The organism is Povalibacter uvarum (assembly GCF_014202975.1).
Taxonomy (GTDB): Bacteria; Pseudomonadota; Gammaproteobacteria; order Steroidobacterales; family Steroidobacteraceae; genus Steroidobacter; species Steroidobacter uvarum.
Genome location: NZ_JACHHZ010000001.1, coordinates 692,056 through 805,592, shown reverse-complemented (window position 1 = coordinate 805,592; position 113,537 = coordinate 692,056). Strand labels below are relative to the sequence as shown.

General features: G+C 63.5%; 111 protein-coding genes (2 of these 111 only partly in view). 28 read left to right on the top strand and 83 right to left on the bottom strand.

All coding sequences use genetic code 11. The features are described 5' to 3' along the window. On the top strand, positions 1-2,334 hold the 3' portion of the coding sequence (locus HNQ60_RS03440) for an Rne/Rng family ribonuclease (protein ID WP_184329604.1). Its footprint begins 216 nt before the window's first position; 2,334 of the gene's 2,550 nt are visible here — the last part of the coding sequence; its start codon lies beyond the left edge, outside the window; its stop codon occupies positions 2,332-2,334. 173 nt (positions 2,335-2,507) lie between these two features. Here HNQ60_RS03440 and HNQ60_RS03435 read toward each other — a convergent pair whose 3' ends face one another. Then, positions 2,508-2,987, bottom strand: a complete 480-nt coding sequence (locus tag HNQ60_RS03435; RefSeq protein ID WP_184329603.1) for a low molecular weight protein-tyrosine-phosphatase — start codon at positions 2,985-2,987, stop codon at positions 2,508-2,510. A 172-nt stretch (positions 2,988-3,159) separates the two neighbouring features. On the opposite strand from HNQ60_RS03435, the gene HNQ60_RS03430 reads away from it, so the two are divergent. Further along, positions 3,160-3,348 (top strand): hypothetical protein, encoded by a 189-nt coding sequence (locus HNQ60_RS03430; protein WP_184329602.1) that lies wholly within the window; start codon positions 3,160-3,162, stop codon positions 3,346-3,348. 3 nt (positions 3,349-3,351) lie between these two features. Here HNQ60_RS03430 and kdsB read toward each other — a convergent pair whose 3' ends face one another. The 7 genes from kdsB to HNQ60_RS03395 all read right to left on the bottom strand — a co-directional run bounded on the left by kdsB (position 3,352) and on the right by HNQ60_RS03395 (position 10,639). Continuing rightward, on the bottom strand, positions 3,352-4,113 hold the full coding sequence (kdsB, locus tag HNQ60_RS03425) for a 3-deoxy-manno-octulosonate cytidylyltransferase (protein ID WP_184329601.1): 762 nt from the start codon (positions 4,111-4,113) through the stop codon (positions 3,352-3,354). A gap of 13 nt (positions 4,114-4,126) precedes the next feature. Next, on the bottom strand, positions 4,127-4,315 hold the full coding sequence (locus tag HNQ60_RS03420) for a Trm112 family protein (protein WP_184329600.1): 189 nt from the start codon (positions 4,313-4,315) through the stop codon (positions 4,127-4,129). Positions 4,316-4,324: 9 nt separating this feature from the next. Beyond that, complete coding sequence (gene lpxK, locus HNQ60_RS03415) at positions 4,325-5,365, bottom strand: tetraacyldisaccharide 4'-kinase (RefSeq protein ID WP_184329599.1); 1,041 nt, start codon at positions 5,363-5,365, stop codon at positions 4,325-4,327. Positions 5,366-5,369: 4 nt separating this feature from the next. Then, a complete protein-coding gene (gene msbA / locus HNQ60_RS03410) occupies positions 5,370-7,130 on the bottom strand; it encodes a lipid A export permease/ATP-binding protein MsbA (RefSeq protein WP_184329598.1) in 1,761 nt (586 codons plus the stop codon). Between the two features lie 22 nt (positions 7,131-7,152). Continuing rightward, positions 7,153-7,584 (bottom strand): ExbD/TolR family protein, encoded by a 432-nt coding sequence (locus HNQ60_RS03405; RefSeq protein ID WP_184329597.1) that lies wholly within the window; start codon positions 7,582-7,584, stop codon positions 7,153-7,155. Next, entirely contained in the window at positions 7,581-8,192 is a 612-nt protein-coding gene (locus HNQ60_RS03400; RefSeq protein ID WP_184329596.1) for a MotA/TolQ/ExbB proton channel family protein, read from the bottom strand. The genes HNQ60_RS03405 and HNQ60_RS03400 overlap by 4 nt, the downstream gene beginning before the upstream one ends. Positions 8,193-8,353: 161 nt before the next feature. Next, positions 8,354-10,639 (bottom strand): DNA internalization-related competence protein ComEC/Rec2, encoded by a 2,286-nt coding sequence (locus HNQ60_RS03395; protein ID WP_184329595.1) that lies wholly within the window; start codon positions 10,637-10,639, stop codon positions 8,354-8,356. 191 nt (positions 10,640-10,830) lie between these two features. Between HNQ60_RS03395 and HNQ60_RS03390 the strand changes: the two genes are divergently transcribed. Beyond that, positions 10,831-11,301, top strand: a complete 471-nt coding sequence (locus HNQ60_RS03390; RefSeq protein WP_184329594.1) for a DUF2062 domain-containing protein — start codon at positions 10,831-10,833, stop codon at positions 11,299-11,301. Positions 11,302-11,321: 20 nt separating this feature from the next. On the opposite strand, the gene lolD is transcribed toward HNQ60_RS03390, so the two are convergent. The 4 genes from lolD to HNQ60_RS03370 form a co-directional block, all read right to left on the bottom strand. Next, the gene (gene lolD, locus HNQ60_RS03385; protein ID WP_184329593.1) at positions 11,322-12,062 is read right to left on the bottom strand and encodes a lipoprotein-releasing ABC transporter ATP-binding protein LolD; all 741 of its coding nucleotides are present in this window, start codon (positions 12,060-12,062) and stop codon (positions 11,322-11,324) included. Between the two features lie 57 nt (positions 12,063-12,119). Continuing rightward, on the bottom strand, positions 12,120-13,364 hold the full coding sequence (locus HNQ60_RS03380) for a lipoprotein-releasing ABC transporter permease subunit (RefSeq protein WP_184329592.1): 1,245 nt from the start codon (positions 13,362-13,364) through the stop codon (positions 12,120-12,122). Continuing rightward, a complete protein-coding gene (locus tag HNQ60_RS03375) occupies positions 13,357-14,622 on the bottom strand; it encodes a lipoprotein-releasing ABC transporter permease subunit (protein ID WP_184329591.1) in 1,266 nt (421 codons plus the stop codon). The genes HNQ60_RS03380 and HNQ60_RS03375 overlap by 8 nt, the downstream gene beginning before the upstream one ends. A gap of 152 nt (positions 14,623-14,774) precedes the next feature. After that, positions 14,775-15,650: a sulfite exporter TauE/SafE family protein gene (locus HNQ60_RS03370; protein WP_184329590.1), complete on the bottom strand. Its 876-nt coding sequence runs from the start codon at positions 15,648-15,650 to the stop codon at positions 14,775-14,777. 169 nt (positions 15,651-15,819) lie between these two features. Here HNQ60_RS03370 and HNQ60_RS03365 point away from each other — a divergent pair, with 169 nt between their 5' ends. The 4 genes from HNQ60_RS03365 to HNQ60_RS03350 all read left to right on the top strand — a co-directional run bounded on the left by HNQ60_RS03365 (position 15,820) and on the right by HNQ60_RS03350 (position 22,475). Continuing rightward, entirely contained in the window at positions 15,820-17,721 is a 1,902-nt protein-coding gene (locus HNQ60_RS03365; protein WP_184329589.1) for a glycoside hydrolase family 127 protein, read from the top strand. Positions 17,722-17,807: 86 nt separating this feature from the next. After that, positions 17,808-18,092 carry a hypothetical protein gene (locus tag HNQ60_RS03360; RefSeq protein ID WP_184329588.1) on the top strand — a complete coding sequence of 95 codons (285 nt, stop codon included), beginning with the start codon at positions 17,808-17,810 and terminating at the stop codon, positions 18,090-18,092. A gap of 217 nt (positions 18,093-18,309) precedes the next feature. After that, on the top strand, positions 18,310-21,825 hold the full coding sequence (gene mfd / locus HNQ60_RS03355; RefSeq protein ID WP_221303992.1) for a transcription-repair coupling factor: 3,516 nt from the start codon (positions 18,310-18,312) through the stop codon (positions 21,823-21,825). A gap of 38 nt (positions 21,826-21,863) precedes the next feature. Next, entirely contained in the window at positions 21,864-22,475 is a 612-nt protein-coding gene (locus tag HNQ60_RS03350) for a CsiV family protein (protein WP_184329587.1), read from the top strand. Between the two features lie 94 nt (positions 22,476-22,569). On the opposite strand, the gene HNQ60_RS03345 is transcribed toward HNQ60_RS03350, so the two are convergent. The 24 genes from HNQ60_RS03345 to HNQ60_RS03230 form a co-directional block, all read right to left on the bottom strand. After that, positions 22,570-23,514: a GGDEF domain-containing protein gene (locus tag HNQ60_RS03345; RefSeq protein ID WP_184329586.1), complete on the bottom strand. Its 945-nt coding sequence runs from the start codon at positions 23,512-23,514 to the stop codon at positions 22,570-22,572. Between the two features lie 45 nt (positions 23,515-23,559). Beyond that, positions 23,560-24,603, bottom strand: coding sequence for a beta-N-acetylhexosaminidase (gene nagZ, locus HNQ60_RS03340; protein WP_184329585.1), 1,044 nt, complete (start codon positions 24,601-24,603; stop codon positions 23,560-23,562). A 112-nt stretch (positions 24,604-24,715) separates the two neighbouring features. Continuing rightward, complete coding sequence (locus tag HNQ60_RS03335; protein ID WP_184329584.1) at positions 24,716-25,186, bottom strand: CYTH domain-containing protein; 471 nt, start codon at positions 25,184-25,186, stop codon at positions 24,716-24,718. 46 nt (positions 25,187-25,232) lie between these two features. Further along, complete coding sequence (rlmD, locus tag HNQ60_RS03330; protein ID WP_246433362.1) at positions 25,233-26,564, bottom strand: 23S rRNA (uracil(1939)-C(5))-methyltransferase RlmD; 1,332 nt, start codon at positions 26,562-26,564, stop codon at positions 25,233-25,235. Continuing rightward, entirely contained in the window at positions 26,561-27,340 is a 780-nt protein-coding gene (locus HNQ60_RS03325) for a 3'-5' exonuclease (RefSeq protein WP_184329582.1), read from the bottom strand. The genes rlmD and HNQ60_RS03325 overlap by 4 nt, the downstream gene beginning before the upstream one ends. 52 nt (positions 27,341-27,392) lie before the next feature. Next, the gene (gene acpS / locus HNQ60_RS03320) at positions 27,393-27,806 is read right to left on the bottom strand and encodes a holo-ACP synthase (protein WP_184329581.1); all 414 of its coding nucleotides are present in this window, start codon (positions 27,804-27,806) and stop codon (positions 27,393-27,395) included. After that, the gene (gene pdxJ, locus HNQ60_RS03315) at positions 27,803-28,564 is read right to left on the bottom strand and encodes a pyridoxine 5'-phosphate synthase (RefSeq protein ID WP_221303990.1); all 762 of its coding nucleotides are present in this window, start codon (positions 28,562-28,564) and stop codon (positions 27,803-27,805) included. The genes acpS and pdxJ overlap by 4 nt, the downstream gene beginning before the upstream one ends. 29 nt (positions 28,565-28,593) lie before the next feature. Next, positions 28,594-29,331, bottom strand: a complete 738-nt coding sequence (gene recO, locus HNQ60_RS03310) for a DNA repair protein RecO (RefSeq protein ID WP_184329580.1) — start codon at positions 29,329-29,331, stop codon at positions 28,594-28,596. Positions 29,332-29,401: 70 nt separating this feature from the next. After that, positions 29,402-30,340 (bottom strand): GTPase Era, encoded by a 939-nt coding sequence (gene era / locus HNQ60_RS03305; RefSeq protein ID WP_184329579.1) that lies wholly within the window; start codon positions 30,338-30,340, stop codon positions 29,402-29,404. A 7-nt stretch (positions 30,341-30,347) separates the two neighbouring features. Next, the gene (rnc, locus tag HNQ60_RS03300; protein ID WP_184329578.1) at positions 30,348-31,106 is read right to left on the bottom strand and encodes a ribonuclease III; all 759 of its coding nucleotides are present in this window, start codon (positions 31,104-31,106) and stop codon (positions 30,348-30,350) included. 21 nt (positions 31,107-31,127) lie between these two features. After that, complete coding sequence (locus HNQ60_RS03295) at positions 31,128-31,493, bottom strand: DUF4845 domain-containing protein (RefSeq protein WP_184329577.1); 366 nt, start codon at positions 31,491-31,493, stop codon at positions 31,128-31,130. A gap of 73 nt (positions 31,494-31,566) precedes the next feature. Then, the gene (gene lepB / locus HNQ60_RS03290; RefSeq protein ID WP_184329576.1) at positions 31,567-32,376 is read right to left on the bottom strand and encodes a signal peptidase I; all 810 of its coding nucleotides are present in this window, start codon (positions 32,374-32,376) and stop codon (positions 31,567-31,569) included. A 2-nt stretch (positions 32,377-32,378) separates the two neighbouring features. Further along, positions 32,379-34,175 carry a translation elongation factor 4 gene (gene lepA / locus HNQ60_RS03285; RefSeq protein ID WP_184329575.1) on the bottom strand — a complete coding sequence of 599 codons (1,797 nt, stop codon included), beginning with the start codon at positions 34,173-34,175 and terminating at the stop codon, positions 32,379-32,381. A 112-nt stretch (positions 34,176-34,287) separates the two neighbouring features. Beyond that, positions 34,288-34,530: a glutaredoxin family protein gene (locus HNQ60_RS03280; protein ID WP_184329574.1), complete on the bottom strand. Its 243-nt coding sequence runs from the start codon at positions 34,528-34,530 to the stop codon at positions 34,288-34,290. Positions 34,531-34,577: 47 nt separating this feature from the next. Continuing rightward, entirely contained in the window at positions 34,578-35,615 is a 1,038-nt protein-coding gene (locus HNQ60_RS03275; protein ID WP_184329573.1) for a MucB/RseB C-terminal domain-containing protein, read from the bottom strand. Further along, a complete protein-coding gene (locus HNQ60_RS03270) occupies positions 35,615-36,265 on the bottom strand; it encodes a sigma-E factor negative regulatory protein (RefSeq protein WP_184329572.1) in 651 nt (216 codons plus the stop codon). The genes HNQ60_RS03275 and HNQ60_RS03270 overlap by 1 nt, the downstream gene beginning before the upstream one ends. Positions 36,266-36,319: 54 nt before the next feature. After that, positions 36,320-36,895 carry an RNA polymerase sigma factor RpoE gene (gene rpoE, locus HNQ60_RS03265; RefSeq protein WP_184329571.1) on the bottom strand — a complete coding sequence of 192 codons (576 nt, stop codon included), beginning with the start codon at positions 36,893-36,895 and terminating at the stop codon, positions 36,320-36,322. A gap of 172 nt (positions 36,896-37,067) precedes the next feature. Beyond that, positions 37,068-37,559 (bottom strand): protein YgfX, encoded by a 492-nt coding sequence (locus tag HNQ60_RS03260; RefSeq protein WP_184329570.1) that lies wholly within the window; start codon positions 37,557-37,559, stop codon positions 37,068-37,070. Beyond that, positions 37,525-37,812, bottom strand: coding sequence for an FAD assembly factor SdhE (locus HNQ60_RS03255; RefSeq protein WP_221303989.1), 288 nt, complete (start codon positions 37,810-37,812; stop codon positions 37,525-37,527). The genes HNQ60_RS03260 and HNQ60_RS03255 overlap by 35 nt, the downstream gene beginning before the upstream one ends. A gap of 17 nt (positions 37,813-37,829) precedes the next feature. Beyond that, entirely contained in the window at positions 37,830-38,612 is a 783-nt protein-coding gene (locus HNQ60_RS03250) for a succinate dehydrogenase iron-sulfur subunit (RefSeq protein ID WP_184329569.1), read from the bottom strand. Between the two features lie 70 nt (positions 38,613-38,682). Continuing rightward, positions 38,683-40,467, bottom strand: a complete 1,785-nt coding sequence (gene sdhA / locus HNQ60_RS03245) for a succinate dehydrogenase flavoprotein subunit (protein ID WP_184329568.1) — start codon at positions 40,465-40,467, stop codon at positions 38,683-38,685. Beyond that, entirely contained in the window at positions 40,464-40,850 is a 387-nt protein-coding gene (gene sdhD / locus HNQ60_RS03240) for a succinate dehydrogenase, hydrophobic membrane anchor protein (protein WP_184329567.1), read from the bottom strand. The genes sdhA and sdhD overlap by 4 nt, the downstream gene beginning before the upstream one ends. Further along, positions 40,847-41,251, bottom strand: coding sequence for a succinate dehydrogenase, cytochrome b556 subunit (gene sdhC, locus HNQ60_RS03235; RefSeq protein WP_184329566.1), 405 nt, complete (start codon positions 41,249-41,251; stop codon positions 40,847-40,849). The genes sdhD and sdhC overlap by 4 nt, the downstream gene beginning before the upstream one ends. Before the next feature lie 17 nt (positions 41,252-41,268). Continuing rightward, a complete protein-coding gene (locus HNQ60_RS03230) occupies positions 41,269-41,469 on the bottom strand; it encodes a DUF1674 domain-containing protein (protein ID WP_184329565.1) in 201 nt (66 codons plus the stop codon). 83 nt (positions 41,470-41,552) lie between these two features. On the opposite strand from HNQ60_RS03230, the gene ygfZ reads away from it, so the two are divergent. Further along, a complete protein-coding gene (ygfZ, locus tag HNQ60_RS03225; RefSeq protein WP_184329564.1) occupies positions 41,553-42,422 on the top strand; it encodes a CAF17-like 4Fe-4S cluster assembly/insertion protein YgfZ in 870 nt (289 codons plus the stop codon). A 4-nt stretch (positions 42,423-42,426) separates the two neighbouring features. Here the strand turns inward: ygfZ and lysS are convergent, their stop codons facing one another. The 4 genes from lysS to HNQ60_RS03205 form a co-directional block, all read right to left on the bottom strand. Beyond that, a complete protein-coding gene (lysS, locus tag HNQ60_RS03220; RefSeq protein WP_184329563.1) occupies positions 42,427-43,950 on the bottom strand; it encodes a lysine--tRNA ligase in 1,524 nt (507 codons plus the stop codon). Between the two features lie 8 nt (positions 43,951-43,958). Then, positions 43,959-45,054, bottom strand: a protein-coding gene (gene prfB, locus HNQ60_RS03215) for a peptide chain release factor 2 (protein WP_184329562.1) whose coding sequence is annotated in 2 segments (ribosomal slippage) — positions 43,959-44,990 and positions 44,992-45,054 — 1,095 coding nt in all. Because the reading frame shifts where the segments join, the coding sequence is not laid out codon by codon here. A 204-nt stretch (positions 45,055-45,258) separates the two neighbouring features. After that, positions 45,259-46,986 (bottom strand): single-stranded-DNA-specific exonuclease RecJ, encoded by a 1,728-nt coding sequence (gene recJ / locus HNQ60_RS03210; protein WP_184330169.1) that lies wholly within the window; start codon positions 46,984-46,986, stop codon positions 45,259-45,261. Next, positions 46,971-47,981 (bottom strand): hypothetical protein, encoded by a 1,011-nt coding sequence (locus tag HNQ60_RS03205; RefSeq protein ID WP_184329561.1) that lies wholly within the window; start codon positions 47,979-47,981, stop codon positions 46,971-46,973. Before HNQ60_RS03205 ends, recJ begins: the two co-directional genes overlap by 16 nt. Positions 47,982-48,021: 40 nt before the next feature. Between HNQ60_RS03205 and HNQ60_RS03200 the strand changes: the two genes are divergently transcribed. Further along, positions 48,022-48,396 carry an Mth938-like domain-containing protein gene (locus HNQ60_RS03200; RefSeq protein ID WP_184329560.1) on the top strand — a complete coding sequence of 125 codons (375 nt, stop codon included), beginning with the start codon at positions 48,022-48,024 and terminating at the stop codon, positions 48,394-48,396. Positions 48,397-48,949: 553 nt separating this feature from the next. On the opposite strand, the gene HNQ60_RS03195 is transcribed toward HNQ60_RS03200, so the two are convergent. Genes HNQ60_RS03195 through surE form a run of 3 tightly spaced genes read right to left on the bottom strand, consistent with a single transcriptional unit; the run spans position 48,950 to position 51,228 of the window. After that, on the bottom strand, positions 48,950-49,699 hold the full coding sequence (locus HNQ60_RS03195; protein WP_221303988.1) for a peptidoglycan DD-metalloendopeptidase family protein: 750 nt from the start codon (positions 49,697-49,699) through the stop codon (positions 48,950-48,952). Positions 49,700-49,738: 39 nt separating this feature from the next. Continuing rightward, the gene (locus HNQ60_RS03190; RefSeq protein WP_184329559.1) at positions 49,739-50,434 is read right to left on the bottom strand and encodes a protein-L-isoaspartate(D-aspartate) O-methyltransferase; all 696 of its coding nucleotides are present in this window, start codon (positions 50,432-50,434) and stop codon (positions 49,739-49,741) included. 32 nt (positions 50,435-50,466) lie between these two features. Then, positions 50,467-51,228, bottom strand: coding sequence for a 5'/3'-nucleotidase SurE (gene surE / locus HNQ60_RS03185; protein ID WP_184329558.1), 762 nt, complete (start codon positions 51,226-51,228; stop codon positions 50,467-50,469). A gap of 173 nt (positions 51,229-51,401) precedes the next feature. Here surE and HNQ60_RS03180 point away from each other — a divergent pair, with 173 nt between their 5' ends. After that, positions 51,402-51,938 (top strand): Smr/MutS family protein, encoded by a 537-nt coding sequence (locus HNQ60_RS03180; protein WP_184329557.1) that lies wholly within the window; start codon positions 51,402-51,404, stop codon positions 51,936-51,938. Between the two features lie 158 nt (positions 51,939-52,096). Here HNQ60_RS03180 and truD read toward each other — a convergent pair whose 3' ends face one another. The 9 genes from truD to accA all read right to left on the bottom strand — a co-directional run bounded on the left by truD (position 52,097) and on the right by accA (position 61,141). Beyond that, entirely contained in the window at positions 52,097-53,146 is a 1,050-nt protein-coding gene (gene truD / locus HNQ60_RS03175; protein ID WP_184329556.1) for a tRNA pseudouridine(13) synthase TruD, read from the bottom strand. After that, positions 53,143-53,640, bottom strand: a complete 498-nt coding sequence (gene ispF, locus HNQ60_RS03170) for a 2-C-methyl-D-erythritol 2,4-cyclodiphosphate synthase (protein ID WP_246433360.1) — start codon at positions 53,638-53,640, stop codon at positions 53,143-53,145. The genes truD and ispF overlap by 4 nt, the downstream gene beginning before the upstream one ends. Beyond that, positions 53,637-54,353 (bottom strand): 2-C-methyl-D-erythritol 4-phosphate cytidylyltransferase, encoded by a 717-nt coding sequence (gene ispD / locus HNQ60_RS03165; RefSeq protein WP_184329555.1) that lies wholly within the window; start codon positions 54,351-54,353, stop codon positions 53,637-53,639. Before ispD ends, ispF begins: the two co-directional genes overlap by 4 nt. Positions 54,354-54,379: 26 nt before the next feature. Further along, entirely contained in the window at positions 54,380-54,724 is a 345-nt protein-coding gene (gene ftsB, locus HNQ60_RS03160; protein ID WP_184329554.1) for a cell division protein FtsB, read from the bottom strand. Between the two features lie 12 nt (positions 54,725-54,736). Beyond that, complete coding sequence (gene eno, locus HNQ60_RS03155; RefSeq protein ID WP_184329553.1) at positions 54,737-56,035, bottom strand: phosphopyruvate hydratase; 1,299 nt, start codon at positions 56,033-56,035, stop codon at positions 54,737-54,739. Beyond that, positions 56,032-56,865 (bottom strand): 3-deoxy-8-phosphooctulonate synthase, encoded by an 834-nt coding sequence (gene kdsA / locus HNQ60_RS03150; RefSeq protein ID WP_184329552.1) that lies wholly within the window; start codon positions 56,863-56,865, stop codon positions 56,032-56,034. The genes eno and kdsA overlap by 4 nt, the downstream gene beginning before the upstream one ends. Before the next feature lie 116 nt (positions 56,866-56,981). Further along, positions 56,982-58,628, bottom strand: a complete 1,647-nt coding sequence (locus tag HNQ60_RS03145; RefSeq protein ID WP_184329551.1) for a CTP synthase — start codon at positions 58,626-58,628, stop codon at positions 56,982-56,984. A gap of 162 nt (positions 58,629-58,790) precedes the next feature. Next, a complete protein-coding gene (tilS, locus tag HNQ60_RS03140; protein ID WP_184329550.1) occupies positions 58,791-60,140 on the bottom strand; it encodes a tRNA lysidine(34) synthetase TilS in 1,350 nt (449 codons plus the stop codon). A 41-nt stretch (positions 60,141-60,181) separates the two neighbouring features. Beyond that, positions 60,182-61,141, bottom strand: coding sequence for an acetyl-CoA carboxylase carboxyl transferase subunit alpha (gene accA / locus HNQ60_RS03135; protein ID WP_184329549.1), 960 nt, complete (start codon positions 61,139-61,141; stop codon positions 60,182-60,184). Positions 61,142-61,288: 147 nt separating this feature from the next. Between accA and HNQ60_RS03130 the strand changes: the two genes are divergently transcribed. Together HNQ60_RS03130 and HNQ60_RS03125 are read left to right on the top strand one after the other, a co-directional pair. Next, positions 61,289-63,031, top strand: a complete 1,743-nt coding sequence (locus tag HNQ60_RS03130; protein ID WP_221303986.1) for an NAD-dependent malic enzyme — start codon at positions 61,289-61,291, stop codon at positions 63,029-63,031. A gap of 68 nt (positions 63,032-63,099) precedes the next feature. Next, on the top strand, positions 63,100-63,846 hold the full coding sequence (locus tag HNQ60_RS03125) for a hypothetical protein (protein WP_184329547.1): 747 nt from the start codon (positions 63,100-63,102) through the stop codon (positions 63,844-63,846). A gap of 3 nt (positions 63,847-63,849) precedes the next feature. Here HNQ60_RS03125 and HNQ60_RS03120 read toward each other — a convergent pair whose 3' ends face one another. Continuing rightward, a complete protein-coding gene (locus HNQ60_RS03120) occupies positions 63,850-64,845 on the bottom strand; it encodes a ParB N-terminal domain-containing protein (protein WP_184329546.1) in 996 nt (331 codons plus the stop codon). A gap of 129 nt (positions 64,846-64,974) precedes the next feature. Here HNQ60_RS03120 and HNQ60_RS03115 point away from each other — a divergent pair, with 129 nt between their 5' ends. Together HNQ60_RS03115 and HNQ60_RS03110 are read left to right on the top strand one after the other, a co-directional pair. Beyond that, the gene (locus HNQ60_RS03115; protein WP_184329545.1) at positions 64,975-65,286 is read left to right on the top strand and encodes a DUF883 family protein; all 312 of its coding nucleotides are present in this window, start codon (positions 64,975-64,977) and stop codon (positions 65,284-65,286) included. A gap of 11 nt (positions 65,287-65,297) precedes the next feature. Next, positions 65,298-65,558 carry a hypothetical protein gene (locus HNQ60_RS03110; protein WP_184329544.1) on the top strand — a complete coding sequence of 87 codons (261 nt, stop codon included), beginning with the start codon at positions 65,298-65,300 and terminating at the stop codon, positions 65,556-65,558. Positions 65,559-65,726: 168 nt separating this feature from the next. Here the strand turns inward: HNQ60_RS03110 and HNQ60_RS03105 are convergent, their stop codons facing one another. Beyond that, entirely contained in the window at positions 65,727-66,431 is a 705-nt protein-coding gene (locus HNQ60_RS03105) for a spermidine synthase (RefSeq protein ID WP_184329543.1), read from the bottom strand. A 176-nt stretch (positions 66,432-66,607) separates the two neighbouring features. Beyond that, positions 66,608-67,207, bottom strand: a complete 600-nt coding sequence (locus HNQ60_RS03100) for a fused MFS/spermidine synthase (RefSeq protein ID WP_184329542.1) — start codon at positions 67,205-67,207, stop codon at positions 66,608-66,610. 125 nt (positions 67,208-67,332) lie between these two features. Here HNQ60_RS03100 and HNQ60_RS03095 point away from each other — a divergent pair, with 125 nt between their 5' ends. Beyond that, complete coding sequence (locus HNQ60_RS03095; RefSeq protein WP_184329541.1) at positions 67,333-67,620, top strand: hypothetical protein; 288 nt, start codon at positions 67,333-67,335, stop codon at positions 67,618-67,620. A gap of 104 nt (positions 67,621-67,724) precedes the next feature. On the opposite strand, the gene HNQ60_RS03090 is transcribed toward HNQ60_RS03095, so the two are convergent. Beyond that, positions 67,725-68,282: a hypothetical protein gene (locus HNQ60_RS03090; protein ID WP_184329540.1), complete on the bottom strand. Its 558-nt coding sequence runs from the start codon at positions 68,280-68,282 to the stop codon at positions 67,725-67,727. 179 nt (positions 68,283-68,461) lie between these two features. On the opposite strand from HNQ60_RS03090, the gene HNQ60_RS03085 reads away from it, so the two are divergent. The 3 genes from HNQ60_RS03085 to HNQ60_RS03075 all read left to right on the top strand — a co-directional run bounded on the left by HNQ60_RS03085 (position 68,462) and on the right by HNQ60_RS03075 (position 71,400). Beyond that, on the top strand, positions 68,462-68,725 hold the full coding sequence (locus HNQ60_RS03085) for a hypothetical protein (protein ID WP_184329539.1): 264 nt from the start codon (positions 68,462-68,464) through the stop codon (positions 68,723-68,725). A gap of 150 nt (positions 68,726-68,875) precedes the next feature. Continuing rightward, the gene (locus HNQ60_RS03080) at positions 68,876-70,168 is read left to right on the top strand and encodes an MFS transporter (RefSeq protein ID WP_184329538.1); all 1,293 of its coding nucleotides are present in this window, start codon (positions 68,876-68,878) and stop codon (positions 70,166-70,168) included. 11 nt (positions 70,169-70,179) lie between these two features. Then, positions 70,180-71,400, top strand: coding sequence for a serine hydrolase domain-containing protein (locus tag HNQ60_RS03075; RefSeq protein WP_184329537.1), 1,221 nt, complete (start codon positions 70,180-70,182; stop codon positions 71,398-71,400). Here HNQ60_RS03075 and HNQ60_RS03070 read toward each other — a convergent pair whose 3' ends face one another. Next, positions 71,401-72,657, bottom strand: coding sequence for a tetratricopeptide repeat protein (locus tag HNQ60_RS03070; RefSeq protein ID WP_184329536.1), 1,257 nt, complete (start codon positions 72,655-72,657; stop codon positions 71,401-71,403). It abuts the gene before it with no gap. Between the two features lie 115 nt (positions 72,658-72,772). On the opposite strand from HNQ60_RS03070, the gene HNQ60_RS03065 reads away from it, so the two are divergent. The 5 genes from HNQ60_RS03065 (at position 72,773) to HNQ60_RS03045 (ending at position 76,741) form a co-directional block, all read left to right on the top strand. Next, entirely contained in the window at positions 72,773-74,284 is a 1,512-nt protein-coding gene (locus HNQ60_RS03065; RefSeq protein WP_184329535.1) for an amidohydrolase family protein, read from the top strand. A 16-nt stretch (positions 74,285-74,300) separates the two neighbouring features. Further along, positions 74,301-75,224, top strand: coding sequence for a VOC family protein (locus HNQ60_RS28025; protein WP_184329534.1), 924 nt, complete (start codon positions 74,301-74,303; stop codon positions 75,222-75,224). Positions 75,225-75,226: 2 nt separating this feature from the next. Further along, positions 75,227-75,508, top strand: a complete 282-nt coding sequence (locus HNQ60_RS03055; protein ID WP_184329533.1) for a hypothetical protein — start codon at positions 75,227-75,229, stop codon at positions 75,506-75,508. A 166-nt stretch (positions 75,509-75,674) separates the two neighbouring features. After that, positions 75,675-76,058, top strand: a complete 384-nt coding sequence (locus HNQ60_RS03050; RefSeq protein WP_184329532.1) for a translation initiation factor Sui1 — start codon at positions 75,675-75,677, stop codon at positions 76,056-76,058. Positions 76,059-76,156: 98 nt separating this feature from the next. After that, complete coding sequence (locus HNQ60_RS03045) at positions 76,157-76,741, top strand: YceI family protein (protein ID WP_184329531.1); 585 nt, start codon at positions 76,157-76,159, stop codon at positions 76,739-76,741. A gap of 39 nt (positions 76,742-76,780) precedes the next feature. Here HNQ60_RS03045 and HNQ60_RS03040 read toward each other — a convergent pair whose 3' ends face one another. From HNQ60_RS03040 to rpsB, 18 genes are all read right to left on the bottom strand, one after another. Then, a complete protein-coding gene (locus HNQ60_RS03040; RefSeq protein ID WP_184329530.1) occupies positions 76,781-78,730 on the bottom strand; it encodes an AsmA family protein in 1,950 nt (649 codons plus the stop codon). Positions 78,731-78,769: 39 nt separating this feature from the next. After that, positions 78,770-79,930 (bottom strand): MFS transporter, encoded by a 1,161-nt coding sequence (locus HNQ60_RS03035; protein WP_184329529.1) that lies wholly within the window; start codon positions 79,928-79,930, stop codon positions 78,770-78,772. A gap of 128 nt (positions 79,931-80,058) precedes the next feature. Beyond that, positions 80,059-83,580: a DNA polymerase III subunit alpha gene (gene dnaE, locus HNQ60_RS03030; protein ID WP_184329528.1), complete on the bottom strand. Its 3,522-nt coding sequence runs from the start codon at positions 83,578-83,580 to the stop codon at positions 80,059-80,061. Positions 83,581-83,689: 109 nt separating this feature from the next. Next, complete coding sequence (locus HNQ60_RS03025; protein ID WP_184329527.1) at positions 83,690-84,343, bottom strand: ribonuclease HII; 654 nt, start codon at positions 84,341-84,343, stop codon at positions 83,690-83,692. A gap of 7 nt (positions 84,344-84,350) precedes the next feature. Then, positions 84,351-85,544 (bottom strand): lipid-A-disaccharide synthase, encoded by a 1,194-nt coding sequence (lpxB, locus tag HNQ60_RS03020; protein ID WP_221303985.1) that lies wholly within the window; start codon positions 85,542-85,544, stop codon positions 84,351-84,353. Between the two features lie 97 nt (positions 85,545-85,641). Next, complete coding sequence (gene lpxA, locus HNQ60_RS03015) at positions 85,642-86,430, bottom strand: acyl-ACP--UDP-N-acetylglucosamine O-acyltransferase (protein ID WP_184329526.1); 789 nt, start codon at positions 86,428-86,430, stop codon at positions 85,642-85,644. 17 nt (positions 86,431-86,447) lie between these two features. Beyond that, positions 86,448-86,933: a 3-hydroxyacyl-ACP dehydratase FabZ gene (fabZ, locus tag HNQ60_RS03010; RefSeq protein ID WP_407676423.1), complete on the bottom strand. Its 486-nt coding sequence runs from the start codon at positions 86,931-86,933 to the stop codon at positions 86,448-86,450. A gap of 23 nt (positions 86,934-86,956) precedes the next feature. Further along, on the bottom strand, positions 86,957-88,045 hold the full coding sequence (gene lpxD / locus HNQ60_RS03005) for a UDP-3-O-(3-hydroxymyristoyl)glucosamine N-acyltransferase (RefSeq protein WP_184329525.1): 1,089 nt from the start codon (positions 88,043-88,045) through the stop codon (positions 86,957-86,959). Between the two features lie 30 nt (positions 88,046-88,075). Continuing rightward, a complete protein-coding gene (locus HNQ60_RS03000; RefSeq protein ID WP_184329524.1) occupies positions 88,076-88,660 on the bottom strand; it encodes an OmpH family outer membrane protein in 585 nt (194 codons plus the stop codon). 50 nt (positions 88,661-88,710) lie between these two features. Continuing rightward, the gene (gene bamA / locus HNQ60_RS02995) at positions 88,711-91,170 is read right to left on the bottom strand and encodes an outer membrane protein assembly factor BamA (protein ID WP_184329523.1); all 2,460 of its coding nucleotides are present in this window, start codon (positions 91,168-91,170) and stop codon (positions 88,711-88,713) included. Positions 91,171-91,194: 24 nt separating this feature from the next. Continuing rightward, positions 91,195-92,598 (bottom strand): RIP metalloprotease RseP, encoded by a 1,404-nt coding sequence (gene rseP / locus HNQ60_RS02990; protein WP_184329522.1) that lies wholly within the window; start codon positions 92,596-92,598, stop codon positions 91,195-91,197. Next, entirely contained in the window at positions 92,595-93,812 is a 1,218-nt protein-coding gene (ispC, locus tag HNQ60_RS02985) for a 1-deoxy-D-xylulose-5-phosphate reductoisomerase (RefSeq protein WP_184329521.1), read from the bottom strand. The genes rseP and ispC overlap by 4 nt, the downstream gene beginning before the upstream one ends. Beyond that, on the bottom strand, positions 93,809-94,603 hold the full coding sequence (locus HNQ60_RS02980; RefSeq protein ID WP_184329520.1) for a phosphatidate cytidylyltransferase: 795 nt from the start codon (positions 94,601-94,603) through the stop codon (positions 93,809-93,811). The genes ispC and HNQ60_RS02980 overlap by 4 nt, the downstream gene beginning before the upstream one ends. Continuing rightward, on the bottom strand, positions 94,603-95,361 hold the full coding sequence (uppS, locus tag HNQ60_RS02975) for a polyprenyl diphosphate synthase (RefSeq protein ID WP_184329519.1): 759 nt from the start codon (positions 95,359-95,361) through the stop codon (positions 94,603-94,605). The genes HNQ60_RS02980 and uppS overlap by 1 nt, the downstream gene beginning before the upstream one ends. Before the next feature lie 26 nt (positions 95,362-95,387). Beyond that, the gene (gene frr / locus HNQ60_RS02970) at positions 95,388-95,945 is read right to left on the bottom strand and encodes a ribosome recycling factor (protein WP_184329518.1); all 558 of its coding nucleotides are present in this window, start codon (positions 95,943-95,945) and stop codon (positions 95,388-95,390) included. Between the two features lie 96 nt (positions 95,946-96,041). After that, on the bottom strand, positions 96,042-96,800 hold the full coding sequence (gene pyrH / locus HNQ60_RS02965; RefSeq protein WP_184329517.1) for a UMP kinase: 759 nt from the start codon (positions 96,798-96,800) through the stop codon (positions 96,042-96,044). 140 nt (positions 96,801-96,940) lie between these two features. Next, positions 96,941-97,849, bottom strand: coding sequence for a translation elongation factor Ts (gene tsf, locus HNQ60_RS02960; RefSeq protein ID WP_184329516.1), 909 nt, complete (start codon positions 97,847-97,849; stop codon positions 96,941-96,943). 3 nt (positions 97,850-97,852) lie between these two features. After that, the gene (gene rpsB, locus HNQ60_RS02955; RefSeq protein ID WP_184329515.1) at positions 97,853-98,818 is read right to left on the bottom strand and encodes a 30S ribosomal protein S2; all 966 of its coding nucleotides are present in this window, start codon (positions 98,816-98,818) and stop codon (positions 97,853-97,855) included. Between the two features lie 376 nt (positions 98,819-99,194). Between rpsB and map the strand changes: the two genes are divergently transcribed. The 4 genes from map to dapD all read left to right on the top strand — a co-directional run bounded on the left by map (position 99,195) and on the right by dapD (position 104,801). Next, on the top strand, positions 99,195-99,968 hold the full coding sequence (gene map / locus HNQ60_RS02950) for a type I methionyl aminopeptidase (RefSeq protein WP_184329514.1): 774 nt from the start codon (positions 99,195-99,197) through the stop codon (positions 99,966-99,968). A gap of 15 nt (positions 99,969-99,983) precedes the next feature. Beyond that, positions 99,984-102,680 carry a [protein-PII] uridylyltransferase gene (gene glnD, locus HNQ60_RS02945; protein ID WP_184329513.1) on the top strand — a complete coding sequence of 899 codons (2,697 nt, stop codon included), beginning with the start codon at positions 99,984-99,986 and terminating at the stop codon, positions 102,678-102,680. Between the two features lie 64 nt (positions 102,681-102,744). Then, the gene (gene dapC / locus HNQ60_RS02940; RefSeq protein WP_184329512.1) at positions 102,745-103,938 is read left to right on the top strand and encodes a succinyldiaminopimelate transaminase; all 1,194 of its coding nucleotides are present in this window, start codon (positions 102,745-102,747) and stop codon (positions 103,936-103,938) included. Between the two features lie 47 nt (positions 103,939-103,985). Continuing rightward, positions 103,986-104,801 (top strand): 2,3,4,5-tetrahydropyridine-2,6-dicarboxylate N-succinyltransferase, encoded by an 816-nt coding sequence (dapD, locus tag HNQ60_RS02935; RefSeq protein ID WP_184329511.1) that lies wholly within the window; start codon positions 103,986-103,988, stop codon positions 104,799-104,801. Positions 104,802-104,819: 18 nt separating this feature from the next. Here the strand turns inward: dapD and phoU (HNQ60_RS02930) are convergent, their stop codons facing one another. The 5 genes from phoU (HNQ60_RS02930) to HNQ60_RS02910 all read right to left on the bottom strand — a co-directional run bounded on the left by phoU (HNQ60_RS02930) (position 104,820) and on the right by HNQ60_RS02910 (position 109,545). Beyond that, on the bottom strand, positions 104,820-105,548 hold the full coding sequence (phoU, locus tag HNQ60_RS02930; RefSeq protein WP_184329510.1) for a phosphate signaling complex protein PhoU: 729 nt from the start codon (positions 105,546-105,548) through the stop codon (positions 104,820-104,822). A gap of 8 nt (positions 105,549-105,556) precedes the next feature. Then, complete coding sequence (pstB, locus tag HNQ60_RS02925) at positions 105,557-106,351, bottom strand: phosphate ABC transporter ATP-binding protein PstB (protein WP_407676431.1); 795 nt, start codon at positions 106,349-106,351, stop codon at positions 105,557-105,559. A gap of 131 nt (positions 106,352-106,482) precedes the next feature. Then, positions 106,483-107,421, bottom strand: a complete 939-nt coding sequence (gene pstA, locus HNQ60_RS02920) for a phosphate ABC transporter permease PstA (RefSeq protein ID WP_184329508.1) — start codon at positions 107,419-107,421, stop codon at positions 106,483-106,485. After that, entirely contained in the window at positions 107,421-108,317 is an 897-nt protein-coding gene (gene pstC / locus HNQ60_RS02915; RefSeq protein ID WP_407676430.1) for a phosphate ABC transporter permease subunit PstC, read from the bottom strand. Before pstC ends, pstA begins: the two co-directional genes overlap by 1 nt. A gap of 223 nt (positions 108,318-108,540) precedes the next feature. Beyond that, complete coding sequence (locus HNQ60_RS02910) at positions 108,541-109,545, bottom strand: PstS family phosphate ABC transporter substrate-binding protein (RefSeq protein WP_221303984.1); 1,005 nt, start codon at positions 109,543-109,545, stop codon at positions 108,541-108,543. 245 nt (positions 109,546-109,790) lie between these two features. Between HNQ60_RS02910 and dapE the strand changes: the two genes are divergently transcribed. Next, positions 109,791-110,951 carry a succinyl-diaminopimelate desuccinylase gene (gene dapE, locus HNQ60_RS02905; RefSeq protein ID WP_184329506.1) on the top strand — a complete coding sequence of 387 codons (1,161 nt, stop codon included), beginning with the start codon at positions 109,791-109,793 and terminating at the stop codon, positions 110,949-110,951. A gap of 97 nt (positions 110,952-111,048) precedes the next feature. On the opposite strand, the gene HNQ60_RS02900 is transcribed toward dapE, so the two are convergent. From HNQ60_RS02900 to HNQ60_RS02890, 3 genes are all read right to left on the bottom strand, one after another. After that, positions 111,049-111,531, bottom strand: coding sequence for a disulfide bond formation protein B (locus HNQ60_RS02900; protein WP_221303983.1), 483 nt, complete (start codon positions 111,529-111,531; stop codon positions 111,049-111,051). Between the two features lie 120 nt (positions 111,532-111,651). Next, positions 111,652-112,395 carry a phosphate signaling complex protein PhoU gene (gene phoU / locus HNQ60_RS02895; RefSeq protein ID WP_184329504.1) on the bottom strand — a complete coding sequence of 248 codons (744 nt, stop codon included), beginning with the start codon at positions 112,393-112,395 and terminating at the stop codon, positions 111,652-111,654. A gap of 134 nt (positions 112,396-112,529) precedes the next feature. Next, on the bottom strand, positions 112,530-113,537 hold the 3' portion of the coding sequence (locus HNQ60_RS02890) for a putative porin (protein WP_246433428.1). 390 nt of this gene lie beyond the right edge of the window; only the last 1,008 of its 1,398 coding nucleotides appear in the window; its start codon lies beyond the right edge, outside the window — the gene reads right to left on this strand; the stop codon is at positions 112,530-112,532.

Genomic DNA, 113,537 nt, shown 5'->3' with positions numbered 1-113,537 from the left:
GTTTCGAAGGAGTTCTTCAAGAACGGCGGCGCGCCAGGCGGCCGCAACATCCGCGAGCTGCTCGATGAAGGCCAGGAGCTCCTGGTCCAGGTCGAAAAGGAAGAACGCGGCAACAAGGGTGCGGCGCTGACCACGTTCATCAGCCTCGCCGGCCGGTTCCTGGTTCTCATGCCGAACAACGCCCGCGCAGGCGGCGTTTCCCGACGCATCGAAGGCGAAGACCGCGAGCAGCTGCGCGAAGCGCTCGACCAGGTCCAGATTCCCGACGGCATGGGCGCAATCGTCCGCACTGCCGGCGTCGGCCGCTCCGCCGAAGAACTGCAGTGGGATCTCGATAACCTCAAGGAAGTCTGGAACGCCGTCTCCCAGGCCGCCGAAGGCCGTCCGGGCCCCTTCCTGATCTATCAGGAGTCGAAGGCGATCATCCGGGCGCTGCGCGACTACCTCGCGGATGACATCGGCGAAATCCTCGTCGACAACCAGGAAGTCTTCAACGAAGCGCAGCAGTACATGCAGCGCTTCATGCCGGCGAGCCTGCGCAAGCTGAAGCTCTACGAAGACTCGGTTCCACTCTTCACGCGCTTCCAGATCGAGAACCAGATCGAGTCGGCGCACTCGCACAAGGTCAACCTGCCGTCCGGCGGCTCGATCGTCATCGACCCGACGGAAGCGCTGGTCTCCATCGACATCAACTCCGCTCGTGCAACCCGCGGCGGCGATATCGAAACCACGGCGCTCAACACCAACCTCGAAGCTGCCGACGAAATCGCACGCCAGCTGCGCCTGCGCGACCTGGGCGGGCTGATCGTCATCGACTTCATCGACATGGAGTCGCAGAAGAATCAGCGCGCCGTCGAGGATCGCCTGCGTGATGCGGTGAAGCAGGACCGCGCCCGCATCCAGATCGGCCGGATTTCGCGGTTCGGCCTGCTCGAGTTGTCACGCCAGCGCCTGCGACCGTCCATCGGCGAAGCTGCGCACATCAACTGCCCGCGCTGTAACGGCATGGGAACGATCCGCGGCGTCGAGTCGCTGGCGCTCGCACTGCTTCGCCTGATCGGCGAAGAAGCACGCAAGGACCGCACGGTCAAAGTCATCGCACAGCTGCCGGTCGAAGTCGCCACGTATCTCATGAACGAGAAGCGTGACTGGCTCAACAACATCGAGACCAAGAGCAGCGCCGAGGTCGTGCTGGTCCCGAACAAGTACATGGAAACGCCTGCGTACGAGATCCGGCGCGTTCGCGACGACGAAGCCCAGTTCCCGGAGAACAGCGGCGTCAGCCACCAGATCCCGGTCGCACCGACTGTGACGGTGCAGGAATCGGCTGCAGTGGTTCGCGAAGCCGCTCCGGTCCCAGCCGTCGTAGCCGCGTCGCTGCCGAGCATTCCCGCACCGGCCAGCATTGCGCTCGAGGCCGCTGCTCCCGTCGCGGCTCCAGTACAGCCCGTCGAACAGATCGGCATTTTCGTGAAGTTCTGGCGATTCTTCTTTGGCGGCGCGGGCCGACCAGTCGAAGCGCCGAAGGAAGTGCCGCAGCAGCGCAGTTCGCGTGATGGCCGACGGGACCGTCACGAAGGACGCCATGGCCGCGACCGTGATCGTGATCGTGGCCACGGACGAGACGGTCGCGACCGCGATCGCCCGCGTCATGAAGGCAAGGGCGAGCACAAGGATCGCCATGGCCAGGACGCGCGACGCGACGGTCAGCAGCGACACGATCGCAAGCCGCGCGAACAGGGCGGCGAATCGCGACACGAGAGTCAAAAGCAGGCGCAGGCACGCACGCAGCAGCCTCAGGGCCAGCAACGGCCCGAACAGCGTCCTGAGCAGCGTCCAGATCAGGCACAGCAGACACCACGTCCTGAGCGTGCTGAGCGGCCTGCGGGTCCGGATCAAGCGGCTGCGGGTGGCGATGGTCAGCGCGGCGAACGTTCGGGTCGCAGCCGTCGTGGACGCCGCCGTCGTGGCGGCCGTGGTCGCGGAGACGATGCAGGTGCAGCCGGTGCAGTAGTCGGCGGCGCGGGCGGCGAATCGGAGGAAGCACCGCGCGAATCGTCGGGCGAATCGCACGAGCCTCGGGCCTCGCAGCCGCGTGCAGAAGCGCCCCAGCAGAGTTTCGATCTGCCGGCGCCAAGCAGTCATGAGTCCGCACCCGCTCGCTCGGATACGCCTCCTCCCCCGCCTCCGGCACCTCGCTCCGAGCCTTCGGACTCGGGAAACGCAGACAATGCGCCGCGCGGTGACGCTTCTCACTACACGGTCTGGTCATCAGGCCCGGGCAGCAGCTCGAGCTCGTGGGGCGGATCCGGTGGAGCTCGTCGCGAGGAGTGAGACCTGACAGTCTTGTATCGAAATCAGAAGGGCCAGCAATGCTGGCCCTTCTTCTTTTCGGAAACCGGATTTCACACGGAGTTCACGGAGAGCACGGAGAAGAAAACCTTGCCCGTCCTGCCCTTCGATCTCCGTGCACTCCGTGAACTCCGTGTGAAACTCTTGATCTCGCTTTAATCCGACCGACCGGAGCGCCGCAGCACTTCGCCCAACAATCCATCGGCGGCCTGCTCCAGCAGGTCGAGCACTTCTTCGAATCCTTTTGGTCCGCCGTAGTAGGGATCCGGAACCGCATTCCGTCCCGTATGCGGCGCATAGCTCATCATCAGCGCGAGGCGATGATGCTGCGATCGATCGAACAGGCTCCGCAGCTCGCCCAGGTTCTGCTCGTCCATCGCCACGATGAGATCGAATCGGTCGACGTCATGTCGCTCCACGACCCGCGCGCGCAGGCTGGAAAGATCGACACCGCGGCGCCGGGCCGCCTCGACGGATCGCGGATCGGGCGGCTCGCCGACGTGATAGTCGTGCGTACCCGCGGAGTCCACCTCGATCAGCGACTCGAGCTGCCGCTCCGCCAGCAACCGACGGAACACGCCTTCCGCCGTCGGAGAGCGGCAGATATTGCCCATGCAGACGAAGAGGATGCGCATATGACCTGACTCTCGCGGGGACACCGTACGAATCGATCGTACGAGCATAAGCCAATGGAAACCGAGGCCCGACCCGTCAGCCGAAACCTTAGGTAGAAGGCCGCACTACAGTCCGCGCCGGTGCCGGCCGACAATTGACAGCACAACAAGGCATCGGGGGATTCCTTTTCGCATGAGCGACGCATCCGTTCCGCGTGCAATCGCCGAAGGACATCGCGTTGCATCGACGACGCGCCCCGAGTTTCCCAAAGGTACCGTGCTCAGGATCCTCGACCAGGGATACGTGCTCGTGCGGTGGGATGGCGATGTCCTGGAGACCGCGCATCATCGCGACCTGATGCGTATCGACGCCGATCAGTAGCAATCAGACGAGCTGCGCCCGCACTCGCTCGAGATCCTCCGGCGTATCGACGCCGACGCCAGGAACCTGGCCCGCAATCCCGACGACGATCTGCATGCCCGCCTGCAGCGCGCGTAACTGCTCGAGCCTCTCGAGAACTTCGAGATCACTCGGCGGCAGCGCCGTCATCGCACGCAACGCGCCCACCCGGTACGCATAGATTCCAAGATGTCGCTGTGCGCCAAGGATGCTCGTCTGGCTCTGCAATCCCTCACGCGCGCCGTCGCGATGCCACGGAATCGGCGCCCGACTGAAATAGAGCGCAGCCCCGCCCCGCGCGGTCGTCACCTTCACGACGTTCGGGTCCATGAACTCATGCAGGCTGGTGATCGGAGTCGAGAGCGTCGCGATATGCGCGCGCGCGTTCTGCTCGAGCAGCGCCGCAACCTGATCGACGAGCGCGGGAGGCAACTGCGGTTCGTCGCCCTGCACATTCACGACGATGAGATCGTCGGGCCAGTTCCGCTGGTTCGCGACCTCGGCGATACGATCCGTGCCGGATTGATGATCCGCTCGCGTCATCACGCCGATCTTTCGGCCCGACGGATCGACGGCCAGCTCCGCGACACGCGCGTCGTCCGTGGCGACCAGCACTTCTGAAGCGCGGCTCCGGCTCGCTGCGGCGATCACCCACTGGATCATCGGCTTGCCTGCAATATCAGCGAGCGCCTTCGCAGGCAGCCGTGTCGAAGCGTAGCGCGCGGGAATGACAACCTTGAACGACATGACGACGCCCGCTTCAGTTCTTGAGCAATTCGTCCTGGGGCTCGAGGCGTTGCGCCTCTTCCTCGAGCATCACGGGAATATCGTCGCGCACTGGATACGCGAGACGATCCGCACGGCAAACCAGCACCTGCTTCGCCCGCGAGTACTGCAGCGGACCTTTGCACACCGGGCAAGCAAGAATATCGAGCAGCTTCGTGTCCATGACGCGAGCTTACCGCGTCCCGGCGTGTGATCGCATTACAGTCTCGATCAGGCGACTCACGCGTGCACTGTCTTCGGGACTGACCACCGTTTCCAGCCGGACCGCCCAATGGCGCTCGTCGGCCCAGGTCCGGCATTTGACGGCGTCCTTTTCCGTCATCACCACCGGCGCGACGTCATCGAACACGATGTCCTCGCGCTTCAATGCGACATGATCCGGATGGGGATGCTCGATGATGTCGAGCCCCGCATCGCGAAGACTCGTGAAGAACGCCTGCGGGTTGCCAATACCCGCGATAGCGTGCACGCGCGTGCCGCGAAACGATTCGAGCGAACGTGTCCTGCGGGTCGCGAGGCCGATCGCATCGCCGACGTGCGCCTGAGCGACGATCTCTGCAAGGCCGACAACGAGCGGCTGAGACGGCGAAGCGGATCGCAGCGTCTTCACGAGCAGGTCGACGGATCGCAGTCTCGACACCGGCTCCCGCAATGGTCCTGCTGGCAACAGCAGTTGATTGCCGAAGCCGCGCTGGGCATCCGCAACTGCGATCTCTGCATCGCGGCCAAGGCGATAGTGCTGCAGCCCATCGTCGCAAACCACGATCTCGGCACCGAGTTCGATGGCCCGGGCAGCCGCCGCAACCCGATCGGGTCCGGCAACGACGATCGCTCCCGTCCTCAGCGCATGCAGAACGGCTTCGTCGCCGACTTCACTGGTCGGCGTCTCCGCATGAACATCGCGCGGCCAGTGAGCAGAATCTCCGCCATAGCCCCGCAGGACGACACCGACTCGCCGCCCCTGAGCCTGCAGGAACTGCGTCAGCCACATCACAAAAGGTGTTTTGCCGGTGCCGCCCACCGTGATGTTGCCGACCACGATGAGCGGGCGGCTCACATGGCGGACTTGCAAGATGCCGCTGCGATAGCCGATGCGCCTCACAGCGGCAACCAGACGGAACAGCAGGGATAGCGGAAACAGGACGATCAGCAGCCAGCGGGACCGTCCCTCGTACCACAGTCGCTGGAGCGTCAGGTCGCCTTGCGAAGCCATGGGGTCAGACGTTGAACTGCATGCGGTACAGCGTGGCGTATTGACCGTCGAGCGCCATCAGCTCGGCATGGGTGCCGGACTCGACGATGCGTCCCGCATCCATCACGACGATGCGATCCGCCTTCTCGACCGTCGACAGGCGGTGGGCGATCACGAGCGTCGTCCGGTTGTGCATCAGCTCCTCCAGCGCGCCCTGGATGAGACGCTCGGATTCCGTGTCGAGCGCCGACGTCGCCTCGTCGAGAATCAGGATCGGCGCGTTCTTCAGCAACGCTCGCGCAATCGAAATCCGCTGGCGCTGGCCGCCCGAGAGCAGCACGCCGCGATCGCCGACGACCGTGTCGAGACCAACCGGCATCTCGCGAATGAACTCCAGTGCATGCGCAGCCTGGGCGGCGCTTTCGATAGCGGCCGCCGGCACATCGCGCCCGAAGGCGATGTTCGCGCGAATGGTGTCGTTGAAGAGCACGACATCCTGGCTCACGAGTGCGATCTGGTCACGCAGCCCGTTGAGCTGATACTCGCGCACATCGTGCCCATCGATCCGCACGGTCCCGGCATCGACGTCATAGAACCGCGGAATCAGATTGACCAGCGTCGACTTCCCGCTGCCCGACTTGCCCACGATCGCGACCATCTCTCCTCGCGCGACGCGCAGGCTCACGCCGTGCAACGCCGCTCCCTTCCCTGCGGGATAGGAGAACGTGACGTCCTTGAAATCGATCTCCCCCCGCACTCGCTCGGGCCGCAGCGATCCGCCATCGACCTCGGCCGGCTCATCGATGAGATCGAATATGCTTTCACCGGCGGCAATGCCCTGCTGGATCGGGCCCGCGACATTGACCAGGCTGCGCAGCGGCTGCGCGATCTGCACGAGCGCCACGAGGAACGCCAGCAGATCGCCCATCGTCATGCGATTGCTGATTGCATCCGAGATCGCGATCGAGAGCACGAACGCCGAGCCGAACGACATGACCATCTGCACGACGGGATTCGAGAGTCCCTTCGTCAGCACCAGCCGCATGTGGGAACGGCGATTGTGTTCGTTGACCCGTTCGAACTGCTCGTTCTTGTAGGTCTGCGCGTTGTAGACCTTGATCACGCGCGGGGCTTCGAGCGTTTCCTTCGCGACGCTCGTAACGTCGCCCATCGAGTCCTGGATGCGGCGGCTGTAGCGGCGGAACCTGCGATTGATGATCGTCACGAGCCAGGCGATCACGGGCCCCATCGTCAGCGTGATCAGCGCAAGCCTTGGATTCAGGTAGAACAGCAGGAAGATCGAGCCGAACAGCGTCAGCGCCTCACGCACCGCGATCGTGATCGAATCCGTCGAGGCCTGCCCCACCTGCTCGGTGTTGTACGTCAGCCGGGACAACAGCGTCCCCGACGAATTGCGATCGTAGTAGCCGATCGGCAGCTGCGTGATGCGCTCGAAGATCTGGGATCGCAGGCGTTTGACGATTCGCCGGCCGACGTATCCCATGCAGTACGTCTGCGTGAAATCCCCCAGGCCGCGGAAGAAGAACAGTGTAATCAGCGCGATTGGCAGCAGCACGATCGTCCGCGGATCGCGGTTCTCGAACGTGCCGTCACCGAAGTACTTCGCGAACAGCGTGAACCCGAGCATGCTCGCGGAGTAGATCGCGGCTCCCAGGATGCCGAGCGCGAACATCGACCGGTGCGGCCGCAGATAGGTCAGGAGCCGCCTGTAAACCTGCCACGGGCCGTGCGCCGTCAGCTTCGATCCGTGTTCGGTCGGTGCCATGGTGACAGGATGGCGGCAGCGTTCAGGGCGTCGTGGCGCCGGGATCGTTGATCGTCGCCATGTTGATGCCGCGGAAACCCAGCCGGCCGACGACATCCATTGCCGTCACGACCGATTGATGCGTCGTCCGGGCATCGGCCCGGATGGTCACCGGGTTGTCGCGCTCCTGTCCGGCGAGCTTGGAAATTGCCGCGGACAACGTGGCAGGACTGTTGTTGAGCAGCGTCTTGCCGTTGACGCGATACTCGCCCGAGGCCGTGATGGTGACCTCGATCGGAGCGCTCTTCATCTGCGGCGGCGCTTCCGTGCTCGCCTGCGGCAACTGCAGTTCGATCCGCGATTCGTCGACGAAGGTCGTCGACACCATGAAGAAGATCAGCAGCAGCAGCACGACATCGATCAGCGATGTCAGGTTCAGATCCGGTTCCTCGTGCGAGGACGGCCGCAGGTTCATACGACCGCCCCCGCTTCGATTGCGTGCACGAGCTTGATGGCCTCTTTTTCCATCTTCACCACCAGCGTGGTGACGCGCCCGCGCAGATACTTGTAGGCCAGCAGCGCCGGGATCGCGACGGTCAGACCGGCCGCGGTCGTGATCAGCGCTTCGGCGATACCGCCTGCCAGCGCCATCGGATTGCCGGCTCCGGCCGTCGAGAGCGTGTTGAACGTCTTGATCATGCCGGTCACGGTGCCCAGCAGCCCGAGCAGCGGCGACACGGATGCGATGGTACCGAGCGTACTGATGAAGCGATCCAGTTCGTGGACCACGTGCCGCCCCGCGTCTTCGATCGCTTCCTTGATGATTGCCCGGTCGCGGTGCCGATTGGCGAGTCCCGCGGCGAGAATCTTGCCCAGCGCGGAATTCTGCTGCAGCGCCTGGATATGTTTGTCGGTGATCTGGTTCTGCTCGACCCACTTCCAGACCTTGTCGGTGAGTTCCGCGGGGACCACGCGTCTCCCCTGCAGGGTCCAGAGCCGTTCGAGGAAGATGGCGGCTGCGACGATCGATGCCAGGATGATCGGCACCATGACGATGCCGCCGGCTTTGACGATTTCAAACATGCAGGTGCTTGGGTCTTGTCGGCCTTGTTGTCGAGCCTCGAATACTAGCATTGACCGATAGCATCGGGCTGGCGGCGATCCTGACAGTCGATTAAGGCAATCCGGTGGCGGCTCGTGGCCTTCGCGCGGGTCCCTGCCTGCCGATCAGGGCGGACTGCAGATCAGGGCAAACCCGGGGCGCGCGTGCGCCAGTATCGAGGGTGATCCCTGCGAAATTCTCCCGGCGCCGCGATGCCGGCCGCGCCCACGACCAGCGAGATCGCTCCGCTCTGCGGCGTCGCCAGCGTCTGCGCCCCGTTCTCGCGCCAGCGTTCGACGACATCCTCCTTCGGAAATCCCCAGCGGTTGCGATAGCCGGCAGCAAACAGCACCCACGAGGGATCAGTGGCCTCGACCAGCGCCGGCGTCGAAGACGTCCGGCTCCCATGGTGGGGAGCCACGACCACGTCTGTCTGTGCGAGTCCCGCCGACACGATCGCCTCCTCGCCCTCGCGCTGAATGTCACCGGTGAGCAGCGCACTGCCGCCGGGACCGGCGATTCGCAGCACGCAGGACGACTCGTTGTCGCTTCCGGAAACGCCGGCGGCAGGATGCAGCACCTCGAATCTCACGCCATCCCAGATCCACTGCTGCCCGCGGACACAAATCTCGATAATGCGGCCCCTGGCGGCAACGGAAGGTCCCGCGAGCCACCGTCGCACTGGCAATCCCTTCGCGGTCGACTCCATGCCGCCCTGGTGATCGAGGTCGCCGTGACTGACGACGAGCGTATCGATGGTCCGGACGCCCTGGCTGCGAAGATACGGCAGTACAACCAGCTCGCCGGTGTCGCGTCCGCTGCGGAACGCGGGACCGGTATCGAAGACCAGCACTCGCGACCGGGTGCGCACGACAGCAGCGAGTCCTTGTCCCACATCGAGCAGTGTCAGATCGAACTCACCGGGTCGCAGAGACTCTGGGCGCCACAGCAGAGCCGGCAGACAAAGCACCGTAGCCGCGAGCCGCATCGGGAAGATGCCGGGAAGAACGAGCAGCAGCGCCCCAAAAAGCATCGCGACATGCGCTGGCAATGGAATCTGCGGCAGATGCCAGAGCGCGAGCGGCCACGTCGCAAACCACTCGAGCCCTGGCCACATGAATCGCAGCAGGTATGCGACGCACTTGAGCACAACCGCGCCCGAAGGCAGCCACAACGCAGCGAGGAAAGCGCCTACCAGCACCATTGGCACGATGATCAATGTAAAGAGCGGTACGGCAAGCGCATTCGCAATCGGTGAGACCAGGGAAATACTGCCAAAGGCGGCGGCAACGACCGGCAGCAAACCAAGCGTTACAGCGATCTGCACGCGCGCGAAATTTCCTATCGTCCCTTCCCTGCCGCGTCGGCCCGCGGTGGCCAGCAGAATGACGCCGACCGCTCCGAACGAAAGCCACGTGCCGACTGCCAGCGGTGCGAATGGATCCACCAGCAGCACAGCAACGAGCGCCGCGCCCATGATCCACCCGATCCCGATCTCTCGCCTCACTGCGCGCGCAGCAAAAGCAATGCACAGCATCGCAAGCGTTCGCTGTGTCGGAACCGACAAGCCCGCGAGGATCGAGTAGATCATCGCTGCCAATCCACCGCAGGCGACCTGCCCGTGAATCGCGGTCAGCCGAAGTTGCTGAGCGCCGGGCCAGTGCACGATCCGACCGCCCAGCCACGCGGCAAGCGTCGCGATCATCGTGATATGCAGCCCGGAGATGGCCATGAGGTGCGTCGTGCCCGTTGCAGCGAACACCCTCCATTGCTCGACGGACATCGCCTGTGTCTCTCCCACGGCAAGGCCCTGCAGGATGCCGAGCATCGGCTCGTTTCCGACGGCAGCGCCTATTCGTTCCGCCAGCCACCCCCGAACACGAAGCACCGCGTACGCCGTTTGCGCGGGCAGCAATCGCCTGTTTCGATCGTCGCTGCGAACGTAGCCCGTCGCACCGATTCCCTGGTGCAGGAGTTGCGCCTCGTAGTCGAAACCACCCGGGTTGGCGAAGCCGTTGCGCCGCTTGAGGCGCACGACGAAGCGCCAGCGTTCTCCCGGCAAAGGCCGTTGTGCGCCGTCGTACCAGGCGAGACGCAGTTTCGGCGGAACACCCGCGGGGCCCTCGAGGACAGCGAGCTCGAACTGAACGTCGGTCGCCGTCGCATCGGGCAGCGATGCGATGTCTCCCACGACGACCAGGTCGATACCTTCGAGAGCCTGGGGCAGGTCCTCCGCCAATCGCTGGGTGGCATGGAACCACGCGAGGGAAACGCCGATGAGCACGGCGACGGCGACGACCGAGCGCAGCCACAGCGCCGCCGCCAACAGGATCGCGACGATGGCCAGCCAGGGCCACACCGCGGGCAAAGCCGGCAGCAGATGAACCAGTACGTGGCCGGCAAGGAATGCAACGCCGATTCGCAGCATGTCCGCCTCCGTGCGGAACGAAGCAAGCCCGATTCGGCGCGTGCGATACTGGCGGTCTTACGCCGTCGCGCCGGGACGCCTCACTGTGCCGTACCGGGCGCGACGGTCTCATCGTATTTCTGTGACAAATGCCTCGAAGATTCTTCAAACCCCTAAGCCGCCAGCGACACAAGTGGAAGGAGCGCTGGTTCATGCGACCGTTCCGGCTGCTGCTGGAGCATCCGGTCTACTGGTCGTTGAACAGAAAGCATGTGACCCGCGCTTTCGCGCTCGGTCTGTTCCTCGCATTCCTGCCGCTGCCGATTCACATGCTGCTGGCAGCGATTCTTGCACTGACGCTGCGATTGAACGTCCCCGCCGCGATCATGGGCACGCTGCTGACGAATCCGCTGACGATCGTGCCGCTGTATGTTTTCGCGTACCTGGTTGGATGCACGCTGCTGGGCCTGGATCCCCAGCCCATGCACTTCGAGCTGAGCTGGGACTGGCTGTCAACCGAGCTGCTGCCGATCTGGAAACCCTTCCTGCTGGGTTGTCTCGTCATGGGCACGCTCACGGCGCTCGCGGGTTACATCCTGCTGGGCGGCATCTGGCACCTGGGACTGGTGCTCAAGTATCACGAGAGAAAAGGCACGCGGCGGGAACCCGACCAGCGGCTCTGAGGCAGGTCACACGCGACGACTCAGACCAGCCTGCCGTCCTCCAGTGTTTTCGTTCTCTGCAGCTTCGCCGCGAGCTCGGGCGCGTGAGTCACGATCACGAGCGCAGTACCGAACTCACGATTGAGCTCGAGCATCAGCTCGAACACCTGCCGCGCATTGTTGCCATCGAGATTTCCCGTGGGTTCGTCGGCCAGCACGACGCTCGGTCGCGTCACGAGCGCACGAGCGACAGCGGTACGTTGTCTCTCGCCACCTGACAACTGCGCAGGTCGATGATCCACACGCGCGCTCAGGCCGACACGGTTGAGCAGCTCTCGCGCCCGCTCCTTTGCCTCATTTACCGGCGTGCGGCGGATCAGCAGCGGCATCGCCACGTTCTCCAGCGCCGTGAACTCCGGAAGAAGATGATGGAACTGATAGACGAAGCCGAGCGCCTGGTTGCGCAGCTCGCCGCGGGCCGCATCGCTCAGATCGCCCACCGCCTGTCCCATCAGCGTGACCTTGCCGGAGCTTGGCAGATCGAGCCCGCCCAGCAACTGCAGCAGCGTCGTCTTGCCCGAACCTGAAGCACCGACGATCGCCAGGCGCTCACCCGCCGCCACGTCGAGATCGACTCCCTTGAGCACATCGACCCGCGTGTCGCCCTGCTGGAAATGCTTCGTGAGCCCGGTGACGGACAGCACCGCGGTGGGGCTCGAGGCTAGGGGCTCGAGGCGTGAGCCAGAGGCTGCCGATGCTGGTTGCCGATCGCTTCCGGTCATGAACTCTTGCTCCAACTGATTCTCGGTCGCAGCTCATTGCTCGCGACCTGCGCCTGGCTACTCATGTCGCAACGCCTGCGCGGGCTGTGTCTTGGCGGCACGCCACGACGGGTACAGCGTCGACAGACAGCACAACCCGAACGCGGTGGCGCTGATCTTCAACACATCCGGCCACTGCACCGCCGCGGGCAGATCGCTCATGAAGTAAACCTTCGCGTCCATGAACTGGATGCCGAGCAGACTCTCGAGGCCGTGAACCAGGCTTTCCAGATTCACCGAAATCAGCACACCGAGCGCCACACCGCACAGCGTGCCGATCAGCCCGATCGTCGTGCCCTGGACGACGAAGATTCCCAGAATGCTTCGGGGCGTCGCGCCCACCGTGCGCAGGATCGCGATGTCCGACTGCTTGTCCTTCACGACCATCACCAGCGTGGAGATGATGTTGAAAGCCGCGACTCCGACGACCAGCAGCAGGATGACGAACATCACGGACTTGGTGAGCTGGATCGCGCGGAAGAAGTTCGCATGCTTGCGCGTCCAGTCGTCGACGTAGTACCCGCCACCGAAGGACATCGCAAGATCGCGCACCACGCGCGGTGCGGTGAACATGTCGTTCAGCTTCAGCCTCAAGCCAGTGACCTGATCACCCATGCGATACAGCCGGGCTGCGTCGCTCATGTGCACGTAGGCGAGATTGCGATCGAACTCGTACATGCCCGACGAGAAGATCCCGACCACCTTGAAGCCTCGCATGCGGGGCATGATGCCGGCTGGCGTAACGACGGGCTGCGACGTTGCTATGACCACGCGACCACCGACGTCGACTCCGAGCGCCTTCGCGAGCTCCGCGCCGAGCACGATTCCGTACTCGCCCGCTGCCAGCGCATCGAAGGAGCCCTTGGACATCTTGTCCGCGATCGCGGCAACCTTCCGCTCCTCCTCCGGAAGAACACCAGTGACTGAAGCACCGCTGCTCTTGCTGCCGGTCACGAGCAGGACCTGGTCCTCCACGTACGGAACGGCTTCAGCGATCTCGGGGTTCTCGCGTGCTTTCGCGGCTAGCGTCTGCCAGTCGGCGATGCCGGATCCGAAACCGCTGATCGTCGCGTGGGACGTCAGGCTCAATATCCGGCCCCGCAGTTCCTGCTCGAAGCCGTTCATCACGGAAAGCACGACGATCAGCACGGCGACGCCGATCGCCACGCCGAGCATCGAAATGATCGAGATGAACGAAATGAATCGATTTCCGCTGCTCGCGCGGAGATAGCGTCGTCCGATGAGAAGCTCGTAGCTACTCATAACGCAGCGCCTCCGCGGGCTCGGTCGCTGCGCCACGGATGGCGGGATAGATCGTTGCCAGCACGGTCAGGACCAGCGCGGTCAGGGTGATCGCGATGACCTGCGGCCAGTGAACCTCCGAAGGCACCTGCGTGATGTAGTAAACCGTGGGATCGAAGATGTGGATGCCCAGCGTCCGCTCGAGCACCGGCACGATCGTCTCCACGTTGAATGCCAGCAACAGGCCGAGTCCGCATCCGAGCAACGCCCCGAACCATCCGATCACGACGCCTTGCGTGATGAAGATGGCGACGACGGATCGCGGCGTGAGGCCGACTGTGCGCAGGATCGCGATGTCGGTGCGCTTTTCGTTCACGACCATCACGAGCGCCGACACCGTGTTGAATGCCGCAACGGCGACGACGAGCATGAGGATGATCGACATCATCTTCTTTTCGATGCCGATCGCCCGGAAGTAGCTGGCGTTCTCGATCGACCAGTCGCTGGTCTCCAGATCACCGCCGAGCGTCCGCGCGATCTCGCCCACCCGTGACGGTGCGGCAAACACATCCGCGAACTTGAGCCGCAGACCGGCCGGCGAACCCTCAGTGCCAGCGAACGCCGCGGCGTCGGACAGGTTGATGAGCGCGAGCAATGTGTCGTGCTCCTGCAAGCCCACCTCGAAGATGCCGACCACGGTGAAAGTCTGGATCCGTGGCGTCAGATCGATGCCGGCCAGCATGCCCTCGCCTGCCGCTGCCTTCGTCGGCACGAGCGCGGTGATCTCATCCCCGATCTGGACTTCGAGCGTCCAGGCCAGGCCCGCGCCCAGCACGATGCGCTGCTCGCCCGGCACCAACAGATCGAGCGAGCCCGCCGTCATGTGCTTGCTGATGTCCGATACCTGGGATTCCAGTTGCGGATCGATGCCGCGAATCAGCGCGGGCCGCAACTCCTGGCCGCGGCCGACCATGCCCTGAAGATCGAGGAACGGCGCGGCACCCGTGACGCCCGGTTCAGTGCGGGCCTTCTCGGCCAGGCTTTGCCAGTCGCGCATGCGCTCGGGCGTGCCGGAAAGCGTTGCATGCGACGCCGGGCTCAGCAGCCGCGTGCGCAACTCGCTCTCCAGGCCATTCATGACCGAGATGATCGTGATGAGCGCGGTCACCCCGACGCAGATGCCGAGCATCGAGATCCAGCTGATGAACGACACGAAGAAACCGCGGCTGCGGCTTCGCACGTAGCGCATGCCGATGAACAGGGGCAGCGGATGAAACATGCGTCGGCGGGTAGAGACAACCTGGGGGAGATTCTTGTGGGACGTCGCCGCTGATCGGAATCCGACTCGCCGCGACCGAATGCGCGAAGGATTATAGGGGTTCCACGATCACCGCTGATACTGCGGACCGCGGACAGGGGCGACGGTTCCGTTCAATCCGCACGCCTGGCGAAGGCAGCCCGCAGCATGAGTGCAGCAGCGTAGAGGGTGACGAATACGACCAGCCAGCGCAGCCAGACCAGGGGAAGCTGTTTCACCACGAAAGCCGCAAGCAACACGGCCGGCACTCCGCCGATGAGCAAGCCCAGGGCTGCGCGCAGATCGTACCGGTTGCATCCGACGAAGCGCACGCCCGCGACCGGCATCAGGAATCCGCAGGAACCCATCATGATCGGGAACGCGGTGATCGGATTCATGCCAAGCAGGCTGACGAGGATCAGGCACGGTGCGTACAGACCGATGCCGAGCGTCATCAACGCGCCCAGCACGAAGTTGATCGCGATGGCGATGGCGAGATTCACCCCGGTGAGGCCGATCGCTTCGCCGCCCCGTGGCAGCAGCTCGAGATTGCTCATGAGGAAAAGCGTCGCGGCAACGAGCAGCGCGAAGCCCATCGAGATCTGGATCGCGCGCCTCGGCAACTTCGACACGATTCCCGCGCCCAACCACGCCCCGAGGACCGCCGACGCGATCATGCCGGTCAACGTCGTCGGATCGACGTCGACCACCGCGATAAAAATCAACGCCTGCGCGACGGTCGGGATCACGTGCCCGACGTTCAGCGTTCCCGGAATCAGCTCGTCGGGAACGACGCGCAGGAACTTGAACACCGAGGTCGTGGGAGCAAATGACCCGATGCCGAGCGTGTCGAAGAAGTTCGTGACGAAGCCGATCGCGACTCGCAGGAGGCCGGGCTTCGCCGGCTCTCCCTGGCGCATGCTGGCATTCGCGGCGCGCCACCAGCGCCAGGCGAAGTACGCGGCCAGAACGACGAGAACGCTCAGCAGTATCTGGGCAGTGGCAGTCACGACGAGCTCGCATGGCAAGGGAGCGGTTCGGCATCACCCGGCGTAGCTTTTCGTATCTTCATCGCCGGGCCGCCGCCATCGTTATCTCCCGGCGCGGAAAAAAAATCCAGTCACGAAATACGACCGCTTTCGCGTAAGCTGCCGCGACAGTCCTTGCATGGGCACCCGCATGACGCTTCGGATCCCTCGACGTACCTTTGTCGCCGCGGCATTCGGCACAGCCTCGCTGCCGCTCTGGCCCGCAACGTCGCTCGGACAAGCCTCGGGCCAAGTCACCACCATTCACAATCCGCTGCAGCCTTTCGATCTCAAGGATGTTCGTCTCGGGGCGGGCCCGGCACTGGAAGCCGCGCAGGTCAACCGACGCTATCTCTTGGAGCTCGATCCCGATCGCTTGCTCCACATGTTTCGCCTGACAGCTGGCCTTCCGAGCACGGCGGAGCCGCTCGGCGGATGGGAAGCACCCGACAATGAACTGCGCGGCCACTTTACCGGCCATTACCTGTCTGCCTGCGCACTGCTGGCGGCGCAGACTGGTGATGCTGAAGTCCGAGCACGCGGCGATCTCATGGTCACCGAACTTGCGAAATGCCAGGCAGCGCTGGGCAACGGCTTTCTCAGCGCTTTCCCCGAAGAACTGTTCGACCGGCTGCGTGCCGGCAAGCCCGCGTGGGCGCCCTTCTACACGCTCCACAAGATCATGGCGGGTCTGCTGGACTCGTACACGCTCAGCGGCAACGAAGCAGCCCTGCAGACGCTGCTCGGCATGGCGAAATGGACTGCCGCGTGGACTCAGCCTCTGAGCGAAGATCACATGGCTCGCGTGCTCGAGCGCGAATACGGCGGTATGAACGAGCTGCTGTACAACCTCGGCGCTGTCACGAAAGACGCGAAGTGGACGGAGCTCGCGCGCCGCTTCGACCACGAACGCGTCTTCGCACCGCTCGCCGCGGGTCGTGACGAACTGCAGGGACTGCACGTGAACACGACGATCCCCAAAGTCATCGGCGCTGCACGCGGCTACGAAGTCACCGGCGATCGTCGTCTCCAGAACGTTGCGGGCTACTTCTGGCACACCGTCACCGAACGACGCTGCTTCTGCACAGGCGGCACGAGCAGCGGCGAATCGTGGAATACGCCGCCGGGCCAACTCGCGAAGGAGCTTTCCGGCTACACGCAGGAGTGCTGCGTCACGTACAACATGCAGAAGCTGACGCGGCACCTCTTCCAGTGGACGGGCGACGCACGAGCCGCCGACTACTACGAGCGCGCCTACTACAACGGCATTCTCGGCGTGCAGCACCCGAGCGATGGCGACAAGCTCTATTACGTCCCGCTGCAAAGTGGTTTCTGGAAGCTCTTCGGTACGCCGCTGCACGATTTCTGGTGCTGCACGGGCAGCATGGCCGAATCGTTCGCCAAGCTCGGCGACAGCATCTATTTCCATGACGAGCGCGGCGTGTTCGTGAATCTCTTCGTGCCTTCGACGGTGACGTGGGCAGAGAAGGATGTGCGCCTCACGCAGGAAACTCGCTTCCCCGACTCCGATACCGTTCGCCTGACAGTTCATCTGAAGCGTCCGACGGCGATGCCCTTGCGGGTGCGCGTTCCCTCGTGGGTTCAGGGCGGCTCCGCATCGCTCAACGGACGGGCACTCGATGGCTTCGCTTCACCGGGCAGCTACTTCGTCGTCGATCGACGCTGGCGCGACGGCGATGTGCTGGAGGTTCGCCTGCCGATGCGCTTGCACTACGCGGTGATTCCGGACGATCCCACCTTGCGCGCCGTCATGTACGGGCCGATCGTTCTCGCAGGTCGACTCGGCGCGGCGGGACTCACCAAGGACAATCTTCGGGCGGGACCAACGAAACCACGCACGATCCCGGAGTACACCTCCGATCCGGTAGCCGCGCCCGCAATCGTTGGAGGATCCGACGACCCGTCGAACTGGTTGCGCCCGGTCGCGGGACGGCCGCTCGAATTCCAGGCGACGGGCCAGGCGACCCCTCTCACCCTGGTGCCCCTGCACCGGGTGTTCGACGAGCGGTATGCGGTCTACTGGAAAGTGTGAACTGCGACACCAAATGACGGGCCTGCGCTTGGCCGTTATGTAAGGGCTGCTATACAGTGGCTGCGTCGTTTCCTGGAGGACTGACCATGCGCGCTGCGCCCCGGATTAGCATTCTCGCTGCCGCCTTTGCTGCCCTCGTCGGCAGCGCAGCAGCTGTACATGCGGACGAATTGCAGATGCCCGCCTCGACGTCATCGACCGGATCGACGCCGTCCCGCGGCATGTCGATGGAAAAGGTCGAAGCGACGTTCGGCGCCCCTTCCAATCGGGAACCCGCCGTCGGGCAACCGCCGATCACACGCTGGGAATATCCCGCCTACGTGGTGTACTTCGAGAACAACATCGTGCTGCACACGGTGGTGAAGAGCTGAAGCAAGATTGGCCAGCCAGCCGTTAGCCGGCTAGCCAGAGCGGAATGAGGCCAGGCCCGACAATGTCGGGCCTTTTCTTTTTGGTGCCCCGACAATGTCGGGCCTTTTCTTTTTGGTGCCCCGACAACGTCGGGCCTTTTTCTTTTCCGGTTCTCCCCCAACTGATACCCTCGCCCGCCTTCGGGGACGCAGTGCGCGTCTGCCCGAGTGCTGTCATTTGTCATTGCGAATCGACGACGTCCTCAAGATGCCACTGAACGACGAACTCCTTCTTCCCAGCAAAGCCCAGATCCATGTTCGCTGGGGCCAGCTCTACGGATCAGCGACTTCACTGTCGCTGGCGGAAGCGGCCCGGCGATCCTCCGCGCCCGTGCTGGTCATCGCAGCCGACGCCCGGCAGGCGAGTCGCTACGAAGACGAGCTTCGCTTCTTCTCCGAGCCCGGGATGTACATCGAGAGTTTCCCGGACTGGGAGACGCTGCCTTACGACCTGTTCTCGCCGCATCCTGACATCGTCTCGCAGCGCCTGCGCATGCTGGCCGCGCTGCCGCGGCTGACCAAGGGCATCGTCATCATCGATCTCGAAACCCTTCTGCAGCGGCTCCCGCCGCACACGTATATCGATGCGCATGCATTCGATCTCTCGACGCAGGAACGGCTCGATGTCGAGAAGTTTCGTGAGCGCCTCGTTGGCGCCGGCTACGTCGCGAGCTCGCAGGTCATCGCACCGGGCGAGTTCGCGGTGCGCGGGTCGCTGATCGACCTGTTCCCGATGGGCAGCGCGACGCCCTATCGCATCGATCTGTTCGACGATGAGGTCGAGAGCATCCGCATCTTCGATCCCGAGACGCAACGCTCGGGCGACAAGGTGAAGGCCTTGCGCCTGCTGCCCGCCCGGGAGTTTCCGCTGACGGCGGACGGCATCCAGGCGTTCAAGCGCCGCTTCCGCATTCGCTTTCCCGGCGATCTCACCAAGATGTCGCTCTACCAGGACATCGCGGAAGGCGCGCCGCCAGCGGGCATCGAGTACTACCTGCCGCTGTTCTTCGACACGAGCGCGACGCTGTTCGAGTACCTGCCACCGAACACGCTGATCGCTGCCGACATCGACATGGAAGCGCTCGCGGGACAGGCGTTCTCGGAGATCCAGATCCGGTACGACCAGCGCGGCCACGACGCATCGCGTCCGATCCTCGCCCCGAATGAAGTGTTCATGCCGCCAGCCGAGGTCATGCAACGCCGCACGGCCTTCCGGCGCATCGACCTGTCGCGAGTGGAGCTCGATCCACTGACACAGACGTTGCCCTTCCAGAATTTCGGAACGAAGGCGCCGCCGCATCTGCGTGTCGATCAACGCAGCGATGATCCCGCTCGGGGACTGACTGCCTTCCTCTCGGAGTTCCAGGGACGCGTATTGATCGCCGCGGAATCCGCGGGTCGCCGCGAGATGCTGCTCGACGTGCTGCGCAAGCGGATGGTCGCGCCCGCGCTCGTCGATCACTGGCCCGCCTTCCGCGACAGCGATGCGCCTCTCGCCATCACGGTCTCGCCGATCTCGACCGGTCTCGTCCTCGAACGGCCGCATCTCGCACTGATTGCCGAGGAACAGCTCTTCGGCGAACGCGCCCGACAGGAGCGCCGGCGACGCCGACCCGAGCGCGATCCTGAAAAAATCATTCGCGACCTGACCGACCTGCGCGCAGGCTCGCCCGTCGTTCACGAACACTACGGCGTCGGTCGGTTCCTTGGATTGCAGACGCTGGACGTCGGCGGCCTCACCAGCGAATTCCTGGTGCTCGAGTACGCCGATAACGACAAGCTGTACGTGCCGGTTCACGCGCTCGACCTCATCAGCCGCTACACCGGCTCGCCGGCGGAATCCGCTCCGCTGCACAAGCTGGGCACGGATGCGTGGCAAAAGGCGAAGAAGAAGGCGGCGCAGCGCATTCGCGACACGGCGGCTGAATTGCTCGACTTGTATTCGCGCCGCGCCGCGCGCCAGGGCGAACAACTCGCCGCGAACGAGGACGACCTTCGCGCCTTCGAAGCGCAGTTCAAGTTCGAAGAGACACCGGACCAGGCCCAGGCCATCGAGGCCGTCGTCGCCGATCTCGCCAGCGGCCGCCCGATGGATCGCGTCGTCTGCGGCGACGTCGGCTTCGGCAAGACGGAAGTCGCACTGCGCGCCGCGTTCGTCGCGGTACAGGCCGGCAAGCAAGTCGTAGTGCTCGTGCCTACGACCCTGCTGGCGCAGCAGCACTACCAGACATTCGCCGACCGGTTCGCCGACTGGCCCGTGAAAGTCGAATCGCTATCGCGCTTTCGCAGCACGAAAGAAGTCGACCAGGTGCTGCAGGGCCTCGAGCAGGGCAAGGTCGACATCGTCGTCGGCACGCATCGCCTGCTTCAAACGGGCATCAAGTTCGCGCGCCTCGGCCTCGTGATCATCGACGAAGAACATCGCTTCGGCGTCAAGGACAAGGAACGCCTGAAGCAACTGCGCGCCGAAGTGGATGTGCTGACACTCACCGCGACGCCGATCCCGCGCACGTTGAACATGGCGATGGGCGGCCTGCGCGAGTTGTCACTGATCACGACGCCGCCAGTGTCGCGTCTGTCGATCAAGACGTTCGTCTCGCAGTGGGACCCTGCAACGATCCGCGAGGCCTGCCTGCGCGAAATCCGCCGTGGCGGTCAGATCTATTTCGTTCACAACGCCGTCGAGACGATCGAGCGCACGGCAAAGGCACTGGCGGAGATCGTGCCCGAAGCGCGAATCGCGATCGGCCACGGACAGATGCGGGAGCGGGAGCTCGAGCAGGTCATGCTCGATTTCTATCATCAGCGCACGAACCTGCTCGTCTGCACGACGATCGTCGAAAGCGGCATCGACGTGCCTTCGGCCAACACGATCATCATCGATCGCGCCGACAAGCTCGGCCTCGCCCAGCTCCATCAGCTGCGCGGTCGCGTCGGCCGCTCTCATCACCAGGCGTACGCCTACCTGATGACGCCGCCACGCAATGTGATGACGGGCGATGCAGCGAAGCGGCTCGAAGCCATCGAATCTCTCGAAGACCTGGGCGCGGGCTTCACGCTTGCGACGCACGATCTCGAGATCCGCGGTGCCGGCGAGCTGCTCGGGGAGGAGCAGACGGGCCAGATACAGGAGATCGGCTACGCGCTCTACATGGAGATGCTGGAGCGAGCCGTGAACGCGCTGAAGTCGGGCAAGGTCCCCGATCTCGAAGGCGCCATGCACCAGGGACCCGAAGTCGACCTGCATCTGCCAGCGCTTCTGCCTGACGACTACTTGCCGGACGTTCACCTGCGACTGGTCCTCTACAAGCGCATCGCTGCCGCACCGACGAACGACGAGTTGCGCGAGATGCAGGTGGAGATGATCGATCGCTTCGGCCTGTTGCCGCCGCAGGCGAAGAATCTCTTCCGCATCGCCGAGCTGAAGCTCGCGGCGAAGGAGCTGGGACTGCGCAAGATGGACATCGGTCCGGGCGGCGGATCGGTCACGTTCGAGTCCGACACTCGGGTCGATCCAGGCGTCCTGATCCGTTACGTGCAGCAGAATGCGCGCACGCATCGACTCGAAGGCGGCGTGAAACTGCGCTTCACGCTCAAGCTGGAGACGGACGAACGCCGGTTCGAAACCGCCGTGCAATTGATCGACGCGCTCGGCAAGAAGCCACCGCCGGCCGCGCCTCCGAAGCGGAAATGACGCGGCCGACCTTCCGGGACTCTTGATACACTCGAAGCATGAACAAGCTCGGCATCGTGAAGACAGCGGCGCTGGCCGCCCTGGCATTGATGGTGGGGTCGGCGGGCGCGCAGCAGTCAGGACTACAGTCCTACGATGTCGAACTCGTCATCTTCCGCAACCTGACGGGCGGCGCTTCCGCCGAAGATTGGGGACAGGAATCGGGACTGACGCAGAACTCACCGCTCGGCGATGAAGAAAGCACGCCCGGTGCAGCGGTCGAGGTTCCTCCACCGCCGCCGGTTGCGACGGCGACGGAAACTTTCCCTGCGCTCCCTGCGGCGAGGATCAAGCTCTCCGCAATCGCTGATTCCCTGCGCCGCAGCCGCGGTTATCAGCCGCTCGCCCATTTCGGCTGGACACAGCCTGGCTTTCCGCGCACGGAAGCTCACTACATGTCGATCGATTCGCAGGCAACGCCGGGATCAGGATTGACGGGGCGCGTGGCGCTCTCACGTGGACGCTATCTGCATCTCACGATGGACCTGGTGCTGGAAGGAAACGGCGAACGATACGTGCTGCGCCAGACGCGCCGGATGCGAAGTAATGAGCGGCACTACATCGATCATCCGAAGTTCGGCGTGATCGCGCTGGTGACGCCGGCGACTTAGGAAGTCGCGCCGGCAGTGTCATTCCCGCGAAAGCGGGAATCCATTCGGATCAAGGACGGACTCCCGCCTGCGCGGGAGTGACGAGGAACGTGCCTTACTCGCACTCCCTGCTCACTACCCGGTTCCGGCCCAGATCCTTCGCATCCTTCAGGGCCTTGATGGCGGCCTGATAGATCTTGTTGGGCGGAGCATCGTGCGGCGGCACGAGAGAAACGACACCCGCGCTGGCAGTCACGTAGCGCGAAACGCTGGAACGCGGATGGTGGATCGCGAGATCGCGCACCCGCGCGAGCACAGCTTCCGCGAGCTTCGATGCCTGCGACAGATCGAGCCCCGTGGTGAGCGCTGCAATCTGGTCTTCATCGAAGCGGCCGCAGAGATCGCTGGCGCGGCGGAAACATCCACCTACGACGCGCGCGACGCGACGGAACGATTGATCCGATCCCTGCCGGCCGAACACGTCGCGATAGTGGGAATAGTTGTCGAGATCGAAGACGAGGAAGCTCAGGCGGCGCGACTCGCGCTGCGCCAGGCCCCAATCGCGCTTGATCAGTTCTTCGAAGTAAGGCCGGCGCAGCAGGCCGGTCAGCTTGTCGTCCCGCAGATACGCCAGCATGGTCTGCGTATTCATCGACGGATCGCGCGCTTCCGGGCGAGCCTCCGTGCGGGTCACACCTGCTTCACGGTGGAAGCTGGCGTAGTGAGTGATCTGCCCTTCCGGACTGCGCAACGGCGCCAGGACGACCTCGTTCCAGAACTGGGTGCCGTCACTGCGGTAGTTGCGCAACGTCGCGCGGCAGCTGTTGCCGTCGCGCAGGGCTTCGCGGATTCGGTCCAGGCCTTCCTGGTCGTGGTCCTCGGCCTGCAGGAATCGCAGATTGCGACCGAGCATGGCATCGGCCTTATAGCCGGTCAGATGCTCCATCGCGGGATTCACATAGGTCACGTGCCAGTGGCCGGACGTGGCTTCACAGAGGGCGACTGCCTCGGGAGCCGTCTCCACCATGGTCTTGAACAGATTTGGATCTACCGTGCTCATCGTCACAACCGAAACGGATCGCCTTTGACCCTTATGCGCCTGACCCTACGCGTCCAGCCTCAGATCCGGCCGGTCCATCGTGCCCTTGATCGCCTGCTCGCAGGTTTGCCAGTCGGCCGTCCCGCGCAAAGCGATCCGGTCTGTTCCCTGCCTGCCGTGCAGACGCGCCAATCGAATATGGCTCAGAGGATCTCCGCTTCCCCGCAAAGAATCGATGACTTGGAGCACACCTTGGCGATTGTTGCAGATGGGGACGATGTCGCAGCCGGCTGCAAGCGCGGCTCGAACGCGTTCCGGCATGTCCCCGACGACGCCGGCACCCGCCATTGATAGGTCATCGGAGAAGATCGCCCCGCCGAACCGGAGCCTCCCGCGCAGCTCATCCTGAAGCCAGCGACGGGAAAACCCTGCAGGAAGCGGGTCGACTTCAGCAAAGACCACATGCGCCGCCATGACCGAGGCCAGCCCGTTGTCGATCATCCGCTCGTACGGGTAGATATCGTCGTCCATGTCGGCCAGGGGCCGACGGTCGACGGGCATCGCAACATGGGAGTCCGGGACGACCGCTCCATGACCCGGAAAATGCTTGGCCGTCGCGGACATACCGGCGTCCTTCATGCCGTTCGCGAAGGCGATGGCCAGCTCGGCAACCACCCTGGGATTGCGGTGAAAGGCCCGGTCCCCGATGACCGAGCTCATCCCGTAGTCGAGGTCCACGACCGGGGCGAAGCTCATATCGATCCCTACAGCCAGGCACTCGGCGGCGAGGAGCCATCCGCACTGCCGGGCAAGCTGACGCCCCGCGGCCGGATCGATGTCGTACTGTCGGCCGATCGTCCTCATGGGCGGCAGGACCGTGAAGTCCTTCCGGAAGCGCTGTACCCGCCCCCCTTCGTGGTCGACCGCCACGAGCAACGGCGGCGTCCTGACCGCCCGGATGCTGGCCACTAGTGCTTCCAGCTGCTCGATGCTCGCGAAATTGCGGGTAAAGAGGATGCACCCGCCCACCAGGGGATGCGCCAGCAGGTCCCGGTCCTCGGCTGTGAGCTCGAGCCCGGCGACGTCGATCATGAGGGGGCCGAGAGTCATACGCGGAACCCGAGGCTCGAGGCGCGAGGCGTGAGGCGTGAGCCCCGGTCAGATGGCCAGGTCATTTGCCCCTTCTGGCTCGAGCCACGAGCCTCAAGCCTCAAGCCTCTTTTCATACCCACTCCCGATACGGCTTCAGCGCCAGATTGAAATTGTAGTACCGCACGTCGTCGGTCACTTCCTCACCCAGCCAGGGCGGTCGTGTGAACTGCGCCTGTTCGCTGGGCAACTCGATCTCAGCGACGATCAATCCCGCATTGGCGCCGAGGAATTCATCGATCTCCCAGGCGAGCTCACCCGCGGGAATGCGATGACGATACTTTTCCAGCAAGGGACCATTGCACAGTTCGCTGAGGATTTCATCGGCATCGGCCCGAGGGATGGGGTACTCGAATTCCAGGCGAGTCATGCCCGAGCGTTTTGCCTTGATGTTGAGCCACGCTTGCTCGCCGGCGACTCGGGCGCGAATCGAACACGCGGCGCCCGATGTGAGGTAGCCCTGCTTCAGCAGTTCGCGGCTCTGCACTTGCACACGCCACTCATCGGAGCGGACGAGGAATTTGCGTTCGATTTCGAGAGCCATAAGGAGAAGCGGTTGGCGGTTGGCGGTTAGCCAGATCAGAAGATATTCACCGAGTGAAGACGGCGACGGATTCGACGTGGGCGGTGTGGGGGAACATGTCCATGACGCCGGCGGCAGTGAGTTTGAAGCCGTGTTCACGGACGAGGATGCCGGCGTCGCGTGCGAGGGTGCCGGGGTGGCACGAAACGTAAACCAGACGTTTCGCGCCGGATGCGGCGACGACGGGCAGGACTTCCTCGGCGCCAGCGCGGGGTGGATCGAGCAGTACTTTGTCGTAGCGGCGTTTCGCCCAGCGTTCCTGATTCACATCGGGCGCGGCGAGGTTGCCGGTGAAGAACTCGGCGTTCGTGAGACCGTTTCGTTGTGCGTTCTCGCGGGCGCGCGCGACGAGGCCCGCCTCGCCCTCCACGCCCACGACTTCCTTCGCGAGGCGCGCCAGCGGCAGCGAGAAATTACCCAGCCCGCAGAAGAGGTCGAGAACAGATTCTGTCGGCGCCGGTTCGAGCAGCTTCATGACCCTATCGATCATCGCCTCGTTCAATGCGCCGTTCACCTGCACGAAGTCCGTGGGCTGAAACTGGATGGTGACGTCGAACTGGGGCAATCGATAGCTCAACGCGGGAGCGTTGCCGCTCAATGGCGCGACGGTTTCGTAGCCGCCGGGCTGCAAGTACAGGATCAGTGCGTTGTCGCGCTCGAACTTGCGCAGATGTTCCAGATCCATTTCGGTGAGCGGTTCGAGCACGCGGATCACGAGCGCGACCGCATCGTCAGCGACGGCGACTTCGATCTGCGGCAGTCGATTGCGAATGCTCAGAGACGTCAGCAGCTGGGACAGCGCGGGAATCAGTGCGTCGACCGGTGCGCGAAGGATCTCGCAACGCTGCAGATGGGCGATGTAGCTAGTGGAGCGTTCCTTGAACCCGACTACGACGCGATCCTTCTTCGGCACCCAGCGAGCCGCCAGGCGCGCGCGCCTTCGATAATTCCAGCTGTCGGCCTGCAGAGGCGGCAGGATCTCGCCCGCAGTGACCTTGCCGATTCGCGTGAGGCCATCGATGAGCTGCCGCTGCTTGAACTCGATCTGCTTGCCGGCCGACAGGTGCTGGAGCGCGCAGCCGCCGCAAACCCCGAAGTGCTGGCAGCGCGGTTCGACACGATCCGGGGATGGCTCCAGCACCTTCCCGAGCCGGGCATCGTCGAAGTTCGGGCCACGCTTCGTCATGACCCACTCGACGCGCTCGCCCGGCAATGCGTCTTCGACGAAGACGACCTTGCCGTTCAGGTGCGTGACGCCGCGACCTTCGTGCGACAGATCCTCGATGACGGAAATCTGTGGAGCCGCCGGCAGTCGCGCTCCGCGTGATCGTCTGCTCAAACCTGGACCTCTTGCCACGCCGCGAGGAATTCCTCGAAGTGCGGCTTTGCCTGTGCACGCAACGCGGCGCGCACGCGCTCGCATTCGTGGTGATACTCGTCGCGCGACAACATGCCCCGCATCAGCTCGAATCGCAGGTACACGAGGAACGTGTTGAGCACGTCGGTTTCGCAGTAGTTGCGGATCTCGTCGATCTGGCCCGCGAGATAGGCATCCCACACCTTGTCGCCGCTCATCCCGAGCTTCCCGGGCAGACCGAGCAGCATTGCCGCCGCCTGCAGGCTGACCCTGGCCCGCGACTGGAAGCTCGACAGCACGTCCATCAGATCGAGGTGGCGGGTGTGATAGCGATTCAGATAGTTGTTGAACCGGAAAGCCTGGTCCTCGTTGCCCGTCTCCCAATAGCGCGGCGCCTGGATGCCGTGACGCATGGCGCGATAGTGCAGCACCGGCAGATCGAAGCCGCCGCCATTCCACGAAACCAGATCGGGCGTGTACTTCTCGATGCCGTCGAAGAATCTCTGGATGAGCTCGGCTTCCGGCGCGCCGGGATCGCCGAGCGACCACACCTTGAACGTATCGCCGGTGCGCAATGCCACGGAGATCGTGATCACGCGCTGCTGCTCGTACGAGAGGAACTCGCTGCCGGTCGCCTCGCGGCGTTTGGCCTGCATGACGTAGCCGACTTCCTTGTCGCTCAGCCCGTCGAGGTCATAGACCCGGCGACCCAGCTCGACGTCAGGGATGGTTTCGATATCGAAGGCAAAAACAGGCATAGGAAGAAGTGACTGGCGGATGGCGGATGGTCAGAACGCGGAAGAGCCGGCGCTATTTTGCACTGTCGGCTGCCTGCCGTCCGTTCACGTCTTTCATCAGTACGGCGACGGCGACCACGAGGCCGGCTTCGTCGGTCAGGGTTACATGGCCTTCGCCGATGCCGAGCTGGCCGCAGCGTTCGCGGCCGCGATCGGACCAGATGATCTCGGGCTTGCCGAAATCGTTGGCGGCGACGCCGCAGTCGCGGAGCCACATGCCGTGGGCGAATCCGGTTCCCATCGCCTTTACGACGGCTTCCTTCGCCGCGAAACGCATCGCGAGAAACCTGACCGGACGCTTGTGGTCGCGGAATGCCGCTTCTTCCTGCGGCATGAGGAGATGCTCGACGAAGCGCTCGCCATGCCGCTCGAAGATGCGAGCGATGCGCTCGACCTGAACGACATCGGTGCCGATGCCGTGAATCATTCGCCGCGCGCCTGCAGCATCAGACGCTTCATCTCGGACACCGCGACGCGCATGCCATCGATCACAGCCCGCGCGACGATCGCGTGTCCGATGTTCAGTTCCACGATCTCGGGAATCGCCGCAATGGGCTGCACGTTGTGATAGTTCAAACCGTGGCCGGCGTGGACCGTCAGCCCGACTCTGGCACCGTGTCTGGCCGCATGCTGGACGCGCGTGAGCTCGCGAGCCCGAGCTTCGCCTATGGCGTCCGCGTACGCACCTGTGTGCAATTCGACGACCGGCGCGCCCACTCGCACAGCCGCATCGAGCTGTGCCACTTCCGGATCGATGAACAGCGACACGCGAATACCCGCTGCCTTCAGCCTGGCAACGATGGGCTTGAGCGCGGCTTCCTGACCGATCACATCGAGGCCGCCCTCGGTCGTCACTTCAGTGCGCTTCTCGGGCACGAGACAGCAATCGGCCGGTTTCACTTCGCACGCGATCCGAACCATTTCCTCCGTCGCGGCCATCTCGAAATTGACGCGAGTCTGCAACGCCTGCTGACACAGGTGCACATCCCGATCCTGGATGTGCCGGCGATCTTCGCGCAGATGAATCGTGATGCTGTCCGCCCCGCTCTGCTCGGCGACCAGCGCAGCAAAGAGCGGATCGGGATAGGTGGTGCGGCGTGCCTGACGCAGCGTGGCCACATGATCGACGTTGACACCGAGATGGAGCATGACGGGTGACGGGTGACGGGTGACGGGTGAGAGCATATCGGCTCGGCCCCGAATGTGCATTCGGGTCAGCGGGTGCGGTCCCGGTTGCGCAGCGCCAGCATGACTTGCCGGCTCTTGAGTTCGCAGCCGTCCAGCACGCGATCCAGAGCCGCTCGCAAGAGGCTCCGCACCTCCTGACAGGTGGCCGCGTCGTCGAGCGACTCCGATGCAAGCGCCAGCAGCGCGGTTCCTGAATAGAGGGTGGCGCCTTCCGCAACGCCCTGAACCGCCACTGCACCTTGCTCGATCCTGTAGTGGTATTCGAGCCCGGGATCGATTGGAGCACCCGTTGCGACATCGTGTGTGAGCGCCAGTCCGTAGCCGATGGCCTCGAGCAGCCGTTTCTCGAACAGCCTCAGCACCGGCAAAGGATCAGGTGAGGCCTTCAGGGCATCGATGCTTTGCGCGTAGAGCTCGAACACATCCGGGTGAGGATCGTGGCGTACAAAGAGCTTGAGCAGCAACTCGCTGAGATAGGAAGCGCTCACGAGCCGGTCGGGAGGAAGAATGGAATAGGCGCCATCGAACTCGACCGCTGTCAGGGTGCCGGCCTCGGCGCCCGCACTCCACGACACCAGGAGGCGATTGAACGGCTGCAGCATCGACATTGGCGATGCGCCCTTGCGTCCGCCGCCCCGCGCTCCACGGGCGAATACGCTCACCCTGCCGTGGTCGCGCGTGAACAGCTCGAGAATACGGCTGGTATCGCGATACGGACGGTGGTGGAGGACGTACGAGGGCTGGAGGAGGATCTGCGCGGGCATGGCGACGACAACGGGACCGGGCGAGCTCAGCCTGCCGGCTCGTCGCTCACAGCTCGTCGCTCGCCGATTGTCATGATTCGTATCCCAGCTGCCGCAGCGCCTGCTCGCTGTCCGACCAGTTCTCTTTGACCTTCACCCACAGCTCGAGATGCACCGGGCGGCCGAACAGTTCGGCCATCTCCAGGCGGGCCGAGCGCCCTACTTCCTTCAGCTGTTCGCCGCCCTGGCCGATGACGATGGCTTTCTGACCGGTGCGCTCCACCCAGATGACCGCATTGATCATCAACCGGCCCTCCTCTTCCGCGAAACGTTCGATCTCCACGGTCAGGCCGTAGGGCAGCTCCTGGTGCAGCCGGAGCGTCAGCTTCTCGCGAATGATCTCCGATGCCTGGAATTGCGGGCTGCGGTCGGTCACCTGGTCCAGCGGGAAATGCGGCGGCGACAGCGGCAGATGCTTTGCGATCAGTTCGGGAACGACCGCGATGTTGCTCTTCTTCAACCCTGACAGAGGAACGACTTCCGCAAAGTGCGCCTTGCGGCTCAGCTCTTCCATGTAAGGGAGCAGACGCTCGCGGGGCGTCACTCTGTCGACCTTGTTCACGGCAAGAATGATCGGCCGCCCGCGCTGCACGAGCTGCTCCAGGATCCGCTGATCCTCATCGATCCAGCGCAGCGCCTCGATGACGAACAGGTTCACATCGGCATCGTTCAACGACATCACCGCGGCACGATTCATGTGCCGGTTCATCGCGCGCTTGCCGCCTGAGTGCAGCCCGGGCGTGTCGACGAAAATGATCTGCGACTGCTCGCTGCTGCGGATGCCGAGAATGCGATGCCGCGTGGTCTGCGGCTTCGGGCTCACGATACTGACCTTGCGCTCGAGCAGCGCATTGAGCAGCGTCGACTTGCCTACGTTCGGCCGCCCGACGATCGCGGCGAAGCCGCAACGGAAATCGGGACTGACGCCGCTTTCGGGGGGCGCGGGATCGTTGACCTCGTGGTCGTTCATCGGGACTCTAGGAACTCGTCGTATCTGAAGAATTGATCTCGGGGCTGCCCGGTTGAACCGGCGCTTCCTGTACCGGCGGCGAGCGCACGGATGCCTTGGGCAACGCACTCAACACTTCGCTGGCTGCAGCCTGCTCGGCGCGGCGGCGGCTGGGCCCGACGCCGACTGCCCGAAGACCCAAAGCGTCGACGGAGCAGCTCACCTGGAAGACCTGATTGTGCGCTTCTCCGCTGATGGATTCGACCGTGTATCCGGGCAGCGGCAATCCCTTCGCCTGGACCGCTTCCTGGAGACGGGTCTTGGGATCCTTCAGTTCGGCCGCCGAGGGCAGCCGATCCAGCCTGGGGATGAAAAGCCGTTCGATGACCCGTTCCGCGGCGTCGAAGCCGCCGTCGAGGTAAACGGCTCCGAACAGCGCTTCCAGCGCGTCGGCAAGAATCGACTTGCGCCTGAAGCCTCCCGACTTGAGCTCGCCCGATCCGAGGCGGACGTACTGTCCAAGATCGATCTCGAGAGCGATGACCGCCAGCGCCTCGCCACTGACGAGGCTAGCCCTGAACCTGGAGAGATCACCTTCATCGGCAGCGGCGAACTCGCGGAAGACGAGCCGCGCGACGACGCAGTTGAGGACGGCGTCGCCCAGGAATTCCAGTCGTTCGTTATGGGGACCGCCGGCGCTGCGATGCGTCAGCGCAGCTTCCAGCAGTGCAGCGTCCCGGCAAGCGTAACCCAGCGCTTCCTCGAACCACGCGGCAGCGGCCTTCACCGTGCCGCTCCGCTCGCAGGGCTATTGCTTGACATCGACGCTCTTGTCGAAATCGACGACCAGCGACACGTTCGCCACGAACGGCGCTTCGGCGCGGTATTCAGCGCGCATCGTGAACCCCGCCGGCGACCGTTTGATCTCGATTTCCTTCGGGTCGATGCTCTGGATGTCTTCGACCGTCCAGCGACGATTGAGGGAGATCAGCAACTGCTGCGGCGAAGTCGGGTCGTTGGCGTGCTCCGAGGCGACCTGGTCCAGGGAACGCACGACTGCCATGTACTCGAGGTACAGCGGCAGAAGGCGAATGCCGGCATAGAGGGCAAAGCCAATGATGGCCACGATGGTCATCATGCCGAGGAACGTTGCACCACGCTGACGAGCGAACATGCGATGACTCCTGCGTTAGCCTTGTTGTAGGTTTGTTCGGATTCCATCGACCCACGCGCTGGCGCGCCGGCCGCTACTTGATCGCATCGCCGATCCGGTTCCAGATCGGCGCATCGGGCAGGTCCCAATTGAGCCAGATTCGAACGGCCTTGCCGACCAGATTCTCTTCGGGCACGAAACCCACTTCCGGGAAGCGGCTGTCGCGGCTGTTGTCGCGATTGTCGCCCATGAAGAAGTACTGGTTCGCGGGCACGACCTGATCGTAGTCGCGCGAACTCTCCGTGCGTTCCGGGATGAACAATACCCGGTGATCGACCCCGTCCAGACTCTCGATACCCTGCTGCGCGTCGGCCTGGACTCCCGTGTTGCGGGGCCCTTCATACGTGCCATCGAGCGTCACTGGTACCGGCACGTTGTTGATGAACACGCGCTGCCTGCGGACCGAGATGTGATCCCCCGGCAATCCCACGAGCCGCTTGATGTAGTTCACCGAGGGGTCGGAAGGCAGCCGGAACACGATGACATCGCCTCGCTTCGGAGCGCCGATATCGACGACTTTGGAATTGACCACAGGCAGGCGCAAACCGTAGGCGAACTTGTTCACAAATATGAAATCGCCGTCCAGCAGCGTCGGCATCATGGAATCGGACGGAATGCGGAACGGCTCGAACAGGAAGGACCGGATCACGAGCACGATCAGGATGACCGGGAAGAATGATCGGGCGTACTCGACGACGATGGGTTCGCGCACGTTCTCGGCGGGCGTGCCCGCGGCAGCGGCGCGTTCCAGCCGGCGCGGCTTCCAGAGCCACGCGTCGAGCCCCCAGATGACGCCCGTGACCAGCGTCGCGACGGTGAGGATGAACGAGAAGTCGAAGATCATGATCACTTGTCCTTGCCGATCTTGAGGACCGCAAGGAAGGCTTCCTGCGGAATTTCCACGCTGCCGACCTGCTTCATGCGCTTCTTGCCTTCCTTCTGCTTCTCCAGGAGTTTGCGCTTGCGCGAGAGGTCGCCGCCATAGCACTTGGCCAGCACGTTCTTGCGCAGGGCCTTGACGCTGGCGCGCGCGACGATCTGGCTGCCGATCGCCGCCTGCACCGCGACCTCGAACATCTGTCGCGGAATCAGTTCCTGCATCTTGTCCACCAGTTCGCGCCCGCGGTGATACGCGTTCTCACGGTGGACGATGATCGAAAGCGCATCGACGCGATCACCGTTGATCAGCACGTCCAGGCGAACAAGAGGCGCCGTCTCAAAGCGGTTGAATTCGTAGTCGAACGACGCGTAGCCACGGCTGACCGACTTGAGCCGGTCGAAGAAGTCGAGCACGACTTCCGCAAGCGGCATTTCGTACTGCATCGACACCTGGTTGCCGACGTACAGCATCTTGGTCTGCTTGCCGCGCTTCTCCGTACAGAGCTTGATGACCGCGCCCACGTGCTCCGGTGGCAGGAGGATGTTGGCGGTGATGATCGGCTCGCGCAGATCGCCGATCTCGTTGCTGGGCGGAAGCTTCGCCGGATTGTCGACGTATTCCAGCGTGCCGTCGGTACGCAGGATTTCGTACACCACTGTCGGCGCGCTCGTGATCAGGTCGAGGTTGTATTCGCGCTCGAGCCGCTCCTGGACGATGTCCATGTGCAGCAGGCCAAGGAATCCGCAGCGGAAACCGAAGCCGAGCGCGGTCGACACTTCAGGTTCGTAGTGCAACGCCGAGTCGTTCAACTTGAGCTTCGCCAGCGCGTCGCGGAACGATTCGTAGTCCTCGGTGTTCACCGGGAAGACACCCGCGAACACGCGCGGCTGCACTTGCTTGAATCCTTCCAGCGCTGCATCGCTCGGCCGTGAGTCGAGCGTGATCGTGTCGCCCACGGGCGCGCCGTTGATCTCCTTGATGCCGGCAATGACGAAACCGACCTCTCCCGTGTACAGCGCGTCCGCCGCCAGTGACTTCGGCGTGAACCGGCCGAGCTTGTCGACCTGGTGAGCGCGGCCCGTCGACCACACGCGGATCTTCGCGCCCGTCTTGAGCGAACCGTTCATCACGCGAACCAGCGAGACGACGCCGACGTAGTTGTCGAACCAGGAGTCGATGATGAGCGCCTGCAGCGGACCGTCGGGGTCGCCCTTCGGCGCGGGAATCCGCCGCACGAGCTCTTCCAGCAGGTCCTGTACGCCCTCACCCGTCTTGGCGCTCACTCTCAGCGCGTCGTGCGCCTCGATCCCGATGATTTCCTCGATCTCCTTGATGACCCGGTCCGGTTCGGCCGACGGCAGATCGATCTTGTTCAGCACCGGCACCACTTCGAGTCCCTGCTCGAGCGCGGTGTAGCAGTTCGCGACGCTCTGGGCTTCGACACCCTGCGCCGCATCGACGACCAGCAACGCCCCTTCGCAGGCAGCGAGCGAACGGGACACTTCGTACGAGAAGTCGACGTGCCCGGGGGTGTCGATCAGATTCAGCTGATAGGTCTCGCCGTCGCGCGAGCGGAATCGCAACGACACGGCCTGCGCCTTGATGGTGATCCCGCGCTCTCGCTCCAGGTCCATCGAGTCGAGAACCTGGTTTTCCATTTCGCGGGCCTCGAGGCCGCCGCAGAGCTGGATGAAACGGTCGGCGAGCGTGGACTTGCCGTGATCGACGTGCGCGATGATGGAAAAATTGCGGATCAGCTTCATCAGGAGGGCTTAACAGGGCCAGGCGACGGCCAAACGGCGGCGGATTATAGCGGAATGCCGCATCGCGGCTGTGAGGCAGCTGATGAACCTGACCTGCCGCGGAAGAACGGGGTCACCCCCCCTGTCTCAGGTAGCCCCTGACCCGGTCCAGGTCGAGCCGGTACGAACACACGAAGTCGTCGTCGGCCATGAGCACCGGGATGCGCCGGCCGTAGCGGGCTTCCAGTTCGGGATCATCGGCGATGTCGATGACCGCCACGTCCGAGGCAGCCTCGCCCAGGACCTCGGCCAGCTGGACCATCAGCTCTTCGCAGAGGGTGCAGCCCGTGCGGGTATAGACCGTCCATCGGACCATATGAGGAGGGGCTTACCCCGGGGCCAGCGTGCGGGATCGACCGGGATTCAGCGCGAAACCGGCGGGGGTTCGGCCGGCAGAGGCAGGATCTGTTGCGGCGCGGACTGCGATTCCTCCTCCTGGCGCCTCACTCCGTCAGCGATCGCCTGGACCGTGGCGGCGGGCACCTCGCCCACGGCCGTCACCTGGTGACCGTCGAGGTCACGCGAGAACGCGAACGCCGCGCCAACCTTCGCCAGGCCGTGCATCGGCGCAGCCTGGGAGTTGCGCGGTTCGATGAATACGGAAACCGACGCGAGACCATCCGAATACACAAGGTGGCGGACAGGTGTCGGGGAGCCGGCAATGACCTGGATCCGCCAGGTCGTCAGCCGGAACCCCGCCGGCAACCGGGCAACACTCCAACCCATCATGGCGTTCGCCATGCGCGGCGGAACGGTGTCGTCCTGCCGGACCCACTTGAAGCCTTCGCCCGTGATGGACGCTTTCAGCTCATCCGCCGGGATGCGGTCGCGCAGATTCAGCTCGGCGAACAGGATCTGTTCGATCACGTTGCCGTTGCTGTCACACAGCTGTGACTTGAGCGGCATCGCCGTTTCCTGGTCGAGCCACAGCCGATAGCCGTAGCGGTACTGGTCCCGGGGACGCACTTCGATGATCTGCGTCCGGCGGCCCAGCGCCTTCACGACGCGGCCGGAGCGCTCGATCTTGTACAGCGACTCGAGCTCTTCGTTGTAGACCGGCAGCGCCGAGATCAGCGAATTCTCGTCGGTGCGCTTTTCGACGAGCACCAGGCGCTTGTCGGGGAGAAAGCAGATGACTTCGGTTTCATTGCGGACGATTTCGCGACCGCTGCCGTCGAGGGAAACCAGCCGTTCGGTGATCTTGCCCTTGTCGACGCGATGAATGATGCGCATCGACTCGGACTTGGACTGGCGCAGATGGAAGAAACGTCCGTCGTAGTTCTGACTGGACAAGGCGCGGGACATGCGCTCGAGCCAGGCGCGAGCCTCGGGATCGCTCGCGTGCGCCGGGAAGACCACGGCGCACAAAGTGGCAATCAGGCAGTAGCGCAGACGGGACATCAACGGCGGGGTCCTGCGGATTCAGCGGCCGGCGCCGTCGATTCCTGCGGGGTACCGGTCACCAGCACCGACTCCTCTTCCTGGTCGTCGTCGTCTTCGGAGAGCACGCCGCTCAACACGGTGCGACGGCCGAGGGGGGATGAGTATTCGCTGTGGGCAACGACGTAATTCGTCAGCCGCGCGGCGGGAATGAAGGCCGATCCAGTGCCTTCGACGTTGGTCGGGACCGTGTAGCTCGGGGCGATCGCCTGGTCGGCGGTTTCGATGGTCGTTGCGATGGTCTGGGTGCCTGCGACCTGCTGGGTCGGGATCGTCGCCGGCTGGAGCGACACCACCGCGACCGCCGCGACACCGGCGGCTACCGCGAAACCGGTTGCCGGACGCATCCAGCGCGGCACCGCCGTAACTTTCCTTGCCGGAGCGTTCGCGATGGGCTCTTCGGCGATTGCCGCCGCGATCCGGTCGGCGAATCCGCTCGACGCCCTGACCGCGCCGGGACCTCTCATGGCCTCGCCGATGAGGGAATAGCTTCCCATGGACTGCCGCAACTGCGGGTCGCGCTGCAGTTGCTTCAGCAGCAGCCCGAGTTCCGCCTCGGGGAGCTCGCCGTCCAGGCAGGCCGACAGCTGCTCTTTCACCGGATCAGTCATAGACGCATTACTTCCAGGCTCGAACGCCAATCGGGTCCCGATACATGCCGACCGCTAATCCAACAACGGTTTCAGCTTTTTGTCGATGGCTTCGCGTGCGCGGAATATCCGCGAGCGAACCGTTCCGACCGGGCAGTCCATCGCCTCGGCAATCTCCTCGTAAGACAGCCCCTCGAGTTCGCGCAGGACGATCGCCGTCCTCAGGTCCTCGGGCAACTGCTCCAGCGCGTGTTCCACGACACCGCGGATCTCATCAGTGAGCAGAACGCCCTCCGGGGTGTCTGCGTCCTTCAATCTCGCCTGACGGTCGTGCTGTTCCGGGTCCTGCAGGTCCAGGTCGAAATCCACCGGCCGTCTTCGGTTCGACACCAGCGTGTTCTTGGCCGTATTGATCGCGATGCGATACAGCCATGTGTAGAACGCGCTATCGCCGCGAAACGCAGGCAACGCCCGGTAAGCCTTCAGGAAAGCTTCCTGGGCGACGTCCTCCGCCTCCGCGGCGTCGTGCACGAACCGGCCCACCAGCTTCAGCACACGGTGCTGATACTTGCGCACCAGCAGGTCGAAGGCCGATTTGTCGCCCTTCTGCACCCGCTCGACAAGTTGCTGATCATTGTCGTCCTGGATCATTGACCCGCAACCCCAGGGACGGGCGCCAAACCGAAGCTCCGCCGCCCGACCAAGGCTGCTCGGATAGACCGGCGTGTCCCCGGAAAGTTCGGCGCGCAGGCAGCTTCGTAACCTTCGCGAATGCGAAGTACATCACAGGGATAGGTCGGGGCCTGTTCGGGCCAATGGGAAGTCATGTAAGGGTCGGATCCGTCTGCTGCGCGGTCGGCGCGCATTCTGACTGATCCAGCCTCAGGCGGACCAGCAGGCGCCTGAAATCGGTCTCCGGCAGGTCGCCGGGGATCAGTAGCAGGGATCGCGTCCGGGGTCCGGCGCCGTCGAGCGCCCAGTGCAGCCAGATGGCGGCTGGACTCATTCTGGTGCTGCCATCCAGCGCCGCTTCGACCTGGCGGCCGCTCCGGAAGGTCAGCGTCCAGCCACCGTCGCCCCGCCAGACCATCCGGGTCAGTGCCCCGCCCCCACCCAGCCAGCCTGCGCGCCGGAAAGCGACCGCGAGCACGGCGGCCAGAGCAACGGCGCAAGTGATTTTGAGCCCGGTGGTTGCGAGCGGACCGATCAGGGCCGGTGCCGACGAGCCGAGCGCGATGAGCAAGGCCGCGCAGGCCGACTCGGCCCGACGGGTGCGCAGATCAGACGCCAGGGTCGGCGAGCCGTGCGATGACATTGGCCTGCAGCGGATCCTGGGGCCGTTCCCTGCCCATGAGGTAGGCGAGCAATTGAGGGTCCTGTTCGTCGAGCAGTTGTTCGAAGGCCTGCTGCTCCGCGAGGGGGGCGGTCGTATAGCGGGTCTCGAGGTAGCGCTGCAGGACGACGTCGAGCTCGCGCATGCCCCGACGGCAGCGCCACCGCAACCGCGCGATGGACGCCGACAGCGGATATTGCACGGCCTGGGTGCCGCCTGACTCTGCGCTATCCACGGTGCCTTCCGAGATTCTCAGTGACGGCGTTCGGCAATGAGCTTCTTGATCTCGGCGATGGCGCGGGCCGGATTCAGGTCCTTCGGGCACGCTTCCGTGCAATTCATGATCGTGTGGCAGCGATAGAGCTTGAACGGATCCTCGAGGGCATCGAGACGCTCGCCGGTCGCTTCGTCGCGCGTGTCGATGATCCAGCGGTACGCAGCCAGCAGCGCCGCGGGCCCGAGATAACGATCGCTGTTCCACCAGTAGCTCGGACACGAGGTCGAGCAGCATGCGCACAGGATGCAGGCCGACGGCCGGTCGATCTTCTCCTGGTCTTCCTTCGACTGCAGGCGCTCGCGATCCGGCGGTGCCGGCGTTCGCGTCTGCAGCCAGGGCTTCACGGAAGCGTACTGCGCGTAGAAGTTCGTCAGATCGGGAACCAGATCCTTCACCACCGGCATGTGAGGCAGCGGATAGATCTTCACGTCGCCACGCACGTCTTCGCAGGCCTTCGTGCAGGCCAGCGTGTTGAGCCCGTCGATGTTCATCGCGCACGATCCGCAGATGCCTTCGCGGCACGAGCGACGGAACGTCAGCGTCGGATCGACTTCGTTCTTGATCTTGATCAACGCGTCGAGAACCATCGGCCCGCAGGCCGCCATATCGACCTCGTACGTGTCGACGCGCGGGTTCTCGCCCGTCTCGGGATCGAAGCGGTAGATGCGGAAGGTCCGCACGCTCTTCGCGTCCGCGGCAGCCTTGAACGCCTTGCCCGGCTTGATCTTTGAGTTCGCAGGTAAGCGGAATTGGGCCATGATCGACTCGGTTCTGATTTGGCTCTGAACTTCTGGCTGATCGCTCGCAGCTAATTGCTCGCGGCTTCTCTCAATACACTCTCGCCTTCGGCGGAATCGGCTCGACGTCGCTCGTCAGCGTATTCAGGTGCACCGGGCGGTAGTTGAGCTGCACGTCGCCATGGTCGCTGACCCAGGCGAGCGTGTGCTTCATCCAGTTCTGGTCATCGCGATTCGGGAAGTCTTCGCGAGCGTGCGCACCGCGGCTTTCCTGGCGGTTGAGCGCCGAATGCATCGTCGCGACCGCCTGGCCCAGGAGATTGTCGAGCTCCAGGGTTTCGATCAGGTCGGTGTTCCAGACCATGCCGCGATCGCTGACATTTACTTCGGCGAACGAGTTGAACACTTCGGACAGCTTCTGCACGCCTTCCTGCAGCGACTCGCCGGTGCGGAACACGGCGGCGTGTCCCTGCATGACTTTCTGCATGCTGAGGCGGATGTCGGCAGTGCGTAGTGAGCCCTTCGCGTTGCGGAACTTGTCGATACGCGTGACTGCAAGCTCGCCCGCATCCGTCGCCAGCGGCCGATGCTTCGTGCCGGGCTTCACGATCTCCGCGCAGTAGCGCGCGGCTTCGCGACCGAACACGACCAGGTCGAGCAGCGAGTTCGAACCGAGGCGATTCGCGCCGTGCACGGACACGCATGCTGCCTCGCCGACAGCCATGAGCCCCGGCACGACGGTGTCGGGCTGGCCATCCTTCAGCGTCACGACTTCGCCGTGATAGTTCGCCGGTACGCCGCCCATGTTGTAGTGGACCGTGGGCAGCACTGGAATCGGCTGCTTCGTGACATCGACGCCGGAGAAGATCTTCGCCGTCTCCGCGATGCCCGGGAGCTTCTCGTGAATCGTGTCGCCGCCGAGGTGTTCGAGGTGCAGGTAGATGTGATCTTTGTGCGGACCGACGCCGCGACCTTCGCGGATCTCGATTGTCATCGCACGGCTGACGACGTCGCGCGATGCGAGGTCCTTGGCGTTCGGCGCATAGCGCTCCATGAAGCGCTCGCCTGCCGAGTTGCGCAGAATTCCGCCCTCGCCTCGCACACCTTCGGTGATGAGGCAGCCGGCGCCGTAGATACCCGTCGGATGGAACTGCACGAACTCCATGTCCTGCATCGGCAGGCCCGCGCGCAGCACCATGCCGCCGCCGTCACCCGTGCAAGTGTGAGCAGACGTGCATGAGAAATAAGCGCGACCGTAGCCGCCCGTGGCGAGAACGGTCTGGTGACCCAGGAAGCGATGCACCGTGCCGTCCGCCATGTTGATAGCAACGACGCCGCGGCATTCACCCTTCTCCATGATCAGGTCGACAGCGAAGTATTCGATGAAGAACTGCGCTTCATGGCGCAGCGCCTGCTGGTACAGCGTGTGAAGCATCGCGTGACCGGTACGATCCGCGGCCGCGCACGTACGCTGCGCAGTGCCCTGGCCGTAACGCGTGGTCATGCCACCGAACGGACGCTGATAGATGCGACCGTCCTCGGTCCGCGAGAACGGCACACCGTAGTGCTCCAGTTCGATCACCGCACCGGGCGCTTCCTTGCACATGAACTCGATCGCGTCCTGGTCGCCGAGCCAGTCGGAGCCCTTGACGGTGTCGTACATGTGCCAGCGCCAATCGTCCTCGCCCATGTTGCCGAGCGCCGCGCTGATGCCGCCCTGCGCAGCGACAGTGTGGCTGCGAGTCGGAAAAACTTTCGTGATGCAGGCCGTCGACAGACCCGAGTGCGCCAGACCGAAAGTCGCGCGCAGGCCGGCGCCGCCGGCACCGACGACGACGACGTCGTAGTAGTGATCGATGAACTGATATGCGCTCATGGCGCCGCTCCGAAGGCGATGCGCAGGACAGAGAAGATGCCCAGAGCCGCCAGTGCAATATGAAGGAAATTCAGCAACAGCAGCGTCACGACCTTGAGCCCGTGACCGACGACATAGTCTTCGACGACGACCTGCACGCCGAGCTGCGAGTGATAGAGCGCGGTGCCGATCAGCAGCGACAGCAGCACTGCGTTGAAGGGCATTGCAATCCAGGCGATGACGGCGGCATGGCTGAAATCGCCGAGCCGAAGTAGCGCGGATGCAAACCAGAGCGTCAGCAGGACCAGCGCCACCGCGGTGACACGCTGCGACCACCAGTGCGAAACGCCTTCCTTCGCCGAGCCAAGGCCCAGCACGCGACCGATCGGGCTGCGCAGGCTCATGCCGCACCTCCGCGGCCGACGATCAGGAACCAGAAGAATGCCGTCAGCGCTACCGCACCGAGGAATGCGACCCACCCGCTCGCGCGCGCGATCTTCTTTTCGAATCCATGGCCAACGTCCCAGGACAGGTGACGCACGCCGTTCAGCAGGTGGTAGAAGAAACTGAAGGAGAAGACGATCAGGGTGAAACGAATGAAGGGATGGGCGAAGAACGTCTGCGCCTTCGCGTAGACCTCCGCGCCCGAAGCGGCTGCAACGAGCCAGTAGACGAGCAACAGCGCTCCGACACTCAGTGCGCATCCGGTCACGCGATGCAGGATCGACAGCGTCATCGTGTACTGCCACCGATAGAGCGGCATGAACGGCGACAGCGGTCGCGTGTATTTTGTTGGCGTGCTCATGTTGGACGGCTCACAAATCAGAAGTCGATACAGCGGCCGCGCTTTTCCCAGTCGCCGAACCGCGTGGGCTCGGGCCCCTCACGTCCGCCGATCTCGATGGGGGCCGCGGCATGCTCTGCCACCGGCTGTGCTGCAATGTGGGAAACTGGCGTCGCACCCGCATCCGTGACGGGCGTCGTGGCGACGTTCGAAGGGCTTTCCTGGCGGCTGCTAGGCATGGCGTCGTAGTCTGCCAGAAGGCCTGAAACCACGGAACCTTCCGGGTATCTCAAGTCACGATGGGTCGTTTCGGATTTAGCGAATGAACGATTTTCCGGTCACTCCCGCCTTCGCATTGACGCGACTGGGCCTCATCTCCGTCACCGGGGCGGACGCGCGCACCTATCTGCAGGGGCAGCTCAGCTTCGACCTGGACGCGCTGACAACCTCGCGTATCGAACTGGCGAGCTGCAACTCTTCCCAGGGCCGCGTGCAGGCTGTGTTGTGGATCGCCGAACGCACGGATGGTGTCGTGCTGCTGGTGCCACGCGAGATTCTTGACGCGACAGTCGCGCGTCTGCGCAAGTACGTACTGCGCTCGAAGGTGAAGGTCGAGAATGGGGCCGAAAAGTTCGTGCTCGGCGGTTCATTCGATGCCGTGCTGCCGACGCCGCGGGCTCACGAGCAAAGAGCGCAGACCAGCCTGATCGCCTGGCCGGGTTCGCCCTCTCGCACGCTCTTCATCGCCCCCGCCGATACGGCCCTGACCGCGGATGCGGCGGCAGAAACGCGCTGGCACCTTGGGGACATCGAAGCGGGCCTGACGCAAGTCTACGCAGGCACGCAGGAACAGTTCGTCGCCCAGATGCTGAATCTCGATCTGCTGGGTGGGATCAGTTTCGAGAAAGGCTGCTACACCGGACAGGAAATCATTGCCCGCACCCACTTCCGCGGCACGGTGAAGAGACGCACTCTGCGCTTCGCGGCCCGATGCAAAGCGCCCGCCCCGGGCACGCGCATCCTCGATGCCACCGGAGGGCACGCTGGAGATGTCGTCGACAGTGTTGCCACAGCAGACGGCTGCGAACTTCTCGCTGTGATCAGCCTGACTCAGGCCGACCACGCGCTGCAGCTCGCGGACATCGAGGATTCGAGCCTGCACCGCAAGCCGCTTCCGTACGAAGTCGCGTAGCGCCCTATTCAGGCCGCATGTACGGGAACAACAACACGTCACGGATGGACGGCGAGTTCGTGAACAGCATCACCAGCCGATCGATGCCCACGCCCAATCCCGCAGTCGGCGGCAAGCCGTACTCGAGCGCGCGAACGTAGTCGGCGTCGTACTGCATCGCCTCTTCGTCGCCCGCCGTTTTACGCGCAAGCTGATCCTGGAAACGCGCCGCCTGATCTTCCGGATCGTTGAGCTCCGAGAACCCGTTCGCGATCTCGCGCCCGCCGACGAAGAACTCGAAGCGATCGGTGATGAAGGGATCCGTGTTGTTGCGCCGGGCGAGCGGTGATACTTCCGCCGGATACGCATACACGAATGTCGGCGCGTGCAACTCATGCTCCGCCGTCTTCTCGAAGATCTCGATCTGCAGCTTGCCGGCGCCGTCCGCCGGCGAATACTTGATGCCGAGCCGGTCGCACTGTGTGCGCAGGTAGTCCACATCACGCAGCTTGCCGCGCTCGATGCCTTGATTGAAATGCACCACGAGGTCTTCGACGGTCACCCGACGGAACGGCTGACCGAAGTCGAACGTCTGCCCCTGGTACTCGACGACTCGCGAACCATGGATCGCATCGCAGATGCCCTGGCACATCTGCTCGACGAGGCTCATGAGATCGCTGTAGTCGGCATACGCCTGGTACAGCTCGAGCATCGTGAACTCCGGGTTGTGCCGCGTCGATATGCCTTCGTTGCGGAAGTTGCGATTGATCTCGTAGACGCGTTCGAACCCGCCGACGACCAGGCGCTTGAGATACAGCTCCGGCGCGATGCGCAGATAGAGCTGCATGTCGAGCGCGTTGTGATGCGTGATGAAAGGCCGCGCCGCAGCGCCGCCCGCGATCTGCTGCATCATCGGCGTCTCGACTTCCATGAAGCCGAGCGAATCGAGGAAGTCGCGCAGGAACTTGATGACGCGCGTGCGCTTCTGAAATACCGTGCGGCTGTCCGGGCTGATGATCAGATCCACGTAGCGCTGCCGATAGCGCGTTTCCTGATCCGAGAGGCCGTGCCACTTGTCAGGCAGCGGACGCAGCGACTTCGTGAGCAGGCGGATCTTGTCCACGCGTACCGACAGTTCACCCGTCTTCGTCTTGAACAGCACGCCTTCGGCGCCGAGCACGTCGCCGACGTCCCAGCCCTTGAAGTCCTCGTAGACCTCGCCGAGCGAATCGCGCTGGAGGAATAATTGGATCTGGCCCGAGCGGTCCATGATCTTCGCGAAGCTCGCCTTGCCCATGATGCGCTTGGCCATCATGCGTCCGCCGACCTTCACCGGAACGGCATTCTGGTCGAACCACTCGGGCGCGCGATCGCCGTAAGCAGTGAGCAACTGGTCGGCGAGCGCATCGCGACGGAAATCGTTCGGGAACGCCACGGCGCCACCGCTGCGCAGCTTGTCGAGCTTGGCGCGACGCTCCGCGATGAGCTTGTTTTCGTCGATGGGGGGCTGGCTGCCCTTGTCGTCGGGAGGTCGGGTTGAGTCGGTCATGGCGTTACTTACAGACCCTGCTTCAAGCTGGCTTCGAGGAACTGATCCAGATCGCCGTCGAGCACGGCCGTCGTATTGCCGACTTCGACGTTGGTCCGCAGATCCTTGATGCGCGACTGGTCGAGCACGTACGAACGGATCTGGTTGCCCCAGCTCACGTCCGACTTCGAGTCTTCGAGGACCTTCGCGGCGGCGTTGCGCTTGTTGACTTCGAGCTCGTAGAGCTTCGCCTTCAGCATCTTCATCGCCTTGTCGCGGTTCTTGTGCTGGCTGCGCTCCGCCTGACACGCCACCACAATGCCCGTCGGCATGTGCGTGATACGGACGGCGGATTCCGTCTTGTTGACGTGCTGACCGCCGGCACCGCTCGAACGATAGACGTCGGTCTTCAGGTCCGCCGGGTTGATCGAGATCTCGATGTCTTCATCGATTTCCGGCGACACGAACACCGAAGCGAACGACGTGTGACGGCGTGCGTTGGAATCGAACGGCGATTTGCGTACCAGCCGATGCACGCCCGTCTCTGTGCGCAACCAGCCGTAGGCGTAGTCGCCAGTGAAGTTGATCGTCGCGCCCTTGATGCCCGCCACTTCGCCATCGCTGACGTCGACGAGCTCGGTCTTGAAGCCGTGCGCTTCACCCCAGCGCAGATACATGCGCATCAGCATCTGCGCCCAGTCCTGAGCTTCGGTGCCGCCCGCGCCCGCCTGGATATCCAGGAACGCGCTGTGCGGATCCATCTCGCCCGGGAACATGCGCTGGAACTCGAGCTTCTTGACGTCCTGCTCGATGGCGGCGAGATCGCCCTGCACATCGCGCACGGTGGATTCGTCGTTCTCCTCAACGGCCAGGTCCAGCAGCTCGCTCGCATCACCGAGCCCGTTGCGGATTCCATCCAGCGTGGTAACGATCGAATCGAGCTTGGCGCGCTCGCGCCCCAGCTCCTGCGCCCGGTCGGGCGTATTCCAGATCCCCGGATCTTCCAGTTCGCGGCTGACTTCCGTCAGTCGCTCATGCTTGTTGTCGTAGTCAAAGAAACCTCCGGAGGGCTTCGCTGCGCTCGGAGAGGTCGTCGAGGGTACGGCGGATCTGATTGACTTCCATGGGGCACTGGGACGGGATCGAAGGGCGGCGATGGTAGCACGGAGAGAAGCGGTTGGCGGTTGGCGGTTGGCGGTTGGTTCAGAACGGGAAAAGAGCTCGTCATTCCCGCGAAAGCGGGAATCCATGCCTTGGCCAAGATGGATTCCCGCGTGCGCGGGAATGACGATCCTCTTCCGACTCTGGCTAACCGCCAACCGCTAACCGCTAACCGCTTCTCTCAAGATACTCCACCACCAGTTGCAGCCGTTCGGTCCCGTTGTACTGGTTCACGTCGAGGCGATAGGCCAACCGGACGCGCTGGCCGGGTTCGACCTGGGGGGAATCCGCGTGATCGAAATACCGGAAGGCGATGGCGTCGCAAAGTTGGTCGTCCCGCAGGACTTCCATCTTCAGGTGGCGTTCGCCGAGCACGCGGACTGCGCGGACGACGAACTCGCCGTCGAAGAGGGGCTCAGGAAAAGCCTGCCCCCAGGGGCCTGATTCGCGCAGCAGATGAGCGACATCGAGCGTGAGCTCGTCGCGGGTCAGCTCGCCGTCGGAGTGAACGACGCCGGTCGCATCGTCGTGCGTCATCCAGCGCGATACTTCCTCATCGAACGCCTGCTGGAACTCCGCCAGTCGCGCCGCCGGCAGCGTAAGGCCGGCAGCCATCGCGTGACCGCCGAACTTGTCGATCAAGCCGGGATGGCGGCTCGCGACTGCATCGAGCACATCGCGGATGTGAACGTTGGGTACAGAACGCGCGGAGCCCTTCAGCGACTTCTCGTCCGCTCGCGCCAGCGCAATCACCGGCCTGTGGACACGTTCCTTCACGCGAGACGCGACGAGACCCACGACTCCCTGATGCCAGGTTTCATCGAACAGGCACAGTCCGAGCGGCAGCGACGCATCATCGCGCATGTCGGCGACGACGAGCATCGCTTCCTGCTGCATCTGCAGCTCCAGCTCCTTGCGATCGTGATTGAGCTGAGCGAGGCGACCCGCCAGCATCCTCGCTGTCGGTTCGTCGTCCGTCAGCAGGCACTGGATTCCTACGCTCATGTCGTCGAGCCGACCCGCCGCATTCAATCGCGGGCCGATCTGGAAGCCGAGATCCGTCGCGACGACCGACGCCGCGGAACGATTCGAGCTCTCCAGCAATGCGCGAATGCCCGGCACGCAACGTCCCGCGCGAATACGCCGCAGGCCTTGTTGGACGAGGACTCGATTGTTGCGATCCAGCGGCACGAGATCGGCGACCGTGCCAAGCGCCACCAGATCGAGCAGATCCGCGACTGGCGGCGGCTTCGGATTGAGACCGCGTGCCTGCATTTCGCGCGTCAACGCGGCCATCAGATAGAACGCTACTCCGACGCCCGCGAGCGCCTTGCTGGGAAAGCCATCACCAGGCGCATTGGGATTCACGATCGCCGCGGCAGCAGGCAACGTGGCTGCCGGGAGGTGATGATCCGTCACCAACGTTTCGATTCCGAGCGATTGCGCTTCGAGCACGCCCGCGTGACTTGCGATGCCATTGTCGACCGTCACGATGAGCTGAGGCCCCTGCTGCGCCGCGAGCCGCACGATCTCGGGCGTGAGACCGTAACCGTACTCGAACCGGTTCGGGACGATGAAGCCCACCTTCGCGAATCCCAGGCGCGACAACTGACGCACGACGAGGGCCGTGCTCGTCGCGCCGTCGGCATCGAAATCTCCCACGACGACGATATGGCTGCCACGGACGAAGTGGCGGCACAGCAGGTCCACTGCCTCGCTGATACCGCCGAGCTGGCTGATCGGGATCAGTTGGTCGAGCGTCAAGGCAAGTTCATCGGCGGACGTGATGCCGCGCGCAGCGTAGAGGCGCCTCAGCAGAGGATGCAGTTCGCCCGATAGGTCCGCGCTCGCGGTTTCGCGACGTCGGATGGCTCGAGACGTCACGTGCGCTCCCATTGTGTCGGCGGCCATGGCTTGCGCCAGAATTTCCGCAGCGCACTGCGCGTCGCTTCGATGTGCCACTCCCCGAGGACCAGATCCAGACGACCGATTGTTCCGGAGCGAAGCGCGGTCACCAGCGGCTCGATCCAGCGCGATTCCAGAACAGAAAGCTCCTGCCCGGTCGCTACGATGAGAGCACGATCCTGCTTCGCGATCGCCGGCAGCAACTCAAGCGCGCTGGAAGGTAGTGGATCCGGTTTTCGGTCGATCAAGCGGTAGAGGCCCAGGAGGAAAGCGTCACTGCCGAATGCTACCGGAAGCGATGACGGAGACGGCATCTCATTCTGAGAGCCCGCGCCCCACAGCCAGAGTGCGTTGATCGCCGGCGCACCGAACCGCGCCCGCTTCTCGTTCACCGGGTGCTCGTGGAGCATCATCTGCAATTCCGTCATCGTTCGATGCAGCACCGCCGAGTCCTTGCCCCGCGGCATCGCCGAGCGCAGTTCATTCGCCGCTGCGGCGTCAGGAGGCGACGTGGCGATCTGCACGAGCGAACTCGAGCGCAGGAACCAGTCGCCACCCAATGCGTGCAGCGTGAAGTCGCCGGACGAGAACTCTCGCTGCAAAGTATCGAACAGCGCAGCCCGTTCCTCCCCGGTCACGGGAGCAGCGCCCTGCAGATCGAGGAAGCTCAGACGGTCCAGGCCCGCAGCGAAATGAACCGGCTCGGCGTGCATCCACATCGGGGCGGCCTCACGATGCCCGTGACCAAGCACGGAAATTGGTGCACTCGAGTACCCCGCCTCCGGAAGCTGCAATGAATGCAGCAGTCCTCGCTGCCAGGGACGAAGCGAGGTATCGATGTCGGCGCGATTCCACGCGAACCGTACGGAGCCGCGACCGGCGAGGCGCGCCAGGACGGTTGAGGAAAGCCCGGATGCCGCGGTCGGTGGATCGACGTCACCCACCAGCGTCACCCAAGTCAATTGGGACAGGGGAAGTCGTGACATCGCACCGCGGAACTCAACGAAGGTGCGCTATCGTAACGGAATGAAACTGACCGACGACAGCATTGGCAGCATCCACCTCATCCGGGCGTACGGCCCCGGCGAAATTCGCGTGGGCGAACAGACCGTGACGAGCAGCTGCCTGCTCCGTGCCGACAAGATGGTGACTGACTGGCGCCCGCAACGGATCGACGATCTCACCGCGGAGGACCTGGAACCGATCTTTGCGCTCGAACCGGAGATCGTCGTGCTCGGCTCCGGCTCCCGGCAGAAGTTTCCACCCACGAGCCTGCTTGCGCGCTTGCTGTCACGAGGAGTGGGCTGCGAGGTGATGGACACGGGCGCCGCATGCAGAACCTACAACGTGCTCGTGAGCGAGGATCGACGCGTCGTTGCCGCCCTGTTCCTTCAGGACTGAACGCTGAGCGGGACTGATCGCCGGGGAAGAATTCCCGGCCGAAGAACGGCCGGGTGACTTGTTATTATTTGGTCTCCCGTTGAACGGGAGATCTGCCTTCTTTGTCTTCTCTCGATGGAAATGATCGAGAGATTTTTCTTGCGACTTTTATCTGGTCTTCTCCCGGTTGAGGACAACCGGGAGAAGACGCGAGGGACTGAAGTTCGTTCGACCAACTCGTCGTTGCGTGTTCGCGAGGAACATTCACTTGACGAAGTATTCTTCTTTTTTTCGTTTTGTTCTTCTTCGCGCTGTTTCCTCGAATCCCCCTCCGCCCCCGCGTCTTCTACCGGTTACCCTGCAGCTGTCTCTGGCATGCGACGTTGGGGGCGGATGTTAGACATACGTATCGACCACTTGCAACTACTCCCTGCACGAATAGTTGCAGTTGCAATGATCGGACCATCTTTCGATGCGCCCTCGGGACATGATGACTCGGACAATTGAGGCGCCTTGTCAGCGCGCGTTGCTCTTTTTCCTGAAGGCCCTGAACGCACCACCACTGTTGACCCGGTCAACGGCGTTGCGGGAGCAACGACATGGGATTGGTCGGCGAACCATCGATGCGGATCTCGAAATACAGCATCGGCGAGCCTTGCGGGCCCGCGCCCATGGTCGCGATGCGCTGACCCGACTTGACATCATCCCCTTCGCGCACGGCGACCGACTGCGTATGGCCGTACGCGCTCAGGTACGTTTCGCTGTGCTTAACGATGATGAGCTGGCCGTAACCAAGCAGACCGGTACCGGTGTAGACGACCTTGCCCGTGGCCGCAGCCCTGATGTCCTGCCCCGGCTTGCCTTCGACGGTGAGACCCTGGCCGCCATTGGGCCGCGTCGTAAGTGTGACCTTGCCCTCATCCACGGGCCATTGCCATTTGATCGGCGGCCCGCTGGGCACCGGCGCTGCTCGGGGTGGTGCTCGCGGCGCACTTTGACGTGGAGCGGCGGATTTCGCCGATGGCGATGGAGTCGCGGTGCGCGTGCCGCCTGCGGGCGTGAGACGAAGCACCTGGCCGGGATGAATCACATAGTCGCGCCCGATGCCGTTCCAGCGAGCGAGCTGCTGATAGTCCACACCGTGCTTCCATGCAATGGAGTACAGCGTGTCGCCCCGCTTCACTGTGTAGGACGCGGGTCGCGTGGGCTCGGATGCGCAACCGCCCACCGCGAGAAGGAACACGACGAGGAAGCAACGCGAAACGTGTGTGACCAGCGACGTGCGGGATCCGAAGTTGCGCGTCTTGTTCCCGTCACCCGTCACTCGTCACCTGTCCCTCACCATCGGCTCATCCCGCCTGGCTCACCCAAGGCCCTTGAGCAACGGCACGAAGCTCACGAGACCCAATGTCTCGGTATGAAAATCATCTCCGCGCCTCGTGATGCGCACGAGTTGCTGCCTGCCTTCCGGCCCGACCGGGGCAATCAGTCGCCCGCCCTGGCCCAACTGCGCGAACAATGCCTCCGGAATGGCCAGCGGCGCTGCCGCCATCAGAATGCCGTCATAGGGCGCGTGCGCGACCCAGCCTTTGAAGCCGTCGCCATGACGCAAATGGACATTGCGGATGTCGAGTTCCTTCAACCTCGACCGGGCCCGCTCGAGCAGCGCACTGATGCGTTCGATGCTGTACAGGAATTTGACGAAGGGCGCGAGAACCGTGGTCTGGTAGCCGCAGCCCGTTCCAATCTCCAGCACTTTGCGAGGCGCCGTGCCTTCGATCAGCGCTTCTGTCATCCGTGCGACGACATAGGGCTGCGAAATCGTCTGCCCCAGCCCGATCGGCAGCGCGGTGTCTTCGTAAGCCCGCGTCGCCAGCGCCTCATCGACGAACAGGTGGCGCGGCACGTTGCGGATCTGCTCGAGCACCAATGGATTTGTGATGCCCTGATCGCGCAGACGCTGCACGAGACGCTCGCGTGTGCGTGCCGACGTCATGCCGATACCGTTGTGGCGCGCTCCGTTGGACGCGCCATTGGGCACGCCATGTGACTGGGGCATCGGGGGCACGGGAGGCTTTCCGGGCGGCGGCTTCATGCTTCGCGCCCGCGCAGCCAGTTGCCGATGTCTTCGAGCATCGAATGACGCGTGAGATCGATCTGCAGCGGAGTCACGGACACGTATCCGTTCGCGACAGCGTCGAAGTCAGTGCCGTCGCCTGCGTCCTGACCGACTCCCGGCGGCCCCACCCAATACACAGGGCGTCCGCGAGGATCTTCGGAACGCACGATCGGTTCGGAGCGATGCCGGTAGCCGAGGCGCGTTGCCTTGCAGCCCTTCAGCTCTTCATAAGGCAGGTCGGGCACATTCACGTTGAGGATCGTGGCCTGATGCAGTGGTGATCGCTGGATGCGCATGACGAGTTCGGCGGCGATGCGCCCGGCGGTCGCGTAGTGCTGACCGGAACCTGGGCGCGTGACCAGCGAAACCGCGATGGCCGAGAGCCCGAGGAAGCGACCTTCGATCGCTGCGGCGACCGTGCCTGAATAGAGCACGTCATCACCGAGGTTCGCGCCTTCGTTGATGCCGGAGACCACCATGTCGTGCTCGTGTTCGAACAGGCCCGAGATCGCGAGATGGACGCAGTCGGTGGGTGTGCCGCTGACAACGACGTGACAGTCGGTGTCGTACGGAAAAACGCGCAGCGGCACATCGAGTGTCAGCGAGTTGCTTGCGCCGCTGCGATTGCGGTCGGGGGCGACGACAGTGACTTCCGCGAGCGGCGCGAGCGATTCGCGCAATACGCGCAATCCTTCAGCGCGATAACCGTCGTCGTTGCTGATGAGAATCTTCACACTTGGCCAGTCGTCGTCACGCCGAATCGTTCGGGCCTGCGCGAGGTCTGCTTGCGGCGCGTGCGCAGGAGAATTGCGCAACCGCCGGCCACCGCCTCGCGTTCAGGGATTGTCGCAACGCCAAGCATTGCGCGCGGCAAACTATACTGGAAACGTCACGGCAGATCAGCGACATGAGCACACCCGACGATCCCGACAAGGACCTCTTCCTCGAGGCGATGCGCGAAGTCAAGCGCCTGCCGCAGGGACAGGCCGCACCGGAATCGCCCAAACCGCAGCCCGAGGCGCGTTTCACGCGTCTCGACCAGACCGAAGTCCTCAAGGAGAGCCTGCTGCCGCCCGCCGATGAATCCCTGCTCGCCACCGGCGATGAGCTGATGTTTCGTCGCCCTCACGTCCCGGAGGAAGTCCTCGTCAAGCTGCGAAGGGGTCACTACGCGGTCGATGCCGAGATCGATCTGCACGGCATGAACGGCGCACAGGCCAAGGCCGCGCTGCGAGAATTCATCGCCGATGCAGTTCAACGCAACATGCAATGCGTACGCATCATCCACGGCAAGGGCAAGCGTTCCGGTCCTCGCGGCCCGGTGCTCAAGAACATCGTCAATCGCTGGCTGCAATACACCGACGCGGTCCTCGCGTTCGGATCGGCACGCTCGGTCGATGGCGGCAGCGGCGCGGTCTACGTGCTGCTGAAGGCCAGACGCTAGCGCGTTCTTCCTGTGGGTCCGACTTCAGTCGGACGTCAGCGAAGCATCGCCCGGGGGCGATAACGTCCGGCTGAAGCCGGATCCACAACGAAATCGTCGATCTGCTTTCGAGATCTCCGTGAACTCCGTGTGAAATCCTCTCTTCTGACTTGCGGACCTTACTCGTCCGATTCCGGATGCACTTGCGAGAAAGCGTCTTCGAGAATCTCGTGCAGCACCGCAGTGGCAAACACGCCGCGCGAAAGACGGAAGCGCAATCGAAGATCCGGCCCTTCCAGGGCCCAGGCGAATTCGGCGAGACGCATTCGCAGCGACCGCCGCTCCTGGTCGAGATCCGTCGTCGCCAGGCCTGATGCGAGCGAACCCTCGGCGTCCGCGACCCGTCGTTCGAGCGATGCGACTTCGCCCTGCGAAACCAGTTCGCCCCTGCCCCACAGCGGCCCTGTCGGATGGATGTCCATGCGGTCGCAGCGATCCCGCAGCACCTCATCGAGTGCGTCGACCTTGAAAACGCTATTGCTTCCATCGAGGTTGGCGACGTCGCCCGCCTGCAGCTGATTCCATGTGCCATTGCGAACGCGCTCGGCCGCCACGGCGTTGAAGATCGCGGAACGCGCCGCCGACAGCGCGAAGCCTCGTTCGAAGCGATCGTGCAATTCCCTTTCGCCGCTGAACCACTGGCGCGCGCGAGTCAGATTGGCGCCGTCGTTGCCGAATCGCTGCGGCCCGAAGTAATTCGGCACCCCCTGCGCGGCAATGAGCTTGCAACGCCCATCGAGTGCCGCTCGATCCCCCGCAAGATCCCTGACGACGATCTCGAAATCATTGCCGCGCAACGCCCCGCGCTTGAGCTTGCGACGATGGCGTTCGGCCGCGACGACTTCGAAGCCGTCGCCGCTGACACCGGCCCAGTCGCCCGTCATCGCGGAGCGCACCGGAATCGTGAAAGCCTGTTCTGTCACCGCGTCGCGATCCTTCAGTCCGGCGAAGCCAACGTCGCGAGGGTGAATCTGGGCGAGCTTGCCGAGCTGCTTCGCGACCCAATGTGTATTCGCGCCGCGCTTGCGGACCGTCAGCAACCAATGATCGCCGTCGCCGTCCGCGGCGAAGCCGAGCCACTCCCGCACCACGAAGTCTTCGGGAGAAACACGCACGCGGCCTCGAACGGGCGGTGCGCCCCAGGCGCAAGGCAGATCGAGCGGATTCATTTGGCCCCGGAGGTTTGTTCGATCAGGGCGATCGCATGACAGGCAATACCCTGGCGCTGGCCGATGAAGCCGAGACCTTCGCTCGTCGTGGCCTTGATGTTGACGCGAGCCTGATCCAGTCCGAGATCGGCGCTGATGTTCGAGCGCATCGTTTCGCGATGCTTGCCGAGGCGCGGTGCCTCGGCAAGCACGGTCACATCGACGTTCACGATCGCAAGGCCCTGGCGCTCCAGCAGCAGCTTCGCGTGGCGCAGGAACTGGCGGCTGTCGGCTCCGCGCCATTGAGGATCGGTATCCGGAAAATGCATGCCGATGTCGCCCAGGCCCGCGGCGCCGAACAGCGCGTCGCAAAGCGCATGCAGGACGACGTCGCCGTCCGAATGCGCCCGGATCCCCTGTGAATGAGGAATCCGCACGCCGCCGAGCGTCACATGATCGCCGGCCTCGAAGGCATGCACGTCGTAGCCCTGCCCGATCCGCAGGCCTGTCGTCATCGTCGTCCTCCGCTGGACTGCATCTCTTGGAGGATGCGCTCCGCCCGGATGAGATCCTCGGGCAGCGTGATTTTCAGATTGTCCGTCCTGCCCGCCACGATTCGCGGGCGAAGGCCCGAGCGCTCGACCGCCTGCGCCTCGTCGGTCACAGCGACACCCTGCTGCTGGGCCGCAGTCAATGCGCGATACAGGGTGCCGAAGCGGAACATCTGCGGCGTCAGGGCGCGCCAGAGGCTTTCACGGCTCACCGTTTCGGCAACCCGACCTTCGCTGTCCGCCCGCTTGATCGTGTCTACGACCGGCGCCGCGAGCAATCCGCCGACCGGATCATTCCGAACGGCTTCGATCAATCCTGACAACTCGTCCGCCGCAAGACAGGGCCGGGCCGCATCGTGAACCAGTACGAACTCGCTATCGCTGAGAGATAGCGTCCGCAGTCCCGCCAGGACGGAATGGGCGCGTTCGGTGCCGCCCACTGTCGTGCGCACCCTGGGATCGCGAGCAATGGGCAGGCGTGACCAATGCGTATCGTCGGCGGCAATCGCAACGACGATGCCAGCACAGTCGTCACGCGCCAGGATCGGCGACAGCGACCATTCGAGCACCGAGCGACCCGCGATCGTCAGGTATTGCTTCGGGGACGCGGTTTCACCCATCCGCCGGGCGCGGCCCGCGGCAGGAATCACCGCCCAGAACTTGAATGAGTCAGACATGGAAGGCGGAAGGGTCAACCTTCCTGCTATCGCTGCTTGCGCGCTTCGGCGACGCGCGGCTCCTGCACTTCTTCGTTCTCCGCGGGAGGCGGCGCCTCGCGCGGCGTGACTACTTGGTAGAAAGTCTCACGCTGGCCGACCATCCCCAAGTCCGTCCGGGCACGTTCCTCGATCGCGACCGTGCCCTTCTTCAGGTCCTGCACTTCCGCCGCGAGCGTCCGGTTGCGCTCGCGCAGCGTGTCGTTTTCCGCCTGTTGCACTTCGATCTCTTTGCGCAACGTCGCCACTTCCCGCATGCCGCCGTCGCCCAGCCACAACCGGTACTGCAACAGCACCAGCAGAGCGAGCAGTCCGGCGGCCAGGAACTTCATGAGGCCAGTGTTCTAGCAGGAAATGCCGGGCAACGGAACCGGGAACGCTTCGACACCGGCGTAGCGTGCCTCGGCACCCAACTCCGCTTCGATGCGCAGCAGCTGGTTGTACTTCGCGATGCGATCCGAACGCGAGAGCGAGCCGGTCTTGATCTGCGTCGCGCGCGTCGCCACCGAGATGTCCGCGATGGTCGAGTCTTCGGTTTCGCCCGAACGATGCGACACGACCGACGCGTAGCCAGCGTCAGCAGCCATGTTGATGGCCGCCAGCGTTTCGGTGAGCGTGCCGATCTGGTTGGGCTTAATCAGGATCGCGTTGGCGATCTTCTTGCTGATGCCTTCCTGCAGGATCTTGGTGTTGGTGACGAACAGATCGTCGCCCACGAGCTGAACCTGCTTGCCGAGGCGCTGCGTCAGGAGCGACCAGCCGTCCCAATCGCCCTCCGCCATGCCGTCTTCGATCGTGACGATGGGATAACGGCCGGCGAGGCCCGCGAGGTAGTCGACGAACTGTGCCGATGTGAACTTGCGACCTTCGGACTCGAGGTTGTAGACGCCGCCCGAGAAGAACTCGGAACTCGCGACATCGAGGCCGAGGAAGATCTGCTTGCCTGCCTTGTAGCCCGCGCGATCGATCGCTTCGAGGATCGTCTCGAGCGCCGCTTCGTTCGACGGCAGGTCGGGAGCAAAGCCGCCTTCGTCGCCGACCGCGGTGGCGAGCTTGCGCTCGTGCAGCACCTTCTTGAGTGTGTGGAAGATCTCAGCGCCGTAGCGCACTGCTTCCGACAGCGACGGCGCACCGACCGGAAGAATCATGAATTCCTGGATATCGACGCTGTTGTCCGCATGCGCGCCGCCGTTGATGATGTTCATCATCGGCACCGGCAACGTCTTGGGGCCGGGACCGCCGAGCAGACGGAACAGCGATTGCTTCTTCTCGCTGGCCACTGCGTGTGCGTTCGCGAGCGAGACCGCCAGCAGCGCATTCGCACCGAGACGCGACTTCGAGTCCGTCCCGTCGAGCTTGATCATCGCCTCATCGATCGCAACCTGATCGGCGGCCTCTTTGCCCACGAGCAGCTTCTTCAGATCGCCATTGACGTTGGCGACCGCTTTGGTGACGCCCTTGCCCAGATACCGTCCCTTGTCACCGTCACGAAGCTCGACGGCTTCGCGCGTTCCCGTGGATGCACCCGACGGCACGGCCGCGCGGCCTTTGGCGCCGGACTCCAGAAGAACATCGGCCTCCACGGTGGGATTGCCGCGGGAATCGATGATCTCGCGGCCGCGGATGTCGACGATCTTGCTCATAGCAGGCTTTCCTCGTAAGGCTTGGATTTGACTGTCTTGTCGATGGCCTGCAGCGTCGTCAGCAGCGACTCCATGCGCGGCAGCGGCCAGGCGTTTGGACCGTCGGACAACGCTTTGTCCGGGTCCGGGTGTGTTTCCATGAAGATGCCCGAGATCCCTGCTGCCATCGCTGCGCGCGCCAGTACGGGGACGAACTCTCGCTGACCACCCGAAGCTGTGCCCTTGCCACCGGGCAACTGCACCGAGTGCGTCGCGTCGAACACGACCGGGCAGCCGGTCTCACGCATCACCGACAGCGATCGCATGTCGGAGACCAGGTTGTTGTAGCCGAAGCTGAAGCCGCGCTCGCAGACCATGATCTGCTGATTGCCGGTCGACTTCGCCTTGTCGACGACGTTCTGCATTTCCCATGGCGAGAGGAACTGGCCCTTCTTGATGTTCACCGGGCGGTTGTGCGAGCAGACGTTGAGGATGAAATTGGTCTGGCGCGCCAGGAACGCCGGCGTCTGCAGCACGTCCACGACCGAGGCGACTTCAGCCATCGGCGTGTCTTCGTGAACGTCGGTCAGCACAGGCAGACCGAGCTGACGCTTCACCTCGGACAGAATCCGCAGCCCTTCTTCCATGCCGGGCCCGCGATAGCTCTTCGACGACGAGCGGTTCGCCTTGTCGAAGGACGATTTGAAGATGAAGGGGATGCCCAACCGGGTGGTCATCTCCTTGAGCTTCCCAGCCGTATCGAGCACCAGGCCTTCGCTCTCGACGACGCAGGGGCCGGCGATGAGGAAGAAGGGTTTGTCGGGACCGACGTCGAAATTGAGGAGGCGCATGGGTATTGGCTCGGCGTGAACGTCAAAGGGGCACGAGGTTTGAGGCTCGCGGCTCGAGCCAGAATGAGGGCGCCGCCTCCGGGCTCAAGCCTCGAGGCTCGAGCCTCACGCCACTCTCATCCATTCGCAGCAGCCGGCATCTGCTCCTGATGATATGCCCGTGCCGCCTTGATGAAGCCGGTGAACAGCGGGTGACCATCGCGGGGCGTCGAACGGAATTCCGGATGGAACTGGCTGGCCACGAAGAACGGATGCGCCGGCAGTTCGATCATTTCCACCAGGCCATCGCGCGAGAAGCCGGAGAAGCGCAGGCCCGCATTCATGATCTTCTGCAGATAGCGGTTGTTGAACTCGAAGCGATGACGATGACGCTCGGCGATCACGTCCGAACCGTAAATCTGGTGGGCGCGCGAGCCGTGGGACAGCCGCACTTCCTGCGCTCCGAGACGCATCGTGCCGCCGAGATCCGACTTCTCCGTGCGCTGCTCGACCGTACCCTTGTTGTCCTGCCACTCGCTGATCAGAGCGATCACCGGATGCGGCGCGCTGCGGTTGAACTCAGTCGAATGCGCACCTTCGAGACCGGCGACGTTGCGCGAGTACTCGATGATCGCGAGCTGCATTCCCAGGCAGATGCCCAGGTACGGAATCTGATGCTCGCGGGCGTAACGGATCGCGAGAATCTTGCCTTCGATGCCGCGCTCGCCGAAGCCGCCCGGGACGAGAACGGCGTCGACTCCTTCCAGGCAGCCGGTCCCGTGCTTCTCGACATCGGTCGCCTCGATGAACTGGATGTTGACGCGGGTGCGCGTCGCGAGACCTGCGTGAGTCAGCGCCTCGCTGAGCGAAATGTACGCGTCGCGCAGGTTGACGTACTTGCCGACCATCGCGATGTTGACCGTCGTATCCGGATTCGTCTTCGCGGCGACGACACGGCGCCACTCGCTGAGATCGGCCGGTTTCACTTCCAGACGGAGCTTGTCGACGACGATGCTGTCGAGCTGCTGCTCGTGCAGCAGCATCGGAATCTTGTAGATGTCGTCCGCATCCACGGCCGAGATGACAGCACGCTCTTCCACGTTCGTGAACAGCGCGATCTTGCGGCGCTGCTCGTCCGGGATCGCGTTCTGCGAACGGCACAGCAGGATGTCCGGCTGGATACCGATCGACCGCAGTTCCTTGACCGAGTGCTGCGTCGGCTTCGTCTTGATCTCACCCGAGCTCGGGATGTACGGAACGAGCGTCAGGTGCATGTACAGGACGTTGTTGCGGCCCATCTCGACGCCGAGCTGGCGGATCGCTTCGAGGAAGGGCAGCGATTCGATGTCGCCGACCGTACCGCCGATCTCGACCATGCACACGTCCGCATCGCCCGCACCCATGCGGATGCAGTGCTTGATCTCGTCCGTGATGTGAGGAATGACTTGAACTGTCGCGCCCAGGTAGTCGCCGCGACGTTCCTTCGCGATCACGCGCTCGTAGATGCGACCGGTCGTGAAGTTGCTGTTGCGCGACGTCGTCGTGCGCACGAAGCGTTCGTAGTGCCCGAGATCCAGGTCGGTTTCGGTGCCGTCGTTCGTGACGAACACTTCACCATGCTGAAAGGGACTCATGGTGCCCGGATCCACGTTGATGTAGGGATCCAGCTTCACCATGCTGACCTTGAGACCGCGCGCCTCGAGAATGGCGCCCAACGACGCTGCGGCGATGCCCTTTCCCAATGAGGAAACGACACCGCCAGTCACACAGATATAACGAGTCATCGGGGCACCGTCGATGAAGAGAGTAAGAGAAAACGTCGATGCGCTGGCCGCGCACCGCCGCACTCACGACGGGAGAGCAGTTTATCGGAATCGTCCGATCGATGAAAGAAGCAAACCGCTGAACGCCGTATCGACGACGAGATTTTTTTCGCGTGCGCGGCTTCAGCGCATGGCGACGATCCACGGACGTTCGTCCCAGACGATCCGCACGCCGCTTCGTTCGTCGTGAGTCGCGAATTCATCCGCGATCCACAGATCGCCCACGGCCGCGAGCCGGTCGCCCGCCCAGATGAGCGGAACCCGACTACGCCACCACGGCAAAATATCCGCTTCCTGCAGCAGATTCTTCAGCGTCCGATGATGATCGTGTCCGGCGGGACGGATCGCTTCGCCGCCGTGCCTGAAATCCACTCGCAGCGTCGGCGGCAGCGCAGCTGCGGACAACCCTGACCCGCCGGTGTTCGCAGTACGTAATGTGCCCAGTCCCGGCGGCAGCACGAGCGACTCCCGCCAATCCCACTCCCGGGGCGTCGCTGCCGTCCGCGGAAGCTCTCGATCCGCGTAAAGCAGACCCCGGAAGCGCCTGATCTCGTAACCGTCCCAATCGACGACCGGCGAGCGGTCCGGATCGGCGACGAGCATGTCGTGTTCGAGTGCCGAGAGCTTTCGTGTCGATGGCGACCGCACGCCGCGCTGCCGCAGCCAGTATCGAAGCGCATTCCTCCGTCTCGCGGGAGACAACGCCGCCAGAACATCGACCGCGAGGCAGCTGCCGACCAGTGCCGGGCTGCAGTCGATCGCCGCGAGTTCATCGAGCAGCTCCGCGCCCTCCGCCAGATGCGCCGCCGCTCTCGACGCATTGGACGCAGCCGCGGGCCATCGAGTGCGCAGAAGGGGAACGATCTCGGTCCGCACGAAATTCCGGCTGAAGCGACTGTCGCCGTTGGTCGGATCGTCGATCCAGCGCAATCCCTGCGCCCTGCCCCACGCTTCCAGCTCCGCGCGAGTGAACTCGAGCAACGGCCGGGCGTGCCACCCGATCCCGAGCGGTTGGCAGGCAGGCATACCGGCGAGCCCCCGGGTTCCAGCGCCTCGCATCAGCGCGAGCAGCAGGGTCTCGAGCTGATCGTCGGCGTGATGAGCGGTCACCAGCGTTTCGCCGGGTCGCAACAGGGATTGCAGCGCCTGGTATCGCGCCGCGCGAGCCGATGCCTCGGGTCCCTCTTCGGGATCCAGCACGACGGTAACCCGACAGGATCGATACTCGACGTCCAGCGCGTTCGCGATGGAGCGGCAATGCTCATCCCACGCCGCTGACTGAGGCTGCAACTGATGATCGATATGAATGGCGCGAAGTCGCAGCGAAGGTTCGACCTGGCGTGCCTGCGCCAGCGCTGCAACCAGAACCGTGGAATCGAGCCCGCCGCTGAACCCGACGCAGATATCGCCGCCAGCCTGGGCAGGCAAGGCGGCTTTGAGACCGGAGAGAACGGAGGCTGGGCTGAGCGACATGGCCACCAGTATCGGACGGCGCGCTCGTCGCTACGAGGCCCTCATCCTTCGCTGAACACTCCGTAGCCGCGCAGCCGCTTGTCGCGGTTCGCGAGGAGCTGGTCGACGCTGAGCGACTCCAGATCCTTCAACTGACGCAGGAGCGTTTCCTTGAGGTTGTCCGCCATGACCTGCGGATCGCGATGCGCGCCGCCCAGCGGCTCCTTGATGACTTCGTCGACGACACCGAGCTTCGCAATGCGCTCCGCGCTGATGCCCATCGCTTCGGCCGCGAGATCCTTCTTGTCCGCGCTGCGCCAGAGAATGCCCGCGCAGCCTTCGGGAGAAATCACCGAGTACACGCTGTACTGAAGCATCAGCAGCCGGTCGCATACGCCGATCGCCAGCGCGCCGCCCGAACCGCCTTCGCCGATCACGACGCTGATGATCGGCACACGCAGCGTCGACATCTCGAACAGATTGCGCGCGATCGCCTCGCTCTGTCCGCGTTCTTCCGCGCCGACGCCCGGATACGCGCCTGACGTGTCGATGAATGTGATGAGCGGCATCTGGAAGCGCTCAGCCATGTGCATCAGGCGCAGCGCCTTGCGATAGCCCTCGGGCTTCGGCATGCCGTAGTTGCGACGCACGCGCTCCTTCGTATCGCGGCCCTTCTGATGACCGATGATCATCACAGGTCGACCGTCGAGCCGCGCCGGGCCGCCGACGATGGCGTGATCGTCCGCGTACATGCGGTCGCCGTGCAGTTCCTGGAAGTCGGTCAGGATGGCCGAGATGTAATCGAGCGTGTAGGGACGCTGCGGATGACGGGCGAGCTGCGCGATCTGCCACTGGGTCAGATTCGAGAAGATGCTGGTCGTGAGCGTCCGGCTCTTCGCGCGCAGGCGCGCGATTTCCTCGCCGATGTTCACTTCGGCGTCGTTCGAGACGAACTTCAGTTCATCGATTTTGGCTTCGAGCTCGGCGATCGGCTGCTCGAAGTCCAGAAAATTCATTGCCATACGGGCATCAGGTCCCTCGCGAAAGCAGCGCGGAACATAACGGGAGATTGCCCGGCTGGCAAACGCCAGATGCGCCGGGGCCTTTCAGACCCCCTCGGACAGGGTACTATCCGCGACCCATCAGAATTGCATACAACCGGGGGAGTCTTGGACAAGCTATTCGAGATCCGGCGCGATCCCGTCCACGGGACTGAATACATTGAGACTTCCCTGACCGGGCACCTGCTCCTGGAACACCCGATCCTGAACAAGGGCAGCGCGTTCACGGAGGCCGAACGCCGCGAATTCGGACTGACCGGCCTGCTCCCCTCCGGGGTTTCGACCCTCGAAGTCCAGCTCGAGCGCATCTACGGCGTCTACCGCAGCAAGACCACCGACCTCGAGCGGTACATGCACCTGACCGCACTCCAGGATCGTAACGAGACCGCGTTCTACGGATTGCTCAGCAAGCATCTCGCCGAGCTGATGCCGATCATCTACACGCCCGTCGTCGGCGCCGCCTGCCAGTCGTACAGCCGCATTTACCATCGGCCGCGCGGCGTCTACATCCCCTACTCCCAGCGCCACAACATCGACGAGATCCTCGCGAATGTCGGTGAGGCTGACGTGCAAGTCATCGTCGTCACCGACGGCGAGCGCATTCTTGGCCTGGGCGATCTGGGCATCGGCGGCATGGGGATCCCCGTTGGCAAGCTTTCGCTCTACACGGTCTGCGCCGGCATTCATCCGTCGGTGACGCTGCCCATCGTGCTGGACATCGGCACCAACAATCGCGACCTGCTCGACGATCCGCTCTACCTCGGCGAGCGGCACGAGCGTATTCGCGGCCGGGACTACGACGATTTCATCGAAGCCTTCGTCGCCGCCGTGCAGCGGCGCTTTCCGAAGGTGCTCCTGCAGTGGGAAGACTTCGCGAAGAACAACGCGGCACGGCTGCTCGAGCGATATCGCAATCGCCTCTGCACCTTCAACGACGACATCCAGGGCACCGGAGCCGTCACGCTTGCGGCCGCGCTGGCAGCGGTCGCTGCAAACCGCTCGACGCTGGGCGACCAGCGCATTGTTCTGCTGGGAGCGGGCTCAGCCGCCACCGGCATCACGAGTCAGCTCGTCACAGCCCTGCAGGCCGAAGGACTATCCGAAGCATCGGCCCGCTCGCGCATCTGGCTCGTCGACAGCCAGGGACTCGTTCATTCCGGGCGCACCGACCTCGAGCCATTCAAACGCGAGTACGCGCGGGCCGTCGATGAGACAGTGAACTGGCAAGTCAGTGACCGCCAGTCGATCACGCTGCTCGACGTTGTGAAGCATGTGCATCCGACGATCCTGATCGGTACAGCCGCACAGCCGCGCGCCTTCGACGAAAACGTCGTGCGCGAAATGGCGCGGCACACGGCGCGCCCGATCATCTTCCCCCTGTCGAACCCGACATCGAAATGCGAGGGCTTGCCGGCGGACATGATTGCGTGGAGCGACGGCCGCGCGCTCGTCGCAACCGGCAGCCCTTTCGAGGACGTCATTCACGGCGATCGCCGCATCCGGATCGCACAGTGCAACAACGCGTACATTTTCCCGGGCGTTGGCCTCGGCGTGATCGCGGCCCAGGCACAACGCGTCACCGATTCAATGTTCGTCGCCGCCGCGCGGGCTCTTAGTGAGTTCTCCCCGGCAAGACAGAACATAGAAGCACCGCTGCTCCCAGGCCTGCAGACGATTCGCGAAGTTTCGCGGCAAGTCGCATTGGCCGTTGCGCGCGAGGCGCAGCGACTCGGACTCGCCGAGCCGTGCACCGAGGAAGAATTGTCGCGCCGGATTGCAGCGCATATGTGGACGCCGCAGTACCTGGCGTACAGGAAGCCGAGGAGAGAAAGAAGCCGGCTGGCGGGCTAGCAGGCTCTCTAACCCTTTCCCAGACCTTCGTCGTTGATACCGTCAGACCTACTCTGACGGAGCCTTCAATGATTCGCTTGCTGGCGCTCGCCCTGCTGTTCGCCCTGCCCTTTGCTGCTCGTGCGGGCTCGTTGGCCGCTGTCGAGCTCTACGACCGGACCGCGAATCGATTCCTGTCGGTCCACGAACATCGTGGGCGCCTGTACGTCGCCGGCGAGCCTGGCCATCAATACGAGATCCGGGTGCGCAATCATTCGCAGCAACGTGTGCTCGCTGTCACGAGCGTCGACGGTGTGAATGTGATCAGCGGACAGACGGCAGCGACGAGCCAGCAAGGCTACGTGCTCGAGCGCTGGGATTGCGTGTCAGTCGAGGGTTGGCGCAAGAGCATGGATGAGGTGGCGACGTTCTACTTCACCGCCCTGCCCGATTCCTACGCAGCACGCACGGGCCGGCCCGACAACGTCGGCGTGATCGGGGTCGCGCTGTTTCGCGAACGCATTCATCGACCATCGTTCAACCCGCCCATGGAGCAAGGTGCCGAAGCGCCAGCAGCGCGATCGCAATCCGGCGATGCCGAACTATCGCGGCAGCGCGATGATGCGAACCTCGGCACGGGACACGGACAGCGCGAGTCGTCACCCGCGCAGTACGTCGATTTCCGCCGCGAATCGTCGACGCCCGATGAAACGATATCGATCTACTACGACTCGTATCGCAACCTCGTCGCGCAGGGCGTGCTGCCGCGAAAGCAGAGGCCGGTGAAGGATCACGTTGCCGTACCGTTCCCGGCGAGCTTCGTGCCGGACCCGTGACTCTCAACCGGTCTCGTCCGGCACTCCGCCGCTGCGCGCCAGGTCCTGCTGGTTCACTTTGTCGGCGTTGAACTTCGCGGCACGGTCGCGCATCGTTTTCAGCACCTCCGCGAGCGGCGGCGGCTCATCCTTGATCCAGCGCAAAGGATTGATGCGAGCGACGACGAATGCACGCAGATACGGACTGACCAGGCCACGCTCCTTCAGCTTGTCGACGGCCTCGGTCACCATCGTGTCGAGCTCGAACAGCTTCTCCGCCGTCTTCTCGTGCCCGGCGATCGCCTTGCGGATCGGATCCGTGGAGAACTCCATCAGTCGCCGCAGAATGGAGTGGTAGGCGCCGCCGGCGAAATTGCCTTTGCGCTCGTAGCAGAGTCCCAGCGTGACCAGGGCCGGGTCTTCCAGGTAGAACGAGAAATCCTTCTCGGCACGGCTCGCATCCTCTTCGAGCAGCCCCTTGTAAATACGGATGACTTCGAGGGACCGTTCGCGCAGGTTGTGGGCCTTCTCGGTATTCAGCGCGAGGATCTGCCACGCGATCTCCCGCTTCGGCACCACGAGCGCGATGATCGACTTCGCTCCGAGCCGACGCAGTGCCTCGAGGCGATGGCGACCGTTCGGCGTCCAGAAGCCCTGGCCAGGTGCGGTGATCGCGATGACGGGATCGAGGAACAGCCCTGTCCGGTCGATCACTTCCGACAGCTTCTTGTGATGCGCGTCCGACAGATCGCGCTGGAAGGGAGTCGGTTCGACGCTGTCGATCGGCAGCGCCGCGAGCAGCAGCGGATTGCGGCCGAGCGGTTCGTAGTAGCGCCCGACGATGGCGCCGCCTTCCTGCTCGACTCGCTTCGCCACCTCGGCGGCTTCCGGCGGAAGCTCGTCGATCCGGCAATCCTCGGGCTGTATGCCCCGGCTGCGGGGTGCTGCCTTTTTGGGCGTCTTGCGGCGCGCGGGGGCGCGCTTGGCCTTGCTGGACGATTTGCGCTTTGTCGCTGGCATGAGTCGCTCGCCGATCGTTACGCGATGCGCACAGCGTAGCTGGCGTTCGGCACGCCGCCTAGCGGGAACCGCGCACGGCCCCGTACGTTGCGTAAGTGATAACGCCCAGCATTTGAAGGAGGTCCCGCCATGAGAAACGGCAGCGCTTTGCAATCCCCGATGAGAGATCTGCGCAGAGATCTGCAGGCCGTGGCCCGCGACACCGAGGCGCTATTGAAAGCGACGGCCGAGGTCACCGGCGATCGCGTGCAGGAAGCCCGCGCACGTACCGAGAAATCTCTGCACAACGTCGTCGATCATCTGTACGACCGCAAGATGCAGCGGCGCGTACGTCGCATCGCCCGTCACACGGACAGCTACGTGCGCGATCATTCCTGGAGTGTGATCGGCGTGGCCGCCGGTGTCGCGCTGCTGGTCGGTCTGCTCTCCCGCCGCGATTGAGGAAAATCCGCATGAGTCAGCAACAGGACCGCACCGACGACGCCATTGCCGATCCTAGCCGCCAGTTCAAGACGCCCATGGATGTGCTTCGCGACCCGAAGCTGGACGTCGATGCCAAGCGCGCCATTCTCGAATCGTGGAAGAAAGACGCAGAGCTGCTTTCGACCGCGACGAACGAGAACATGACCGGCGGCGAAAGCCCGATCCCGACGCTGCAGGATGTGAATATCGCCCTGGAGAAGCTGGAGAAGCTGAGCGGGCGTGTGAATTGACGGGGCGAAGCCCCTGTCATCCCCGCGAAAGCGGGGATCTCGAAACGTTGCGGCATCGTCGTCCCCGCGCACGCGGGATCCATCTTCGCCAACAGATGGATTCCCGCTTTCGCGGGAATGACGGACTTCCGGATGGATTCCCGCGTTCGCGGGAATGACGGAGCGCGCTTACTCCAGATTCAGCAGATTCGCCGGCGAGTACTGATCCGTCAGTACCCGCGCTTTCGCGTTCCAGTCCGCCCGCGTGGAAAACAGCGGCAGCAGCGTTTCCGTCTCGATTCCGAACGTCCTGAGCTTCGCTTCGTGAATGCGGCTGTTGGTCGCAATCGTCGGGAGATCCGGCAGCGTCCCATTGGTTGCGAAGATCACGCGGTTCTCACGCTTCAGGTTGTAGAAGGTGCCGAACACCGACGCATACGTGACCGACTCGTGACTGTAGAGCCGGCTCGATGAGAATGTGTTCGCCGCGAGCACACCGTCCGGAGCAAGCAACGATTTCACCTCGCGAAGAAATTCCTGGGTCAGCAGGTGCTCGGGAATGTACTCGTGGTCGAACGCATCGAGCATGATGAGATCGTAGCGGCGCCTCTCGCGGATCGCCCGCTTCACGAAGACGCGCCCGTCCTGCTCGGCGACGCGAGAGCGCTCGCTCGGCGAGAAATCAAAGTACTTCTCCGCGACACGCACCACCGCAGGATCAATCTCGACACTGTCGATCGACACATCCGGCAGCAACCGAACGAGCGCCCGAGGCAGCGTGCCGCCGCCGAGGCCGATGACGAGCACCGAGCGCGGCTGGGGCTTGAGGTAGAGCGCGCCCAGCATCATGCGCGTGTAATTCAGCTCGAAATGATCAGGGTGCTTCATGTCCATGCAGGACTGCCGCCCCACGCGGCAGTTACGAGTGAAGCACATGCAACGCTGATCACCCGTTTGATATACGAGCACTTCGCGATAGAGCGATCGCTCCGAGTGCAGCAGCCTGGGCGAATCAGCGTGCACTGCGGCTGCGGCCGCCAGGGCAACCAGCACCATGGAAATCCTGAAGATCACGCCTGCACCTCATCACCCTTCTGCATCACCGCCGTCATCCCGATCACCGCCGATATCGCGAGCAGGCTGATGAGGATCTGGTTCACCTCGAGGATCAGCACGAAATAGAACGACGTGAGCAACGTTCCGGCAGCGCTCCCGAACGTCGAAACGAAATAGAGCTGACCCGCATGACGTCCCGCGTTGCGGGGGTCGTGCACGAGCAGCCGCACGGCATAGGGCGAGATCATTCCCGAGAAGAACGTCGGCACGCCGAACAGGGCGAGAGACGCAAGCAGCGACCCGAAACGCGGATCGGGCACTGCGATCGCGACAGCATCGAGCATCGCTTCGCCGAAAAGCAGGATCGGCACGACCGTCGCGGCGGCGATCAGCAGCAACGCGCCGAGACGACGCACATTCGGTGCATGCATCGAATATCGGCCTCCGGCGAGATAACCCAGCGACAACGCCAGCATGAAGATGGTGATGATCGCACCCCAGACATAGATGCTGCTGCCGAAGGTCGGTGCCAGCAACCGTCCGCCGAGCAGCTCGACGGCCATGACGAAGAAGCCGGACCAGCCGGCGATCAGGTAAGGCAGCAATATCCGCATGCGAAGTCTGCTCAGGCCGAAAGCGGCGAGCTTATGCATCGCGCTGCGGCGCCGCAATGAAGATGCGATCCGCCCGCGGGTTTCGATGCTTGCGGACCGCTATCCCGAGGTCCACAGTAGCCTTCGTGGACACTCAGGCGCTGACTGAAATACACCAGGCCCTGGCCGCCGTGCATGACGCGGTCGGCACCATGACCTTCCCTTCGTGCGACCAGGACGACATGTTTGAACTGATGGATCGCGTCGAAGCCGAACTCTCCGCCGCTCACCCGAATACCCGCGTCATCGGGACATTCCTGAACTCCATCGCCCGCAGCCTGCGCAACCAGCCTGAAGCGCGCGACGCGTGCCTGCGCATCGAAGAGGCGATCGAGCGGACCGGGCTGCCGAGCACGTGGCAGAACGGGATTTGATCTGTCATTCCCGCGAAAGCGCCGCCCCTCGTCATTCCCGCGAAAGCGGGAATCCATCCGGAACAAGGCATGGATTCCCGCTTTCGCGGGAATGACGGCAGCGGCTACGCTCCCGGCTGTTCCGCTTCAATCCGCGGCGCCAGCTCACCGTCAGCAGCAACGACATCGATCTTGTCCTGAATGCGCCCGCGCGCGCGCGGCACTTCGCCGCGGGTCCAGAAGGAGCTGACGAAATCGCGGCTCTCACCTGCCGCCAGCGAGAGCTCGACCCACTGCCGGCTCTCCCAGAGCACCGAGCACCCGCTCGGATCGAGAGACCCGTCGAAGCAGTCGCGCCGCGAAATCATCACCGTGAACGATCGCAGGCGCAGATCCGGCGACCGATTCGTAACGCGCCCCCGGACTTCGAAAGGCGCGCCGTTGCCCGCGATGCGCAGGTCCTTCGCGTCGAGCGATTCCAGCGGGAACGCCCTGACCGCACTTGTCGGTGACGACGGGCTGCCACGGACACTGGCAGTGTCAGGCGGCTGCGTGCGCAACCTTTGCACCATGCCCCAGCCGAGCATGAGGCCCAACACGACACTGCCGAGAATACCGACGGGCCGCAGCTTCGGCACGGCAAGGGCAATCAACAGAAAGATGGCAGCGAGAATCCAGTACACACCTGATATCCGCAAGTTCCTCGAGTCCCTTGTGCGACGCGCCCGCGGCCGTTCGGGCTATTTCTGACAGGGCCTGGCCACACACCTTACAGCATCCGCTGCTCGGAATGCGTACCGGAACCCACCCCGACCGCAGGCGTTCGATCTGGGTGTACCGATGACTCGATGGAGAAAGCATCATGGCGAGCAAGAACCCACCGAAACCCAAACCGCGTAAGGAAGAGGCGCGCTCGGGCGCCAACGAAGGCGAAGGCAACAAGACAGCGGATCGTCACTATCGCGAGGCAACTCGCGAGTTCGTGAACTCCCCGCGTGGCCGCGAGGAAATCGAGCGTGCGGGCGATGTGAACGCGAGCGAGGAACGCGACATCGAGCAGGCCGAGGAAGAGGCAAAGCGACGCGCCCGTGAGCACGACCCGCAGGAGGTTCGCGATCGTCACTGATTGCTTCGCATAGCGGAAAACAACGTGGGGACGGCACTCATCGGCCGTCCCCGTGTTCGTTCCCGACTTTTGTTTTTGCCTCGACTCTTTACGTCGCGAGGTTCGCTACGTCACCATCCGCGCTCCAAGAACAAGTAAAGCGGCGCATCCTTGACCACCTCCCCTGCGGCGACTGAACAGCGAAAGCGCCAACTGCGATCGGTCTTCGGCGGCTCCGTCGGCAACCTGGTCGAGTGGTATGACTGGTACACGTACTCGGCGTTCGCCATCTATTTCGCACACTCGTTCTTCCCTGAAGGCAATCAGACCGCCAAGCTCCTCAACGTCGCGGCGATCTTCGCGGTCGGATTTCTCGTGCGGCCGATCGGCGGCTGGGTCATGGGTCGCTACGCGGATCGTCGGGGACGCAAGGCCGCTCTCACCCTCTCGGTGCTGCTCATGTGCGCCGGATCGCTGCTGATCGCGGTCACGCCCGGCTACGCAACCATAGGAATCGCGGCACCCACACTGCTGGTCATCGCACGTATCCTGCAAGGCTTCAGCGTCGGCGGCGAATACGGCACGAGCGCCACCTACATGAGCGAGATCGCCTCGAAGGAGAGTCGCGGCTTCTATTCGGGAATTCTGTACGTCACGCTGGTGATGGGTCAGCTGCTCGCGCTCGCGGTGCTGCTGCTTCTGCAGTTCGTATTCCTTACCGCCGAGCAGCTCGACGCCTGGGGCTGGCGCATTCCGTTCTTCATCGGCGCGATCGCCGCGCTCGTCGCGTTGTGGCTGCGCCGGAATCTCGCGGAGACGGAGTCGTTCTCGGAGGGTCAGAAGATTCATCGTAAGGAGGCGGGCCATGTCCGCGTGCTGCTCCAGCACCCGCGTGAAACTCTCACGGTCATTGGGCTCACCATGGGCGGCACGCTGTTCTTCTACGTGTTCACGAACTACATGCAGAAGTTTCTCGTGAACACAGTAGGGCTCACCAAGGGCGAGTCCACGCTGGTTTCCGCCGGCAGCCTGTTCGTCTTCATGCTGCTGCAGCCGCTGATGGGCGCCCTTTCGGATCGGATCGGTCGCCGACCGATGCTCATCGCGTTCGGCATCATGGCGCTCGTCGGCACGCTGCCGTTGCTGAGCGCTCTCGAGAACACGCATAGCGCGTGGATGGCCTTCGCCCTCGTGATGACCGGCCTGTTCATCTCCTCGTTCTATAGTTCGATCAGCGCCGTCGTGAAGGCCGAGCTGTTCCCCGTCGAGATCCGCGCGCTCGGTGTCGGCCTCCCCTACGCGATCGCCGTGTCGCTATTCGGCGGGACAGCGGAGTACATCGCGCTGTGGCTGAAGAACATCGGCCACGAGTCGCTGTTCTACTGGTACGTCACCGGCTGCGTGTTCATCTCGCTGCTGGTCTATATCTTCATGGCCGAAACGCAGAAGACGTCGAAGATCTGAGGGAAACCGCAATGCAGATTCGCCCCGAAGCCGCCGGATTCGTTCCGTCCCGTCTGCAGCACCTCGACCGCTTCCTGCAGAGCCGCTATCTGGAGACCGGCCGCCTGCCCTGCGCTCTCACACTGATCCAGCGACGCGGCGAGATCGCGCACCTGAGCGCACTCGGGCAGCGGGACATCGAGCGCCAGCAGAAGGTCACCGAGGACACGCTTTTCCGGATCTACTCGATGACGAAGCCGATCACGAGCGTTGCCTTCATGATGCTCGTCGAGGATGGCCTCGTGGCGCTGGATGAGCCGGTGCACAAGTACATTCCCCAGTGGCGGGATCTCGGGGTCTACGACGGCGGATTCATCGGCACGTTCAAGACGCATCGACCGCAGCGACCGATGCTGATCGTCGATCTCCTGCGCCACACTTCCGGTCTCACCTACGGATTCCAGCAGCGCACGAACGTCGACGCGGCCTACCGGCGTCTTCGTCTGGACGACTACACGAGCGGTGCCGTGACGCTCGACGGCATGATCGACACGCTTGCAACGCTGCCCCTGGAGTTCTCGCCCGGCACGGTCTGGAATTACTCGGTTGCAACGGACGTCCTCGGCTATCTCGTCGGCAAGATCTCCGGCCAGCCGTTCGAACAGTTCCTGCGCAGCCGCATCCTCGATCCGCTCGGCATGAAGGACACCGACTTCTCGGTGCCGCCCGACAAGCAGAGCCGTCTTGCAGCCTGCTACGCCGCGACGCCCGAAGGCGGCATGCGTCTTCAAGACGACCCGCAGCGCAGTCCTTTCCTGAAGACGCCGCATTTCGTTTCCGGCGGTGGCGGTCTCATCTCCACACTCGGCGACTATCTGCGCTTCTGCCGCATGCTCATCGGCGGCGGTACGCTGGACGGCGTGCGCATCCTCAGCCCGAAGACGCTCGAGCTCATGACGAGCAATCACCTTCCCGACGGCAAAGAGCTGCCCGATCTGTCCGTCTCGCTGTTCAGCGAAACAGCCTACGCCGGGGTTGGCTTCGGGCTGGGATTCTCCGTCACGCTGAATCCGGCCCGCTCGCTGCTCCCGGGCAGCATCGGCGATTACTCGTGGGGCGGCATGGCGAGCACGTACTTCTGGGTCGACCCGCACGAGGACATGATCGTCATCTTCATGACGCAGCTCATGCCATCGACGACCTATCCGCTGCGCCGTGAGTTGCGCACAGCAGTCTATTCCGCGTTCGCGTAGCTATTGCAGGAAGATCTGCCGGTACGTCACTTTGAGCGTGTCCTCCGGCTTGCCGTTCACGAAGCGCGGCCGATACCGGGCCGCGCGCAGCGCGCTCAGGGTCTCGTCGACCATCGTCTTCGTCGCATCGCGCGCGATGACGCGCTCGCTCTGGACGCGTCCGTCGGCCCGCACTTCGAACTGCGCCACCACGAACCTCCGGGTGGTGGCCTCGCTGCGCTCGAACTCGTTCAGCAACGACAACGGCGGCGGTGCGTACATGAGCATCACCGGCGATGAGAGCAGGGTCGTCCGGGCGTCGTCGCCCGTCCTCATCAACAGCAGGACCTGCTCGTAGTAACCACGCGCCGTGCGGACATGGTCCCTCATCTGGAACCAGTCACCTGCTTCCAGCAGCACTTGGACCTTCTCGGACGCAGGCATCGTCTCGGAGGCCAATGCAAGCCGGGCCGCCCGTGTGAGCGCCTGCTCCGACTCGTACCGCATGAGCCTTACGACGTTCGTGCGGAATGACGTGCTGTCCGCATTGAAGTGTTGTGGTCGACCCGCGACGCCGCGCAACTGTTCCGGAAGCTGTGCGGGTGTCACGATCGCGAACGCGGAGATCTCGTAGAGATTGCATCGGGCGGTCGACCGCAAGGCGTCGATCTCCGCTGTGTCCGCGCCGTCGAGAATCCCAAGCGCGCGTCGATGCCGCGATCGGCCATCGAAATAGAATCCGAACTGGCACAACCGGTCCGCAACCCGGGTCAGCTTCTCGCCAAACGGTCGGGACTGCGCCCCGTACGTCGCCTCGCTCACCCGCTCGAAGTATTTGAGACTGCCTGCCGCCGCCTGCATCTGGCCTGAGAAGGCCTGCGCATCCGCCATCTTTTCCAGCGGCACGAGCTGCCGTGCATCGTTCACTCCGCCTTCGCGCCGGACGATCGACACCGCGCGAGCGAATGACTGGCTCGCCTGCTCGAAGCGACCTGCGCCGACCTGCGCATCGCCCAGTGCAACCAAGGGCTCGATCAGTTCGCTCGCGAGCGGATCGTGCGCTCGTTCGATCTGCTCGACCGCCCGGCTGAAGCTCACCTGGGCCGAGGCGAATTCGCGCTGCGCGTACTGAAGCCGACCGAGCTCCATGAGAGCCGTGGCATCGGGTTCGACTGCATCGGCACCCGCGTGCGGATGCGCCGGGCGAGCGACAAGCGCCACGCACAACGCGACAGTTGCTTTGGCAACCGTCCACCCCCCGGCTGACGATCTGCTCATGCGACGACTATGACGAGCACTGCAAATAATCGTCAAGCGTGATAATGACCGACCGTCATCGACGCCTAGAATACGCATCGCCTGATACACCGTTTGCACCGCCGAGGGTTTCGACATGTGGATTCGCAAGATCGAGCGCGATCTGAAGAAGGGCGTCGACTCGCCGCTTCCCACCCAATCGGTGTCGAACGAGGAATACGTTCCGCGCCCGCAGAACGAGCGGCAGAAGCAGCTCGAGCACCTGATCGGCGAGATGTCCGCGGAGCGGGCCAGGAAGCTCAACGTCGACCGCCGCACGTTCATGGCCAGCTCCATGGGCCTCGCCACCTGCTTCGCGGCATCCAACCGCGTCTACGGCAAGGTGTTCGACGTCAGCGACGCCGAGACCTTCGAAGTCGCGGCCGTCGAGGAGAAGTATCCGAAGGGCGAGTACTTCGTGATCGACGTGCAGGCCCACTTCACCAACGGCATCGCCCTGAACTTCCGCAACAGCGAGACCGCCCGGAACATGGGCTTCAGCCTCAAGGACGATGTCGAGTCGTACAGCTTCAAGAACTTCGTCAAGGAGATGTTCTTCGACAGCGAGACGAACATGGTCGTCATCTCCGGCGTGCCGACGCGTGAGAATCAGCGCGCACCCGACGGCCGTGTGCTCGAAGGCGCGGAGCGCAACCCGCCCTTCGCCATTCTTCCGAGCTGGCTGATGGGCGAGAAGAAGCGCGAGATCAACGAAATGGCCGGGTCGCAGCGTGCGCTGTGCCAGGGCAATCTCGCGCCGAATCATTACTGGGACAAGGCCAACAATCGCATCGACAAGGCAGCGACCATCGAACAGATGGAGCGCGAGCTCGAGAAGTACAAGATCGACTCCTGGAAGTGGTACTGCCACACCGACCCCGGCCGCACCGGCAACGGCTTCCAGTGCGATGACGACAACGCAATGTGGTTCTACGAGGAATCACGCAAGCGCGGCATGAAACTCATCAGCGTACACAAGGGTTATTCGTACCAGTCGCGCCAGCTCGGACATCTCGCCAATCCGAAGGATCTCGAGAAGGCGGCGCTGCAGAACCCCGACTTCAACTTCGTCGTCTATCACTCGGCGATCAAGCACGGCCCGAGCGAGCCGAACTATCTCGACAGCAACAAGTTCGATCCGGTCACGGGCGATTTCGAGTGGCATTCGATCCTGATGGACATCAAGAAGCGCAATCCGAAGATCAACAACATCTATCCGGAGCTCGGCAGCTTCTTCAACGCCCTCGTGATCGCCGACCCGGTGCTGTGCATGCACGGCATCGGCAAGAACATCAAGAACTACGGTTCCGACCACGTCGTATGGGGCACGGACTGTCTGTGGTTCGGGTCGCCGCAATGGGCGATCGAAGCCTTCAAGCGCTTCAATATCTCGGATGAGTTCTGCGAGAAATTCGGCTACTCGAAACTCACGAACGAGGACAAGGCGAAGATCCTCGGCCTCAACGCCGCGAAGCTTTACAACGTGGACGTCAAGGCGAAACGCAATGCGATCCCGGCCGACGGTATCTCGAAAGCGAAAGTGGCGTACCTCGAGAATGGCGGGCAGCGCCAGAACGCTGCGTATGGCTGGGTGCGTGCCAACGACTAGAACGCGGAGAACGCTCGTGAAGCGCTTCAGCGCCAGACTCCACGCATCCTGCCTGCTGGCGTGCGCGCTGTTGGGCTCCGCTGTGGCGACGGCGGAGGAGCCGCAACCCGCGGCGCCCTCCGCGCAGTTTCACCATGTGCACTTGAACTCGATCGACCCTGCGACGGCGGTCGACTTCTACACGACCAAGTTCAAAGCGCGGAAAGAGAAGTTCGCCGGCCTGGGCGATGCTGTCTGGACCGGTGATTCGTGGCTGCTGTTCAGCAAGGTCTCCGCACCTCCACCCTCCGAGTTGATCTCCAGCATCTGGCACATCGGCTGGGGCGCGGAAGACATGCAGACGACCTATCAGAAGCAGGTCGACAGCGGCACGAAGTTCGCAACGCCAATCACGGACATCACCGCCATGACGGGCGGCAGCCGGCCCTTCTACTACGCCTATGTCGCCGGCCCGGACGGCGCGCTGATCGAGCTCAACACCGCGAATCATCACAACTTCGGCCACGTGCACATGTTCAGCGCGGATGCGCCTGCCGCGGGCGCGTGGTATGCGCGGAACTTCGGCTGGCGCATCTTCGCCCAGAGCCAGAAGCGCGAGTTCCGGGGTATCCAGATCGCCCCTGCCGCCTTCGTGACCGCCGGGCACGTCAGCATGATCATCTATCCGATCGAGTACGTCCGCGCAGCCGCGCCGGACGCCTGGAAAGGTCGCGAGGGCTTCGTCACCACGCGCGGCCGGGTCGTCGACCATCTCGGCTTCTCGGTAGCCGATCTCGACGCCACACTCGATCGACTGCGCAAGAACGGCGTCAAAATCACTGCCGAACCCGTGAGCATCGCGGACGGTCAGCTACGATTCGCCTTCATCGAGGGGCCGGACCAGGTCGCGATCGAACTCATCGAAGATCGCTCGACCCGACCGGCAAAGATCGAGGAGTAAGCATGTCCATCGCCCAGCCCGCGTGGAATTTCGAACAGGATCCGACCAGCGAGGCCATGGACGAGACCAGCTTCAACCTGCGCGCGTACTTCGACCGCATGGACGACACGAAGCTTCGCCAGTACTCGAGCCGCTGGGCCGACACGGAACTGATGGAGTGGGACGGCAACTTCAAGAGTGACGGCTCCCTGCTGCTCCCCTGCTCCGAGCGTGAAGTCGACGTCGACGAGTACCGGCGCGTCATCGCGCAGTGCGTTGCTTATCGAGATCGGGTCCGGTCCTGAGGAAGCGGAATAAGAGGAAGATTCTCCACGGGGATCACGGGGAAGAAGTTAGAACAGATGAATGTCTTCTCTCGGATCGACTCCGTGATCCCCGTGTACCCCGTGGAAAATTCTTCCTCTGGTTCTTCTTGCTCCGGAATCACAGCTGTAGAACACTGCGGCGCCCATGAGCGCCCCTCCCAAGAAACCCCGCGTCGCTGACGGCGGCGGAATCGTCTACTCCACCGATGTCGGCGAACGGTGTCCGAATTGTCTTCGGCCTGTCGCAGGCTGTGTGTGCAAGAAGGGCACGCCGGGAAAGACCTCGTCCGACGGTGTCGTGCGTGTCAGTCGGGAGACCCAGGGACGCAAGGGCAAGGGCGTCACCGTGGTCACCGGTCTCGGCCTCCCTGCGGCAGAACTGGAAACGCTGGCCACCGAGCTCAAGAAGAAGTGCGGCAGCGGCGGCGGTGTCGAGAACGGACGCATCGAGATCCAGGGCGACCATCGCGATCGACTGGTCGAGGAACTGACCAAACGAGGCTGGAAAGCGAAGCGCGCCGGCGGGTGATAACACTTATTCCGTCTTTGCGGATTCCCATCGGGCGCCGGATTGCCGAAGATGCCGGGTCTGGCTCGAACGGCCAGCCGCATCCAAGGAGTTCCCGCATGAAGATCCGCACCGCTTTCCTCGCCTCCGCCGCCGCTTCGATCATCGGTTCTGCCGCGCTTGCAGCGCCGGTCACCTACACGATCGACTCGAATCACACCTATCCGAGCTTCGAAGCCGATCATTTCGGCGGCCTCTCCACGTGGCGCGGCAAGCTGAACAGCACGTCTGGGAAAATCACCTACGACGCCCAGGCGCAGAGCGGGACAGTGGATGTGAAGGTCGACATGGCGTCGATCGACTTCGGCAACGACAAGCTCAATGATCATGCGAAGTCGCCGGAGATCTTCGACGTCGCGAAGTATCCGACGGCCACCTACACGGGCAAGCTCGCTGGCTTCAAGGGCGGCAAGCCCACGGAAGTCGACGGCACGCTCGAACTGCATGGCGTCACGAAGCCGGTGAAGCTGAAGATCGACAGCTTCCTGTGCAAGCAGAACCCGATGAACAAGAAGGACACCTGCGGCGCGAATGCTTCCGCGACGATCAATCGGGAAGACTTCGGCGTCACCTACGGCAAGTCGTTCGGCTTTCACCAGGAAGTGAAGCTGGAGATTCAGGTCGAGGCGGTGAAGGGCGAATAGCTATGTGGCGATGAGCGACGAGCTGCGAGCTGCGAGCTCTCACGAACCGTGAGCTGCAGCAGGCCCGCAATCAATGCTCTCGCCCGGCCCTGTCTCGATCAATGCAAGCAATGCGGCCGGCGGCGTCAGCGTGTAGAGCGCCGCCGCTGCCGCTGTCCGAGCGATGAGTGGCCCGGCCTCGGGCCGGAAAGAAGGATCCTTGAACGTGCCGCCGATTCGCAGCGGCACGCGCAACGAGATCGGGCTCTTGTCCTTCGGTTGCGGCAGCAAGCGCATGTCGAGCGCTTCGCGACGCAGGTTGACGTCGCCTTCGCCGAATATCACGGTGTCCGTCGTATCGAACGCCAGGCCCCGCGTCGTCATCTCCCCATCGACGATCTTGAAATCCGCGTAAGCACAGCGCAGCGGAATTTCGCGATCCTTGTCGAGCAGGTACTTCAGCGATTCGGCGATGTCCAGGCCCGCCAGCTCCACGAGCAGGTTGCTGATTCGCCCCTGCCCCACGATCAACCCGATATCGCCATTGGCGCTGCCCATCATGTGCGCGATCGAGTTGCCCTGCGCGGTAAGCGCAGTCACGCCGGATAGTTTGCCGGCTGCCTTCTTGGTGATCTCCACTGTCGGGAACAGCTTCGGCAGCTCGAGTCCGCGGACTTCAGCGACAAACGTCGTCTGAATCGACGGCTGGCGGGCATCGAGCGTCACACGCGATGCGATGGTGCCGCCCGCGACACCGAAATCGAGTGGCTTCAGTTCGAGTACACCATCCGTCAGCACGAGGTGCGTCTTCATTTTCTCGAGCGGGAGCTTCGGCGCATCGATCTGCTCCGCGGTAAGCGTAACGTCCGCATCCATCACCCGAAGCTTGTCGAGCCGGAATGGATCGTCCGGGAGTACAGTCGGCTTCGCCTTCTCCTTCTCAGCCTCGGCCCTCTGTTCTTTCGCGGTCGTCTCGCCGTCCTTCGTGGATTGCGGAGCGCCGACGAGTCCCGCGAGATCGTCGAAGTCGAGGCGCTTGGACACCAGCGTTGCCGTCAGCTTGGGACGATCGCCGCCGATGTCGATCGAGGCGTCGCCGGACACATCGCTGTCACCTACCTTTCCGGTGAACTTCCGATAGCTCCACACATCGCCTTCACGGTCGAGCTGCCCCTTGAGCGCATAGGGCGGCGTCTCCGGCAGCGCAATGCCGACCTGGTCGTAGAGGTCGGCGAGATTCGCGCCCGTCAGATCGAAATTCACGTTGAAGTTCTCGAGCTGAAGCTGCCCGAGCAGAGCACCGCTCGCGTGAGCACGTGTCTGACCCGCCCTCGCCTTCACATCCATCCGATAGGGTCTCTCCTTGTCCTGAAAGTCCAGCGGAGAGTCGACGCGTCCTTCGAGCTGGAACGGATTCCCGCGCCAGCTTCCTGTCCCTTCCGCAAGCAACGGCGCACGCTCGCCGGATTTCCCCGCCTTGCCGCTGCGCACGTCGAGCTTCACATCCGTCTTGAGCACAGGCTCGTGAAAGGCGACACGACCTTCCGTGATCAGAAGCTGGCCGATCCGCGGCAGTTGTCCCGGTTCGGTTCGCTCGCGCTTGCCGAATGTCCAGTTGCCCTCGCCCTTCTCGTTGCGTTCGAGGCGCAACCGAGGCTCATCGAGCGCGAGGTACGGCAACTCGACATTGCCCCGCAGCAGCGGTCCCAGGGAGATCCTGAAGTCGAGGGACTTCACCGCAGCCATCTCGCGATCTTCGGACCAGCGCGCGTTGGAGAAATGCAGATCGTTCGCCGTGATGCGCGGATGCCATCCGAGATCCACATCGAGATCGCCGCGGATCTGGAACTCGCGGCCCGTCGCTTCCGACACGCGCCGCTCGACCGGTCCTTTGAACCAGTTCCAGTCCCAGAGAATGATGAGAACGACCACTGCCAGCGCGATCACGCTGACGATCCACACCCATCGCGGCGTTCGGGAAAAAACGGACTGTGCGTCGCCGGCGCTCATCAACTCATGAACGCCTCGCCCTACGGGTTGTTCCGGGTGCTACGAAGTCCCTTCCAGTTCCCGCGACGCTCGCTCACCCTTCACAGAGCACACGAGTGCGGCGAGGATGAACACGAGTCCCACCCACGGGATGAAGCGCGGCGAGAGCAACGTCCATGCCGTCGAGCCGATGGTCGCGCCGGCCGACCCGCCGAGGTAAGTCACCGACGAGTTGAGCGCAATCGTCGCAGCCGCAAGCACCGGCGCAACTGCCACGAGGCGAGCCTGCTGGACGGCCGGAAATCCTGCTCCGCCGAGACTCCAGAGAAACTGCACGACGAAGATGAGCACGAGCCAATGCGATGCCAGCGGCCACAACGCCAGCATGATCGCTGCGACGACGTTGCACTTGTAGGCAACATTCGCTGCGCCGATCTTTCGCACGAGTCGCACGCTCAGCACGTTGCCGATCAATCCCCCGACGCCCGACACGAAGAACAGCGCCGCGAGTGTCGCGCCCGTCACACCCTGGACTGCCTTCATCACCGGCGCAAGGAAACTGAACATCACGCTGCTGCCGACGTTGGTCAGGGCCGTTGCCGCGGTGAGCCATCGCAACGCAGGCGACTTGAACACCTGGTACCAGCGTTCGAGGCTCAACGGCGGGACGCGCACACCCTTCGGAATCGAGAACCAGACGAAGACGGCGATGACAGCGCTCGAGAGACCGATGAACACGAACGACGCGCGCCAGCCGAAGCTGCTGCCGATCATCACGGACAGCGGGTTGCCGATTACGGAACCGATCGCCCAGCCGACCATGAGTTTGCCGAGTGTTGGTGCACGCTCACTTTCCGGCACGAGCATGCTCACAGTCGCCGCAACCTGCGGTGTGTAGACAGCGGAAGTGACGGCCGCGAGAACGCGAGCCCACAACAACTGGTCGTAGGAGTGACCGAGCGCAGTCGCGAGATTCGCAAGGGCGCACACCGCCATCGATGCGGTCAGAAGACGGCGACGATCGATGTGGGAGCCGACAGTGGCGAGCACCGGGGCACAGATGGCAGCTGAGATCCCGAAGGCTGCGATCAGCAAGCCCGCTTTCTCGATCGAAATCTGCAGCGAGGTGGCGATCTCGTCGAGCAGGCCACCGACGCTCATGAAGCTGGTCGCGACGAAGAAATTACCGGCGATGAGCGCGATCAGACGACTGGAGGGCATCCGCGCATCTTAAACGGCGGAGACCGGATTTCACACGCAGTTCACGGAGCTCACGGAGATTACGAGTACGGATCACCTTCGAATCAATCTCCGTGTGCTCCGTGAACTGCGTGTGAAACTCCGGCCTCTCAGTATTCCGAGCGGTGCGCGTAGATCAGCCGCAACCCATCATTGCCCAGCAATTGCGAAAGTTTCTCGGTGAGCTCGCGGGTCGGTTTGACCGACCACTCTTCCGAGAGCACCAGGTCTGCTCGCGCTGCAGAACTGGCGTAGCGAATGGCGACACTGCACTTGCCGCCGCGGTAGGGTCGCAGCGTCTGCTCGAGCGTGCGAACGAAATTCGGACTGGCATCGACCGGCCAGCGCAGGACCAGGCGGCGAGCGTGCTGTTCACGAGCCTGGTCGATGTCGATGACACGCTTGGCGGTGAGGCGCCAGCCTTCGATGAACTCATCGAACCGCAGCGAGCCTTCGACGATCAGGATCGCGCTCTTGGCGATCTGCGTGCGGTATTGCTGGTAGACGTCCTCGAACATCGAGGCTTCGAGACGACCGCTGCGGTCGTCCATGGTGAAGATCATGCGGCTGCCGCGCTTGCCGAGATCGAACACCATACCGGCTATCGTTGCCGGCTTGCCGCGGAACTGGAAGCCGCCTTCCTGCACGACGGGGCGATCGCCGGTTACGTCGACGATGCGCCCGCTGATGATGGGACGGACTTCCTCTTCGTACTCCTCGAACGGATGTCCCGTGAGATACAGGCCGAGCGTGTCGCGCTCGCCATCGAGCCGGACGCGTCGGCTCCAGTCGGGCAGCGTCTCGGTGGTCACGACGGCGGGAGCACTCGGCGTCGTGTCCATCAGGCCGAACATGTCGTTCTGTCCGACGACGCGTGCCTTGATGGTCTGATCCGCGAGCTGCATCGACTGCGGCAGCGCGTGCATGAGCGTCGCGCGGTTCGCACCGAGCGAGTCGGTAGCGCCTGAACGGATCAGCGCCTCGAGCACTCGTCGATTGAGCTTGCTCTGATCACTGCGGCGGCACAGGTCCGGCAGATCGCGATACGGGCCGTGAGCCTCGCGCTCGGCGACGAACATCTCGACGACGGACTGACCGACGCCTTTGATCGCGCCGAGGCCATATCGAATGCTGCGCTCGCCCGAGACCGTGAACATGTACTGCGAGTGATTCACATCGGGGGGTTCGACCTTGAGACGCATGCGGCGCGCCTCGTCGATGAGCGTCACGACCTTGTCGGTCTTGTCCATATCGGACGAGAGCACCGCGGCCATGAACGCCGAGGGATAGTGAGCCTTGAGCCATGCCGTCTGGTACGACAGCAACGCGTAAGCCGCCGAGTGCGACTTGTTGAAGCCGTAGCCCGCGAACTTCTCCATCAGGTCGAAGATGTGCGCCGCGACGGGCTCCGGTACCTGCCGCCCCACCGCGCCGGTGAGGAAGATGGAGCGCTGCTTCGCCATTTCCTCGGGCTTCTTCTTGCCCATCGCGCGTCGCAGCAGATCGGCGCCGCCGAGCGAATAGCCGGCCAGCACCTGAGCGATCTGCATGACCTGCTCCTGGTACAGGATCACGCCATACGTCGGCTGCAGCACCGGCTGCAGATCGGGATGCAGATAGTCGATCGGTCCGGTGGTCTTGCCGTGCTTGCGGGCGATGAAGTCGTCCACCATGCCCGATTGCAGCGGACCGGGGCGGAAGAGTGCCACTAGCGCCACGATGTCTTCGAAACAGTCCGGCTGCAGTCGCCGGATGAGGTCCTTCATGCCGCGCGATTCGAGCTGGAAGACCGCTGTCGTTTCGCAGCGCTTGAGCAGATCGAAGGCGGGCGTATCGGCGACCGGCAGCGCGTTCACATCGAGCGGCGGCTGACCCTTGCGGGCGCGCTCTTCATTGATCGTCTTGACCGCCCAGTCGATGATCGTGAGCGTGCGCAGACCAAGGAAGTCGAACTTCACCAGGCCCGCCGCTTCCACGTCGTCCTTGTCGAACTGCGTGACGACGCTGTTGCCTTCCTCGTCGCAGAAGAGAGGCGCGAAGTCGGTGAGCACCGAAGGCGCGATCACGACGCCACCGGCATGCATGCCTGCGTTGCGGACCAATCCTTCCAGCGACATCGCCATATCGATGACGCCGCGGGTCTCCTCTTCCGCGTCGTAGCGACGCTTGAGCTCCGGCTCTTTCTCGAGCGCATCCTTCAACGTGATGCCCAGCTCGAACGGAATCAGCTTGGCGATCGAGTCCGCGAATCCGTAGCTCAGGCCATACACACGCGCGACGTCGCGCACCACGGCCTTCGCCGCCATCGTGCCGTAAGTGATGATCTGCGAAACGCGTTCGCGGCCGTAGCGAGTCGAGACGTAGTCGATGACGCGATCGCGACCATCCATGCAGAAATCGACGTCGAAGTCGGGCATCGATACGCGTTCCGGATTCAGGAAGCGCTCGAACAGGAGGTCGTACTGCAGCGGATCGAGATCGGTGATCGCGAGTGCATACGCAACGAGCGATCCGGCGCCGGAACCGCGGCCAGGACCGACGGGCACGCCATTCTCGCGCGCCCAGCGAATGAAGTCCGCGACGATGAGGAAGTAGCCCGCGAAGCCCATCTGGCAGATGACGCCGAGCTCGATCTCCAGCCGCGACTCGTACTCCTCCTTCGGGATCGGGCGCCCAACTGGAGGCTGCGCAGCGAGCTGCTCCAGCCGGCGCACCAGGCCGCGAGCCGATTCTTCGCGCAGGAATTCTTCCGTCGTCATCTGCGACGGCACCGGGTACGCCGGCAGGACCGACTTGCCCAGCGTCAGCTCGAGACTGCACCGTCGTGCGATCTCGACGCTGTTCGCGAGCGCTTCCGGAATATCGCGGAAGAGATGCGCCATCTCCTGCGGAGACTTCAGGTACTGCTCTTCCGTGTAGCGCCGCGGACGCTTCGGATCGTCGAGCAGCATGCCTTCATGAATGCAGACACGCGCCTCGTGCGCCTGGAAATCTTCGCGCCGGACGAAACGCACGTCGTTCGTCGCAACGACGGGGACGCCATGCTCGACAGCGAGCTCGAGGGCACCGCGAATGTATCGTTCCTCGCCTTCGCGACCGATGCGCTGCAGCTCGATGTAGTAACGATTACCGAAGAGATCGAGCCACTGCTGCAGCAGCGCGGTCGCGACATCACGCTTGCCGCTGCTGATGGCTCGACCAACGTCGCCCTCGCCCGCAGCGGACAGCGCGATGAGTCCCTTCATGTTGTCGACAGTCAGCCAGCTTCGATCGATCGTCGCACGACCCTTCTGCTGGCCTTCCAGGTACGAGCGACTGACGAGCCGGGTCAGGTTCTTGTAACCGACGTCGTTCTGGCACAGGAGCACGAGACGTGACGGTTCGACCCGCTCGCCGATTTCCCGCACCAGCAGATCGACGCCGATCACCGGCTTCACGCCCGCCGACTGGGCGGCCTTGTAGAACTTCACCATCGCGAACAGATTGCTCTGGTCCGTGAGCCCCACTGCCGGCATGCCTGCACGCGCAGCAGCGTCCATCAGACCGACGCTGCCCTCGCCTTCCGGCGTGATGCGTACGACGCTGTCGACCAGCGAGTACTCGGTGTGCAGATGGAGATGAACGAAGGACATGAGGAAAGAAGCGGTTAGCGGTTAGCGGTTAGCGGTTGGTTCGGAGTGAAGACGAGTGCCGTGCAAGGTTTCTGCCTGATCTGCGCCAACGCTCTGACGCTCACGACTTTCACGCGCAACGAAGCTGCGCAGCGACGCGGACAGGTTCGAAGCTGCGCCGGTGAATCGGTGATGGTCCGATGCTCTCGAGGACCATGCAGTGCTGCGGGGTTCCGTAGCCTTTATGGCCTGCGAAGCCGTATTGCGGATAGAGGCGGTCGTACTCGACCATCATCTGGTCGCGGCGCACTTTCGCGAGGATCGACGCAGCGCCGATGGACGAACGCAAGGCGTCACCATCGATGATCGCCTCGAACGTGCAATCCAGGCGAAGCCCGACGAACGACGGGCAGCGGTTACCGTCGATTTCGACGTGGTCGGGGCAGATGCTAAGGCCCATCAACGCACGGCGCATCGCTAGATAAGTCGCCTCGAGGATGTTGAGACAATCGATCTCTTCGACGTCGGCCCAGGCGACCGACCAGGCGAGCGCGTAGCGGCGGATCTTCACGGCGAGCTCTTCACGCTCTTCCGCTTCGAGTTCCTTGGAATCGCGAATACCGTGAATCCGGCGCCTGGGGTTCAGAACGACTGCAGCGGCTACCACCGGTCCTGCCAGCGGGCCCCGCCCTGCCTCGTCGACGCCTGCAACCAGTCCAGGCTTGTTCAACGCGAGCGCCAACGACGTTGGCTGCGGTCCCGTGCGACCTCGTGCGCCTGCCATCTATCGCTCACCCCTTCCGCTGCCCGCTGATCAGTTGGACGATCGCCTCCGCCGCCCGCGCGCTCGCATCGCGCCGCAACGTCTGGTGGATCTGGGTGAAAGTTTGCACGAGGTCGGCGCGATCGGCACGCTCCAATTGAGCCAGCAGGGCCGGTCCCAGCACGTCGGCGCGCACTTCGTCGTTGAAGTGCTCTGGGACGATCTGGCGGCCGGCCAGCAGGTTCGGTTGCGCGAAGAACGGAGCCTTGAACAGTTTCAAGTGCTTGAGAAGGAAACTTGTGAGCCAGCTCAAGCGATACGCCACGACCATCGGTCGTTTCACGAGCGTTGCTTCCAGCGTTGCCGTTCCTGACGCGAGCAGGATGGCGTCGCTCGCCGCCATCACGTTCTGCGCCTGGCCGTCGAAGAGCTGAACCCGATCGCTCACGCCCGCTGCCGCGAGCGCGTGCTCGAAACTCTGACGGACTTTCGCGCTGGCCATCGCCGAGATGAAGCGGATGTCCGGGCGCTGTCGTTTGAACCACGCGACAGTCGCTGCGAAGTCCGGCCCAAGCCGCCCCACTTCGCCGCCGCGACTCCCTGGAAGCAGGGCGATGTAGGTGCCGGCTTCCGGAACCCCGAGCGCGCGGCGCGCCTCCACGGGATCCAGCGTCAGCGGAATCTGATCAGCGAGCGGATGGCCGACGAACTCGGCTTTCACCTGATGGGCATCGTAGAACTTGCTCTCGAACGGCAGCAGGCAGAGGACGAGATCGACCGCGCGCCCGATCGTTTTCACGCGCCCCTGGCGCCAGGCCCACACCTGTGGACTCACGTACTGAACGACGGGAATGCCGCGCTCCTTGAGCTTCGGCGCCAGCCGCAGGTTGAACTCCTTGGCATCGACGCCGACGTACACGTCCGGCGGATTCGCCAGCAGCCGATCGATCAGCATCCGGCGGATCCGGAACAGCCGCGGCAGATGCGGAATGATCTCGAAAAGCCCCATCACGGAGAGGCTTTCGACGCGCTCCCAGGGCTCGCAGCCCTCGGCGATCATTCTCGGACCGGCAATGCCGGCGAATCGCGCGTTCGGAAGACGCTCCTTCAGCGCATGGATGAGTTTCGCGCCGAGGTTGTCGCCGGAGGTTTCGCCGGCGACGAGCACGATTAAAGGAGGAGAAGCGGTTAGCGGTTGGCGGTCAGCGGGTAGTTCGGACACGGAGGAATTGATTCCTGCTCTGGAAGCGGTACGTCGAGGTCAGCTTTGTGTTCCCGGCCTCTGCGCCTCTGGACTAACCGCTAACCGCCAACCGCTTCTACCTGACGATTCCGACCCGCTCTCGCCGCGGCGTCGTGTCATTGAGGAAGTCGACGAAGGCCTTCAGCTCGGGCTGTTCGGCGACGAGTGCACCCAACTCTTCGGTGGCATCGACGAGCTTGAGCTTGGATCGATACAGCACGCGGTACGCCTTGCGGATGTTGCGGATCTGGTCCGCGGTGAAGCCGCGGCGCTTCAGGCCTTCCGCATTCACGCTGTGCGGCTCGGCTGGTCGGCCAACCGCCATCACGTACGGCGGCACATCGCGCGTGACGGCCGTGTTGTTCGCGATGAATGCGTGAGCGCCGATCTTGCAGAACTGATGCACGCCAGCGAATCCGCCGAGGTGCACCCAGTCGCCCATCTCGACGTGACCGCCGAGCGTCGCGTAGTTCGCAAACACGCAATGCGAGCCGATGATGCAATCGTGACCGACATGCGACCCGGCCATGAACAGGTTGTCGCTGTCGATGCGGGTGACGAGCTGGTCCTTCGTCGTGCCGCGATTGATCGTGCAGTTCTCGCGGAAGACGTTGCGGTCGCCGATCTCCAGCCGCGTCGGTTCGCCCTTGTACTTGAGGTCCTGGGGCGCCGCGCCGATGGATGCGAACTGGAAAATCTTGTTCGCGCGGCCGATGGTCGTCGGCCCGTCGATGACGACGTGCGGCCCGATCCAGCATTCCGGTCCGATCTTCACCCCGGGGCCGACGACGGTGTACGCGCCGATTTCGACATCGGGAGCGATCTCGGCGTCGGAGGCGATCAGTGCTGTTGGATGAATTGCCATGCGAAAGCGGTTGGCGGTTACTTCGATCCTGTTCCCGGAGCGACCATCATCGAGGCGCTCGTGACTTCTTCGCCGTTCACCTCGGCGACTGTCGCGAACTTCCAGATGCCGCGCATCGAGCGCTCGAGCGTCGCTTTCAGGATGAGCTGATCGCCAGGCTCGACGGGGCGGCGGAAACGCGCGTTGTCGATGCCGACGAAATACATCGGCCGCTCGGAATCGGGATAGACGCCGGCAGTGACGAACGCGAGGATGCCCGCGGTCTGCGCCAGCGCTTCGAGAATCATGACGCCCGGGAACACGGGACGATGGGGAAAGTGCCCGGGAAAGAAGTGCTCGTTGAAGGTGACGTTCTTGAGCGCCCGGATCGACTTGCCGGCGATGCACTCCTGCACCCGATCGACGAGCAGAAACGGATAGCGGTGCGGCAGCCGGCGCAGCACCTCGTTGATGTCCATCGTCAGGATCTGTTCGCCCTGCTCCGTCTTGCCGGCTTCAGTCATTCGTTCCCCTTGCTTGCCTGATGCTACTTGCTGTCGTCTTCGGCGGCCGGCAGGTCGTCCGCTCCGGCTTCCGGCCCTTCCTCCCCGCCCGCGAGCTTGCGCAGGCGGCGTACGTCGCGAGCCAGCTCGTCGAGCTGGCTGAAACGCGCCGCATTCTTGCGGAATCTGGCGGTTTCGTCGATGGGTAGTCCACTCGAGTAGTACCCGGGCTTGCGGATACTGCTGGAAACGAACGATTGCCCGGTCACGAACACGTCGTCGCATATCGTCAGGTGCCCGGCGACCCCCACCATCCCGCCGATCATGCAGCGCTTGCCGATCACGGCACTTCCAGCAACGCCGCTGCAGCCCGCAATCGCCGTATGGGCTCCGATCTGCACGTTGTGGCCGATCTGGATCTGGTTGTCGAGCTTGACCCCGTCGCTGATGACGGTGTCGCCGATGGCGCCGCGATCGATGGTCGTGCTTGCACCGACGTCGACATCGTTGCCGATGGTGACTGCGCCGACCTGCGGCACCCTGATCCACTGCCCTCGTTCGGGCGCAAGCCCGAATCCGTCCGCGCCGATCACCGACCCCGGGTGCAGCACGCACCGCTCTCCCAGGACCACGTCGTGGCACAGCGTGACATTCGCGACCAGTCGAGTGTCGGCACCGATCCGTGTACCGCGCATCACGACGCTTCCCGGCCCGATGACGACTCGTGGACCGATCGACACACCCGCTTCGATCACGGCACGCGGACCGACCGAAGCCGTGGGGTCTATGGTCGCCGAGCCATCGACGACCGCCGACGGATGAACTCCGGGAGGAGCCACGGGCTCCGGATGAAGCACGGCGGCTATGCGCGCATAAGTGGCGTAAGGATTCTGGGCGATCAGCGCGGCCCCGGGACAAGCATCCGCGAGGCGCGCATCGACGATGACAGCCCCGGCGCGGGTCTGCCCGAGATGTCGCCGATATTTCGGATTGGCGAGGAAGGTGACCGCTGTGGGATCCGCATCTTCGAGCGCCGCGACATGCGTCACCCGAAGATCCGGATCACCCTTCAGCGTGCAGCCGAAGCGAACGGCCAGTTCCCCCAGCGTGGTTCCTTTGGGGGGCGTACTCATAGGCGCCGCGGCGGCGTCGCGAATCGGCCGTTATTGCTTGGCCGGCGGCGTGGCCGGCTTCACGGGCGCGGTTGCCGCGGGCTTCGCCGGGGCACCCGACTTGTAGCGGGCCTGCAGGCCGCTCAGGACCTGCGCCGTGATGTCCATCGACTCGTTGACGTACAGCACGCCGTCGCCGAGCACGACGTCGTAGTTGGCCTGGCGAGCGAAGACCTGTACTTCCTGCAGCAGGGAACGCTGCAGCTTGCCCAGCTCCTCGTTGCGGCGCAGGTTCAGGTCTTCGACGTATTCGTTCTGCTTGCGGGCCATTTCACGCTGACCGTCGCGCAGATCCTTTTCCGCGTTGCGACGCTCGTTCTCCGCCATCACGGCGCCGTCGCGCTGCAGCTTCTCTTCCTTCGTCTTCAGGTCCTTCTGCTGCGCCACGATGGCGCGCTGCCGCGGGGCAAACTCGTCCTGGAGTGCCTGCATGGCGGCCTTGGCCTGAGGCGCCTCCTCGAGGAGCCGCGGAACGTTGACCACGGCGATCTTCATCTGTGCCTGAGCGACGCCGAGAGGCGCCAGCAATGCCAGGCTGGTCGTGAACAGGAGGCCAAAAATGCTCGAACGTGCCATGTGCAATGAACCCTTGTGGCGCAATAGGGGCGAAATAGTAGTAATCGGAATCAGAACGCCTGCCCGATCGAGAACTGGAACCCTTCGGTTTCGTCCCCGTACCGGGTCGCCGTATCCCCGCGTTCGTCATTGAGCGGGATGGCGTAGCTGAACCGGAAGACACCGAGCGGCGCAAGCCACTGCACGGCCACGCCCGCTGACTGACGAAGCTCATCATAGCTGAACTTGTAGTCGACCGGATGCTGGACCCCGTTCACGTCCGGGGGGCCGACGAAGTTGATGTCCTGGTTCGAGAATACGTTGCCGATGTCGTAGAACAGGCTGAACCGCGCGCTGTTGCGCCATTTTTCAGGCATCGGCAGCAGCAGTTCCGTCTGCGCAACGGTTTTGATGTTACCGCCGTACGGGCGACCGAAGCTGTCCTTCGGACCCAGGCGGCTTTCGCGGAAGCCGCGGACCGAATCCGGACCGCCGGCAAAATACTGACGATAAGGCGGCAGACCGGTCGTATCGCCCAGCGGTTCACCATAAGCCGCTTCGATGTTGAACATCAGCTTGAAGTCGCGCCAGATCGGGATGAACTTCAGCAGGTCGTACGACACCGTCCAGAATTCGACCTCGCTGCCCGGCAACGTGTAGCTGAGCGACAGGCGCTGGCGCGTTCCGGAAGTCGCAAAGATCGTGCGGTTGCGCGAGTCGAAGCTCCAGCCCGTGTTCAGCTCGAACGTGCGGAACTTGGACCGGAACAGGCTGTAGTTCGGATACTCGCTGCAAGGCACCGTCAGATCGGTCTGCGACAAGCACTCGGTTCTCGGGTTGCCGTTGTTCTGCACCCAGTCGTTCGCTTCCGCGGCGCTGCCCAGGGAGGTCGTCGCCAGTTCGGCCTGCTGCGCCGACAAGCCGAAGCTCAGGTACTGGTACTCGGTGATCGGATAGTCATAACCGATACCGAGGGTCGCCGTCGTCGTGTCGAAGTCCGACGTCGCGGACGTGAACTGCGTGACGTCGCGATACCCGAGCGAGACCGTGCGACGCACACCGTCGATCGTCGTGTAAGGATCGGTGTGCGAGAAGCTGTAGCTCTTCGCATACTTGCCCGAGTTGATTTCGGCCTGAACGCGATTGCCCGTGCCCATGAAATTCGAGTGCGTGAAACTACCGTTCAGGATCACGGACTGCGACTCCGAATAGCCGACGCCGCCGCCGAACTGGCCCGGCAAGCCTTCCTTGATCTCAAAGTCGACATCGACGAGATCGGCGGCGCCCGGCACCGGCGTGTTCTCGACCTCCACCTTCTCGATGAACGGCAGACGCTGGATACGCTGCTTCGAGCGCTCGACTGCCGTGTTCGACAGATACGCGCCTTCGAGCTGGCGCATTTCGCGGCGGAATACTTCGTCGTTCACACCGGTCGTACCGTTGAAGTTCACGCGGCGCACGTACACGCGATTCTTCGGGTCGACGACGAAGGTAAGCGAGATCTCCTTCGTCTCGTTGTTCGCCTGCGGCACCGGATCGATGGTCGCGAATGCGTAGCCGTCGAACCCGAGACGCAGCTTCATCGCTTCGGTCGTTGCCGTGATGAACTTGCGTGAATACGTGTCGCCCGGCTGGATCAGGATCAGTCGGCGCAGCTCGGATTCCGGAATCACCATGTTGCCGGCGAGCTTGACCTCCGACACCTTGAAGACGTCGCCTTCGTTCACGTTCACCGTGACGAAGATGTCGTCCTTCTCCGGCGCGATGGCCACCTGCGTCGAGGTGACGGCGAAGTTCGCGTAGCCGCGGTCCATGTAGTACGAGCGCAGCTTTTCGAGGTCGCCGGACAGCGCTTCACGCGCATAGCGATCGTCCTGGCGATACCAGGAGAGCCAGTTCGGCGTCTTCAGCTCGAAGCCTTCCTGCAGATCCTCGTCGGGGAACGCCGTGTTGCCCGCGATATTGATCTGGCGAATGCGCGCGCGCTTGCCTTCGTTGATATCGATCGCGATCTTGACCTTGTTGCCGGGCACTTCTTCGACCTTCGCGTCGACGCGCACAGCGTACTTGCCTCGCGAGAAGTACTGGTCGGTGAGGTACTGCTTCACCTCATCGAGCACTGACTGGTCGAATGTCTTGCCCGTCGCGAGACCGACGTTGCGCAGCGACCGCTGCAGGTCTTCGGTCTTGATGTCCTTGTTGCCCTTGATCTCGAAGCTCTCGATCGAGGGGCGCTCGACGACCGCGATCACGAGCGTGCCGCCGTCGCGTCGCATTTCGACGTCACGGAAAAAGCCCGTCGCGTACAGGGCGCGCATGGACTCGGCGACGCGGCGCGGATCCAGCTGGTCGCCGATGTTCACCGGCAGATAGTTGTAGACCGTACCTTCCGAGATTCGCTGCAGACCTTCGATCCGGATATCACCGACGGTGAAGCCGGAGCTCTGGGCCGTGGCAGCGACCGGCCAGGCAGCGACTGCGGTACTTGCCGCGACCGCGAGCGTCGCGTGAATAATTGTTCTCAAACGCATCAGTAGTGGGCCTTCAAAAACCGGTCAGGGGGCCAGATGCCGCGCGATGTCGTTATAGAAGGCCAGCGACATCATGAGGATCAGCACGGCAATGCCGATCTGCTGGCCGAACAGTTGTGCACGCTCTGAGACCGGTTTTCCCTTCACCAGTTCCGCAAGCTGATAGACGACCTGCCCGCCGTCCAGGATCGGGATGGGCAGAAGGTTCAGGACACCGAGGCTGATGCTGATCAGCGCCAGCGTATTGAAAAATGTACGCCATCCCTGCCGCGCCGCGAAACCCGTTGTCTCGGCAATCGCGATGGGGCCGGAAATGTTCTTCAGGGAGACATCGCCCGTCACGATGCGACCGACGATCCGCAGCGTAAACAGCGAGGTATCCAGGGTTTTCGCGGCCGCTTCCCCGATCGCCGCGATCGGGCCGGATTTCTGAACGGTGCGCATGCGCTCCGTCATGGCCAGATCGGAGTCGGAAGGCTTGCCTGTCGACTTGATGCCGAGGCGTCCGACCGTCTTGCCGTCAACGATGTCGGCCCGCGGTGTCACCTGGAAATCCAGCCGCTCGGTGCCACGCTCGACGGTCACGGTGACCTGACGGTTGGCTGCCGGCGAAATCAGTTGCGACAGTTGCTGGAAATCGGACACCGGCTGTTGGTCCACGCCGACAATCCGGTCGCCCTTGGCCAGACCCGCCGCCTTGGCGACGCTGGTTTCGTCGAAATCGCCGATGAGGGTCTGCTCTTTCGCCCGCCAGAAGTCGAAACCCAGTCCGGGCAGCATCGTGTCCGCTTGCGTGAGCGCGCGACGGCGCTCACCGGTGTCCATGATTACGTCGCGCTCGGAGCCGTCGCGACCCTGCACGCGCATCGTGATCGTGCCGTCGTCGATGAGATCGTCAAGCGTCCCGATCAGGGCTGATTCGAGTGTGGCGACGGGTTTGCCGTCGACGGAAAGGATCGTGTCCTCGGACCTGAGTCCCGCGCGCGCGGCAATGGAGTCGGGAGTGACTTCACCGACGATCGGCTTCAACGTCGGCACGCCGGCGACGAAGAGAATCCAGTACATCAGCACGGCGAAAACGAGATTGAACGCCGGTCCGGCAAGGAGCACGGCAACGCGCTTCCATACCGGCGCGCGATTGAACGAACGATGCACCTCGCGCGGATCGACGTCGCCCTCGCGTTCATCGAGGAGCCTGACGTAGCCGCCGAGCGGAATCGCCGCGATGACATATTCGACGCGGTCTTCGCCGGCGACGCGCTGCCACAGCGGCTTGCCGAAGCCGATCGAGAAACGCAGCACCTTGATGCCGAGCTTCCGCGCCACCCAGAAATGTCCGAATTCGTGCACCGCGACGAGAATGCCGATCGCGACCACGAACGTGAGGATGGCGAGAAGGACCTCGCCCGGACTGTCAGTTGAAATCATGCGCACACTCCCGCGGCTACGCCGGCGGTCACACCCAGCCGGGTCTGCGTCTGCGCGCGCGCCCAGGCATCGGCCGTCATCACATCCTGCAGCGAGCTGACTGAACGCACGCTGTGCTGCGACAGGATCTGTTCGATGATTGCGGGGATTTCCACGAACGGCAGCTGGCCGGCCAGAAAAGCGCCGACAGCCACCTCATTGGCGGCGTTCAGCACTGCCGGAGCCGTACCCCCTGCTTCGGCAGCGCGCCGAGCGAGGCCCAGGCATGGAAACCGTTCCAGGTCAGGGGCTTCGAAATCGAGCCGCCCGACCCGCACAATATCCAGCAATTCTACACCGGAGGGAATGCGCTGCGGCCAGCCGAGTGCGTGGGCGATCGGTGTGCGCATGTCAGGGTTTCCCAGCTGCGCGAGCATCGAACCGTCGCAAAATTCCACCAGGGAATGGACGATGCTCTGCGGATGCACGACGACTTCCACCTGCGATGGCGGCAGGTCGAACAGCAGGCAGGCTTCGATGAGCTCGAGCCCCTTGTTCATCAGCGTTGCGGAATCCACGGAAATCTTGCGGCCCATCACCCAGCGGGGATGCGCACAGGCCTGATCGGCCGTGACCCCTCGCAATGCATCACGAGGCGTCCGCAGAAAGGGACCGCCGGATGCGGTGAGCAATACGCGCGTGACGCCTTCGCACCGGGTGCCCGTTCGTGCGCTGGAAGGCATGCATTGGAAAATCGCATTGTGCTCGCTGTCCACGGGCAGGAGCGTCGCACCGCCTTCGCGTACAGCCTGCATGAACAGTGGGCCCGACATGACGAGCGCTTCCTTGTTCGCGAGCAGAATCCGCTTGCCTGCCCGGGCTGCCGCAAGGCTCGAGCGCAGGCCCGCGGCACCGACGATGCCGGCCATGACAGTGTCGACATCCTCGTGTGCCGCGATCTCGCACAGCGCATCTTCACCACAGAGTACACGCGTCGCTACCCCCGCCTCCCGCAACTCGGCCTCGAGTTTGCTTGCTGCAGCCGGGGCAGAGACAGCCGCATAGGCGGGTCGATGGATTAAACATTGTTCACGCAGGCGCGCTGCGTTGACGTGGGCAGTCAGCGCGAAGACCGTGAACCGTTCGGGGTGGCGTGCTAGCACATCGAGCGTGCTGATCCCGATGCTGCCCGTCGAACCGAGCACGGCAACCCGCATCGGCCGTGCGCGCGTCATGACAGCCGCCCGAGCCATTCGAGCCCGAAGACGAACACGGGAGCGGCAGCAGTGACGCTGTCGACACGATCGAGCACACCGCCGTGCCCAGGCAGCAGGCTGCCGCTGTCCTTCAGACCGGCGTGCCGCTTGAACAGGCTTTCGGTGAGATCGCCCACGATGGATGCCACGACGACCACCAGACACAGCGCGAGGAACGGTCCAGGCGTGACGTCGAACCAGTAAACACCGACGCCGGCCATCAACGCCGACGCAGCAAGTCCGCCGAAAACGCCTTCCCACGTCTTTGCTGGGCTGACGCGGGGCGCAAGCTTGTGCTTGCCGAAGGCGCGACCCGCAAAGTATGCGCCCACGTCAGCCGCGACGACGACGAGGACCAGGAACAGGACGAGATGAGGATCCCTGCCATGCAACCGCACCAGCGCGAGCCACACCGGCAACAGAACCAGAAAGCCAGCGACTGCGGCAATCGCGCGATTCATGCGCATGGGCATGAAGGCGATCCACGCCAGCGCCGCCAGCCACCACAGCATCGCAACATCGATCACGACGTCGAGGCGAGGACTTTCAGGCATCGACGTCCACAGCGCAGCGATGCCGGCGGCCATGAGTCCCGCGTAGGCAATGCGTGCAGGCGCGGAGTTCCAACCGGGGAACGCAGCCCATTCCCACGCGCCCGCCACAACCAGCACGGCGAATACAGCCATCGTCACCGTGTGGGGCGTCCAGAGGATCACGAGCACCGCGAGCGGCGCAAGCAACAGGGCCGTGATGATGCGCTGCTTCAGCATCAGCGCAACTCGACCTGCGAAGACGTCAGCCCGAATCGGCGCTGCCGGCTGGCGAAATGTTCGAGAGCTGCACTGAGCTCGTCATCGCCAAAATCGGGCCAGAGCACATCGCAGAAATAGAGCTCGGTGTACGCGAGATTCCAGAGCAGGAAGTTGCTGATGCGATGCTCGCCGCCCGTGCGGATGAACAGATCCGGATCGGGAAGCCCGGCCAGCGCGACACCGCCGGAGATCGCAGCTTCATCGATGCTGTCGACGCTGCGCTCGCCGGCGAGACATTGCCGCGCAAGCGACTGTGCAGCCGCCGCGATGTCCCAGCGCCCGCCATACGCAATCGCGATCACGAGCGTCATGCGCGAATTCGCGGCGGTGAGCGCCTCCGCGGCATGCATCCGATCGCGCAGCGCCGTCGACAGTTGATCGAGCCGGCCTATGAACCGCAGCCGGATGCTGTTCTTGTGCAGGTCATCGACTTCGTTGTCGAGTGCTTCGAGGAAGCGGTTCATGAGCATCGACACTTCTTCGCGGGGACGCTGCCAGTTCTCGCTCGAGAACGCGAACAGCGTAAGCACTTCGATGCCGCGCTTTGCGCATCCTTCCACGGTCTGCTTGACCGCCTTCACACCCATGCGGTGACCCGCCGGGCGCGGCAGCGCGCGTTTGGACGCCCAGCGACCATTCCCATCCATGATGACTGCCACGTGGCGCGGCAGCACACCGGACGGCTTGGATTTCGAACTGGTCGCAGGCGGGGCCATGAACGGACGATCGCAGGCTGTGCAGGTCAGACCTGCATCAGTTCCTTTTCCTTGTCGGCCAGCACCTGGTCGATCTCGGCGACGTACTTGTCCGTGAGCTTCTGCACGTCGTCCTGCGCACGACGATCGTCGTCCTGCGACACGAGCTTTTCCTTGAGCGCGTCCTTGAGATCGGACATCACGTCACGGCGCACATTGCGCACGGCGACACGCGCGTTCTCGGCTTCATGACGCACGACCTTCGTCAGGTCGCGGCGACGCTCTTCGGTCAGCGGCGGCATCGGCACGCGGATCACGGTGCCCGCCGTGTTCGGCATGAGCCCGAGATCGGACTTCATGATGGCCTTCTCGATCACCTGCACCATGTTCTTTTCCCACGGGGTCACGGTGAGGGTCCGGGCATCTTCCTGTGCAACGTTCGCAACCTGGTTGAGCGGCACTTCGTTGCCGTAGTACTCGACCCGGATGTGCTCGAGCAGGCTCGGGTGCGCACGGCCGGTGCGCAGCTTCTTCAGTTCGTTCTTGAGGGCCAGCACGCATTTCGTCATGCGTTCGGCGGCGTCTTTCTTGAGATCGTTGATCATCGAGGTCTCCGGAATCGGTACGCGTGTGCGCGTAGGTTCGGAAGGTTAGCGCGAAGCGGCGTGCCTCTTCATCCCGGCACGCGACGGCCCACCAGGCTATGAATTCGTTACCAGCGTTCCCACATCTTCCCCGCGCACGATGCGCATCAGTTCACCGGGCTTGGTCATGTCGAACACCCTGAGCGGCAGGTTGTTGTCCCGGCACATGACGATCGCGGTCGCATCCATCACGTTCAGCCGATCCGTCAGGACCTTGTCGAACGTCAGGCGCTGGTAGCGCGTGGCGGCTGGATTCTTCATCGGATCGTCGGAGTAAATGCCGTTGACCTTCGTCGCCTTGAGCAGCAGGTCGGCATTGATCTCGATCGCACGCAGGCTGGCCGCGGTGTCCGTGGTGAAAAACGGGTTACCCGTTCCGGCGGCGAGAATCGTGACGCGACCCTTCTCGAGGTGGCGCACGGCACGACGACGGATGTATTCCTCGCAGACTTCGTTGATGCGGATCGCGGACATCACGCGGGCATGCATGCCAAGACCTTCGACCGCATCCTGCATTGCAAGCGAGTTCATGACCGTGGCGAGCATACCCATGTGGTCGCCCGTCACCCGATCCATACCCGATCTTGCCAGACCGGCGCCGCGGAAGATGTTGCCGCCGCCGATCACCACCGCAACCTGCAGCCCGAGACTCATGACTTCGCGGATCTCTACCGCGACGCGCTTGAGCACTTTCGGATCGATCCCGTAGTCCTCCTCCCCCATCAGCGCTTCGCCTGACAGTTTGAGGAGAATCCGGCGCAGGCCCTGGCCGGTGGGAAGCGTGGTCGTTGCTGTGGATTTGCTGGTTTCGGTCATAGTCCTGCCTGGAAGCCGGATGCTGAAGAGGGCCGGGGCCGATCCGGCGACGAGGATTTCGCGTCCGCCCTGGCGCCACTTCCGGCGCCCATTATAGAGAACCCCGCCGGGGCGGGGTTCTCTCAATCACGACCGATGAATCACTTCGCCGGTGGAGCCTTGGAATTCTCCACCTGCTTCCTGACTTCCTCGGCAAAGTCTTCCTGCTTCTTCTCGATGCCGGCGCCTACCTCGTAACGCACGAACGAGGCCACTTCCGCGCCCGCCTGCTTGAGGTATTGCTCGACGCTCTGCTTGTCGTCCTTCACGAACGGCTGGCCGAGCAGCGTGATCTCGCTCATCCACTTGCGGATCTTGCCTTCCACCGCCTTCGCGATGATCGCTTCCGGCTTGCCGGCGAGCTTCGGATCGGCCTTGGTCGTCTCCGTGTGGATTTCCTTTTCCTTGGCGACCAGGTCGGCCGGAATCTCGGCCGAAGACACGTGCGGCGGATTGATCGCGGCGACGTGCATCGCGATGTCCTTCGCCGTCGCCTCTTCGCCCTTCGTCAGGGAGACGAGTGCACCGATGCGCGATCCGTGCAGGTACGCACCAATGACGACAGGCGACTCGACGAGGTCGAAGCGACGCACGCTGATGTTCTCGCCGATCTTGGCGATCAGTGCGCGACGGACTTCATCGAGCGTCGAACCGCTCTCGGACTTGGCAGCCAGCAGCGCTTCGAGCGACGCGGGACGCTGGGCGAGCGCAGCCTTGGCAACGCTGGTGGCGAATCCCTTGAAGTCGTTCTCGCGGGCGACGAAGTCGGTTTCGCAATTCACTTCGACGATCGCGGCGCGCTTCGCATCGGCCGAGCGCTCGATGACGATCACGCCTTCGGCGGCAACGCGGGCAGCCTTCTTGTCGGCCTTCGCGAGGCCCGCCTTGCGCATCAGCTCCGCCGCGGCGTCCAGATCACCGTTGGTCTCGGTGAGTGCCTTCTTGCACTCCATCATCCCCGCGCCGGTGCGCTCGCGGAGCTGCTTCACTGCTTCAGCTGTAACGGCCATGAATCACTCCGCGGTCGGCGTAGCAGGCTTGCGCAGGGAAGCGCGACGGCTCGCCATCACATCGGCGGCGCTGGTGTCGGAATCGACGTCATCCAGGTCTGCAGCCGGTGCAGCCGGAATCTCGTCCGGCGACGGACGCTTGCGGGTAGCGGCCTTCTTCTTGACAGCTGCGGCCTTGCCACCGCCGCGACGTGCGGCCGGTGCAGCACCTGCCGCAGCCTTCGGCTTCGGCTTGCCTTCCGCATCGAGCTCGACGAACTCGTCTTCGCCAGCCGGCACTTCGGGGGCCGACGACCGGCCTTCGATCACTGCGTCGGCAATGCCCGCGCCGTAGAGCTGGATGGCGCGCATGGCGTCATCGTTGCCCGGGATGACGAAATCGACGTCGTCCGGCGCGCAATTCGTGTCGACGACCGCGACGACCGGGATACCCAGCTTCTTGGCTTCGTGGATCGCAATGCGCTCATGACCGACGTCGATCACGAACAGGACGTCCGGGAGGGACTCCATGTCCTTGATGCCGCCGAGGCTGCGCTCGAGCTTCTCGCGCTCGCGGCGCAGGCCCTGCGCTTCGCGCTTGCTGTGCTGTTCGAGGGTGCCGTTCGCAGCCGATTCATCGAGCGACGTGAGGCGCTTGATCGACTGACGGACGGTCTTGAAGTTGGTGAGCATGCCGCCGAGCCAGCGATGGCTGACGTAAGGCATGCCGCAACGGGCAGCTTCGGTCTTGATGGCTTCGCGGGCCGAGCGCTTGGTGCCGACGAAGAGCACCTTGCCGCCGTCGGCGACAACCTGGCGGATGAAGGTCGCCGCCTCGTTGTACATGGGCAGCGTCTTCTCGAGATTGATGATATGGATTCGGTTACGTTCGCCGAAGATGAACTGAGCCATCTTGGGGTTCCAGAAGCGGGTCTGGTGTCCGAAATGGACGCCCGCTTCCAGCATCTGTCGCATGGACATGCCGGACATAGCAAACTCCTAAAGGGGTTGAGCCTCCACTGGTCCCATACGGCGACCTGAAGAATCCGTTCAGGGACGAGCCCTGTGCGGTTTTCCCAGGCACCCCGCCGCACGTGACGGCCAGTGTGAGAGATGGTTAAGGACGATTCGTTGCCAAAAAAGCGCGCGCTTTATACCATAAACTCAATGATCAGCCACAAGTTTTTTCCCGGAAAGTAACCGGCTCCGGCCCGGTGAATTCCTGATCCCGGACTTCGATCCGGGGCTTCCATCCGGCGTCCCGACCCTCATACTGCCGCCTGACGCGGCCTGCCGCCCCGGCGGCCGGCCGATCGTGGCCGGGACTGCCGGTTTCCCCTAATCCGTAACTGAATCTGACCCCGACATGCAGGTGACCATCAAAACCCCCGCCGAACAGGAAGGCATGCGCGAGGCCGGGCGGCTGGCAGCCGACGTTCTCGACATGATCGCCCCGCACGTCGTTGCGGGCGCCACCACGGACGAGATCAACGACCGCTGCCACGAATACATCGTGAATGTGCAGCGCGCCATCCCTGCCCCGCTCAATTACCGGGGGTTCCCGAAATCGGTCTGCACGTCCGTCAACCATGTCGTCTGCCACGGCATCCCGGGCGATCGCCGTCTCAAGCAGGGCGACATCATCAACATCGACGTCACCGTCATCAAAGACGGCTGGCACGGCGACACGAGCCGGATGTTCGCCGTCGGCAAAGTGGCGCCCGCCGCGCAAAGACTCATGGACGTCACCCATCAGGCCATGTGGACCGGCATCCGGCAGATCCGTCCCGGAGCCCGCATCGGTGACATCGGTTCGGCCATCCAGACGATGATCGATCCGCTGCACCTCTCGATCGTGCGCGAATATTGCGGACATGGGATCGGCCGAATATTTCACGAAGATCCGCAGGTGTTGCATTATCGGCAGCGCGAACCGGGGCTGGAGCTGGCGCCGGGCATGACTTTCACGGTCGAGCCCATGATCAACGCCGGCAAACGGGACGTGAAGCTGCTCGCCGATGGCTGGACGGTCGTCACCAAGGACCACTCGCTGTCGGCTCAGTGGGAGCACACCGTCCTCGTAACAGAATCCGGATATGAAGTGCTTACGCTCTGCGCGGCAGAGCGCTCGAGCCAATAACGACCGAACGACCTCATGCCCGTTGTCACGCCCGAAGATCTCGAAGAACTGTCGACGACCGTCAGCGATCCGCCGTGGGACTATCTGAACAGTCTGCAGCAGACGCTGGCCGCTGCGCAGAGTGGTCAGGACATCGCAGCGTTCCGCTCCGCGCTGACCGAGGGCGACAATCGCCTCAAGCAGCGCTTCCTGGACGACGAACCGGTCGAACGCCTGGTGCGCGACCGCGCCCGGCTCGTCGACATGCTGCTGAAGACCGCCTGGGCCCAGCATGTCGGCGCACGCGATGTCGCATTGATCTCCGTGGGCGGCTACGGCCGAGGCGAGCTGAACCTGTGCTCCGACATCGACATCATGATTCTGCTGCCGAAGAGCGAATCGATGCCCTGGCAGGCGAATCTCGAACGCTTCCTCACGTTCATGTGGGACATCGGCCTCGAGGTCGGTCACAGCGTCCGGACGATCGACGACTGTCAGCGCGAAGCCGCTGCCGACGTAAGCGTCGCCACGACGATGATCGAAGCGCGCCTGCTCACCGGTCCGGAACAGCTGTTCGACGCGATGCGACGCGCACTCGCACCAGAACGTGTGTGGCCGACGCGTGATTTTTTCGAAGCGAAGGTCGCGGAACAGACGGCGCGTCATCATCGCTATCACGATACTGCCTACAACCTCGAACCGAACGTCAAATCGAGTCCGGGGGGTCTGCGCGACATCCAGACGATCGGCTGGGTCGCCAAGCGCCATTTCAATGCCGACTCGCTCGATGAGCTGGTGGATCACGGCTTCCTGACGCGGAGCGAGCTGCGCAAGCTGAAGACCGCGCAGTCATTCCTGTGGAAAGTCCGGTTCGCGCTGCACGTACTGACGAACCGTCGCGAAGATCGCCTGCTGTTCGATCACCAGATCAAGCTCGCGAAGATGTTCGGCTACGAAGACGCGACGTACACGCTCGCGGTCGAACAGTTCATGCAGCGGTACTACCGCACGGCGATGGACGTCAGCCTGCTGAACGAAATGCTGCTGCAGCTTTTTCGCGAAGCCATCCTGTCCGATGCGCACCTGCCCCCCGTGCCGGTCAATCCGCGCTTCCAGATCCGCAACGACTACGTCGAAGTCACGAACGAGGATGTCTTCGATCGCTACCCGTCGGCGCTGCTCGAACTGTTCGTGGTCATCGAACAGCACCCGCAGATCCGCGGCGTACGGGCGTCGACCATCCGCCAGGTCACACGTCATCTGTGGCTGATCGACGAAGAGTTCCGCCAGCACCCGCGCAACCATCGCCTGTTCTTCGAGATCCTGAGCGCACCGGTGGGCGTAACTCATGAGCTGCGGCGGATGAACCTGTACGGTGTGCTTGGCCGCTACATTCCTGCGTTCGGTCGAATCGTCGGGCGAATGCAGTACGACCTGTTCCATGCGTACACGGTCGATGCACACACCCTGTTCGTGGTCAGCAACCTGCGTCGACTGGCGATGCCGAAGTACGACCACGAATTCCCCGCCCTGTCGCGGATCATGCAGTCGCTGCCGAAGCCGGAGCTGGCCTATCTCGCGGCAATCTTCCACGACATCGCCAAGGGACGCGGCGGCGATCACTCCGAGCTCGGTTCAGTGGACGCCGAGGCGTTCTGTCTCGAGCAAGGGCTGTCGCGCTACGACGCGCGACTCGTCGCGTGGCTCGTTCGCAATCACCTCATTCTGTCCGTCACCGCACAGAAGAAGGACATCAGCGATCCGAAGGTCCTGCACGAGTTCGCCAAGCACGTCGGCGACCAGACCCACCTCGATTATCTCTATGTGCTGACCGTCTCCGACGTGCGCGGCACCAATCCGAAGCTGTGGAACAACTGGAAAGCGTCGCTCTTCTCCGAGTTCTACGAGCGGACGAAGCAGGCACTGCGCCGCGGACTGGAAAGCCCGATCGATCAGGACGAGCTGATCGCGGAAACGCAGGCGAAGGCACGCGAGCTTCTCACCCGCGCAGGCGTTGCCGGAACGAAGGTCGATGAAGTGTGGCAGCGTTTCACGGACGCCTACTTCCTGCGGCACATGCCCGAAGAGATTGCCTGGCACACGCAACTGCTGTGCGAGGTCAAACTCGACGAGCGCTCATCGATCGTGTCAGTGCAACAGCAGTCTGGTCGCGGCGGTACCGGCATCTCGACCTACACGCCGCAAACACAGCACAGCTTCGCGCGCACCACCGCCCTTCTGGACCAGCTGGGCCTGAACATCGTCGACGCACGCATCACGCCGACAGCCGATGGCTTCAGCGTCGACGTCTACCACGTTCTCGAAGACACGGGCGCCGAGCTCACCGACCTCGGCCGCATCCGCGATATCGAGCAGCAACTCGCCCACGAACTGTCGAAGCCCGATGACTCCCGCGTGGCCACTGTGACGCGACGCGCACCCCGCCAGGTGCGGATGTTCACGACGGCAACGCAGATCACCTTCGTCGACGACCCGGTCAACCAGCGCACCATCGTCGAACTCATCGCCGGCGACCGCCCCGGCCTGCTGTCACAGGTTGCCAAGGTGTTCATGAACGAACGCGTCGAGATCTACACCTCGAAGATCATGACCGTCGGCGAGCGCGCCGAAGACGTGTTCTACGTCACCGGCGAAAAAGGCAGCCGCCTTGACGCCGCCGCGCGCGAAAGACTTGCAGCACGTCTCAGTGAATCGCTGGACCGCAGAGAATGAGAAGGTCGCTCTCTCTTCCGACTTCCGCTAACCGCCAACCGCTAACCGCCAACCGCTTCTCTCTATGAATCCTTCGCTGGCGCGGCTCCAGCCGTACCCCTTCGAGCGCTTGCGCGCTTTGCTGGCTGGCGCTCAGCCTCCCGCGAACCTTTCACCGATCGCGATGTACATCGGCGAGCCGCGTCACACGCCGCCGTCGTTCATCCTGGAAGCCATTACCGCGAATCTGTCGACGCTCGGCGCCTATCCGCTCACGCTGGGCGTGCAACCGCTGCGTCAGGCGATCGCAGACTGGCTGACGCGGCGCTTCCGCCTGCCACCGAATGCAGTCGATCCGGAAACGATGGTTCTCCCGGTGAACGGCACGCGCGAAGCATTGTTCGCTGCCGCTCAGGCCATCACGGATCGCAGCGCCCAGCCGCTGATGGTGATGCCGAATCCGTTCTATCAGATCTACGAAGGCGCAGCGTTGCTGGCGGGCGCCGAGCCGTGGTTCATGGGCAACGACAAGCAGCACACCGACCTGCCCGATCTCGACGGCGTGCCGCCTGAAGTCTGGAATCGTTGCCAGCTGCTGTTCCTCTGCTCGCCCGGCAACCCGACCGGCGCGGTTGCGAGCATCGACTATCTCAAGCGTGCGCTGGAGCTCGCGGATCGCTACGACTTCATCGTCGCCTCGGATGAGTGCTACAGCGAGATTTACCTGGACGAATCCAATCCGCCGCCCGGATTGCTGCAAGCGGCTCTGGCCGCTGGCCACAGCCGGTTCGAGCGCTGCCTGATCTTCCACAGCCTGTCGAAACGCTCCAGCGTTCCGGGCTTGCGGTCCGGCTTCGTTGCGGGCGATCCGGCCGTGATCAAACCCTTCCTTCTCTACCGCACCTACCACGGCTGCGCGATGCCCGTTCATACACAACTCGCCAGCATCCCGGCGTGGAACGACGATCAGCACGTCATCGAGAACCGATCGCTCTATCGGCAGAAGTTCGCGAAGGTGCTGCCGATCCTGAGGTCGGTGATGGAAGTCGAAGCGCCGGACGCCAGCTTCTATCTCTGGCCCAAAGTGAAGGACGACGAGCGGTTTACGCGCGGACTGTTCGAAACGCAGAACGTCACGGTCCTTCCCGGCAGCTACATCGCCCGCGAATCGAACGGCGTCAATCCCGGACGCGGCCGCGTCCGGATATCGCTGGTGGCCAACGTGCCGGAGTGCGAAGAGGCGGCGCAGCGCATTCGCGCCTTCGTCGCGAACGGGTAGACTCCCGTCATCACCGCATTACTTCATCACCCATCACGTCCTCACCCATGTCCACCCTCGCCTCCCTGATCGATGCCGCCTTCGAACAGCGCACCCAGTTCTCGCCGGGCAACCATCCGGCCGACGTCCGCAATGCGGTCGAAGAAGCGATCACCCTGCTCGACAGCGGCAAGGCGCGGGTCGCGGAGAAACGCGACGGGGCCTGGCACGTCAATCAGTGGCTGAAGAAGGCGGTGCTGCTCTCGTTCCGTCTCAACGACAACCGCGTGATCGACGCGGGCTTCACGAAGTTCTTCGACAAGGTCCCGCTCAAGCACGCGGGCTATGACGAGGCGCGCTTCCGCAGCGAAGGCGTTCGTGTCGTACCGCATGCGGTCGTGCGACGCGGCGCATTCGTTGCGCCCAACGCGATCCTGATGCCGTCCTATGTGAACATCGGCGCCTACGTCGGCGAAGGGACGATGGTCGACACCTGGGCTACCGTCGGCTCGTGTGCCCAGGTCGGACGCAACGTTCACCTGTCAGGGGGTGCGGGACTCGGCGGCGTTCTGGAACCCGTGCAGGCGAACCCGACGATCATCGAAGACAACTGCTTCATCGGCGCACGCTCGGAAATCGTCGAGGGTGTCATCGTCGAGGAAGGCGCGGTGATCTCGATGGGTGTGTTCATCGGCGCCAGCACGCCGATCTACGATCGCGAACGCGACGAAGTGACTTACGGCCGTGTGCCCGCGGGCGCCGTCGTGGTCTCGGGCTCCCTGCCCCGCAACAACAAGTACAACCTTTACTGCGCGGTGATCGTCAAACGCGTCGATGCGCAGACACGCGCGAAGGTCAGCATCAACGAACTGTTGAGAGAGTGACCAGGCAAGAGACCCGGATCACTTGATCGCCGGATCGCCCTGCTTCTGGTGCCTCACGTCTTCGCCGCTCGCGACGAAGAGCACTTGCTCGGCAATGTTCTTGGCGTGATCGCCGACTCGCTCGAGTCCCTTGAGCGCAAACACGGTATCGATAGTGGCGCTGAAGAAGCGCTGGTCCTGCATCGCCAGCGTCAGAAGCTGGCGCAGGGCAGCAGCAAACTCGGCATCCAGTTCGGAATCGCGACCTGCTACGCCACGCGCGAGATCGGGATCTGATTCGTCGAGAGCCCGGACAGCCTCCCGCAGCATTCCAGTCGTCAGATCGGCCATGTGCCGCAGGTAACGCGCGACGGCGCGCACCGGACCTGTCGGTTCACCTGAGGCCAGGCGGCCTGCAAACCGGGCGATCTTCTTCGCCTCGTCGCCTACCCGCTCCAGCTCCACGGTGATTCGCGAAACTGCCTTGGCCATGCGCAGGTCACTGGCCATCGGCTGATGAAGGGCGATCAGACGGAACGCTTCGCGATCGACGCTGCGTTCGAACTCGTTGATCCGGGATTCGCGCGAGAGCACGACCTGCGCGAGAGAAGCATCGCCATCCAGCAATGCCCGAACGGCCGTCGAGACCTGGTCGATCGCGAGACCGCCCATCGTCACGACGTGCAGCCGCAACTCGGCAAGTGCGACGTCGAATACCTTGGCGGTATGGCCTTCGGTGGGATCGGTGGGCGGCGCGATGGAAGGCATCACGCCTCTTAACCGTATCGTCCCGTGATGTAGTCTTCCGTCGCCTTCTTGCTCGGGTTCGTGAAGATCTTCGCCGCTTCGTCGAACTCGATCAGCTCGCCGAGATACATGAAGGCGGTGTAGTCGGATACGCGTGCGGCCTGCTGCATGTTGTGCGTCACGATCAGCACCGTCACCTGGTCGCGCAGCGTCGAGATCAGTTCCTCGATCTTCGCGGTCGCAATCGGATCCAGCGCCGAGGTCGGCTCGTCGAACAGCAGGATTTCAGGCGTCGTTGCGAGTGCGCGAGCGATGCACAGACGCTGCATCTGGCCGCCCGACAGTGCCAACGCGGAGTCCTGCAGGCGATCCTTCACTTCATCCCACAGCGCGGCGCCGCGCAGCGCCTTCTCAACTTCTTCGCCAAGCGTCGCCCGATTACGAACACCGCGCAGGCGCAGACCGTAGGCAACGTTCTCGAAGATCGACTTCGGGAACGGATTCGGCTTCTGGAACACCATGCCGATGCGCATGCGCACTTCGATGGGGTCGACGCCGGAACCGACGAGGTTCAGGTTGTCCGGGTGCAGCGTGATGCTGCCTTCATAGCGTGTGTCCGGCTGCAGGTCGTGCATGCGATTGAAGCAGCGCAGGAACGTGCTCTTGCCGCAGCCCGACGGACCGATGAGCGCAGTCACCTGCTTGTCGGCAATCGGAATGGTCAGGTTCTTCAGCGCGCGATGCTGGCCGTAGTAGAAATTCAGGTTATCGACGGCGGCCTTTACGTTGAGCGTGCGCACCTTGCGCGTATCGTCCACGGTGATGGAGATTCGCGGCGTACCGGACTGCCGTGACGAAGCGTCATTCTGCAAAGGACTCTCCTGACGCGCCCTCGCTGGGGCGTTCGAGGTGTTGGCTGATTCGGTCGTAACTTCCATCGCAATCACCCTTCACCTTACCAATTGATCTTCTTGCGGAAGCGATAGCGGATCCAGATGGCCATGCCGTTCATCAGCAACGTCATGCCCAGCAGGATGGCGCCGGCGGCGGCCGCATTGGACTGGAACGCCTGATCCGGTCGCGAGACCCAGTTGAACATCTGGATCGGCATGACGGTGAACGGATCGTTGAGCCAGGCGAACGAAATGAACGGGAACTCGCCCTTGAACGGCGATTCCGGCAGGAAGGCGATGAAGCTCAGCGCGCCGATGGTGATGATCGGCGCGGTTTCGCCGATCGCCCGCGACAGGCCGAGGATCATGCCGGTGAGCACGCCGCCAGTGGAATACGGCAGCACGTGATCCTTCGTCACTTCCCAGCGCGTTGCGCCGAGGCCGTAAGCGGCTTCGCGAATCGCGTTCGGCACGGAGCGAATGGCTTCGCGTGTGGCGACGATGACGATCGGCAGAATGAGCAGCGCGAGCGTGAGACCGGCGGCAGCGATGCTCTGCCCGAGATCGAACTGATACACGAACAAACCGAGCGCCAGCAGGCCGTAGACGATCGAGGGGACGCCCGCCAGATTCGTTACGTTGATCTCGATGACCGCGGTGAACCAGTTCTTCGGCGCGTATTCCTCGAGATAGATCGCCGCCGCGACGCCGACCGGAACCGCGCACACGGCGGTCACCGTCATGACGAGCGTGGTACCGACCCACGCGGCGAGAATGCCCGCGCGCGCCGCATTACGAGACGCGAAGTTCGTGAAGAAATCCCAGCTGAATCGCGGCGCACCGTCGCGCACCAGGTCGATGAACAGGATCGCGAGGATTGCCAGACACGCCAGCATCACGATCAGGCCGATGATGACGAAAACCTTGTCCATCATCTTGCGGCGGATCAACCCCGCGCGCAGCGCCTCGAAATTCCGGTAAGGGGCAACGTTGGCGCTCATCAGTAAGCCTCACGGAAACGGCGCGTCAGCGAGAAGCCGATGACGTTGAAGATGAGCGTAATCAGCATCAGCACGAGGCCGGCCGCGAAAATGCTCTGGTATCCGATACTGCCGTGGGGCAAGTCGCCCAGGCTGACCTGCACGATGTAGGCCGTGATCGTCGCCGCCGGCTCGCGTGGATCGAACGTCAGGTTGGGCTGCATGCCCGCCGCGATGGCGACGACCATCGTTTCGCCCACCGCGCGTGAGATCCCGAGAATGAACGCTGCGGCGAGCCCGGAGAACGCACCGGGGACGACGACGCGAAGCGCCGTCTGCAGCCGGGTCGCTCCCATCGCGTATGAGCCTTCGCGCATGTAGCGCGGCACCGCACGCATCGCATCTTCGCTGACCGAGCTGACGTACGGGACGATCATCAATCCGATGACCAGGCCGGCGCTCAGCATGTTGAAGCCCGGCAGGTCGGGCATGAAGATCTGCAGGAAGGGCGTGACCATCGTCAGTGCGAAGTAGCCGTAGACGACGGTCGGCACCGCGCCCAGCAGTTCGAGGATGGGCTTGACGGTCTCTCGCACCTTGTGGGGCGCGAACTCGCTCAGGTAGATCGCAATGGTCGTGCCGAGCGGTACGGCCACCAGCAGCGCCACGATCGTCGTGGTCAGCGTGCCGGCGACCAGGGGAAGAATGCCGTAGTGGGCATCCGCGAACAGCGGCGTCCACATCGTGTCGGTCAGAAAGTCCTTGAGCGGTACATGCTCGAAGAACGCGCTCGATTCATAGAGCAGGATCGCCACGATCGCGAGCGTCGTGAAAACAGCGACGAGGCCCGCCGCCAGCAGAAAGACTTCGACGATCCGGTCACGCACCTTGCGATAGCGCAAGGCATTCTGCGACAGACCCGGTCTGGAAATGCTCTGATTCAATGTAGCGAACCTTTCAAGTCGGGTGCCTGTCCGCCGCCGATCGCACCCTCTGCCCGGTGGCCGGCGCCGGGGGCGAACTTTACTGATTCACTCGCCGACATGCGACCGTTGACACCACGGACGGCTGGCGGGTACCGGGGCGCCCGGCCGGGACGACCCGGCTTTCGAGCTCCCGGCACCCGCCAGCCCGTTTCTGTTACAGCTTGCCTTCGCGGGCCAGCAGGTTCTCGATCGTCACGCCGACTTCCGGAACGCCGCCGAATACCGTGCCGAGTTTCTTGTCCGTGAAGTGCTTGAGCGCGAGCTTGTAAGCCTGGTCGGGCAGCGGGACATAGCCCACTTCCTTGACCAGCGCCGCGCCGTCCGTGAGGTAGAACTTGATGAAGTCCTGGATCTCGGCGCGCTGAGCAGCCGAATCACGCACGTAGATGAAGAGCGGGCGTGACAGGGGCTCGTAGCTGCCGTCGATGACCGCTTCGATGCTCGGGCTGACAGCCTGGCCCTTGCTGTTGATGATCGGCACCGCGCGCAGGCGATCCTTGTGCGCGATGTAGTACGCGTAGCCGAAGTAGCCGAGCGCGCTCTTGTTGTTCTCGACGCCCTGGACGAGAACGTTGTCGTCTTCGCTCGCCGTGAAGTCGCCGCGGCTGGCCTTGGCCTTGCCGTTCACTGCTTCAGTGAAATAGTCGAATGTGCCCGAATCCGCGCCAGGCCCGAAGAGCATCAGGCGATCGCCGGGGAATTCGCCACGAACCTGCTTCCAGGAGGAAATGCGGCCCTGGGCGCCCGGCTCCCACATCTTCTTGAGATCGGCGACCGTCAGCGACTTGACGTAGCTGTTCGCCGGATTGACCACCACCGTCAGCGCATCGAAGGCCACGGGAATTTCGAGGTACTTCACGCCAGCAGCGCGGCACGCATCCATTTCTTCCTTCAGAATCGGGCGTGACGCATTGGAGATGTCCGTCTCGCCGCGGCAGAATCGCTTGAAGCCGCCGCCCGTGCCCGCGATACCAACCGTCACACGCACCTTGCCGCGCTTGGCGATCTGGAATTCTTCCGCGACCGCTTCAGCAATGGGGAACACTGTGCTCGAGCCGTCGATCTTGATGACGCTCTGCGCCTGCACTGCATGCGGCGCGGCCATCACGGCCAAGCCGCTGAGAACCATCGGCGCGGTGAATTTGTGCCACAACTTCATGGATTTGAGCCCTCTTGTAGACGGTGACCGTGCTGCCGCGAGTCCGGCGAAATGAACGGCACTGGCCAACCTTGGGCGGCGAGTCTGACGAGCTTGCGTGACAGTCGTGTTACAGGCCAGATGACAGCGCGGCAATCTGCAACAGGGCCGTAACACTGCAGTCGCGACGAGACACCTTGCCCGCTTTGGCCCCGTTAGCTATAAGTCCGCGCCGCTTTCTCACCCCGGAACCCGCGAATCCCCCAATGACCAGCCAGACCCGTTCCGCCGCGCCCTCCGCTGCCATCGAACTGACTCAGGAGCTGATCCGGCGGCCGTCGGTCAGTCCGGAGGACCAGGGGTGCCTGCAGATCATCTCGGCGCGCCTGGAAGCCCTCGGCTTCAAGGTCGAGCGGCTGACCTACGGTCCGGTGGAGAACATCTGGGCCCGGCACGGCAGCTCGGGACCGGTCCTGTGCTTCGCCGGGCATACCGACGTCGTCCCGACGGGGCCCCGGGAGGAATGGCAGACGGACCCGTTCGAGCCCGTCATCAAGGACGGCGTGCTCTATGGCCGCGGCGCCGCGGATATGAAGAGCGGCCTCGCCGCGATGATCGTGGCCACGGAGAACTTCATTGTCCGCCACCCGGACCATGACGGGACCCTGGCCTTCCTGCTGACGAGCGACGAGGAAGGCCCGTCGATCGACGGCACCCGCCGCGTGATGGAGGTGCTGGAGGCCCGCAGCGAGAAGATCGACTGGTGCGTGGTCGGCGAACCCACGAGCACTGAAGCCCTCGGCGACATGATCAAGATCGGACGGCGCGGCTCGCTCTCCGGCAAGCTGACGGTCCATGGCATCCAGGGCCACGTCGCCTACCCGCATCTTGCCGACAACCCCGTGCACTCGGTGGCCCCTGCTCTCGCTGAGCTGGCTGCACGCATCTGGGACAAGGGCAACGAGTTCTTTCAGCCGACGACTTTCCAGATCTCCAACATCAATGCCGGCACGGGCGCCCCGAACGTCATTCCCGGGGAGCTGAAGGCGCGATTCAACATCCGTTTCTCGACGGAACAGACCGTCGAGAAGATGCAGCAGACGATCACGGCGATCCTGGATCGCCACAAGGTCAACTACACGCTGGAATGGTTCGTCTCGGGTCTGCCGTTCTTCACGGCGCCAGGCACGCTGTCGACGGCTGTTCAGGCCGCGGTGAAGGAAAAGACCGGCCGCACTCCCGAAATGTCGACGACGGGCGGCACGTCGGACGGACGCTTCATCGCGCCCACCGGCGCGGAGGTCGTAGAGCTGGGCGTGATCAATGCCACGATCCACAAGGTGAACGAGAACGTGAGAATCGCGGACGTGGACACGCTGACCGCGACGTACGAGCGCGTTATGGAGTTGTTGCTGGCGAAGAAGTGATCGGCTGACGACGCAGGGCCTGCGTCCTGTTTGTGGGTCCGGCTAAAGCCGGGCCCACAGCCCATGAGGCGTCGCGGGAATTCCTGCCGTCCTCAGCTCACTTCCCTCTGAGATTCGCGAGCGTTCCCCACGCCCCCAGCCCGACCAGACTGATCAGCACCCACCAGGGCATCGTGAGCCCCAGGAAGCGCCAGTCGATCTTGCCGCACTCACCCGACCCGGTGAGGACCTTCGTGATGACGTCCGTCGCGGGCATGATTTCGAACAGGTAGTCGAGACTCGCGCCACAAGCGGCCACGGAACCCGCGGGCTGGGCCTGGATCCAGATGTGTCGCATGGCGATCAGCGCGCCGCCGATGACGGCGACCCACAGTACCGCCAGATACCAGCGACTTCCCTTGTTCCCAGGATTGTGAATCGCGGCGATGAGAAAAATCACCCCGACTGTGATGACGGCAACGCGCTGGAAGATACACAGGGGACAGGGTTCGAGTCCGAGAACATGCTGCGCGTAGAGCGCGTAGCCCATGAGCGCGGCGCACAGCAGAAACCCGATGAGATTGCCGAGACGGCGGGACACAGGGAGGGCGATCATCCCTGAAGTTTACAGGGACAGTGAACGCCGGGAAGCCCGCCGGACGAACGGAAGAAAAAGACGGATGACCGGAGAAGTCGCGCCTGACCGGCGACCGGCGAGCGCTCAGTGCCCTTCCGGCGCGGCCTTCTGCGACTTCGACTGCACGTGCTTCTCGACGTCTTCCAGTGACAGATGACGGATGTCCTTGCCGTACACCATATAGACCACGTACTCGCAAACGTTCTTCGCATGATCGCCGATGCGCTCCAGCGCACGCGCGACCCACAGGACGTCGAGCGCGCGGCGGATCGTTCGCGGATCTTCCATCATGAAAGTGATGCACTGGCGCTGGATCGCTTCGTATTCCTCGTCGACCAGTCGGTCCTTTTTTGCGATGGCGACCGCTCCTTCCGCGTCGAGGCGCGCAAAGGCATCGAGGGCTTCGTGAACCATGTCGCCGACGATGCGGCCGAGATGCTTCAGCTCGCGATAGCGATCGGCGGGCCGTTCGACGGCCGCCAGACGCGATCCGATGTAGCCGATCTTCTCGGCTTCATCACCGATACGTTCCAGATCGGTGATGGTCTTGATGACCGCCACGATCAATCGCAGGTCCGAAGCGGCGGGACTGCGCGTGGCCAGGATGCGGCTGCAGTCGTCGTCGATGGCCACTTCCATCGCGTTGACCTTCACATCACCGCGTGCCACCTGTTCGCCGAGGCGGCTGTCGCCCTCGACGAGGGCTTCGACCGCAAGCTTCAGCTGCTCCTCGACCAACCCGCCCATCTGCAGCACGTTGGTACGCACACGCTCGAGATCGTCGTTGTAGCGACTGAGAATATGGTGCGAGAGGTCTGACTTTTCCATGACACAACCGGTTGGAGACGATGCTGGCTGTATACCCGTCGGACGTTGCTCCCGCAAGCACCGGCCGATGATCGCCGGACGTCCGTCGGCGACCGGAGATCGCTCTCCGAGCGTCGACGGCTGTCGCGGATCGATCAGAACTTCATGTTGAAGTCGAGCTGCAGACGATCGTAGTCGGTCTTGGTGCCATAGACCGCGTTGACCGGAACGTCCACGAACCGGCTGTTGATGAAGTACGTCGCGTTCAGCGAGGTGTTGCGAACCGGCGCCCAGCCGGCGCGGATGACCCAGCCTTCCGTGTCGGTCGTGCCGTCACCGAAGTCCGAATCGATCACCTGGCCGAACAGCGCATCCTTCTCGACGACCTGGTAGCCGAAGCCCGCTTCCCAGGTGCGATAGTTGCTGGCCTTGCCCAGCAGCACGCCCGCGCCCCACGCAGTGTTCAGATCATCCGGATCTTCGTTCTGGGCATAGTTCGCCCAGACCTGCAGCGGCAACGTGCCGACCTGCGTGTTGAACTCCGCGAGACCTTCGATGATGTTGTAGTCGTATGCCAGCCCGCTGAACGGGCCCGTAAGCGTATTGCCGTTGGCGTTGTTGTTGTAGAACGGACGCTGTCCCTGACCGTTCTTCAGGTCGGAGTAGCCGACCGCTGCCACCAGCGTCGATGAGCCGATCGGGAAGCGCGCACCGATCTGTGCACCCAGCGTATAGACGTCCTTGCTGCAGGTACGACCTGCTTCAGCAATACAGTTGGTGAGCGTCGTCGTGGCAGGCGTCGAGCTGCTGGTGGAAGAACGAGCTGCGTTGTTGCGCTCGTCGACCAGGAAACCGAAAGCGCTGCCGAAGAACATGCCGCGATTGAACTGCATCGCGAGGCCTTCGGGATTCACGTCGCCGTCGTAGAAGAGGCTCTGGCCGGGACGCAGGAACGGATACTTCATCTTGCCGCCGATCAGGTTGCCCCAGGTCGCGAACTTCCAGTCGAAGTAAGCGAGGTCGAAGCCGATCGCCTTGCGCGAGCTCGCGCCGCCGAGCGTCTGGTTCGATGAACGCGGGTCATCACCGCCGGTCGCGACCTGCAGGCCGACGAGCAGCGTATCCGTGATCTTCGCATCGAAGCCGAGTCGGGCGCGGATGCG

What these genes read in the sequence shown, in the direction of transcription:
- sdhD (WP_184329567.1), bottom strand. Translation starts at nt 40,850, where the DNA reads ATGAGCCTGCGCAGCCCGATCGGTCGCGTGCTGGGCCTTGGCTCGGCG.
- HNQ60_RS03205 (WP_184329561.1), bottom strand. Translation starts at nt 47,981, where the DNA reads ATGTCACGACTTCCCCTGTCCCAATTGACTTGGGTGACGCTGGTGGGT.
- lpxA (WP_184329526.1), bottom strand. Translation starts at nt 86,430, where the DNA reads ATGGCAATTCATCCAACAGCACTGATCGCCTCCGACGCCGAGATCGCT.
- sdhC (WP_184329566.1), bottom strand. Translation starts at nt 41,251, where the DNA reads ATGAGCACGCCAACAAAATACACGCGACCGCTGTCGCCGTTCATGCCG.
- dnaE (WP_184329528.1), bottom strand. Translation starts at nt 83,580, where the DNA reads ATGTCCTTCGTTCATCTCCATCTGCACACCGAGTACTCGCTGGTCGAC.
- HNQ60_RS03040 (WP_184329530.1), bottom strand. Translation starts at nt 78,730, where the DNA reads ATGAGCGCCGGCGACGCACAGTCCGTTTTTTCCCGAACGCCGCGATGG.
- HNQ60_RS03065 (WP_184329535.1), top strand. Translation starts at nt 72,773, where the DNA reads ATGTGGATTCGCAAGATCGAGCGCGATCTGAAGAAGGGCGTCGACTCG.
- HNQ60_RS03365 (WP_184329589.1), top strand. Translation starts at nt 15,820, where the DNA reads ATGACGCTTCGGATCCCTCGACGTACCTTTGTCGCCGCGGCATTCGGC.
- HNQ60_RS03230 (WP_184329565.1), bottom strand. Translation starts at nt 41,469, where the DNA reads ATGCCTAGCAGCCGCCAGGAAAGCCCTTCGAACGTCGCCACGACGCCC.
- HNQ60_RS03145 (WP_184329551.1), bottom strand. Translation starts at nt 58,628, where the DNA reads ATGACTCGTTATATCTGTGTGACTGGCGGTGTCGTTTCCTCATTGGGA.
- bamA (WP_184329523.1), bottom strand. Translation starts at nt 91,170, where the DNA reads ATGCGTTTGAGAACAATTATTCACGCGACGCTCGCGGTCGCGGCAAGT.
- HNQ60_RS03055 (WP_184329533.1), top strand. Translation starts at nt 75,227, where the DNA reads ATGTCCATCGCCCAGCCCGCGTGGAATTTCGAACAGGATCCGACCAGC.
- HNQ60_RS03430 (WP_184329602.1), top strand. Translation starts at nt 3,160, where the DNA reads ATGAGCGACGCATCCGTTCCGCGTGCAATCGCCGAAGGACATCGCGTT.
- ftsB (WP_184329554.1), bottom strand. Translation starts at nt 54,724, where the DNA reads ATGAAGTTCCTGGCCGCCGGACTGCTCGCTCTGCTGGTGCTGTTGCAG.
- HNQ60_RS03180 (WP_184329557.1), top strand. Translation starts at nt 51,402, where the DNA reads ATGAGCACACCCGACGATCCCGACAAGGACCTCTTCCTCGAGGCGATG.
- ispF (WP_246433360.1), bottom strand. Translation starts at nt 53,640, where the DNA reads ATGACGACAGGCCTGCGGATCGGGCAGGGCTACGACGTGCATGCCTTC.
- recO (WP_184329580.1), bottom strand. Translation starts at nt 29,331, where the DNA reads ATGCCCGCGCAGATCCTCCTCCAGCCCTCGTACGTCCTCCACCACCGT.
- HNQ60_RS03350 (WP_184329587.1), top strand. Translation starts at nt 21,864, where the DNA reads ATGAACAAGCTCGGCATCGTGAAGACAGCGGCGCTGGCCGCCCTGGCA.
- frr (WP_184329518.1), bottom strand. Translation starts at nt 95,945, where the DNA reads ATGATCAACGATCTCAAGAAAGACGCCGCCGAACGCATGACGAAATGC.
- nagZ (WP_184329585.1), bottom strand. Translation starts at nt 24,603, where the DNA reads ATGACTCTCGGCCCCCTCATGATCGACGTCGCCGGGCTCGAGCTCACA.
- HNQ60_RS03435 (WP_184329603.1), bottom strand. Translation starts at nt 2,987, where the DNA reads ATGCGCATCCTCTTCGTCTGCATGGGCAATATCTGCCGCTCTCCGACG.
- HNQ60_RS03400 (WP_184329596.1), bottom strand. Translation starts at nt 8,192, where the DNA reads ATGTTTGAAATCGTCAAAGCCGGCGGCATCGTCATGGTGCCGATCATC.
- lpxD (WP_184329525.1), bottom strand. Translation starts at nt 88,045, where the DNA reads ATGAGTACGCCCCCCAAAGGAACCACGCTGGGGGAACTGGCCGTTCGC.
- HNQ60_RS03200 (WP_184329560.1), top strand. Translation starts at nt 48,022, where the DNA reads ATGAAACTGACCGACGACAGCATTGGCAGCATCCACCTCATCCGGGCG.
- HNQ60_RS03050 (WP_184329532.1), top strand. Translation starts at nt 75,675, where the DNA reads ATGAGCGCCCCTCCCAAGAAACCCCGCGTCGCTGACGGCGGCGGAATC.
- lysS (WP_184329563.1), bottom strand. Translation starts at nt 43,950, where the DNA reads ATGACCGACTCAACCCGACCTCCCGACGACAAGGGCAGCCAGCCCCCC.
- HNQ60_RS03335 (WP_184329584.1), bottom strand. Translation starts at nt 25,186, where the DNA reads ATGGCTCTCGAAATCGAACGCAAATTCCTCGTCCGCTCCGATGAGTGG.
- era (WP_184329579.1), bottom strand. Translation starts at nt 30,340, where the DNA reads ATGAACGACCACGAGGTCAACGATCCCGCGCCCCCCGAAAGCGGCGTC.
- dapD (WP_184329511.1), top strand. Translation starts at nt 103,986, where the DNA reads ATGTCCACCCTCGCCTCCCTGATCGATGCCGCCTTCGAACAGCGCACC.
- HNQ60_RS03375 (WP_184329591.1), bottom strand. Translation starts at nt 14,622, where the DNA reads ATGTTTCATCCGCTGCCCCTGTTCATCGGCATGCGCTACGTGCGAAGC.
- HNQ60_RS03110 (WP_184329544.1), top strand. Translation starts at nt 65,298, where the DNA reads ATGAGTCAGCAACAGGACCGCACCGACGACGCCATTGCCGATCCTAGC.
- HNQ60_RS03420 (WP_184329600.1), bottom strand. Translation starts at nt 4,315, where the DNA reads ATGGACACGAAGCTGCTCGATATTCTTGCTTGCCCGGTGTGCAAAGGT.
- dapE (WP_184329506.1), top strand. Translation starts at nt 109,791, where the DNA reads ATGACCAGCCAGACCCGTTCCGCCGCGCCCTCCGCTGCCATCGAACTG.
- rpoE (WP_184329571.1), bottom strand. Translation starts at nt 36,895, where the DNA reads ATGATCCAGGACGACAATGATCAGCAACTTGTCGAGCGGGTGCAGAAG.
- HNQ60_RS03390 (WP_184329594.1), top strand. Translation starts at nt 10,831, where the DNA reads ATGCGACCGTTCCGGCTGCTGCTGGAGCATCCGGTCTACTGGTCGTTG.
- HNQ60_RS03360 (WP_184329588.1), top strand. Translation starts at nt 17,808, where the DNA reads ATGCGCGCTGCGCCCCGGATTAGCATTCTCGCTGCCGCCTTTGCTGCC.
- lolD (WP_184329593.1), bottom strand. Translation starts at nt 12,062, where the DNA reads ATGACCGGAAGCGATCGGCAACCAGCATCGGCAGCCTCTGGCTCACGC.
- truD (WP_184329556.1), bottom strand. Translation starts at nt 53,146, where the DNA reads ATGAATCCGCTCGATCTGCCTTGCGCCTGGGGCGCACCGCCCGTTCGA.
- HNQ60_RS03115 (WP_184329545.1), top strand. Translation starts at nt 64,975, where the DNA reads ATGAGAAACGGCAGCGCTTTGCAATCCCCGATGAGAGATCTGCGCAGA.
- sdhA (WP_184329568.1), bottom strand. Translation starts at nt 40,467, where the DNA reads ATGAGCGCATATCAGTTCATCGATCACTACTACGACGTCGTCGTCGTC.
- fabZ (WP_407676423.1), bottom strand. Translation starts at nt 86,933, where the DNA reads ATGACTGAAGCCGGCAAGACGGAGCAGGGCGAACAGATCCTGACGATG.
- HNQ60_RS03405 (WP_184329597.1), bottom strand. Translation starts at nt 7,584, where the DNA reads ATGAACCTGCGGCCGTCCTCGCACGAGGAACCGGATCTGAACCTGACA.
- HNQ60_RS03395 (WP_184329595.1), bottom strand. Translation starts at nt 10,639, where the DNA reads ATGCTGCGAATCGGCGTTGCATTCCTTGCCGGCCACGTACTGGTTCAT.
- HNQ60_RS03045 (WP_184329531.1), top strand. Translation starts at nt 76,157, where the DNA reads ATGAAGATCCGCACCGCTTTCCTCGCCTCCGCCGCCGCTTCGATCATC.
- HNQ60_RS03070 (WP_184329536.1), bottom strand. Translation starts at nt 72,657, where the DNA reads ATGAGCAGATCGTCAGCCGGGGGGTGGACGGTTGCCAAAGCAACTGTC.
- HNQ60_RS03275 (WP_184329573.1), bottom strand. Translation starts at nt 35,615, where the DNA reads ATGTCCCGTCTGCGCTACTGCCTGATTGCCACTTTGTGCGCCGTGGTC.
- HNQ60_RS03000 (WP_184329524.1), bottom strand. Translation starts at nt 88,660, where the DNA reads ATGGCACGTTCGAGCATTTTTGGCCTCCTGTTCACGACCAGCCTGGCA.
- acpS (WP_184329581.1), bottom strand. Translation starts at nt 27,806, where the DNA reads ATGATTCACGGCATCGGCACCGATGTCGTTCAGGTCGAGCGCATCGCT.
- tsf (WP_184329516.1), bottom strand. Translation starts at nt 97,849, where the DNA reads ATGGCCGTTACAGCTGAAGCAGTGAAGCAGCTCCGCGAGCGCACCGGC.
- lepB (WP_184329576.1), bottom strand. Translation starts at nt 32,376, where the DNA reads ATGATCTTCGACTTCTCGTTCATCCTCACCGTCGCGACGCTGGTCACG.
- eno (WP_184329553.1), bottom strand. Translation starts at nt 56,035, where the DNA reads ATGAGCAAGATCGTCGACATCCGCGGCCGCGAGATCATCGATTCCCGC.
- pyrH (WP_184329517.1), bottom strand. Translation starts at nt 96,800, where the DNA reads ATGACCGAAACCAGCAAATCCACAGCAACGACCACGCTTCCCACCGGC.
- accA (WP_184329549.1), bottom strand. Translation starts at nt 61,141, where the DNA reads ATGGCAATGAATTTTCTGGACTTCGAGCAGCCGATCGCCGAGCTCGAA.
- HNQ60_RS03325 (WP_184329582.1), bottom strand. Translation starts at nt 27,340, where the DNA reads ATGCCTGTTTTTGCCTTCGATATCGAAACCATCCCTGACGTCGAGCTG.
- HNQ60_RS03380 (WP_184329592.1), bottom strand. Translation starts at nt 13,364, where the DNA reads ATGAGTAGCTACGAGCTTCTCATCGGACGACGCTATCTCCGCGCGAGC.
- map (WP_184329514.1), top strand. Translation starts at nt 99,195, where the DNA reads ATGCAGGTGACCATCAAAACCCCCGCCGAACAGGAAGGCATGCGCGAG.
- HNQ60_RS03100 (WP_184329542.1), bottom strand. Translation starts at nt 67,207, where the DNA reads ATGCGGATATTGCTGCCTTACCTGATCGCCGGCTGGTCCGGCTTCTTC.
- tilS (WP_184329550.1), bottom strand. Translation starts at nt 60,140, where the DNA reads ATGTCGCTCAGCCCAGCCTCCGTTCTCTCCGGTCTCAAAGCCGCCTTG.
- HNQ60_RS03075 (WP_184329537.1), top strand. Translation starts at nt 70,180, where the DNA reads ATGCAGATTCGCCCCGAAGCCGCCGGATTCGTTCCGTCCCGTCTGCAG.
- recJ (WP_184330169.1), bottom strand. Translation starts at nt 46,986, where the DNA reads ATGGGAGCGCACGTGACGTCTCGAGCCATCCGACGTCGCGAAACCGCG.
- msbA (WP_184329598.1), bottom strand. Translation starts at nt 7,130, where the DNA reads ATGGCACCGACCGAACACGGATCGAAGCTGACGGCGCACGGCCCGTGG.
- pstA (WP_184329508.1), bottom strand. Translation starts at nt 107,421, where the DNA reads ATGAGCGCCAACGTTGCCCCTTACCGGAATTTCGAGGCGCTGCGCGCG.
- pdxJ (WP_221303990.1), bottom strand. Translation starts at nt 28,564, where the DNA reads ATGCTCTCACCCGTCACCCGTCACCCGTCACCCGTCATGCTCCATCTC.
- HNQ60_RS03125 (WP_184329547.1), top strand. Translation starts at nt 63,100, where the DNA reads ATGATTCGCTTGCTGGCGCTCGCCCTGCTGTTCGCCCTGCCCTTTGCT.
- rpsB (WP_184329515.1), bottom strand. Translation starts at nt 98,818, where the DNA reads ATGTCCGGCATGTCCATGCGACAGATGCTGGAAGCGGGCGTCCATTTC.
- HNQ60_RS02910 (WP_221303984.1), bottom strand. Translation starts at nt 109,545, where the DNA reads ATGAAGTTGTGGCACAAATTCACCGCGCCGATGGTTCTCAGCGGCTTG.
- ispC (WP_184329521.1), bottom strand. Translation starts at nt 93,812, where the DNA reads ATGACGCGCGCACGGCCGATGCGGGTTGCCGTGCTCGGTTCGACGGGC.
- uppS (WP_184329519.1), bottom strand. Translation starts at nt 95,361, where the DNA reads ATGGCCCCGCCTGCGACCAGTTCGAAATCCAAGCCGTCCGGTGTGCTG.
- HNQ60_RS02980 (WP_184329520.1), bottom strand. Translation starts at nt 94,603, where the DNA reads ATGCTGAAGCAGCGCATCATCACGGCCCTGTTGCTTGCGCCGCTCGCG.
- HNQ60_RS03190 (WP_184329559.1), bottom strand. Translation starts at nt 50,434, where the DNA reads ATGCCCCAGTCACATGGCGTGCCCAATGGCGCGTCCAACGGAGCGCGC.
- lpxK (WP_184329599.1), bottom strand. Translation starts at nt 5,365, where the DNA reads ATGGCTTCGCAAGGCGACCTGACGCTCCAGCGACTGTGGTACGAGGGA.
- phoU (WP_184329510.1), bottom strand. Translation starts at nt 105,548, where the DNA reads ATGCCTTCCATCGCGCCGCCCACCGATCCCACCGAAGGCCATACCGCC.
- HNQ60_RS03085 (WP_184329539.1), top strand. Translation starts at nt 68,462, where the DNA reads ATGGCGAGCAAGAACCCACCGAAACCCAAACCGCGTAAGGAAGAGGCG.
- ygfZ (WP_184329564.1), top strand. Translation starts at nt 41,553, where the DNA reads ATGAACGATTTTCCGGTCACTCCCGCCTTCGCATTGACGCGACTGGGC.
- kdsA (WP_184329552.1), bottom strand. Translation starts at nt 56,865, where the DNA reads ATGCGCCTCCTCAATTTCGACGTCGGTCCCGACAAACCCTTCTTCCTC.
- HNQ60_RS03295 (WP_184329577.1), bottom strand. Translation starts at nt 31,493, where the DNA reads ATGTTCGCTCGTCAGCGTGGTGCAACGTTCCTCGGCATGATGACCATC.
- HNQ60_RS03270 (WP_184329572.1), bottom strand. Translation starts at nt 36,265, where the DNA reads ATGACTGATCCGGTGAAAGAGCAGCTGTCGGCCTGCCTGGACGGCGAG.
- phoU (WP_184329504.1), bottom strand. Translation starts at nt 112,395, where the DNA reads ATGGAAAAGTCAGACCTCTCGCACCATATTCTCAGTCGCTACAACGAC.
- HNQ60_RS03035 (WP_184329529.1), bottom strand. Translation starts at nt 79,930, where the DNA reads ATGCCCTCCAGTCGTCTGATCGCGCTCATCGCCGGTAATTTCTTCGTC.
- HNQ60_RS03025 (WP_184329527.1), bottom strand. Translation starts at nt 84,343, where the DNA reads ATGGCAGGCGCACGAGGTCGCACGGGACCGCAGCCAACGTCGTTGGCG.
- kdsB (WP_184329601.1), bottom strand. Translation starts at nt 4,113, where the DNA reads ATGTCGTTCAAGGTTGTCATTCCCGCGCGCTACGCTTCGACACGGCTG.
- HNQ60_RS03345 (WP_184329586.1), bottom strand. Translation starts at nt 23,514, where the DNA reads ATGAGCACGGTAGATCCAAATCTGTTCAAGACCATGGTGGAGACGGCT.
- HNQ60_RS03280 (WP_184329574.1), bottom strand. Translation starts at nt 34,530, where the DNA reads ATGGTCCGATGGACGGTCTATACCCGCACGGGCTGCACCCTCTGCGAA.
- glnD (WP_184329513.1), top strand. Translation starts at nt 99,984, where the DNA reads ATGCCCGTTGTCACGCCCGAAGATCTCGAAGAACTGTCGACGACCGTC.
- HNQ60_RS03250 (WP_184329569.1), bottom strand. Translation starts at nt 38,612, where the DNA reads ATGGCCCAATTCCGCTTACCTGCGAACTCAAAGATCAAGCCGGGCAAG.
- HNQ60_RS03260 (WP_184329570.1), bottom strand. Translation starts at nt 37,559, where the DNA reads ATGTCATCGCACGGCTCGCCGACCCTGGCGTCTGATCTGCGCACCCGT.
- lepA (WP_184329575.1), bottom strand. Translation starts at nt 34,175, where the DNA reads ATGAAGCTGATCCGCAATTTTTCCATCATCGCGCACGTCGATCACGGC.
- rseP (WP_184329522.1), bottom strand. Translation starts at nt 92,598, where the DNA reads ATGATTTCAACTGACAGTCCGGGCGAGGTCCTTCTCGCCATCCTCACG.
- HNQ60_RS03105 (WP_184329543.1), bottom strand. Translation starts at nt 66,431, where the DNA reads ATGGACATGAAGCACCCTGATCATTTCGAGCTGAATTACACGCGCATG.
- ispD (WP_184329555.1), bottom strand. Translation starts at nt 54,353, where the DNA reads ATGTCTGACTCATTCAAGTTCTGGGCGGTGATTCCTGCCGCGGGCCGC.
- dapC (WP_184329512.1), top strand. Translation starts at nt 102,745, where the DNA reads ATGAATCCTTCGCTGGCGCGGCTCCAGCCGTACCCCTTCGAGCGCTTG.
- HNQ60_RS03120 (WP_184329546.1), bottom strand. Translation starts at nt 64,845, where the DNA reads ATGCCAGCGACAAAGCGCAAATCGTCCAGCAAGGCCAAGCGCGCCCCC.